This window comes from Anaerosporobacter sp. (assembly GCF_031551385.1).
GTDB lineage: Bacteria > Bacillota > Clostridia > Lachnospirales > Lachnospiraceae > Anaerosporobacter.
This window is the reverse complement of record NZ_JAVBNS010000045.1, coordinates 1-83,401: the sequence shown is the minus strand read 5'-3', so window position 1 is coordinate 83,401 and position 83,401 is coordinate 1. Positions and strand designations below refer to the sequence as shown.

The 83,401-nt window shown below is 34.0% G+C and carries 78 protein-coding genes and 2 tRNA genes; 29 read left to right on the top strand and 51 right to left on the bottom strand.

The features are described from left to right. Nucleotides 1–305 precede the first annotated feature (305 nt). Both trhA and RMR19_RS05535 read left to right on the top strand, forming a co-directional pair. On the top strand, nt 306–974 hold the full coding sequence (gene trhA, locus RMR19_RS05540) for a PAQR family membrane homeostasis protein TrhA (protein WP_310602507.1): 669 nt from the start codon (nt 306–308) through the stop codon (nt 972–974). A gap of 204 nt (nt 975–1,178) precedes the next feature. Beyond that, nucleotides 1,179–2,183 carry an Ig-like domain-containing protein gene (locus RMR19_RS05535; RefSeq protein WP_310602506.1) on the top strand — a complete coding sequence of 335 codons (1,005 nt, stop codon included), beginning with the start codon at nt 1,179–1,181 and terminating at the stop codon, nt 2,181–2,183. A 115-nt stretch (nt 2,184–2,298) separates the two neighbouring features. Here RMR19_RS05535 and RMR19_RS05530 read toward each other — a convergent pair whose 3' ends face one another. After that, nucleotides 2,299–3,483: a pre-peptidase C-terminal domain-containing protein gene (locus RMR19_RS05530; RefSeq protein WP_310602505.1), complete on the bottom strand. Its 1,185-nt coding sequence runs from the start codon at nt 3,481–3,483 to the stop codon at nt 2,299–2,301. A 488-nt stretch (nt 3,484–3,971) separates the two neighbouring features. Here RMR19_RS05530 and RMR19_RS05525 point away from each other — a divergent pair, with 488 nt between their 5' ends. Then, the gene (locus RMR19_RS05525) at nt 3,972–4,862 is read left to right on the top strand and encodes a phosphatase PAP2 family protein (RefSeq protein WP_310602504.1); all 891 of its coding nucleotides are present in this window, start codon (nt 3,972–3,974) and stop codon (nt 4,860–4,862) included. Nucleotides 4,863–4,935: 73 nt separating this feature from the next. Here RMR19_RS05525 and RMR19_RS05520 read toward each other — a convergent pair whose 3' ends face one another. The 8 genes from RMR19_RS05520 to RMR19_RS05485 form a co-directional block, all read right to left on the bottom strand. Then, complete coding sequence (locus tag RMR19_RS05520) at nt 4,936–5,745, bottom strand: M23 family metallopeptidase (protein ID WP_310602503.1); 810 nt, start codon at nt 5,743–5,745, stop codon at nt 4,936–4,938. 62 nt (nt 5,746–5,807) lie between these two features. Then, nucleotides 5,808–6,755, bottom strand: a complete 948-nt coding sequence (locus RMR19_RS05515) for a SpoIID/LytB domain-containing protein (protein ID WP_310602502.1) — start codon at nt 6,753–6,755, stop codon at nt 5,808–5,810. A 305-nt stretch (nt 6,756–7,060) separates the two neighbouring features. Continuing rightward, complete coding sequence (locus tag RMR19_RS05510) at nt 7,061–8,797, bottom strand: methyl-accepting chemotaxis protein (RefSeq protein ID WP_310602501.1); 1,737 nt, start codon at nt 8,795–8,797, stop codon at nt 7,061–7,063. Between the two features lie 43 nt (nt 8,798–8,840). Beyond that, nucleotides 8,841–9,437, bottom strand: a complete 597-nt coding sequence (gene recR, locus RMR19_RS05505; RefSeq protein ID WP_310602500.1) for a recombination mediator RecR — start codon at nt 9,435–9,437, stop codon at nt 8,841–8,843. 99 nt (nt 9,438–9,536) lie between these two features. Continuing rightward, a complete protein-coding gene (locus RMR19_RS05500; protein ID WP_310602499.1) occupies nt 9,537–9,890 on the bottom strand; it encodes a YbaB/EbfC family nucleoid-associated protein in 354 nt (117 codons plus the stop codon). A 35-nt stretch (nt 9,891–9,925) separates the two neighbouring features. Then, a complete protein-coding gene (gene dnaX / locus RMR19_RS05495) occupies nt 9,926–11,509 on the bottom strand; it encodes a DNA polymerase III subunit gamma/tau (protein WP_310602498.1) in 1,584 nt (527 codons plus the stop codon). A 171-nt stretch (nt 11,510–11,680) separates the two neighbouring features. Beyond that, nucleotides 11,681–12,760 carry a 6-phosphofructokinase gene (locus tag RMR19_RS05490; RefSeq protein WP_310602497.1) on the bottom strand — a complete coding sequence of 360 codons (1,080 nt, stop codon included), beginning with the start codon at nt 12,758–12,760 and terminating at the stop codon, nt 11,681–11,683. Between the two features lie 137 nt (nt 12,761–12,897). After that, nucleotides 12,898–13,410, bottom strand: a complete 513-nt coding sequence (locus RMR19_RS05485) for a transcription repressor NadR (protein WP_310602496.1) — start codon at nt 13,408–13,410, stop codon at nt 12,898–12,900. A 369-nt stretch (nt 13,411–13,779) separates the two neighbouring features. Between RMR19_RS05485 and RMR19_RS05480 the strand changes: the two genes are divergently transcribed. Next, nucleotides 13,780–14,049, top strand: a complete 270-nt coding sequence (locus RMR19_RS05480) for a hypothetical protein (protein ID WP_310602495.1) — start codon at nt 13,780–13,782, stop codon at nt 14,047–14,049. A gap of 594 nt (nt 14,050–14,643) precedes the next feature. On the opposite strand, the gene RMR19_RS05475 is transcribed toward RMR19_RS05480, so the two are convergent. The 8 genes from RMR19_RS05475 to RMR19_RS05440 all read right to left on the bottom strand — a co-directional run bounded on the left by RMR19_RS05475 (nt 14,644) and on the right by RMR19_RS05440 (nt 22,836). After that, nucleotides 14,644–15,453: a metal ABC transporter permease gene (locus RMR19_RS05475; protein ID WP_310602494.1), complete on the bottom strand. Its 810-nt coding sequence runs from the start codon at nt 15,451–15,453 to the stop codon at nt 14,644–14,646. After that, nucleotides 15,450–16,157, bottom strand: a complete 708-nt coding sequence (locus RMR19_RS05470) for a metal ABC transporter ATP-binding protein (protein WP_310602493.1) — start codon at nt 16,155–16,157, stop codon at nt 15,450–15,452. Before RMR19_RS05470 ends, RMR19_RS05475 begins: the two co-directional genes overlap by 4 nt. A 1-nt stretch (nt 16,158) precedes the next feature. Next, entirely contained in the window at nt 16,159–17,088 is a 930-nt protein-coding gene (locus tag RMR19_RS05465) for a metal ABC transporter substrate-binding protein (RefSeq protein ID WP_310602492.1), read from the bottom strand. Between the two features lie 87 nt (nt 17,089–17,175). Continuing rightward, entirely contained in the window at nt 17,176–17,592 is a 417-nt protein-coding gene (locus tag RMR19_RS05460; RefSeq protein ID WP_310602491.1) for a Fur family transcriptional regulator, read from the bottom strand. 209 nt (nt 17,593–17,801) lie between these two features. After that, nucleotides 17,802–19,127, bottom strand: coding sequence for an MATE family efflux transporter (locus RMR19_RS05455; RefSeq protein WP_310602490.1), 1,326 nt, complete (start codon nt 19,125–19,127; stop codon nt 17,802–17,804). Nucleotides 19,128–19,389: 262 nt separating this feature from the next. Continuing rightward, nucleotides 19,390–20,739 (bottom strand): glucose-6-phosphate isomerase, encoded by a 1,350-nt coding sequence (locus RMR19_RS05450; protein ID WP_310602489.1) that lies wholly within the window; start codon nt 20,737–20,739, stop codon nt 19,390–19,392. A gap of 194 nt (nt 20,740–20,933) precedes the next feature. After that, nucleotides 20,934–21,983, bottom strand: coding sequence for a hypothetical protein (locus RMR19_RS05445; protein ID WP_310602488.1), 1,050 nt, complete (start codon nt 21,981–21,983; stop codon nt 20,934–20,936). A gap of 157 nt (nt 21,984–22,140) precedes the next feature. Then, nucleotides 22,141–22,836 (bottom strand): 5'-methylthioadenosine/adenosylhomocysteine nucleosidase, encoded by a 696-nt coding sequence (locus RMR19_RS05440; protein ID WP_310602487.1) that lies wholly within the window; start codon nt 22,834–22,836, stop codon nt 22,141–22,143. A gap of 161 nt (nt 22,837–22,997) precedes the next feature. On the opposite strand from RMR19_RS05440, the gene RMR19_RS05435 reads away from it, so the two are divergent. The 3 genes from RMR19_RS05435 (at nt 22,998) to RMR19_RS05425 (ending at nt 25,335) form a co-directional block, all read left to right on the top strand. Next, nucleotides 22,998–23,240: a TIGR03905 family TSCPD domain-containing protein gene (locus RMR19_RS05435; RefSeq protein WP_310602486.1), complete on the top strand. Its 243-nt coding sequence runs from the start codon at nt 22,998–23,000 to the stop codon at nt 23,238–23,240. Continuing rightward, on the top strand, nt 23,241–24,140 hold the full coding sequence (locus RMR19_RS05430) for a radical SAM/SPASM domain-containing protein (RefSeq protein WP_310602485.1): 900 nt from the start codon (nt 23,241–23,243) through the stop codon (nt 24,138–24,140). It begins immediately after the preceding gene. A 124-nt stretch (nt 24,141–24,264) separates the two neighbouring features. Beyond that, nucleotides 24,265–25,335 (top strand): undecaprenyldiphospho-muramoylpentapeptide beta-N-acetylglucosaminyltransferase, encoded by a 1,071-nt coding sequence (locus RMR19_RS05425; protein WP_310602484.1) that lies wholly within the window; start codon nt 24,265–24,267, stop codon nt 25,333–25,335. Nucleotides 25,336–25,406: 71 nt separating this feature from the next. Here RMR19_RS05425 and RMR19_RS05420 read toward each other — a convergent pair whose 3' ends face one another. Next, nucleotides 25,407–25,820, bottom strand: a complete 414-nt coding sequence (locus RMR19_RS05420) for an HIT family protein (protein WP_310602483.1) — start codon at nt 25,818–25,820, stop codon at nt 25,407–25,409. A 420-nt stretch (nt 25,821–26,240) separates the two neighbouring features. Here RMR19_RS05420 and RMR19_RS05415 point away from each other — a divergent pair, with 420 nt between their 5' ends. After that, complete coding sequence (locus tag RMR19_RS05415) at nt 26,241–27,008, top strand: sensor histidine kinase (RefSeq protein WP_310602482.1); 768 nt, start codon at nt 26,241–26,243, stop codon at nt 27,006–27,008. 201 nt (nt 27,009–27,209) lie between these two features. Here the strand turns inward: RMR19_RS05415 and RMR19_RS05410 are convergent, their stop codons facing one another. Beyond that, nucleotides 27,210–28,193 carry an SCP2 sterol-binding domain-containing protein gene (locus RMR19_RS05410; RefSeq protein ID WP_310602481.1) on the bottom strand — a complete coding sequence of 328 codons (984 nt, stop codon included), beginning with the start codon at nt 28,191–28,193 and terminating at the stop codon, nt 27,210–27,212. A 71-nt stretch (nt 28,194–28,264) separates the two neighbouring features. Beyond that, nucleotides 28,265–29,323, bottom strand: coding sequence for a rhomboid family intramembrane serine protease (locus tag RMR19_RS05405; RefSeq protein WP_310602480.1), 1,059 nt, complete (start codon nt 29,321–29,323; stop codon nt 28,265–28,267). Nucleotides 29,324–29,636: 313 nt separating this feature from the next. Here RMR19_RS05405 and RMR19_RS05400 point away from each other — a divergent pair, with 313 nt between their 5' ends. Then, nucleotides 29,637–30,161 carry a cob(I)yrinic acid a,c-diamide adenosyltransferase gene (locus tag RMR19_RS05400; protein WP_310602479.1) on the top strand — a complete coding sequence of 175 codons (525 nt, stop codon included), beginning with the start codon at nt 29,637–29,639 and terminating at the stop codon, nt 30,159–30,161. Here the strand turns inward: RMR19_RS05400 and yfcE are convergent. The 4 genes from yfcE to RMR19_RS05380 form a co-directional block, all read right to left on the bottom strand. Then, entirely contained in the window at nt 30,158–30,700 is a 543-nt protein-coding gene (gene yfcE / locus RMR19_RS05395) for a phosphodiesterase (RefSeq protein ID WP_310602478.1), read from the bottom strand. The two genes, RMR19_RS05400 and yfcE, sit on opposite strands and share 4 nt — an antisense overlap. 144 nt (nt 30,701–30,844) lie before the next feature. Then, on the bottom strand, nt 30,845–32,611 hold the full coding sequence (locus RMR19_RS05390; RefSeq protein ID WP_310602477.1) for a restriction endonuclease FokI C-terminal domain-containing protein: 1,767 nt from the start codon (nt 32,609–32,611) through the stop codon (nt 30,845–30,847). Further along, nucleotides 32,608–34,629, bottom strand: coding sequence for a Dam family site-specific DNA-(adenine-N6)-methyltransferase (locus tag RMR19_RS05385; RefSeq protein WP_310602476.1), 2,022 nt, complete (start codon nt 34,627–34,629; stop codon nt 32,608–32,610). Before RMR19_RS05385 ends, RMR19_RS05390 begins: the two co-directional genes overlap by 4 nt. A gap of 232 nt (nt 34,630–34,861) precedes the next feature. Further along, nucleotides 34,862–34,934, bottom strand: a tRNA-Lys gene (locus RMR19_RS05380). A gap of 157 nt (nt 34,935–35,091) precedes the next feature. On the opposite strand from RMR19_RS05380, the gene RMR19_RS05375 reads away from it, so the two are divergent. Beyond that, nucleotides 35,092–36,351, top strand: coding sequence for an AI-2E family transporter (locus tag RMR19_RS05375; protein WP_310602475.1), 1,260 nt, complete (start codon nt 35,092–35,094; stop codon nt 36,349–36,351). Between the two features lie 71 nt (nt 36,352–36,422). Here the strand turns inward: RMR19_RS05375 and RMR19_RS05370 are convergent, their stop codons facing one another. The 13 genes from RMR19_RS05370 to RMR19_RS05310 form a co-directional block, all read right to left on the bottom strand. Continuing rightward, nucleotides 36,423–37,007, bottom strand: a complete 585-nt coding sequence (locus tag RMR19_RS05370; protein ID WP_310602474.1) for an accessory gene regulator ArgB-like protein — start codon at nt 37,005–37,007, stop codon at nt 36,423–36,425. Nucleotide 37,008: 1 nt separating this feature from the next. Beyond that, nucleotides 37,009–37,149: a cyclic lactone autoinducer peptide gene (locus RMR19_RS05365; RefSeq protein WP_310602473.1), complete on the bottom strand. Its 141-nt coding sequence runs from the start codon at nt 37,147–37,149 to the stop codon at nt 37,009–37,011. A 134-nt stretch (nt 37,150–37,283) separates the two neighbouring features. Continuing rightward, nucleotides 37,284–38,015: a LytR/AlgR family response regulator transcription factor gene (locus RMR19_RS05360; RefSeq protein WP_310602472.1), complete on the bottom strand. Its 732-nt coding sequence runs from the start codon at nt 38,013–38,015 to the stop codon at nt 37,284–37,286. Between the two features lie 229 nt (nt 38,016–38,244). Next, nucleotides 38,245–38,562 carry a thioredoxin gene (gene trxA, locus RMR19_RS05355; protein ID WP_310602471.1) on the bottom strand — a complete coding sequence of 106 codons (318 nt, stop codon included), beginning with the start codon at nt 38,560–38,562 and terminating at the stop codon, nt 38,245–38,247. Nucleotides 38,563–38,605: 43 nt separating this feature from the next. Next, the gene (locus RMR19_RS05350) at nt 38,606–38,746 is read right to left on the bottom strand and encodes a hypothetical protein (protein ID WP_310602470.1); all 141 of its coding nucleotides are present in this window, start codon (nt 38,744–38,746) and stop codon (nt 38,606–38,608) included. A 116-nt stretch (nt 38,747–38,862) separates the two neighbouring features. Further along, the gene (gene trmB / locus RMR19_RS05345) at nt 38,863–39,498 is read right to left on the bottom strand and encodes a tRNA (guanosine(46)-N7)-methyltransferase TrmB (RefSeq protein ID WP_310602469.1); all 636 of its coding nucleotides are present in this window, start codon (nt 39,496–39,498) and stop codon (nt 38,863–38,865) included. Between the two features lie 147 nt (nt 39,499–39,645). Next, entirely contained in the window at nt 39,646–40,713 is a 1,068-nt protein-coding gene (locus RMR19_RS05340) for a bifunctional glycosyltransferase family 2/GtrA family protein (protein WP_310602468.1), read from the bottom strand. 31 nt (nt 40,714–40,744) lie between these two features. Beyond that, nucleotides 40,745–41,176: a 6-carboxytetrahydropterin synthase gene (locus RMR19_RS05335; RefSeq protein ID WP_310602467.1), complete on the bottom strand. Its 432-nt coding sequence runs from the start codon at nt 41,174–41,176 to the stop codon at nt 40,745–40,747. Between the two features lie 23 nt (nt 41,177–41,199). Beyond that, on the bottom strand, nt 41,200–42,309 hold the full coding sequence (locus RMR19_RS05330; RefSeq protein WP_310602466.1) for a hypothetical protein: 1,110 nt from the start codon (nt 42,307–42,309) through the stop codon (nt 41,200–41,202). Next, entirely contained in the window at nt 42,281–43,663 is a 1,383-nt protein-coding gene (locus RMR19_RS05325; protein WP_310602465.1) for a TIGR03111 family XrtG-associated glycosyltransferase, read from the bottom strand. The genes RMR19_RS05330 and RMR19_RS05325 overlap by 29 nt, the downstream gene beginning before the upstream one ends. Beyond that, on the bottom strand, nt 43,656–44,255 hold the full coding sequence (gene xrtG / locus RMR19_RS05320; RefSeq protein WP_310602464.1) for an exosortase family protein XrtG: 600 nt from the start codon (nt 44,253–44,255) through the stop codon (nt 43,656–43,658). The genes RMR19_RS05325 and xrtG overlap by 8 nt, the downstream gene beginning before the upstream one ends. After that, nucleotides 44,252–44,944 (bottom strand): Firmicu-CTERM sorting domain-containing protein, encoded by a 693-nt coding sequence (locus RMR19_RS05315; protein WP_310602463.1) that lies wholly within the window; start codon nt 44,942–44,944, stop codon nt 44,252–44,254. Before RMR19_RS05315 ends, xrtG begins: the two co-directional genes overlap by 4 nt. 39 nt (nt 44,945–44,983) lie before the next feature. Further along, nucleotides 44,984–48,127: a 6-pyruvoyl-tetrahydropterin synthase-related protein gene (locus tag RMR19_RS05310; protein WP_310602462.1), complete on the bottom strand. Its 3,144-nt coding sequence runs from the start codon at nt 48,125–48,127 to the stop codon at nt 44,984–44,986. 555 nt (nt 48,128–48,682) lie between these two features. Between RMR19_RS05310 and RMR19_RS05305 the strand changes: the two genes are divergently transcribed. The 10 genes from RMR19_RS05305 (at nt 48,683) to RMR19_RS05260 (ending at nt 59,095) form a co-directional block, all read left to right on the top strand. Further along, nucleotides 48,683–48,994 carry a hypothetical protein gene (locus tag RMR19_RS05305; RefSeq protein WP_310602461.1) on the top strand — a complete coding sequence of 104 codons (312 nt, stop codon included), beginning with the start codon at nt 48,683–48,685 and terminating at the stop codon, nt 48,992–48,994. Between the two features lie 4 nt (nt 48,995–48,998). Then, complete coding sequence (locus RMR19_RS05300) at nt 48,999–50,033, top strand: V-type ATPase subunit (RefSeq protein WP_310602460.1); 1,035 nt, start codon at nt 48,999–49,001, stop codon at nt 50,031–50,033. Between the two features lie 19 nt (nt 50,034–50,052). Beyond that, on the top strand, nt 50,053–51,972 hold the full coding sequence (locus RMR19_RS05295) for a V-type ATP synthase subunit I (protein WP_310602459.1): 1,920 nt from the start codon (nt 50,053–50,055) through the stop codon (nt 51,970–51,972). A 63-nt stretch (nt 51,973–52,035) separates the two neighbouring features. After that, the gene (locus RMR19_RS05290) at nt 52,036–52,458 is read left to right on the top strand and encodes an ATP synthase subunit C (protein ID WP_310602458.1); all 423 of its coding nucleotides are present in this window, start codon (nt 52,036–52,038) and stop codon (nt 52,456–52,458) included. A gap of 97 nt (nt 52,459–52,555) precedes the next feature. After that, entirely contained in the window at nt 52,556–52,864 is a 309-nt protein-coding gene (locus tag RMR19_RS05285; RefSeq protein WP_310602457.1) for a V-type ATP synthase subunit F, read from the top strand. An 82-nt stretch (nt 52,865–52,946) separates the two neighbouring features. Then, the gene (locus RMR19_RS05280) at nt 52,947–53,513 is read left to right on the top strand and encodes a V-type ATP synthase subunit E (RefSeq protein ID WP_310602456.1); all 567 of its coding nucleotides are present in this window, start codon (nt 52,947–52,949) and stop codon (nt 53,511–53,513) included. A gap of 50 nt (nt 53,514–53,563) precedes the next feature. Continuing rightward, a complete protein-coding gene (locus RMR19_RS05275) occupies nt 53,564–55,330 on the top strand; it encodes a V-type ATP synthase subunit A (RefSeq protein ID WP_310602455.1) in 1,767 nt (588 codons plus the stop codon). Nucleotides 55,331–55,342: 12 nt separating this feature from the next. Next, nucleotides 55,343–56,749 carry a V-type ATP synthase subunit B gene (locus RMR19_RS05270; RefSeq protein ID WP_310602454.1) on the top strand — a complete coding sequence of 469 codons (1,407 nt, stop codon included), beginning with the start codon at nt 55,343–55,345 and terminating at the stop codon, nt 56,747–56,749. Nucleotides 56,750–56,763: 14 nt separating this feature from the next. Then, on the top strand, nt 56,764–57,381 hold the full coding sequence (locus tag RMR19_RS05265) for a V-type ATP synthase subunit D (RefSeq protein ID WP_310602453.1): 618 nt from the start codon (nt 56,764–56,766) through the stop codon (nt 57,379–57,381). A gap of 148 nt (nt 57,382–57,529) precedes the next feature. Further along, nucleotides 57,530–59,095, top strand: coding sequence for a D-alanyl-D-alanine carboxypeptidase family protein (locus RMR19_RS05260; protein WP_310602452.1), 1,566 nt, complete (start codon nt 57,530–57,532; stop codon nt 59,093–59,095). Nucleotides 59,096–59,152: 57 nt separating this feature from the next. Here the strand turns inward: RMR19_RS05260 and RMR19_RS05255 are convergent, their stop codons facing one another. The 4 genes from RMR19_RS05255 to RMR19_RS05240 all read right to left on the bottom strand — a co-directional run bounded on the left by RMR19_RS05255 (nt 59,153) and on the right by RMR19_RS05240 (nt 61,733). Beyond that, the gene (locus tag RMR19_RS05255) at nt 59,153–60,106 is read right to left on the bottom strand and encodes a 3'-5' exonuclease (RefSeq protein WP_310602451.1); all 954 of its coding nucleotides are present in this window, start codon (nt 60,104–60,106) and stop codon (nt 59,153–59,155) included. 35 nt (nt 60,107–60,141) lie between these two features. Beyond that, nucleotides 60,142–60,504 carry a hypothetical protein gene (locus RMR19_RS05250; RefSeq protein ID WP_310602450.1) on the bottom strand — a complete coding sequence of 121 codons (363 nt, stop codon included), beginning with the start codon at nt 60,502–60,504 and terminating at the stop codon, nt 60,142–60,144. Between the two features lie 257 nt (nt 60,505–60,761). Next, the gene (locus tag RMR19_RS05245; protein ID WP_310602449.1) at nt 60,762–61,130 is read right to left on the bottom strand and encodes a YkvA family protein; all 369 of its coding nucleotides are present in this window, start codon (nt 61,128–61,130) and stop codon (nt 60,762–60,764) included. A gap of 63 nt (nt 61,131–61,193) precedes the next feature. Next, the gene (locus RMR19_RS05240; protein WP_310602448.1) at nt 61,194–61,733 is read right to left on the bottom strand and encodes a cysteine hydrolase family protein; all 540 of its coding nucleotides are present in this window, start codon (nt 61,731–61,733) and stop codon (nt 61,194–61,196) included. A gap of 185 nt (nt 61,734–61,918) precedes the next feature. Here RMR19_RS05240 and RMR19_RS05235 point away from each other — a divergent pair, with 185 nt between their 5' ends. After that, nucleotides 61,919–62,764 (top strand): tyrosine-type recombinase/integrase, encoded by an 846-nt coding sequence (locus tag RMR19_RS05235; protein WP_310602447.1) that lies wholly within the window; start codon nt 61,919–61,921, stop codon nt 62,762–62,764. Nucleotides 62,765–62,807: 43 nt separating this feature from the next. After that, the gene (locus tag RMR19_RS05230) at nt 62,808–65,294 is read left to right on the top strand and encodes a hypothetical protein (RefSeq protein ID WP_310602446.1); all 2,487 of its coding nucleotides are present in this window, start codon (nt 62,808–62,810) and stop codon (nt 65,292–65,294) included. Here the strand turns inward: RMR19_RS05230 and RMR19_RS05225 are convergent. The 7 genes from RMR19_RS05225 to RMR19_RS05195 form a co-directional block, all read right to left on the bottom strand. Then, nucleotides 65,275–66,240 (bottom strand): alcohol dehydrogenase catalytic domain-containing protein, encoded by a 966-nt coding sequence (locus RMR19_RS05225; protein WP_310602445.1) that lies wholly within the window; start codon nt 66,238–66,240, stop codon nt 65,275–65,277. The two genes, RMR19_RS05230 and RMR19_RS05225, sit on opposite strands and share 20 nt — an antisense overlap. A 35-nt stretch (nt 66,241–66,275) precedes the next feature. Beyond that, entirely contained in the window at nt 66,276–67,514 is a 1,239-nt protein-coding gene (locus RMR19_RS05220) for a hypothetical protein (protein ID WP_310602444.1), read from the bottom strand. Nucleotides 67,515–67,835: 321 nt separating this feature from the next. Further along, on the bottom strand, nt 67,836–68,234 hold the full coding sequence (gene vapC, locus RMR19_RS05215) for a type II toxin-antitoxin system tRNA(fMet)-specific endonuclease VapC (protein WP_310602443.1): 399 nt from the start codon (nt 68,232–68,234) through the stop codon (nt 67,836–67,838). Then, complete coding sequence (gene vapB, locus RMR19_RS05210) at nt 68,231–68,461, bottom strand: type II toxin-antitoxin system antitoxin VapB (protein WP_310602442.1); 231 nt, start codon at nt 68,459–68,461, stop codon at nt 68,231–68,233. Before vapB ends, vapC begins: the two co-directional genes overlap by 4 nt. A gap of 328 nt (nt 68,462–68,789) precedes the next feature. Next, the gene (locus RMR19_RS05205) at nt 68,790–69,506 is read right to left on the bottom strand and encodes an ABC transporter permease (protein WP_310602441.1); all 717 of its coding nucleotides are present in this window, start codon (nt 69,504–69,506) and stop codon (nt 68,790–68,792) included. Beyond that, nucleotides 69,503–70,318 (bottom strand): ABC transporter ATP-binding protein, encoded by an 816-nt coding sequence (locus RMR19_RS05200; protein WP_310602440.1) that lies wholly within the window; start codon nt 70,316–70,318, stop codon nt 69,503–69,505. The genes RMR19_RS05205 and RMR19_RS05200 overlap by 4 nt, the downstream gene beginning before the upstream one ends. After that, on the bottom strand, nt 70,315–71,118 hold the full coding sequence (locus RMR19_RS05195) for a MerR family transcriptional regulator (protein WP_310602439.1): 804 nt from the start codon (nt 71,116–71,118) through the stop codon (nt 70,315–70,317). The genes RMR19_RS05200 and RMR19_RS05195 overlap by 4 nt, the downstream gene beginning before the upstream one ends. 341 nt (nt 71,119–71,459) lie before the next feature. Here RMR19_RS05195 and RMR19_RS05190 point away from each other — a divergent pair, with 341 nt between their 5' ends. The 7 genes from RMR19_RS05190 to RMR19_RS05160 all read left to right on the top strand — a co-directional run bounded on the left by RMR19_RS05190 (nt 71,460) and on the right by RMR19_RS05160 (nt 81,253). Next, entirely contained in the window at nt 71,460–73,076 is a 1,617-nt protein-coding gene (locus RMR19_RS05190) for an AAA family ATPase (RefSeq protein WP_310602438.1), read from the top strand. Nucleotides 73,077–73,173: 97 nt separating this feature from the next. Beyond that, nucleotides 73,174–74,778 (top strand): AAA-like domain-containing protein, encoded by a 1,605-nt coding sequence (locus tag RMR19_RS05185; protein ID WP_310602437.1) that lies wholly within the window; start codon nt 73,174–73,176, stop codon nt 74,776–74,778. Nucleotides 74,779–74,932: 154 nt separating this feature from the next. Next, nucleotides 74,933–76,105: a right-handed parallel beta-helix repeat-containing protein gene (locus RMR19_RS05180; RefSeq protein ID WP_310602436.1), complete on the top strand. Its 1,173-nt coding sequence runs from the start codon at nt 74,933–74,935 to the stop codon at nt 76,103–76,105. A gap of 457 nt (nt 76,106–76,562) precedes the next feature. Continuing rightward, nucleotides 76,563–79,322 (top strand): cellulase family glycosylhydrolase, encoded by a 2,760-nt coding sequence (locus RMR19_RS05175; RefSeq protein ID WP_310602435.1) that lies wholly within the window; start codon nt 76,563–76,565, stop codon nt 79,320–79,322. A 243-nt stretch (nt 79,323–79,565) separates the two neighbouring features. Then, entirely contained in the window at nt 79,566–79,841 is a 276-nt protein-coding gene (locus tag RMR19_RS05170; protein ID WP_310602434.1) for a hypothetical protein, read from the top strand. A 35-nt stretch (nt 79,842–79,876) separates the two neighbouring features. Continuing rightward, nucleotides 79,877–80,485: a TetR/AcrR family transcriptional regulator gene (locus RMR19_RS05165; protein ID WP_310602433.1), complete on the top strand. Its 609-nt coding sequence runs from the start codon at nt 79,877–79,879 to the stop codon at nt 80,483–80,485. A gap of 3 nt (nt 80,486–80,488) precedes the next feature. Further along, nucleotides 80,489–81,253, top strand: coding sequence for an SDR family NAD(P)-dependent oxidoreductase (locus tag RMR19_RS05160; RefSeq protein ID WP_310602432.1), 765 nt, complete (start codon nt 80,489–80,491; stop codon nt 81,251–81,253). Between the two features lie 309 nt (nt 81,254–81,562). Here the strand turns inward: RMR19_RS05160 and RMR19_RS05155 are convergent. From RMR19_RS05155 to RMR19_RS05145, 3 genes are all read right to left on the bottom strand, one after another. Further along, nucleotides 81,563–81,637, bottom strand: a tRNA-Arg gene (locus RMR19_RS05155). 93 nt (nt 81,638–81,730) lie between these two features. After that, a complete protein-coding gene (locus tag RMR19_RS05150; RefSeq protein WP_310602431.1) occupies nt 81,731–82,615 on the bottom strand; it encodes a DUF3881 family protein in 885 nt (294 codons plus the stop codon). Nucleotides 82,616–82,906: 291 nt separating this feature from the next. Further along, on the bottom strand, nt 82,907–83,380 hold the full coding sequence (locus tag RMR19_RS05145; protein ID WP_310602430.1) for an HD-GYP domain-containing protein: 474 nt from the start codon (nt 83,378–83,380) through the stop codon (nt 82,907–82,909). Nucleotides 83,381–83,401: the final 21 nt, after the last annotated feature.

The following is an 83,401-nucleotide window of genomic DNA, read 5'->3' as shown; positions in this document are numbered from 1 at the left end:
TTGTTTTAGAGAACATTAACGAATGCGCTTTGAAAACATAACAAAGTTTTGCATCATAAACGTATATTACACAAGTATATCAACTAAGTTTAAATGAATAAATATTTCCCATTATTCATTTAAACAAGAAAATAAACCTTTCGACACCCGAATCCTAAACATTCACCCATTATAGCATACATAATTTCTTTTTCCTATTGATTTTTAAATTGCATTCGTGTAATATGTATATTACATCACATAGTTATCAATACTATGTATGAAGTTATTATTAAACTCAACATAAATTATGGAGGCGTTTTATTATGAATAAATTACATTTAAAAGATCCTGCTAGCGCACTTACTCATATCTTTGGATCAGCAATTGCGTTACTTATATCGATTCCACTATTAATACATCTAGCTGTAACAACTGACGGCCTACACACGGCATCACTTGCTATCTTTAGTTTCGGCTTAGTGCTTCTATATACAGCAAGTTCCCTGTACCATTCCATCAATGCCACAGAAGCAGTCAACCGTAGATTAAAAAAATTTGACCATATGAGCATTTCTGTTCTTATCGCAAGTACGTATACACCAATTTGTTTAATTGTTCTCGGTGGTCAAACTGGCCGAATATTATTCATTGTAATTTGGGCAATGGCGATTGGCGGTATGTGCTTAAAAGCTTTTTGGGTGTATTGTCCACGCTGGGTATCTTCTGTTATATATATTGCAATGGGTTGGATGTGTATCTTCACTTTTCCACAACTATTAGCTGGATTGTCTGGTCCCGCTTTTGGTTGGCTATTAGCAGGTGGAATTATCTATACTGTAGGTGGTGTTATCTATGCCTTAAAACTTCCTGTATTTAATAGTCTTCACAAAAACTTTAATTCGCACGATATATTTCATCTATTTTGCCTTGGCGGTAGCTTTTGTCACTTTATACTCATGTACTTCTATGTGGCCAAGTTGCCAGTTTCATAAATGTATTTTATTAAAGACAAACTTATATGCAAGTTTGTCTTTTTCCATATAAACACAGTATTTATCTATAATCCGACTAAAAGAAACAAGGAAAATCTACACAAACTAGTTCGAATGTCTCACTTGTCTTCATAATTTATGTGTAGTATATTATATAGTAAATACTGGATATTATATTTTTATTTCATTTATGGAGGTTATTATATGAAAACAAAACGTACTAAACTTTTATCACTCGTATTAGCATTTATGATTTGTCTAAGTCCTATATTTGCGAATACAAGCACTAGTAAGGCTGCTGACAAAGAATATGTTACTGCTTTAGAAGATGGTGGCACAGCAGTAGCTAATACAGAAATAATTTATGACTTTACAATTGACACAAACGCAAAGACATACTTTGATTTCTATGTTCCATCTTTAGTAAATTGTGATGTATCCATCTACACTAGCTCAGGAAATTTATATGATGATTTTTATCTATATACTTCCGAATGGTACTGGTATGACGACATTAGCGCATACTATGATGGTTACTACTTCACAGATTTCCCTGCAGGTGACTATAGTATAAAACTTACATTTGATGAGGATGTCGCATATGCAATTGATATCTACTCAGAAAAACCGATTGCAACAATAAGTAACAAAACTGCAACGTTATCTGTTGGATTTACTAAAACATTAAAAGTTGATAATGCAGGTGGAACGGTTACTTGGTCATCAAGTAAAGCAAGTGTTGCCTCTGTAAGTAGTAAAGGTGTTGTTACTGCTAAAAAAGCGGGAACTGCTACTATTACAGCCAAAACTCCAAGTGGTCAAAAATTAACATGTAAGGTAACCGTAAAAGCCAATACATACAAAGAAACAAAAAAAACAACAAGTAACTTATATTACGGAAGTTGTGGATTACAAGTATATAATGCTTCTTATGCATCAAATGGTGATTTAGTTTTAAAATGCAGATTTATTAATTACTCAGGATATAAAGTAACTGCTCTTAAAGATTTAAAAATAACATTTAAAACAGATGCCGGAAAAACAATTGGTACATATTCTGTAGGCTCAAAAAGTATGACTGTAGCTCACGGTTCGTCAAAAGATTTTACTGTAACAATTAAGAAATCAAAGTTAAAAATCAAGAAAGCCGATTTGCGTAATGCAACTTACTCTTATGATGGAACTTACCAATATTACCGTTACTACTAAAATTTAAAACAAATTAAACAAAAGGCAGAACTAGATTTTCATTAATCCAGTTCCGCCTTTCTTATATCCAATATAAATATTTGACATCAATACAAGCTTACAACATTATCTTCTATTACTTAGAAACCTTTATAGAATAGTTACCCGAAGCCTTCTTATCATCTTTGTAAACACGTATATAGTATGTTCCTTTTGGAAGTGATTTTGATGTATATGTTTCAAGTGATTTAGAACCTTCATAATCCGTGCTACTAATAGTAAATTTTACTGAACCACCGATACTAGCACTTGTTAATTCCACTTTTAAGTTACCAGATGAACAATTTCCCATTACCACAAGATTTAATTTTGTTGCTTTCGTCAAAGTGAATTTGTACCAATCTGATGTAGTTGTCTTATCTTCAGAAAGTATAACTCCTTTTTTCGCTTTTCCAATTGTTAATGTCTTCGCACTAGTTTTCTTTGCTCCACTACTTTCTGTAACTCCTGTCACTTTACATTTAATACGATATCCTTTTGATGACGTTCTTGCTTTAATGTAATATGTAGTCCCCTTCTTCACTGCAAAAACTGCTTTCTTGCTATAAGTAGAAGTCGGAGACGTATATACTTCATTTGATATTGCCTTTTTACTACTGTTACATAGTGTTATATTGTTCGAACCATAATCCTCAAAATGCTCTGTACTTACAGTAATATAACCTGTTTTCGTTGGTACATACTTGTAATAGATTTCTCTACTGTCATAGTTATACTTATCATAGTCATATCCATACGCTGTTGTATAAGTATTATCTTTCAATGTACGATTCGCACCGTTATACATCTGAGAAGTAAATCCGTATGTTCCTGGTGTTTTACATTTCACATAATAAGTACCTGCTTTTGAGAAATATGCATATCCAGAATTCCCATAAACACCTTCTGATATTTGATCTGAAGACGTAGATATATAAGCAATATTACCTGCTTGTACGGTACACGTCTCATCCGTATAAATACCAACATCTGTTGAAGCACTAACACTAGCTGCTACCGCATAATCCATATATCCCTTTGTTGTAATCTTAATTGGTATCACTTCATTTTCCATTGTAGTCTGGAACATATATGTTGCAACTTTCTCTCTGTTCGCCTCTGTACCTGTTGTCAATACTAGCGTTGCTAATTCTGTTACTTCTACATCTGAATCATCGTAGATTATTGCGGCCTGAGCATTTACTGGTGCTAAAACGCTTGTTACTAGTAATGCAAGCGCAAACACTAAGCTACACAATACTTTTTTTACTTTACTGTTCATAAATTGTAATCCCTCCTATATTTAATTATGGTAACAATAGACATATAAAATTACATATCTATTATTTAATATAACAAACCTTTTTTCCATTTGCAATAACCCAAATGGCATTATGGGTATTAATACCTATACCAAACACAAAAGCCATCGCATAAAGAATAATCCCTCTATGCGATGGCTAAACATATATATAAAGCAACCAACTAATCATGTATATTAACGATAGCAAAGAAAAACTTTTTAAGCTAGAATAATAACCAATCCTAACCATTGTGAATAAAAATCGGTTGCGTGTTGTCAATATGTATCAATTCAGCAATTACACATCGTGCAAACGCACTATATGAAATTGTGCACCCTCAGATTGAAGCTTCTATTCAACCGATTCCTTTGCTATAATAATAGTATACTCAATTTGCAATAATATGTGATTAGATTTAAGGATAAATATTTTGCATTTATAAATAAAGAATTATGGAGGCACTAACATGGAATTTTTAAAACTATTAGAATCGATTCGCACCCCTCTTCTTGATCGCTTATCTATTCTTTTAACTTTCTTTGGAGAAGAAGTAATTGTACTTGCTATTATTTGTTTTCTCTATTGGTGTTATAATAAGCGTCTCGCTTATGGAATTTGCTTTTCCTTTTTTGCTTCGGGATTACTTGTTCAGACGTTAAAGATTACATTTCGAATACCGCGACCATGGGTAAGGGACTCCTCCTTTATTGCCGTAAAGAAAGCGGTCACTACCGCTACTGGTTACTCTTTTCCTAGTGGGCACACGCAATGTGCAACCGCCCTTTATAGCACACTAGCATGGAATACGAAAAGAACACGCAATCGAGTGCTATGCTTTCTTATTATATTTTGTGTTATGTTCTCACGTATGTATCTTGGTGTGCATACGCCACTTGATGTCCTTGTGTCATTCAGCCTTACTTTAATACTTTCACTTGTAACAAACTATCTTGTTGCCCACTTTGAACTACTTGATAAAAACTATAAGAGAACTGCAATTGTTTTAAGTGTAATTTCCATTGCCATTGCTGCGTATTCTCTTATCTTATTACAACATTCTGTGATTGATGCCAAATATGCTGCTGATTGTTGTAAAGCTGCTGCTTCAGGTATCGGTTTTTCTATTGGTTGGTATATAGAATCCTGTTATATTCGCTTTTCTGAACAAACAACATATCCTTCAAGACAAGTTATCAAATTTCTAATTGGTATTGGAATAACGGTTTTGTTAAAAGTCGGCCTAAAAGCAATTCTAGGAGATTCTATTCCTGCCGATATGCTTCGCTATTTTATACTCGTACTATGGATTACCACTGCTTATCCTTATTTTTTGAAACGTTTTGAATCCAAACTATAAATAAAATTCAAAAAGAAAAAGACTATGATACGATTTTATTTCCTATCATAGTCTTTCCCTTTTTGATTTTCATTTAACGAAGTAACAGCATTGGATTAACAGTTTCTTCATCTCGTAATACTTCAAAGAATAGGTTTGTTCCCTCTTTTACATAGTATTTCGTAGGCTTTGCAACTGTTCCAATTATAGTTCCTTCTTCAATCGTTTGACCTTCTTCAACATTAAGTTTTTCATCCAACTGTCCGTAAATTACTTCATATCCATCTCCAATTGATATTGTAACCGTATTTCCTGTCTCTTCGTTATAAGAAATCTCAGATACAATTCCTTTTGCAGCATTAAGTACATCTTCTCCAACTTTCGCTTGGATAATAATCGCTGGATTACACTTAAATTGATCTAGTGTTTGAAAATATATTACGCTGCTCATACTATAATTCATAATAACATTACCATCAACTGGCCAAAGTAATCCTTCTTCCTCATCAAATGCTAAATTCGTAGCTTTACCACTTGTTGCAACGGCTTGTGTTTCATCTTCTTGTGGTTCTGTCACAACTTCATTCGAAGCGGTTTCTTTTACTTCTTCTGCATCTTGTACCTCTGCATCTCCTGTTAAGTCAGAAGGGATATCCACATCAATACCTGCTACATTCTGTTCATTAATTAAATTCGTATCCGCAACTTCTGTGTTTTGGATATCTTTAACCATATCTTCTGTTTGTGTGTTTGTTTCATTCAAGTCTACCACGTTATCTTTATTGTTACTAGTAAGCATACTTACATACACAATGCAGATAACGCAAAGTGCACATATACCAGTAAGTAAAGATATATAAAAGCCTTTGGCTTTTAGAAAGTCTGGAACATTCTTTTTCTTCACATTCATCACCTCTAGCAATATTCTCACCAAAAATGAAAGTTTTATACATTACGTTTCTCATTTTATTCTATATATTCTTTTACTTGCGTTTTCGTAAAATAATACTCTAAAATTTCATTGTATTTATACCCTTGTAACGCCATTAAATTCGCTCCATATTGACTAAGTCCAAGACCGTGACCTTTTCCCTTACATATAAATCGAAGGGAATCTTCGTATGTTTCAATATAAAAATTCGTACTATTTAATTCAAACAAACTGGCAAATACATCTCCACTTATATTTTCCTCTCCTAATTGAATTGATTTTATGTATCCGTCTTCGTCTCGCCGATCAATTACAATATCATCTAAGATGCTATCCTTTTCTATATTGCACTCCGGATAACTCTCTTTCAATTTTTCTATCACTGTCTCTTTAGGAATGCTACTAATCTTCATGTAATCATTACTCTGCACATCCCCCTTGCTTTCAACCGCACTCAAGTAGACAATATCTTCACCTATTGCATGTTTCGAACTTCTCGTCATCCCTACACTAACGGGATGAAAAAGAGGAATAATCAAACTATTGTTATATGTAATCACCATATTATTCGTATCTTCAATGGCTTTTGCTAGCTTCTTCTCATAACTTTGGGCATTCTCCTCCCCCCAACTGGCTTTAGCCGCTTCCATTGATTTATATTGCAAGCCAATATCTTCTGCCGTAAGCACATTACCGCTCTTCTTTTCCGCTATAACATAAACATAAGTGCGAAGAATTGTTGCCTGTGCCTTTAATGTTTCCATTTCATAATTAACAGGTATATCTGCCGCCATTGCCATCATAATATAGGTATCGAGAGAATATTCTTTATCCACTCCATTCTCTTCTACACTAATACGAATTGAATTACTTTGAGTTCTATTCGAATTGGAACGTTTACCCGATAGCAAATAGGTAATACCATATGGTATTAGTACTATAATGAGAAGTAGTAAGAGCAATTTATATATTTTATGTTTCATAACCTCTCCTTGCGAAAAGTCTCATAATACTATATGCAAAAATGGAAGTCCAAGTTCCCCAAAACACATTTTTTTAGCTGTTTATTTTTCCTTAATATCTTTTTTATGTTTGCTTTATGATTGTTCCACGAATTTTTCTTATTTCATTTTCTTTTTATGGTTTGTACACACTCCCGTCATAACTGACTAGTATAATAATACTTGCAAGAGATTTTCATACATTTGAAATACTCCCCCCCTCTCATTAACAAAAAAAGAAGATGCATATCGTATGCGTCTTCTTTTTTTTCAACCATTATCATTTTCTATACTTTATATCTCTTAACGGATTCCTCTAATAGATTTGCTGCTTCTCTACTATCGTCTGTCATAGCACCAATTATGTTTGTTGCCTCTTTTATACTATGAGAAACTTTTGCCATATTTGCAATCCCACATGAGGCTTGCTCTGCAACAGTAGCTACACTAGTAATCGCTTCCTTAATTTCCATTACTACATCTGACGCTTTCATTGCACTCTGGTCAAATGTTTTAAGGCTTTGTATAATTTCTTTCATCTGCGAATAAACAGATTCTCCTGTCTCTACTACACTATTAAATCCATCCTGAATATCCGTGTTAAGATATAGTAGCAACTCTCTTGTACCTTCCGCTAGTTCATTCACAGCAGTAATTACATTCGCACTGATCATTTGGATTTGATTTGCTGCCTTTGCAGAATCTGCTGCCAATTCTCCTATTTCACTTGCTACCACCGCAAACCCTCTTCCATGTTCACCAGCTCTAGCAGCTTCAATATTCGCATTCAGTGCCAACATATTCGTCTTTTTCGTAATTTCTAATATGGAGTTTGTAAGCGCTTCTATACTCTCTACTTTCTTAGAATCCTGAATTCTAAGTTCAAGATGTTCACTTATGCTCTTAACCTTCTCTTGCACAGCATCTCTTACTTCCAAGGACTGCTTCTTACTTCCTTTTGCTTCGCCTTGTAATATCTTTGCTGCTTTCGTGCTTTCCTGCGACTCATCTGCTACAGCACGAATAAAATCCAATATCGATTCTGAGGATACTTGTATCTCTTCTAGAGATGCACTTGTCTCTTCCATAGACGCACTCAAATCATTCATTGTATCCGATAACTCCTGTACTTCACTAATTGTAACATTCATCTCTCGGTCAACCGCTTTTGTTGCCTTTTGTATACTGCTTGAAGAATTCTTAACTTGTCCTACTAATACCCTAACTTTCTCTAGGAATACATTAATATTATCAGCAATTGTTTCTAGCTCATCTCCCGTAGTAATCCTAATTTTCTTTGTAAGGTCTCCACTATCCTCAGATACATCTAATACATTTTCATTCACATAGGATAAATTCTTTCCTAACTTTCTTCCTAGCCAGATTCCCCATATAATAATAACAAGAAGACATGCTCCTATCGCTATAATAATGGCTTTAATTAAACTAGATACTTGCTCTTGAATCGTTGAATTCTCACAATCAACTCCTACTAACCCTACAACATCACCTGCGCTATTATAGATTGGTGCATATGCAGAATAATACGAGCCCCACTGGTCACTTGTAACTTCAGCATCTACGGTTACCTTTCCCGTTAAACACTCTTCCATCTCATCACACCATTCGTAAGATTCACCAATCATGGCTCTTTCTTCCACGGTGTCAGCATCAACTACAAATGTTAACTCATCGCCTACCCTTTTCATTGTATAGATATATTTTGCATTCGGATTTAAAAATATATCTTTAAGAGAACTTAAAACCTCATTATATGCCTCAGAATCTTCTTCTCCCTCTTGAATGGAGTCATGCAAATCTCCATCAACACGAGCTGCCGCAATCTCTGCAAGTGCCTTTGTTTCATTCTTACTTGTATCTAGCAAATGTTCTTTAACCACTGTAACTACAACAATTCCAAGTAAAACACCAATTAGCAAACCAATAATAACACCACTTAGTTTAATTGTTGTTTCTAATCCAATTTTTCTTGTTTTTACATGCTTCCTCTTTCCGTTCTCCATAAATCTTGTGCGCCTCCTATGTACATTAACGTTTTATACTCACCTACAACTGCGTTCTTCCCTCCAAAGCACGTAACAATGTAACTTCATCTATATATTCTAGATCTCCCCCAACTGGTACTCCACTGGCAATCCTACTCACCTTAATTCCTGTAGGCTTTATTAACTTGCTTATATACATTGCCGTTGTTTCTCCCTCTAGACTTGAATTCGTTGCAATTATGACTTCCTCTACGTCTCCCTGTAAACGTAACATTAATTCTTTTAATTTTATATCTGATGGGCCTATTCCAAGCATTGGAGAGATTGCACCATGTAACACATGATAAATCCCTTCATATTTTTGCGTCTTCTCATATGCCGCTAGATCCCTTGTATTTTCTACTACCATGATTTGCTTGTGATTCCTCTTCTCACTTGCACAAATCGGGCAAATCTCCTTATCTGTTAACGTATAACAGCTTGTACAATATCTAACATTATTCTTTGCCTCTGTAATAGATGCAGATAATGCCGCTACTTGATCTTGTGGCATATTAATTATATGAAAAGCTAAACGCTGCGCAGTCTTGCCACCGATTCCAGGCAACCTAGATAGTTGCTCGATTAATTTTGTTATTTGACTACTATAATAATCCATACTTATACCATGCTACCTTCCTATCGTAGAAAAAGACAAAATGCTTCCATTTGCAAGAAACATTTTGCCTTTTTCATGCAGACACCATTACCCTATTTATTAGAATGGAAATCCTCCACCAAGCCCACCAAGACCTCCTGCAATTGAGTTCATCGCAGTAGCAGATTCATCTTCCATTTTACGTAATGCTTCATTTGTAGCAGCCACAATAAGGTCTTCTAACATCTCAATATCGTCTGGATCTACTACTTCTTCTGTAAGTTTAACAGATACTACTTCTTTCTTTCCAGATACTTTAACGGTAACAGCACCGCCGCCAGCTGTAGCTTCCCATTCTTTACCTTCTATTTCTTTTGTCTTTTCTTCCATTTGCTTTTGCATCTTTTGCGCTTGCTTCATCAAGTTGTTCATATTACCAGGCATTGCTCCTGGAAATCCACCTCTTTTTGCCATGTTACTATTCCTCCTATTTAATTGTTTATTTAATTTTAATTTTCATATTCTATATCAATGTCTTTGAATATCTTCGATAAATCAGGAAACTCATTTGTTTTCTCATTCCCTGCTTCCATAAGCTTCACACGAATCGCTACTCTCTTACCAATCTTTGTAGCAATCCCTGTTTCAATCGCTTCTATATGTTCTTCTTTGTCCACATAATCCTTATCTACAGCTTCCGTAAATACCAGAATTAATTGATTATCTGCTCCAATACTAAGTTTCGCATTCAAAAGCATTGGTTTTAACGAGCCTTGAAGTCCACTTACGATTGCTCTCCAGTTCTGAACTACCTGCTTGATATCCTCTGAAACAGCTTTCTCAAGTTCTGCTACGGATACCGATGAAACTTCTTCTGCAACTGGCTCTACATATGCTGCATTGTTACTGCCTGTCACTCCACTTGCCGCAATCTGTACTCCATTTTTTAATTGCTCTTCTATCTGATTCAGACGGTCTACTATCGAATCATAGTTTCTTTCCATCTGTGGTTTGCAAAGCTTTATAATTGCGATTTCAACAAGCACTCGCTTTTGTGATGCATATTTAACTTGATTTGCAAGCTCAGAAAAGATACGAATATATCTCATTAACGCATCTACGGAAATATTCGTTGCATTCTCTTTTAGTTCTACTAAGTTTTCAGATGATATATCTATGATATCCTCTGCTGCATCCGACGTCTTAACAAGCAGCAAATTACGAAGATACCAAGTAAAGTCTACTACAAACTGTCCAAGTTCTCTACCTTCAATAATAAGTTTTTCAATAAGCTCAATACAATCCGTTACTTTACCTTCTATGATATAACGCAGTAACGTGGAAAATACTTGGGTATCAACAGCTCCAAGTACATTTAGCACATTATCATACGTTAATTTCTCTCCAAAATAAAATGCCATACACTGATCAAGCAAACTCAGTGCATCACGAAGTGCTCCATCTGCTGCTTTTGCAATATAACGAACTGCTTTTTCCTCTGCTTCTACCTGCTCCTTTTCCAACAATTCATGCAATCGCTCTGCTATGATATCTATCGTAATTCGTTTAAAATCATAACGCTGGCATCTTGATAGAATTGTTACTGGAATTTTATGAACTTCCGTTGTCGCTAATATAAATATGACATAAGAAGGAGGTTCTTCCAATGTTTTCAGCAGGGCATTAAATGCTCCTGCTGAAAGCATATGAACCTCATCAATAATATATACCTTATAGCGCCCCTGTGTTGGGGAATATTGTACTTCGTCTATAATATCACGAATATTATCGACACCATTATTGGAAGCCGCATCAATCTCTATTACATTCATTGAATTCTGACTATTAATTGCCTTGCACATGCTACATTCATTACATGGGCTACCTTCTATCGGATTCTCACAATTAACTGCCTTCGCTAAAATCTTAGCTATGGTTGTCTTACCAGTTCCCCTTGTACCACAAAATAAATAGGCATGTCCTACACGGTCAGATTTAATTTGATTTTTTAACGTTGTTACTATATGATCCTGACCCTTAACATCACCGAATTCGGTTGGTCGGAACTTTCTATAAAGGGCAGTATATGCCATACCCTGCACATCCTTTTCTAATACTGATATTTTTCTTATCTAATATGATGTTAGGGTCAAAAGGTCTTTTGTCTCTAACTGATACACGGATTGCTACGCATTTTATGCAAGCATGAAACGTATAACCCTTGTATCATAATATCAGAAGATATTTATTTTTGCAAATCTTGATTAATCACCGAAGTTAATTCCAAGACTTTTTGCCTCTCTAATAATTGATGATTCTGGATCAACCATCTTTAATTTATTCGCTACTTCGTCTAGTGGAACGGGAACGATTTCTCCATCACGGAATCCTACCATATAGCCATATTGCTCTTTCTTAATTAGCTCTGCCGCTGCTGCTCCTAGACGTGTAGAAATTACACGATCGTATGAACATGGTTCACCACCACGTTGCATATGACCAGGTACGGTGATACGGATTTCTTGTCCTGTTCTTTCTTCGATTTCTTTACCAATCTTATACGAAATAGATGGATAAAGAGTATCTTTATATTTTGCTTTTCTCTCTTTCTTTGAAAGTGCTGCATCTTCAACAGAAATTGCACCTTCTGCAACTGCTAGAATCGAGAATTTTTTCCCTTCTGCTGTTCTTTTCTGTATTGCTGTTGCGATAGAATCAATATTATATGGAATCTCTGGTATTAAGATAATATCTGCTCCTCCAGCAATTCCCGCATGCAATGTTAACCAACCAACTTTATGCCCCATTACTTCTACAATAAACACTCTTCGATGAGAGGCTGCCGTTGTATGGATACAATCAATTGCATTCGTTGCAATATTTACTGCACTTTGGAAGCCAAATGTAATATCTGTTCCCCATATATCATTGTCAATTGTTTTTGGTAATGTTACTACATTTAATCCTTCCTCTTTAAGAAGATTTGCTGTTTTATGAGTACCATTTCCACCTAGGATTACAAGACAATCTAATTTCCATTTTGCATAGTTATCTTTCATGGCTTTCACTTTATCTAGTCCATTTTCATCAGGAATACGCATCGCTTTAAACGGTTGTCTTGATGTTCCAAGAATCGTTCCGCCTTCCGTTAAAATCCCAGAGAAATCCTTTGGCTTCATTAACTCATAGTTACCGTATATCAATCCTTTATAACCTTCTAATATACCATATATCTCAACCGATTTAGATCCATATGTTTCATATAATGATTTTGCAACTCCACGCATTGTTGCATTCAAGCTCTGACAATCTCCACCACTTGTTAAAAAACCAATTCTCTTCATATGCAGTTCTCCTTTTGATTATTTATAACGTTCACTCGTTGAAAACATCTTGCAGTAATTTCTTTTTAACAGTTATCATACAGTTACCAACAATTATACTATAATTTACTCTTGTTTTCTATAATTAGAGACAGAATTCACACTAAATAATCTTTTGCTCTTAATGCTTCTTCTATACTATCTAAAATATATTCATTACTTGCTTCTACCGTATGAAGATGCGTACCATCTGTTAATTCTTTCAGTGGTACTGTCTGATTTTCATTTACTCTCTTCACAAACGCATATACATCCTCTCGATTGGATATAATCAAGTCAGTTCGTATTTCCCCATAGATATCATGTCTTACAATAACATCTAATATTTTTCCCCCATGGTCTACAATGGTACAAAGTTCATCTTCAATCTGCTCCGTAGAATGTCTCACTAAGAAGCAACGACTAACAATCCCTGTTTCCTGACGATGTAATAAATATCCCTTCGTCGTAGATACGATATTCTTATTTGCCGCTCGTAGCAATGCAATATCCTGCACAATAATCTGCCTACTAACTCCAAGCTCCCTTGCAATTTCACTCCCCGAAATTGATTTCCCTTTTCTATCTTCCAAGATAGCTATTAACTTTTCTCTTCTTTCTGGACCCTCCATAATTATCCCCCTAATGCCCTGATTTCATTTATTACTTGCCACTATTTTTCTCTCTAAATCCGATTATATCGTCTTTGTGGGGCTTTTTCAAGGAGTAATGCACGTATGCACAAAGTCTTTACATTCGACATAACTTTTTTTATTTCACTAACCAATTTAGGACTACAAAAAAAAGAATTTTAATGTTATACTAAAATTCCTTGAAGCTTTTTTGCATTTAAATTATTCCGATTTATCATATTTGATTTTTATACAACTGGCAACCATAGATAATTGTGAAACTCTCAATACACTTGACTGCTTCTTGATTAACGTAAATTGAGTTTCGCGACTACCCATGGATAACACAAAACCGAAAGGAGACCACCTATGTTCCGCTTATGGGGAAAGATATTCCTAAACAATAGAATGCTACGAGATTTCACGGTTGAAAATGACGATTCTACCTTAAACCGTACCAAAAAGATATATGAAGCAATCGATACCATCTGCTATGAATTTGATTTATCAAAACCAATATGGCTAGACTGTAATATTGACGATTTCAAACGCCATGATAAAACACGCTTTATAAAGGACAACTTTATAGACCAAATTGATTTTGATTATCTTGAAATTCAGGTAATAGAAGAAGATTAAAAAATTCCAATATAATACGCTCCGTAGAAAACGCACATATAAATCCGAATTACATCCAAGGATGTTAATTTCATCTTACATATGCACTCTCTATGGAGCGTTATTTATTTAATGTTGATTTGGTTGTCAAAAGGTTAAGAATAACTTTGACAATGAATGCTAGGCTATATTTATTCATCAATTAATTTACCTATACTTGTGTATCAGTACAATAGAATTGCAAAACTTCATTACCTCTCTTGCTTCTTTGTTGCTGTCCTATAGTTAAGAAACGGTAGCGGAACACCTATAGTACTTCTTAGTGTGTATATCTACAACCTAGGAAGGCGAGGCATGGACGCCGAGCCAGCCTGAGCTGAGGCAGGATGCCGAATCGAAGGCGTTTCCGTAAGCTTTCGACAAACGTTTCCTTACACACTTAGAAGTACTTAGGTGTATAGCGTGTTTCGTATTATAGGGTAGCAACAAAGAAGCTCTTAAACATAAAAGTTTTGCATCGAAATGTATTGCACACAAGTATATGAATAACCTATAAATGAATAAATATTTCCTAGTATTCATTCGAATGAGAAAATAAACCGTTTGACACCCAAATCAATGTTTCCCAACCAAAGAACACAATATCAATACACCTAGATTCACTACAACAACACTTGCTCCAACTGGTATCGAATATTGATACGACAACACCATACCAATGATAAAGCAAATCACCGACATCACCGCCGAACTAATAATTACAGAACGGAAACTTCGAAAGATTCGCATGGAACTCAATGCTGGGAATATAATCAAGCTTGATATCAACATCGCTCCCATCATACGCATTCCCAACACAATTGTAATTGCAGTTAAGATGGCAATTAACATATTGTACACGGAAACATTGATACCTGCTGCCTTTGAGAAATTTTCATCAAAGGTAACATTAAATAATTGGTGATAGAATGCAATAAACAAAATAAGAACGGTGATGGATAGCAATATGCTCAGCTTCACATCATCATCACTCATCGCCAGTATACTACCGAACATGTAACTGTCGATATCCGCATTCATACCCGATGTTCTTGAAATTACAATAACGCCAATTGCTAAAGCACTACTAGAAATTAAAGCAATTAGGGCATCCCCTTTAATTTTACTGTTGCTACTAAGTCGTAATAAGAAGAATGCAGCAACAATAACAACCGGAATACTCAGTTTGAGTGGTGCAATATTCATAGCCATTGCAATTGCCAAAGCACCAAACGATACATGTGATAAACCATCGCCAATCATAGAGAAACGCTTTAACACCAAGCTCACACCTAGTAAGGCAGCACATAATGATACTAATATACCAACAATAACTGCCCTCGATATGAATGGATATGATAGCATCTCTTGTAATGTCTGTATCATTTATGCCCCCCTCCTAACAATGCTTTTGCATAGTCTGTATTCATATATTCTTTCGTTTCCCCAAAGAATAATACTTTCTGTCCCATCTGTAGTATCTTATTCGCACTCTTTATCGCCATACGAACATCATGGGAAACCATAATAATCGTAACATGATCTCTTCGATTCAATTCTTCAATAATATCATAAAGTTCCGCTGTAACAACAGGGTCTAGTCCTGTAACCGGCTCATCTAATACAAGCAAGGAATCGGTCGCACAAAGAGCTCTTGCAAGCAATACTCTTTGCTGTTGACCACCAGATAGTTCACGGTAACTCTTATGCTTTAAATCATATATTTGCAGACGTTTTAAGTTATCCTTTACACGCGCTTTTTCTTTGGCATTGTAAAAAGGTCTTAACCCTTTACTCTTAATGCAACCAGATAACACAACTTCATATACCGAAGCAGGGAAATCCTTTTGTAGTTCTGTTTGCTGTGGAAGATAGCCGATTCCACCTGGAGTAAGCTCCTTGTCTATCTCTAACTCACCTGATTTTCTTTTTACCAAACCCATGAGCCCCTTTACTAAAGTACTTTTACCTGAACCATTTTCTCCTACTATGCAAAGATAGTCTCCTTGTTCAATTGTAAAACTAACTTGGTCAACGGCTACTCTTCCGTCATACTCAATACTCATATCTTTGCACGTAACAATACTCATACTAATTAAGAGCCTCCTTCAGGTTTTCAAGATTTTGATACATCAAACTCAGATAGGTCGCACCATCTTTATAATCATCTGTAGATACATTATGGCAAGAGTGTAGTAATAACGTCTTCGCCCCAGTCGCACTTGCAATAGATTCTGCTACTTTAGGATTCGCAAACTCCTCATAGAAAATGACAGGTATCTGTTTTTCCTTCACGGTATCAATAATCCTTGCAATTGTTTTTGCACTTGGTTCTGTTTCAGAAGAGCAAGAATCATATGCCGCAATGTAATCTAGCCCATATTCTTCAAAGAAATAATAAAATGCAAATCTTCCACCGAACACAACTTCGCTTCTCTTTGCCTCTGATACTGCCACTCTTATATCTTGATCTAATTGGTCAAGCTCACTAAGATATGCTTTTGCATTCTCTTCAAATATTGCCTTATTCGCTTCATTGACTTCACACAATGCCTTTGTGATATCCTCAACCATAATCTTCGCATTCAACGGATTCGTCCAGATATGAGGGTCATAGGAATGTACATGATCTTCTTCCTCATGCTCATGTTCCTCCTCATCGTCATGATCTTCTACTTTCTCAAGCGTGATATTCTTAGACAAATCTACTATCATAACATCACTATCCAAACTGTCCAGAATCTTCGCTACCCAAGGTTCCATCTCATCACCCGTATATAGGAAGATATCTGCCTTATTGATTTTAACAATATCACTTGGTGCTGGCTCATACGTATGACTCTCCACACCTGGTTTTAATAACATTGTAACCTCTACCGCATCCTTTCCCACTTCATTCACAAAATCATACTGTGGAAATAATGTCGTTACTACTTTAATCTTAGAAGCACTGTCACTTTCTGCTCCCTTACTGTTTGTTGTCTCTGAGTTAGAGCAACCTACTACGAATAAACTTATCATACATAATATGCTTATTACTGCTCCTAATTTTCTATAACATTTCATATCTATATAATTACCTTTCCATAAAACTTTTTTGTTTACTATTTATTTCTCTTCCTTACATACTTTACACCAACCATAAAAAACAGTTTTTGTATTGTCAATTTCAAAGCCATGTTCCTGCAAAATATGTCTGTCTGCTCCAGCCAAATAATCACATGCTACATGTAGCAAAACACCACACTTAATACATTTTAGATGAAAATGCGACTTGCATTCCTTGTTCTTACCAACATATTGATAGCAAGCACCCATGCCTTCCTCTAAGAAGTATTTCCTTAAAGTCCCTGCCTCAGTCAATTTTTCCATATATCTATAAATGGTAGTCCTACCCACAGAAATCTCGTTTTCACGTAGATAACCTAACACTTCATCAATCGTTACATGACATTCTCCGTGATTCTCAAGATAATTTTGAATAATCTCTCTTTGCTTTGTTCTATATTCATTCGAAACGGCCACAACCAAAGCCTCCTATCTACAAACTAATTAACGCATAAGCGACATATCTTTTTTATAAACAAAAAAATACAATATGAAATCCGATTTCAATTTCATATTGTATTCCTATTTTTATTAATTGTCAAATCAATTTTATTATCTAATCATAAGCATTCGTCAGTTCCTATTCACACATAACGTTCACAGCAACAGAATCCCAACCTATACTCCTAGTCAAACTGCTTAATCGTCTTATAGTAGGTAACTGCTAGTGGTATCGCTGCTGCAAGCCATGCAATTGGACCAGCTAAGCAAATACCTGTAAATCCTATTATTGCAGGCAATGTGAATGCACATATTGTTCTTGCAACTAACTCAAATACACCTGCCATAAATGGCATAAAACTACGTCCAACACCTTGCAATGCATTACGATATACAAACAACACATTAAGAGCTGGCAAGAAAATCGCAATTACTGTTAGATACACTTGAGCACTTTCAAACACTTCTACTTCTTTTCCATCTACAAACAAACCTGTCAATGGTTTGCCAAAGAGTAATAGAATTGCACTCGCTGCTACTGCGAATATAAGTGTAAGTCTCAAACATTTCTTAACACCTTCTTTTACTCTGTCAATTCTACCTGCTCCAAGATTTTGTCCTGCATAGTTTGCCATTGTAACACCGAATGTACCTGCTGGTTGTGTTACAAGTTGTTCTACCTTACATGCGGCTGTATATGCTGCAATCTTTGTAGAACCAAACAGATTCAATGCTCCTTGTAATATAAGAACGCCGATTGCTGTTACAGAGAATTGCAATGCCATTGGTAATCCTAACTTCCAATGTCTCCAAGCAAAATTAGAATTGTAGGTAAAATCCTGTTTTGATAACTTCAATATATCATACTTCTTCATTGTATAGAATAGACACAATATACCCGAAACAGCTTGTGATATAACAGTTGCCCAAGCAGCACCTGCCACACCCATGTTAAAGTTAAGAATAAATACTAAGTCAAGTACAATATTTAATATGGAAGATACAATTAAAAAGTAAAGTGGTGTTTTGCTATCTCCAATTGCACGCAAAATACATGCCATCATATTATAAAACATTGTACATACAATACCTATGAATATAATATTAATATACCTTTGTGAATCTGCCATAATGTTATCTGGTGTGTTCATAAGTTTAAGCAATGGTTTTGAGGTCAATAAACTTAGTGCGGTTAAAACAATTGTGGTAAATACACATAGAATCGTTGAAGTTCCAACGGAACGGCGTAACCCCTCCATATCTTTTGCCCCAAACCTCTGTGCAACAATTACTGCAAAACCACTTGTTAAACCAATTAAAAATCCAATAATTAAAAATGACAATCCACCTGTTGCACCGACTGCTGCTAGGGCATCTACTCCAAGACACTTTCCTACTATTATGGTATCTGCCATACTGTATAACTGCTGAAATATATTTCCTATTAGCAATGGCACAGAATACGTCAATATAAGCCGCGTTGGGCTTCCACTTGTTAAATCTTTCGCCATACTACTCCTCCTTTGCACTCCTTACGTACAACTATTTACCATGCTCACCTACTTGTGGTACACATGTCCCACTCTCTATTGTCATTATCACATGGTATATATAAAAAATCAATTCTTTTATTACGCAAATATTCTACCTCTTTGGTGTAATAATTCAACATGTAATATTTACTATTTTCACAAATGAATGAGGCTATCCATCAAGCCTTCATAAACTTAGTGGATAGCCTCTATATCTAATAACAAATTCTCTATGTTATTATTATAATCTCTTTAATAACTCTTCTCTTTGTGCTTCAAATCCAGGTTTTCCAAGTAAAGCAAACATGTTTGCCTTGTAGCTTTCAACACCTGGTTGATCAAATGGATTAACACCTAAGATATATCCACTTACACCACAAGCAAATTCAAAGAAGTAGAATAATTCACCTAAATAGAATTCATTTTGTTCTGGTAAATTAACGATAAGGTTTGGAACATCACCATCTGTATGTGCTAATAAAGTACCTTTCATTGCACTCTTATTAACGAAATCAACAGATTTGCCCGCAAGGTAATTAAGTCCGTCTAAATCAACATCTTCTTCCTCTAAGATAAGTTCACAAGTTGATTTTTCAAGATTAACTACAGTTTCGAACATAGTTCTTTGTCCATCTTGAATAAATTGTCCCATAGAGTGAAGATCTGTTGTTAAATCAACTGCTGCTGGGAAGATACCCTTCTTATCCTTACCTTCACTTTCACCGTATAATTGTTTCCACCATTCATTTACATAATGAAGAGCTGGCTCATAGTTCGCTAAGATTTCAATGTTCTTACCTTTTCTTAATAAGATGTTACGAACTGTTGCATATAAAACAGCATCATTTTCTTCAAATGAGTTGTTAAGGCAACGTTCTCTCATGCTTGCAGCACCTTCCATTAACTTCGTAATGTCAGCACCACTAACAGCGATTGGTAATAAGCCTACTGCTGTTAATACAGAGAATCTACCACCAACATCATCAGGAACTACGAAGCTTTCATAACCTTCTTCATTTGCAAGGTTTTTAAGAGCTCCTTTTGCCTTATCTGTTGTAGCGTAGATACGTTTTGCAGCTTCTTCTTTTCCGTATTTTTCAATTAATAATTTCTTGAATACACGGAAAGCGATTGCTGGTTCTGTTGTTGTACCAGATTTACTGATAATGTTAACAGAGAAATCTCTATCGCCGATTGTTTCAATTAAATGGCTAATATATGTACTACTAATGTTATTTCCTACATAATAAATCTCAGGAGTTTTTCTAACTTCTTTTGAAACGGAATTGTAAAAACTGTGGCGTAAGAATTCAATTGCCGCTCTAGCTCCTAAGTATGATCCACCGATACCAATAACTAATAAAACTTCAGAATCGCTTTGAATTTTCTTTGATGCTTCTTGCATTCTAGCAAACTCTTCTTTATCGTAGTTAACAGGAAGGTCAATCCAACCTAAAAAGTCATTTCCTGCTCCTGTTTTACTAACTAATTGTTTTTTTGCGTTCTCAGCGATTGCTTCCATCATGTTCATCTCTTCAGCAGAGATATAACTTTTAGCTGCTGAGTAATCAAACGATACTCTTGATTCCATGTAATAACACTCCTTTGTTAAATTTATGACACTCGATTGTAGATTTGAATTCCAATACTTCTCAAGTGCTCCCGACAGTTACACCTATTTTAACAAATGAAGTTTATATATTCAATATGAAATTCAACAGTTTTTCGTAAAATTTAGAATCTTTGTAGTTACAAGTGACGTTTAATAAAACAATTCTGTCTCTTCTAAGCTAAAAATTCTTTTAGAATATCCTCTATGATTTTCTCTTCGCTTTCTGTTTTCGCAATACGCTGAGCACTTGATTTTGAGTCCACTTTTTCTTTTACTACAGTCTTCTCAGGTATCGTTTTCTCAGATATCACCTTTTCCTGCTTAACAGTCACTTCTTCTTTCGTCACCGCAATGTCTTGGAAGTTCTTTATTGAGAAACGCATATCTTCGCTTATGTTTGACTCTTTTTTATCTATCTCCATCTCCTCCGTTACCGGCTTGGCTTCTTTCTCCTCCATTGCCTTCTGCTCCATCTCAACTTGAAGCTTCTTCTCCATTTCCTTTTGTTTTGCCAGTTGTGAAGCCTCCTTCTCTTTCTTTAACTCTTCCACCATTCTTTGATTTTTTGTATACTTCTCTTCTACAACAACAGGAGATTTTACTTTCTTTCTTGCCTCCTTCTTTTTCTCTTTCTTATTATTCTCTTTCAATGCCTCGCTAAAATACTCTTTTCTATATTCCTCTAATACCTCTGGAGTAAAATTCTCTTGTTCAAGACGAACTTTTAGAAAGTTTTCTAAGTAATCCGTAATATTTGCCTTTAAAATACTCTTCTTTGCACCTAAATTAATAAAGCTTTCTACAACTATCAACAAACTGCTTGTGAAGACTCCCGTGAAGAATGTTATTAAAATATCATTCTTTCCACAATTATATGCAAGTCCCAAAACCGAACCAACTGTGCCAGCTAAAAGACATAATATCAGAAGTTGTCCACCGATATTCTCCCATGTGTATAAAAAAATTCCACAAACTTTGTGCTTGTATACATACTTATCCACAAAACTATCCACATTATTAACACCTATCTTCAATTTATAACAGGCTTCGAATTTCATTTTCATCAATTTCATTAATTTATGCTTTGTTGACCCCATATTATCAGACGCTTTAATCAACCTTTTATATGTACGACTTACTACAATTTTTAATATTGTTCCTAGTACGCATAAACCCGCCATCCCATAAATAAAGATATAATTATCATAAAGTTGCTGTACCATATAGCAAATTCCCCTTTCGTTATTACCATAAATTTACATTTATTATAACGTATTATTATGCATTTGAAAAGGTACTTGTCAACCAAAAATATTGACAAAAAACAGCAATGGCGACTATGATTCAACCATTGCTGTCATATTTATTTCTTTTATTTATCTATATACGTTCAACTAAACCACATACTAACTTAACCGTATGTTCAATTGCTTTCGCTTCAAATTCACTATAGTCCATCTCTGCACTATTATCTGCTTTATCTGAGATTGCTCTTATAATTAAGAATGGCACGTTGTTAAGGTATGCCGCTTGTGCAATTGCTGCGCCTTCCATCTCTGTACAAAAACCTGAGAATTGATTTACAAGCCATTCCTTCTTATCATGATCTGAGATGAACTGATCTCCACTTAGAACTCTTCCCTCAAACACATTGATATCCGAATTCACTTCCTCACATACTGCCTTTGCTATAGCAACTAACTTCTCGTCTGCAACGAATACGGAGTTATCCATCTGTGGTATCACACCAAGTTCATAACCAAATCCCGTCGCATCCATATCATGTGTAATTGCATCTGTTGATAATACGATATCACCGATGTTAATTTCATTGCGAAGAGAACCTGCAACGCCTGTATTAATAACAACATCTACACTAAATTCATCTACAAGAATTTGCGTACATACAGCCGCATTTACTTTTCCAATTCCACTACGAACGATAACAACATCTTTATCGTTAAGTTTACCACTCATAAAAGCCATACTTGCTTTATTGATTGTTCTATCAACTTGCATTAACTCTTTTAAATTAGCAACCTCTTGTTCCATTGCTCCAATAATACCGATTTTCATGTATATCCTCCTGAATTCTTTATTTCCGTTATATCTACAATAGACTTTACCATTTTTCATAATTAAATGCAAGAATATATGAATTCCCATTGCAAATAAAGATAAACTAATATAAAATAATACACTAGATTAAAATATTTTATAAAATAGGAGATATCGTAATGAATTACAAAACATCTGGTGTTTGTAGTAATGAAATTCAATTTGAAATTGAAAATAACATTATTCAAAGTGTAAGTTTTATTGGTGGTTGTTCTGGCAATACACAAGGTATATCAAAATTAGTGGAAGGCATGTCTGTTGAGGAAGTAATAAAAAAACTTGAAGGCGTTAAATGTGGTTTTCGCCCAACTTCATGTCCTGATCAATTAGCAAAAGCTCTTAAAGCTTATTCACAGAAATAATTGAAACAGTTTAAGCGTATCTATATAGAAATAACAAATATATGTAATCTATCCTGCAGCTTCTGCCCAAAGTCTACTAGAGCACTCACTTATATGTCGACAGAAGACTTTGAACATATCCTAATGGAAGTATCTCCATACACAGATTATGTTTATCTTCATGTGAAAGGTGAGCCTCTATTACATCCGAAGCTACAGGATATTTTATCGTTATGCGAAAAATACCATGTGCATGCCAATATAACGACAAATGGAACACTGCTTCCATCCAAAAAAGAAATCTTATATCACGCTGCCGCATTGCGACAAGTGAATGTGTCTCTTCATAGTTTTGAACACGAAGAAGAGCTATTAACATCAAATCTCATAGCCGAATCTATCTTCCAAGAACTTGACAACTATATCAATCCAATTATTGATTATGCCAAATATATGAGCACACATACAAACGCGATTACCGCTCTACGCCTTTGGAATTTAGAAGGTGAAAGCACAGATTCTATTACACATGAAAAAAACCGTTATGTTCTTGCCCTTTTAGAGGATGCATTTCATTTAACAATTGAACCCGAAAAGATTACACGCGGAGTGAAACTAATGGATCGTGTTTTTCTAAATCAAGATAAACGATTCGAATGGCCAACTCTTAACATACCTGTATTAAGCGCTACAGGCTTTTGTTATGGTTTAGGTACACAAGCTGCTATATTAGTAGATGGAACTGTCGTGCCATGCTGTTTAGACAATGAAGGCGATATTGCACTTGGCAATGTCTTCACTACACCTTTTTTCTCTATACTTAATGGCGAACGTGCGCAAACTATATTACAAGGGTTTTCAAATCACCTTGTAGTCGAAGAACTATGTAAACGTTGTGGATACCGACATCGTTTTACTTAAGACAATAACAATTATCCCAACTCAAATCGGCATCATCGAACTTGAATAACTATAACGCAAATCCAAACAATTGCAGAATACTACGTTTTCGCAATTGCTTACATAAAAGGAATGGAGGTTCATTATGAAACGAATTATACTTACTGGTGGTGGTACTGCTGGGCATGTTACTCCTAATATTGCATTAATTCCTGCTCTTAAAGCTGCTGGATACGACATACAATATATAGGTTCTCACGATGGAATGGAACGTAAACTGATTGAAGATCTTAACATTCCGTATCATGGCATATCATCTGGTAAACTAAGACGTTACTTTGATATTAAGAATTTTAGCGATCCATTTAAGGTAATTAAAGGATACCGCGAAGCAAAAAAACTAATCAGAGACTTACAACCTGATGTTGTATTCTCTAAAGGCGGATTTGTAACCGTTCCTGTTGTTTTAGCTTCTAAGAAGAGAAAAGTTCCAACTATAATACACGAATCTGATATGACTCCTGGTCTTGCAAATCGTATCTGCATTCCTTCTGCAACAAAAGTTTGTGCGAACTTTCCTGAAACATTGAATAACCTTCCTGAAGGAAAAGCAGTTCTAACTGGTTCACCTATTCGTAAAGAGCTTTTTTCAGGAAACAAATTAAAAGGTCTCGATTTCTGTGGATTTTCACAAAACAAACCTACTATACTAATTGTCGGCGGAAGTCTTGGCTCTGCAGTCGTAAATAAAGCCGTTCGTGAGATACTCGATACATTATTAGAGCAGTTTCAGATTATTCATCTATGCGGTAAAGATAAGGTTGATACCTCTCTTGTTGATAAAAAAGGATACGTACAATACGAATATATCAAAGAAGAACTTAGCGACTTACTTGCTTGTGCAGATATCGTAATTTCTCGTGCAGGTGCTAACGCTATCTGTGAATTACTTGCCCTAAAGAAACCTAACATCTTAATCCCATTATCAGCAGCGCAAAGCCGTGGCGATCAGATACTCAATGCTGCTTCCTTTAAAAAGCAAGGCTTTAGCTATGTATTACAGGAAGAAGAGTTGACAAAGGACACTCTATTAAAGGCAGTTAACGAAGTGTACGAACAACGTGCTACCTATACTGCTAAAATGAGCGAGAGTAGCTTAAACGATGCTGTAGCATCTATTGTTACATTGATTGAAAGTCTTGTAAAAAACAAATAATCACATAAACCAAAAAGACAAATCTCTTACATAACGTAATTGAGATTTGTCTTTTTTATTTATATCGTTTCTTATAAATGTTTTTTAATTTTCTCACTTAATTGATCTAGTGGTTCGCCTTCATACTTATCCTGTACCCATTTAACAACTACATTATCATCTTTATATCTAGGAATCAGATGCATATGGAAATGGAATACGGTTTGTCCAGCAATCTCTCCATTGTTTTGTATTAGATTTAAACCTTCACAAGTAAGCTCTGCCTTTAATGCCTTCGCAATCTTTGACGCCACTGGAAGTAATTTTGAAGCTACAGTTTCATCTAAATCAAATATATTGTCCGCATGTTGCTTTGGAATTAAAATTGTATGCCCTTTTGACGCTGGAGATATATCCATAAATGCTTTAAAGTCATCATCTTCATAAATTGTATAAGACGGTATTTCCCCCGCAATTATTTTACAGAAAACACAGTTATCTTTCATTGTCATTCCTCCATATTCTTATAAGTACTTTTCATTCCCATGCTAGAAGCAACTTCGTCACTTCTAATATGCTCCATTATAACTCACTCTGTATTAATTTTAAACAGTAATTCTTTAATTATACATGCCCTACTACTTGGTAAATATTTTGTCGAAACACAGATTTACATATGTTTATTTTGGAAATATTTGGAAATCTATCTTTTTTTTTGCATTTAAAGCTCTTTTTATAAAAATTGTATTTAAAAAAATACATAATCTTTACCCTTTTCTTCCACCTATTATGATTTTTTTAGACACTAAAGCTGTTAAAAACATTGATTTTTTTTAAATTCATTTCAATCTTGTCGATTAATGTAAACAGAAAAGTGTTGATATTCTCGCATTTTGTTGGTAATATATGTAAAAGGAGTGATGATTATGTGCAGTGATAAAACAGCAACAAAACTTCGTCAACTTTGCAAAAAAAATCCAGAGTTTGATGAAGCCGTAAAACAATTGGAATTTCAACACCAATTTGTAATTTCTCAAATCACACATGAGATAAGAAATCCACTAACTTTGATTAACAGTACCACCCAACTAATTGAGTCTCGCTATCCTGAGATTGCAGAAAACAAGCTTTGGGAGCAACTCACAGATGACATTAGCGATTTAATTCTTCTATTAGAAGACGTAACTACCTATAATCACAGTGGTAAACTTAACATGGAGGCTACTAATATATATGAGTTACTACAAAAACTTGTTCAAAGCTTCCAGATACATACGGCAGACAACGATATTACAATTCATCTTAGCACAGCCGAAGATACCGCAATCAAATTAGAAACATATACTTGCGATTCCATTAAATTGAGACAAGCCTTTACTAACATTATTAAGAATGCTATTGAAGCGATTCACGATTCTGGAGAAGTGTATATTAATGTTCAAAACGAGATTTGCAATCTAGACACAACAGATAGTAACACAGAATATTTAACAATCTCCTTCAAAAACAATGGAGAACCTATTGATGTAAGCGATCAAGCAACTATATTCAAACCATTTATTACTCACAAACCATCTGGAACAGGTATGGGACTTGCCATCACAGAGCAAATCATACTTGCGCATGGCGGATTTATACAATGTTCCTCTGATAATGCATGGACAGAGTTTAAGATTTTCCTTCCACTACGTTAATAAAATACGTTAAAATACCAATGCCAATTCAAAACAAATACCACAAAAAACACATCCACCAATTGTAAAACTCCCAATTCAATTGGCCATCCGTTAAAAGACTATAAGAGTCTATATAATAGAAACCTCAAAGTTATCTACTCCCAATTTGATACTTTGAGGTTTTTATTTTGCTATATTTGGCTCATATTACATCTTATATTAAAACTGAAAAACAGAATCAAAGTTTCTTAATAGCTTAAAGTTTCCTTTTGCAGATAATTCTCCTGTCATAAATGATTTCTGCAATGTAGTTCTTCCTTTAACAATACTTTCCATAATTCCATGCGTCGTCCTAACTAGTACATCCGCATTTTCCATATTGCCATAGTAGCAGTTCAGAGTTTCGTCTTTCACATCAATTACCAAAACTTTATCTTCATCTGACAATGTAATTTCAAAAGAAGCAGAAAAACCTTGTAATGGATTAAATGCTTTTTTTATTTCATTTATAAATGTCTCATTCTTGTTATCCGTACCTAACATTTCTTTAAACAGACTTGATAATTCCTCGATATCTTCTTTTTGCTTCTTCACATACGCATCATCTGATACATATACTGATAATTGCTCACTTTCTTGTGGCGTCAATTCAATACTTGTTGTTTTTAAAACAGTACGATTAATGGCACTGCAACTAGACGGTAAGCCCTTTGGCTTTTGACTAATACTGCGATATAGCGATTCCGCTTTTTTCTCAATAATTGTTTTATATGCTGGATTTGTCTCAAACTCAATATGATCGGCAACATATGCACATAATCCCTCACATGGAACGCCACCAAGTACTTCCCATGCTTTCACAAGTGATAGCTGTGCATCTCGTTCACCATGTGTATTCGACATAACAATCGGCATCATATAAAGCTTACTAATGTGCTCTTTGTCACCATATAACCAACATGCATCAAGAAATTGTTGCATATAGCCACCAATTCCCCACCATTCTAAATTCGTTGCCAATATAATGCCGTCTGCCTCTTTCAATGTCTTTGGTAAAACAGCAATTGAATTCTTATCTTCATAAAGATTATATCTCATAACCTCAACTCGAAGTTCTTCCAAAACTTCTATCATTTTATTCATAACGTATATTGTAGGGTCTTCAATTAATCCTCTTCCACCATAGTATATATTAACTCGCATAATCTTATCGTATACATCGCAGAAATCTACGATATATAACTCCTTTCTAAATATTTAATTATGATTTAAAACTATTTAACTCTCCGTTTTTTACGCTTACTACTCTCATATAAGACTTGTCCTAATAGTAAACCAGCGACTAAGCCACCTATATGTGCTGCATTATCCACTTGCTGCGTATTCAATCCATTTATTATTGTAATCGCAACAAAAAACAGCAATCGCCGTATCCCTATTTCCTCAAAATCCATTTTATTAAATATAACAATTACTACCATCGCCCCAACAACAGCAAAGATTGCTCCTGATGCTCCTATCGATAACGTAGTAATCGTTTCCTGTACTCTATTATAGCCTAGAGAGGTAATCGTCGCAACTAATCCTCCAATAAAATACAAAATCGTGTATCTAACTCTACCAAGCCTTTTCTCCACCTGTGTTCCAATGAAATATAATACCATCATATTTCCAAACAAGTGATTTATATCCGCGTGAATAAACATGCTTGTCAACGCTCGATAATACTGGTGTTTCATAATTGTCATTTCATAACTGACGCCACCTTGTTCTACAAACATATTGTATGTTGACCAATCAACAGACCAATCCATAATAATAAATATAATAACATTGATTAGTATAATACCACAAGTAATTGCTCTATCCGACATCCCAGAAAGGTTCTTGGCAATTCTGCTCAATTTGCTGCCTTGATCATAGCTACCATCTCTTATTGCTAGTATCCGTTCAATGCTCTGCTTTACCTCTAGAAATTCCGCCTGCTGATTTTCAAAGATAACTAACTGATTCGTACTTTCATTCACAATCCAATATGTATCATAATCTTTTATATAGCGTCTTGCCAAAGAGACATCCTCTGCCACTACAATATGTAATAGTCTAATGTTACGATACCCTTTATTAATAAAGTACCACTTTAGCTGCGATATTTCATTACTATAATTCTCTTCCATTTCCTCGCAAACTTCCTCGCTATCTGCACAGCGAAGTAATGATACTACATAAACTCCATCATCCTTAAGTTTACAAAAGATTCCTGAATTATAGTTATTATTATCTATTCTTTCGTAATCACTGTTTTCAAATTCTCTAATAAGAGAACGTACCATAATTTCACACCCTTTAATTTCTTCTTAATGACCTTCCTTTAACATAGCCATCTTGACTTTCTTTTCTCTAGGCAACAGTTACAATTATACACAGTTTCCATGTATCTTACATAATAATTCACCAACGCTAAGAAAGCAAGTCTATATGCATAAATTCCGCCTAATTGCCTATTCTATAGGTGAATACCTTTAGAATATTAAATAGGGGCGAAACTCTCAAGAAGCTGGCAAGGTTATTGAGAGTTTCGCAGCTATCTAACAATGGAGTATAAAAAAGAAAAGAATAGAAAAGAACGGAAAGGAATACAACAAAATGAAAGGATATATTCATATATACTGCGGCGATGGAAAGGGGAAAACTACGGCGGCACTTGGTTTAGCATTACGTGCTGCTGGCGCTGGGAAAAAGGTCTTGCTTGTACGGTTCATGAAGACGAATTCGTCTAGTGAAGTATCTGCTCTATCGTTGCATGCAAATATTACGGTAATACCAAGTGTTAAAGTGTTTGGATACTTCTATAGCCTTACGCCTGCTGAAAAGGAGCAAGCCTTTGAATATTATGATGCTTTATTAAAAGACGCATGTAAAAAGGCCATAGATGACAACTATGACCTCTTAATTCTTGATGAAATTACGTATGCTGAGTCTTATCATTTTATAGACTCTGATTATCTTATTACATTTCTGCGCACAAAACCGGAACACTTAGAAGTTGTTATCACTGGAAAACAGCCTACACAGGAGTTACTTGATATTGCTGATTATATCTCTGATATTAAGAAAGTTCGTCATCCTTATGATAAAGGTGTGCTTCCTAGAGAAGGAATTGAACTTTAGACTGTCATTGCTATAATTTCATTTCCTTCCAAGTTCTTAATTGTATACGTTGCATTTTCATAAATCATATAGCTATTCTCGTTTCCGTTCTTAGGTATTGAGACCGAACCTGGATTCATATAGATATAGCCTTCGCATCTTTCCAACGCTTGTACATGCGTGTGCCCATGGAGCAGAATGTCACCGTCTTTTAACTTAGGCAAATTCTCTTTATGAAATACATGTCCATGCGTAGCAAATACCATGCGATTGTCTAGATATAAAATCATAGAATCTGATAGTACAGAAAAATCCAAAACCATTTGGTCTACTTCTGCTTCACAATTCCCTCTAACGCACAAAATTTCATCTTTGCAATCATTTAATAACCGAATAACGCCCTTCGGGTTATAGCCTTTCGGTAAATCATTTCTAGGGCCATGATATAGAATGTCACCTAGTAAAATTAATTTATCCGCTTTTTCCGCTTGATATCTTTGCAATAACTTTTCACAATAATATTCTGAGCCGTGAATATCCGAAGCAATCATTAATTTCATATGAAAAACCATCCTTCCGCAAATTTCAATTCAACCATAGTTCTTACACAAGTTCATATCTTTTACATCATTTCTAATAGTTTTTATTTTGTTTTCATTATTTTGAATATTTTTTCGTTGGTCATTCTTTGCAACGCTATAAAATCAGCCTAAAAACAACTTTGCTTTTATCTCTTCATGCGTAGTCTCTCCCGCTTTATATGCATTGGCAATACGAAGAAGTTCCTGAATAGAGACTGCTGCCCCTTTTATATTCTTATTACAGTTAATTCGCTCAATTTGTTCTTGATACTTTCCTTTAAAATGTCCTGCAACAAACATATAATAAAATTGTGTTACATCATCTCCAAAATTATTCCACCATTCGTTAGGATTAATACGAACATCTCTTGTCTGATTTTCACCAATATAGCGTTCCATCTCATCCGCCTGTGAAATCGGCAAAGAATACCCTCCCGAATAAGCTTTTGTATCAATAATAATTCCATAATGAACATCGTCAACCAATCGATCTTCCCTGCTTGTATATACAATACCGTCTGGTTTACGACTACCACCTAGATGTAAGCCTTCAAAACCACATTCCTCTGTTAAAAGCTGTAGCGTCTTTAGTTCAAACAAACGATTCTGCTTACTGTCATAAGCAAGGTCTAATAAACCAAGGTATTCATGAGAAAGATGTGTAAGCTCCCCTCTCATCTGTTCTTTTATTGTCTCTATTTCCGATCTTTCACTTAACTTTGTTATAGGAATCAAAAAATCATTCAATGTATCTTCTAGATAATATAAATCATTTTTATATGTTATATGCAGACCAATATTAATCAATCCATTAATATCATCCGTAATACTGCCTATTTCACAATCCAATCCACACTCTGCTAACTTTTGAGTTAACGTTATTATCGTAATTCCTTGTTTTGATTCCGATAGGAACTTTAATAGATATGCTCTTCTCGTTCTTAGATATTCTCTGTCTCCTGCTTTTGTCGCTAACATTTCAAAGCATACGTTCTTAGATAGCTTCTTGTGTGAACTCTTTCCTGTTACATGATTTAAAGACATATATCCCTTTGTTGTAATTTGATATGCCTGTCCAATTGTAACCGTCTGTTCTTTTCCTTGAATCATTACTTTGAATGTCTTAGAAACCGTCTTAACTAAGCCTAACTTATCCAACCATTTTGCTATCATTCTTGCATATTTGTCACTAGAACCTTCCCAGTCTGCCTTCATTTTACTAACTTCTGCAGAGTCTTCTGTGATTGCTAATGCACGAAGCAACACACTTTGAGGTAAGCTCGTAAATCCGCCCTCTCCGATAAATCCAAGTTGTTTTCCAAGTTCGAATTTTGTAAGATGTGCATCTTCCTCAGCCAGCAAGCGCAAGATTCGGATTGCAGGTGGATAAGATAACGCTGCCTTTGTTAATAGTTCTAACTCCGACTTATTCAACTCTTCCATTTCATCTCGAGCGTTCACAAGCTCTTTACCCTCTTCTGTAATTTCAAATGTATCATCCTCATAATTATAACGAATAAAATGAAATGCATACGCCCAACGTACAAAGTTATCAGCTTGCCATTCTCCTATAAACGGTCTTATCTGCCCCTTTACCGTTGCCTGTACAATCCCATTACATCGAGAATCTTTTCTTGGCTTAAATGCCGTTCCAACTAGTTTACTATAGGCGATACGTAAAGGTCGTGTATTTAATGCGTCTAAAAGCGAATCTCTTCCATCTCGTTCTTCTACTAAATCAGGTATCATAGAGTTAACTAGAGCTTGGTGCATCCCTGAGTTCTCATCAAATATCGCCGTAACATTACATAAACTTCGCAAATTACTTGGATCTTGTACCCAACCAAATGCACGAAAATTCGTTGTTTCTACTGGCCATACTGTTATCATACCTTATCTCCTTTACTATCTAGTCTTCTATAATCCTTAACATCATAATTTGTAACTAGTACTTCTCTGCTACCACCTTTTGCAGTATTATAACTAGCATTCGAGTAGTCAAAATTCAAATCAATGACATTATATTTCTTACTCCATGACTCTAAGATGTCATTGTGTCTTCCTTTATGCTCCATAACATTTGATAAGGCGAATTTAACGCCTTTCTTATCTGCCTTATCAAGATACTTATATAAACCTCTTTCCTGTTCCTCTTTCCAATCTTTAAATCCACGATTTCCATCATTATACGTACCTGTTGTAATATAATAGGGAGGATCGCAATAGATAAAATCCCCTTCTGATAAGTTGCGAAGGGAAACCTTACTAAAATCCTTACTAGAAAACGATACATTCATAGACTGTAATCGATCCACGAATAGATATAGATTTCTCCTCATATTACTTGAAAACTGGCTTCTATTTCTTCCAAATGGATTGTTGTATTCAAGATTATTATTAAAACGGAATTGATAGTTAAAGGAATAACACGTTAATGTATATAAATCAATCGGATTACCTGTCTCATTATAGTAATCACGGAACATCTTAAATCCTTCTTCGTTCTCCTTCGATAATCCATACTCTTCAATGTTGCTCTCTATACGGTCAATAATTTTGTTAATTGGCATCTTCGTAAATGCTTTATATAACTCTATAATCTTTGTATTAATGTCATTGCAGATAATACGTTCTGCTTGAATATTCATACTCACATTACAACCACCGCAGAATAAGTCTACGAATGTACGAATGTCGTTAGGGAATAACGGAATAATCTGTGGTAGCAACTTATATTTTCCACCAATATAATTAAGCGGGCTTTTAATATATTTTCCACTATTATGAATGCCACATTTTTTATCTAGAACACTGTCTTTGCCCATATTACCTGCTTCCAGCTGCTCCTCATTTTCCGTGTCTTTTACTTCCTGCGTTTTCTTAATATAAAACAAATATTCATATAGCGTCTTTCCCCTAGAATTTAGCTTTCCCTTATACTTACGGTATGGGATTTTCTTCAACTGATATGTCTTAGGATTTCCATAACGTTTTAGGATTGTCTCAATCTGATATTCATTCATAAGCCCATCACTACTGTAGCTGATTATAATGTGTGTAAACTTTGCTTCTCTTATTATTGTATCAAATGCTTCCTCCACCTTCGCTTTAATGCAAAACGGTGATTTTAAATCCTCATACGAACGCATTCCTGTAACTCCTTTAATTTCCGGGCAATCATACTTCGATATCGTCTCTAACAGATGATAATTCGGCGCATATTGTCTTGAATTATAAGGAGGGTCTATGTAAAGGATATCGCCTTGCACTTTCTTAATTAGTGAAAGCGCATCTTCATTATAGCTATAATTTTCTTTTTCGTTATCTACAACGTCAAGGCGTATCATCTCGAATTTCTTATAGGCACGTTTGTCCCACTCCTTTAGATACGCACCATACGTCCCTGTAATGTTTGATACATAAGGAACACCCTCTAGCAATCCTGCAAGAAGATAGTAATACGTATTCTCATTGATATACGACTTAGTAAACCATTCGTTAATTGTATTTCTTATAAAATCAATTCGCAATGCATTCTCATTCGTAAGATACATCCTAGAACATGATTCATGTGGCGAATAGTTCTTTGCGATAAAATAAGAATCGTCCTCATATGTTACGTTCCCTATCTCCGTCTCTTCTAAGTACGCAATCGGGTCTTCTATCCCAAGTTCCTTCAGTTTCGTAAAGTCTGGTTGCGAATTATTCTCTATTGTTGCCTTTTGCATAACATAAGAGAAATGTAAGATATCATTCGAAGTAACTGCATATCTTTGCTTGAAATATCTAGCTACAATACCTGTACCTGCAAATATATCGCAAAATGTTTCTTCTCTATTTGTTGTATTCTTTGCAATCATTTTATCTATTTCATCTAATAATGCAGCTTTACTTCCAATGTATCTCACGTCTCTTCCTCCACATCCCAAAACATCCTTGTTGTTATTATAGAATATATTATATCAAAAAACAAGAACATATTTTTGGTTTATGAATTTTCTTTTTTACAATACCCCAATGTGATAAGTAAAATGCAAGCAGTACAATTCTGACTAACATTTTGACTAACAAATTTAAAAAAACGCACAAAAAAAGCACCAACCCCGAAGCTCCTATGTCTTCAAAATCGGTACTTTATAATACGCCAATGGGGGTTCGAACCCCAGACACCCTGATTAAGAGTCAGGTGCTCTACCAGCTGAGCTATTAGCGCATACGCCTTAACGCAAGAATCATTATATCCTAACAAAAAACAAATTGCAAGTACTTTTTTTATTTTTTTTATATTTTTTTAACTATTGATAATATATCCCTTTCCCTATATACTAAATAGTAATATATAATTGAACTACAACGAAGGAGGTACACACTTGGAAAATACATCTCAGATTAAAGAAAACACGAATCCAGAACCTGAAAAAGCACCAGAAATATCAGCTGAACAGTCATCTGAAAAGTCAAACGAACTTCATTCTCACAAGTTCCAGACCAATCGCAATTATTTTATTATTAGCATATATACTTTAGCGGTTATGGTTATTGGTGCTATTATTATAAGTATTATCGTCAACTTTTCTTATGCTGTAGCTGCAGTAAGACAAGTTTTTAATGTCCTTACTCCATTTATTATGGCATTTTTTATTGCTTATATTTTAAACCCTATTGTTATTATGTTAGACAAACGTTTCTTGGCAAAGGTACTTAAGATTAAGAATACTACTGTTAGAAAATTTCTTGCTATACTATTTTCATACTTAATTGTTATTGGTATTATTGCCATTGTATTAATCTATATTATTCCAGAACTCATAACTACATTATCTGAGCTAAATGGAACAATTGTTAATTTATCCGATAAGACAATTTATTACCTTCAGAATTTAGAAGAAACATTTCCGTCTATTAATTTTGGCGTTGTAGAAGATAAGATTAATGGTGCTATTCCAGATCTTCTAGGCTATGGAACAAACCTTTTATCAAATATCTTTCCCAAAATAATTAGTATTTCTGTTTCTATTGTACGTATTATTATTAACCTCGTTTTATCAATTGTAATCTCTTGCTATATGATATCCGACAAAAAGACATTGCAAAAGAACATTAAACGTACTATCTACTCTTTTGTTCCTATTAAAAAAGCCGACAGTTTTTTTAATACGGTAAAAGAATGCAACTCTATTTTTAATGGATTTATCGTAGGTAAAACAATTGATTCCTTAATCATCGGAATTATCTGCTACGTATTAATGCGAATACTCCACCTAAACTATGCTATTCTTCTTAGTGTAATTGTAGGTATTACAAACATGATTCCTTACTTTGGACCATTTATCGGTGCTGTACCTGGAACACTTATCTTCCTTGTAATTGACCCAATTAAAGCTTTTATCTTTGCTTTTATGATTCTTGCCTTACAGCAATTTGATGGTCTATATCTTGGACCAAAAATTCTTGGAGAATCTACCGGTTTAAAACCACTCTGGGTTATCTTTGGTATCACTGTCGGTGGCGCTTATTGGGGTGTGCTAGGAATGTTCCTTGGCGTTCCCGTTACCGCTGTAATTGCTTTTTTATTGAATAAGGTGATTACAAATAGATTGAAACGAAAGAATATTGAAATATCGGAATAATAACAGTTTATATTAAAACTCCCCTCAAAAAAATGAGGGGAGTTTTAATATAAAAAAGCCGAATCCTTATATTACAGATTCGACATTTCTCTTTTCCTATTCTTATACTTTCCCATTATCATTGTTATAACAATCATCAAAAACGTGGTTGCTATCAATAAAATATACTTATCTTTTCTTAAAACAACACATATTGCTGCTATGATTATATCCAAAACCAAAAACCATTTTAGCTTCTTTCGGAAATACTTATCTTCCTCTTTATCAACTTCTCTGTTTACATTCTCAACCGGATATAAAGAATAAACAACTGCTTCTAATAAAAAAAGAGTTATAAATGAAAAATAAATAGGAATCTGACTATACCTAACTACTAATAATATCCCAGAAAACGTCAAGCATGATAAGATATAACATAAATGATATTTTTCTAAATGTAGCCCTCCGCCATATGACCTTAATGGGACAAATATAATGAAAAATAATATACCTTCCGCAAACATATGTAAATACAGTGCCATGAACAGGCTAAATAACGCAAATAATCCTACTTCTGCTGTTATTGTAAATCCATATTCGTAAATCTCTCTGTCCGCTTCATCTACCATGCCTTTACGAATGACGTAGTCTGTTAAAACTTTTTCAATCCTGTCCATCTTAAAACTTCCTAAATTTTTTTAATGTATTAGGTTGTTTTGGTTGATGATAAATAACCATACATCTGCTATTTGCGGCTCTAGAAAGCATATTATTTGTAACAGCAGTTAATGCTTTTGCCATAATATTTTTTTCCTTCATTTTACTACCTCCTTTTTCTGTTAATTTAACTAATAATACTCCCTTAATTTCCGTTTTTTATCCAGATGTCAAAAATACGATATGTATTGTAAAAAATACCAAAATTCAGCGCACTTGTCAAAAGGAAAATTTGCTTACAGCAATATAGGCATTCCCAATAATGTTCCATACTGTTTTCCAAAATTCTTCTGCCGCTCTTCACTTATTGGTAATTTTGTTCCATTATTCAAAGTTATACCTGTCTTTGATCTACACTTTATATGATGATAATTCACAAGATATGACTGATGTATTCTGAGAAAGGGAATTTTCCCATTAGCTGTCCACTCTTCCACTTCTGACATTTTTCCATTGAACACCTCTATACTTTCATTGTTTCTAACATGCACATTAATTTTTCTTCCACTACTTTCAAAATATAGAATATCGATACATAGAATTTTATATTCTTTATTTTTATAACAGAACGAAAAATACAGCTTTTGATTACAAATTTTTCGATTGGCATCCAAAAAAACATTTTCAAAATGTTTACTTTCTATCGGTTTTTTTATAAATGCAAAAACATCCAACCGAAACAACTCCATCATGTATTTTTCATGCTCAGATACATAAATCAGCAGTACACTTTCATCCATTTCTCTAATCCTTTTAGCTGTCGTTATTCCATCACCATTTGCCATTTGAATATCCAGACATATTAAGTCATAGCTTGCTCCCTCTGATATTTCTTTTTCTAAACCCTGTCCGCTATAAAAGACCTCCGTATCCACTGGAATACCTTCTCTTTTACAAATATTCAAAATGATATTTTCTATCTGGCTAGTGATGATGTTTTCATCATCACAAATAGCAACCTTTATCATTCTTATCCCCCCTCACCCAATTATAATACCTTATTTTTTATTATTTGTAAACATTTTCTCTTTATTGTATTTTTCTACTCTATCGTAAGCCAATCGAGTAGGAGGCTAACCATTAATTGATTAGCCATCCTCTCACATTTTCATCCGTTAGCGACGTGCGCCGCCAGGCGCACCACGAAAAAAGGTAGTTCACTGTGTGGTGTGAACTACCTTTTTTGTTTCCTAATATTTATTTATTCAAATCAATCTTTTCCTGTAACTGTGCCTTTGAAACTGCACCAATAACAGTCTCTACAACAGCGCCATTCTTAATAAAAAGAATAGTTGGAATACTCATCACTCTATATTTTGCAGTTGTAGCTGGCGAGTTATCCGTGTTTAACTTTCCTATTTTAACTTGATCTTTGTAAGCCTCTGCCAACTCTTCAACAATCGGTGCCATCATCTTACATGGTCCACACCAATCTGCAAAAAAATCAACAACAACTAATTGCTCACTTTGTAATGCTTCTTGTTCAAAATTTTCATCTGTAAATATGAATGCCATCTGTTATTCCTCCATTATTCTTTTATTGTTTTTTGTTCTTTCACTATTTCTTCTTTTTGTTATTAGCAGACTGTAGTATATTCCCTACATCATCCCAAGAACGTTTGATTTGCAATGCCTTCTTATTCAGTGACATATTTCCACTTAAAGAACGTGCAATAGTTGACTTAATTGATTTACCCATAACAATCTATGCCCCTTTATATTAACAATACCATTTTATTATATGCATTAAAATGTATTTCACACATAAATATTATGCTATCAGAGACAAAAATATTTTGCACCTGCAAAGTCAACCTAACGATAAGCAACAAGTCGATTAATCGGTTTCCCTTCCGCAACAAATCGCTCTTCGTACTCTGTCATAATATTACCTTCAACAAATTCACTATTATGAAGGTCATACGTTACATCCTTTAACATCCACTTTGCTAATGGAATTTCTTCAACTGAGAAGTCAAATAATTCGCGATTATCTGTTTTAAAAATTACAACACCATCCTTTTTAAGAATTGTATTATAACGTCCAAAAAACTCTTTTGAAGTTAATCTTCTCTTTGCATGGCGATCTTTTGGCCATGGATCTGAGAAATTCAAGTAGATTTGATCCACTTCTCCTTCTTCGAAGATATTAATAATATCCTCAGCGTCCATTCTGATAAAATATAAATTCGTAATATCCAATTCATTGCGCTTCTCAATTGCTCGAATAAGTACACTTGAGTATTTTTCAATTCCAATATAGTTAATATTCGGATTGTTCTGTGCTAATGCTTGAATGAATTTACCTTTCCCCATTCCGATTTCTATATGAATTGGGTTGTCATTTTGAAACAACTCCCTCCATTTACCTTTACACTCTTCTGGATTATGAACAACGAACTGATTCACAGCAATGTTCTCTCTTGCACCTTTTACATTTCTTAATCTCATAATTTATACCAACGACCCTACTTGCCCTTTCTTTTACATTTTCTAATCAAGAATTACGAAACTCCCATATACTTGACTGTTTCGTAATTCGCTAAACTTCTTAAATTATAAAGATAACTCCCTCATTAGTCAAATGCTTTTACAAAACTACTTCTTAAACACCCATTCCCTTTGAATCTGAAAACTAACAAGGAATAGAATACAATCAATAACTGCCTTAATGACCGATTCATTTACTGGAATAATGGAATACACTACAGTAACAAGCAATGCTGATACCGCCATCTGTAACACGGCAAGAATATAGTAGCGTCCAATGGACTTATTCGATTTTTCCTCTTGTTCAAACACTTTGGAACGATTGATATAGTAGTTGTACATAGAGGACAATATTCTTGCTCCTATTGTTGCAATGGCAATTCGATAAACGGACGATACCTCTGCATTTGATAGCAATTTTGCGAATAACGCAAATAACGCAATATCAAGAACAAACGAAGATAAAGAAGCTACTATGAATTTAAAAAAGAGTCTATAAATCTTTACTGAATCCTTCAACGGATGAAAATGTGAGGTTTTATTTTCCTCGATATAAACAGTTGCAATGGAAACCTCATGAATTGGAATCTTATGTTCCTTTGTCTTTAATAACATGTTTGTCTCGTATTCAAAACGCTCCCCTTCTACCTCCAAGCTCATATCAAGCATGGAACTGGGAATACCACGAAGCCCCGTCTGCGTATCAGATATCGACAGCCCTGTAAACACCATAAAGACTTTACACGTAAGCTGGTTTCCAAAACGGCTACGGAAAGGAACATTACTGCTTGAAAAATCACGACATCCAAGGATAAGGTGGTCTGGGTGCTCGATTAGAGCCTCCGCACATCGAATAATATCGCCAATGGTATGCTGACCATCTCCATCCACCGTTATTACACCTGTACAATCAGGAATATTACTCTTCACATAAGCAAACGCTGTTTTAAGAGCTCTTCCTTTTCCTTTGTTAACTTCATGAACACAAACATGACATCCCATATCCCTTACTTGATTAAAGTAAGTATCATATTCTGGCGTACTTCCATCATTTACAACTATAATATTTTCAAAACCCTCTGCCTTTAAATCACTTACCACTTTCAGTAATTTCTCGTCAGGTGATAAAGATGGTACTATAATTCCAATATGTTTTTTAACCTCTTCTTTCGTCATTACGCTCCCCTTCTCTCATCTAAGTACTCTTTTAAAATGAGTCCTCTATAATCTTCTTTGCATGATTTTCTTTCATTAATTGTGTAATACAGTTATTTTCAACTGTGCTGATAATATAAGAACGCGTTGGCGTCTCACTTACCTCAATCGTGAAGATTACCCAGCCTGTTGGATTTAGTATGTTCTGAAACTGCTCTAGCATAAACTGTGTAATATACTCTAGTGTAGGATTCAATATGTCAAACGGAGGTATTTCATTAATAAAGCGATTCTGATACTTCTCTAAGTATCCCTCAATCTGCTCTTCTACTTCATGAAAACGAATAAATTCTTCCTCCATCTTCACGGTATGTAAAATAATTTCCCATGTATGCGGATGAGGTGCTCCACATTTACCATCAATATATATGGCATGTGTCGCATTTAAGTAAAACTTAAATTTATACTGGCTGTAAAAATCCATTGTTTTCTACTGTTCCTTTCGTTCTATTGTTTGGATTCTAATCGTTCCATTGAACATTCAATTGAATTCAATATATCTTTAAAATTTTCCTTATAACAAATTAATAACTGTTTCACATAACTATCCGCTGTCTCTTCCTTACGATTTAGTAAGAGTAAAACAAAGGTATCCTTTGACCATAGACAACTAATACAATTCTCAATTCGATTTCTCTCCAAACAAACTACAAAGTTACTTATCTCTTCTCTCGTTGCTTCTTTCAAGGTTATTGTAACCTTCATCGACTTCTTCTTTTGCTTTCTTGTCAGTTCCTCCATAATCTCTTCAACAATTCTCTTTTCTACATATCCAAAAGAGATATAAGGCAATGTATATTTTGGCGTTTGCAGTAACTGACCTTCCAATTGCTCCATCTTTAATCTACTTTCCACTAACTGTTTCTTATACGTGTCTCTTTCTTTTAGTATTCCCCTTTTTTGATAATATAGATATACAGTAACCAAAAGAAACAAAACAGCAAACACAAACAGATAAAACATAAAATGAATCTCAAAAGCACTCATATTAAACAGTTTTTTATAATAGTTCTCTGTTGTACAAAGCACAAGTACAAAAGGTTCTTCCCCTGTCTCTATCGAAGCAACCGAAATAATATACTTACTTTTATTTTTTAATACAACTTCATATGTATCATCGATCGTATTCGATAATACGTCCTTCTTTATAACTTGCAGTTCGCTTCGTTCTTGACTCTCCATAGCTACAATTTTATTCGTCATCGTCTCATCACGAACAAAAATTATCTCTTCCCCCTGATATAGAACCAAAAACATACTTGAGGAGGTCGGAAACTTCTCTTTGATATTACTAATAATCGTTTCTTCCGTTACAGTATCCTCTCCATCTTCATCAACAAACTGGGTAACAAACAGTTTAAGATAGGAATTGTTCTGTGAAGCATACTGTAAAACGGCTTTCTCCTCAATTGAAGAAACATCTAGGTACGTACAAATAACAAATACTAAGAAAAGCAGAATTGGGATAACGATAAATATATGGTTACTCAATGGTGCCGTTTTTTCTCGTATTTTAGACAATTTAGCCTTACTTGCTATCATCCACTTTCGCATCATCTTTATAAATCCTTACTTTAATTTTTTTAATCATGTTTTGTACAAATGCCATATCACTCTTTATTAATTGCTTACAAACTGCTTTTTCTTCCTTAAACGAACGTGTACTCCAAGTTCTTGCACCTTTGATACTATTAATAATTCCCGCTAAGCGAAACCAATACATTATAAAGTTAAAAAACGGTAGAATACACACATACTGGACTCGCTTTGCATAAAACTTCATTAATTCCTTATTCCACCGCAAGTATATACAGATGCATATATAGTTAATAAACGTTGCCAATATATACAATACGAATACGGATACCACCGATATCACAACATATTGGAATGGATAGTTTAGAAACGTTAGAAAAAGAAGCGCAAAATACCAAATCATTCTCGGAAATGCAAACGTATGGTCAAACGCCATCAGCCTTGATATAAAATTCGTAAAAAATCCTTTTACGATATTCTTATCAGGCGGAAACATATGAATTACTTCAATCTCTCCCCTTTGCCATCTTTGACGCTGTACATATAATGTTGATAAACTATCAATTGGATCAACGTAGAAGATTGCATCTTCACAGATATCAATTTTCTTCTTTAGCAGATACCTTGTCTGAAATGTAATATGGGTATCCTCACACACCGTCTCTGTATTATAGAGTCTTGTCTTTAGAATCGTTGACTTTCGAAAACTCGAAAACGCTCCCGACAGCGTGAATATCATATTGAGTTCCGCTTCAAAATTACGTCCTGCCAAAAATGCCTGGCAATACTCATAGAATTCTGCATTCTTTAACAATTTCTTTCCAAACTTTTTTTCTTTCATTATCAGCTCTGGTGTTGTCAATACAGAACCAGTCATGCAATGAATATCCTCATGCGCTTCAAAACGTTTGACTAAGTTCATAATCGCTTCCGAATCCAATACACCATCACTATCAATATGAATAATATACTTCCCCTCACTATTAAAAAGCGCCATATTTAGTGCTCTTGATTTTCCCTGTTTTGCATTCAACCAAGTTAAACTTAACTCGGTACGAAGCTGCTGGTATTCACGAAATACAGAAAAACTATCATCCTTACTCTCATTATTCACTAGAATTACCGATATCTTATCATTCGGATAAGAAGAGTGATAAATGGAATCCAAACATGCTCCTAGCGTATCAGAGGAGTTATAAACAGGAATAATTAATGTGATTTGCGGAAAATATGTAAGCTCCTTATCCTTCTTAGATAGGAATTTCTTTTTTAATAAAATAAAACTACCAAATAGTGCAGGTAGGATTTCCATAAGAATCGGAATTAACACCCATGCTGCCCAGAATACAATTTCACTTGATAACATCTTAATCATCGCTTGTATATCCGAAACCTCCTATCGATTGTTTTACAATCTGTGCATGTGTAAACACATAATAATATAAGATGACAGAAAAAACATAGAACACAATTCGCCCTACTATCGTATGCGCAATATAGTACATATCATTTCCACCATAATAGATCATTCCACAGATACAAAGAATTCTAATAATATTAAATATGAATATACAGAAACAACCTGCAATACTAATTACAATTCTCTGTAAAACATCATATACTTGGAAAAACGCAAGCAAAGATACAAATACAAGCATCTCAATAATTCCTGAACATTCATAATCAATGTAGAGTGAAATTGCCACATGATTTGCACTGTTTTCTACAAACAAGATGTTATAGTCTTGATATGCAGAACATAAACCTGTAATCTTACCTATTCGTCCCGTTGTCGAAGTAACTGTCACCATTAATGCCTCTGTAACAATCGGTTGAATTGTTATCATCATAAACACAAACAACCCGATACTTCCACATAGAAAATAGAAATAATCCGTCTTTGCTCTTTTAAACACCGATAACATATAAATCCAAATAATAAATATTACGATTCCCAAAAAATTCATAGTATCACTTTAACTTTCTTCTTATGACGTAAACCTATAGCAATTGCTACTACTACACAAATTCCAATCCCCACAAATGTCCCCGTAGATGTTCCAACGACAACTACGGTTTGATCGCCTAGGATTGGAGAATAGAATTCAATGGTTGCTCCATTTTCAATCGTGTTTTCAGGAAGACCACATAATTGCTCTATCATTGCAATACTTACCCGAAACTCCAAAAAAGTTCCGCCTTTGTTTGATATATAAATTGCCGCATCACCAACATTATAGATTGGATAGTACCCTGCGAAGACGGATATCCCTCCATTCACACCATTTGACAGATTGTTAAGCTTTTTTGACATGCTATAATCAATATTTCCGTTGCTATCACTATAATTAAGATTTAAAACAATCGGATTTCCATTTACACTAATCCAGTATTGAATAACTGGTACTGAATTTGAAAGAAAATTGGCAAATGAAACATAACAGTTGATATAGCCCTCCTCCGCAACAACAGCTGCATAATTCCACTGCTTCTCATTATTGCTATTATAATATATAGCGGTCTGCGGTATATTCGCCCAGTCATCTGGATAACCATCAATGGAGATATTGTTTGCTGCATAACAAACGGCTGGGGTTAAAACTGCTATTAATATGACAAAACCTATTATACCTACCCTTTTCACTAATTTCTTCATACCCATCATCCTCATCCATAAGTAATTTACTCGTTCCTTCTATTGTTCCTTCTCTTTTAGCTTTTTTCTCCCTAATATGATAATCACGCTAGAATATATAATTGTTGCCACGATTCCAATTATACTAACGCTAAGCCCCTCTACGAAGTATGGATAATGTAGAGTTATCGTTGTTGTTCCCTCATTAACAACTAAAAGGTTATTTTTTTGTATTATTTCTTTGTTTGAATCAAATATATCCAGACATGCCAAAGAAGTATTTACTCCATTTTTATCCGACTCAATTGTAATCACATTCTCACCATATGAGACTTTAATCGGAACAATCTCTCTTTGAGGCACACCCTTGCCATACTCCATAAATATCTGGAATAGTAGCAACTCTGTAACAATATCAGAAGTGATTTGCGTATGATATACAATATTAAATCCTAAAAACACGATATTTTCATTCTCTGCCGAACCGACAAACGGCAACTTCTTATTGTTCATATAGGTATATCCATCAACTGTTGATAACCCTGTTAGATAAACAGTGTTCCATTGACTTAAATCCTCATTAAAACTGCTTGCCATATAATCTTCTTCCATATATTTCAACGTCGGAAACTCTTGTGTAAATGTTATGCTTTGTGCGTTTACTCCAAACATTTCATAGCAGTTTGTTTTCTTATTCACGGGAATACGATTCATATCAATAATAATCTTTGTCCCATTCTCTGCTACTTGTGTTAATTTCGCCTCAGTTTTCTCTTTATCTGTATACGTAAAATCAGAAAGATAAATCTTCTTATATCGCATCAACTCTTCAACAGAATAGTCATCAAGATTCGAACTGCTGCCCTCTTCAAACACCGGATATAGCAGTGCAATTTCCTTTGCAGCTACTCCAATTGCAATATTCTCATAAACTGTAATCGTACCAAAGTTTTCTATCTTCTCATCAAGTTCCAATTGGAATAATAAAGAAGAGCTATTCTGGTCAATTAACTCATAACCTAATCTTTCACCCGCCTGTATTACTTTCTCAATATCCTGTTCTTTCTCTTTTAAACAGTGAATCGGACATAATACCGTGTCCGTTCCCAACTCAATACATCGATCAAACATATAGACATATCGTCCAGTCTCTAGTGCAGTATTTAATAATACAATGTTGCCTGCTGTCTGAGCCCCTTCCCAGCCAGCACCGAATGTATAGGCACGTTTCGTTCCTATCCCTGATACATAATATGGCGCATACGCACCAAACGTACTTAGCTCCATAATTGCCATTCGTTGCTTTGTAATCTCTTTTGCTTCGTTTATTAAAAGGGATTCCCCTAGATTGTATTTTATAGTCTGCTCATCACTAATACGCCCTTCTGGTTCAACATACACATAAGGTATGGAAGAATAGCAGTCTATGAGAAGTAGCAGACACAAAAGCACCATAATCCCTTTCTTTAACTCTTTCCACAAAAACATGGCAAACACAAAGAATGCAAAGGATATTGGAACAAAACGAATCATCCATAAAAACTGACTGAATGGAAGATGCACGAATAATTGGTAAACCGATTTCGTTGTACAAAGAAAGATAACCAATGTACTTAGAAATCCTGGAAGCGTCTTTTTCGTTCCAAACAATGTTCCAAAAAGAGAAATAAAAAATATAGAAAGCCCATAATAAAAGACCGATAAATCTCCATTAAAACGATCGACAGGATTTAACGCAACAAATGCACTCTCAAAGAACAGAACCATAACTTGGTTTCCACTCTCACCACGACTTGCCGCTCCACCCTTTAGTGATGGAATCATCCAGATACCAATAATACATATTCCTAATACCATACCAAGCGCAACTTGCCACACGATATGTTTTTTCTTACTTGCTGCTGCATAAAGCCCAACATAAATCAATACACACGCAACTACCATAAATGTAATTCCAATATGGCAGAGTCCCATAAAGGAAGTATAGAGTATAATAAAAATCATGGAACTCTTCTTCTCTTCCTCGATAAATTTCCATAATGATATTAAAAAGAATGGTAATGCGGTATTAATAATAACACGTGGTAAATTTCCGTCTAATATAAGAAGACGCATATTCTCTGGAAAGAAGAACCACGCTGTTCCAAGGAACACTGCTAGTCCAATTCGCTTGAAACGAATGCCATGAATTAACCAACCAATTGCACCAACAAGATAAATCAAACCACAAAAAACTACATAGGCATCCGAAGACGTTCCTCTAATTGCCCCTTGGATTCCTGCTAATATATATAGCGGTAATGGTGCCCAATAACGCATAATTTCTACGCCGTTATACCACATATGATCGTATAAAGGATATAGATTTCCCTTTTTAATATAATCAATCAATAAATCAGAACGATATAGATGACATAATGTATCTGACCCTTGTGGGTAGTTTCCACCTACTCGTATAAAGTACATAATTCCTATAAAAAATGTTAGGAATACACTTAGAGATGCAATAATCTTCAGTGTAAATACGATTCTAGCTTTATGTTTTGACCTACTAGCACTCCTTTTGGATTTTTTAATAGTTATCTCTACTGGGGCTACCCCTAGTCCCACAGTTTCCTCAGCTATTATAACCTCCATAGAATTCTCTTCGTCCGTCTCTTCTGTTACCGCAATCTCTTGCAGTAACTCTTCAAGTTCTGATTCTACCTCATTGTTTTCTATTCTTTCCTCTTGTATCTCTTCCTTTTTTATTTCTTCCCTATCAATTGCTTTTTCCTTTTCATATTCTAGCTCTTCTCTAAAGTCATTAGGAACTACAGCAATTTCATTTACGTTACTATCTAATAATACGTCTGATACGGAATACGTTCTTGATAATTTATCTTGTATATCAAGTCGCACCAAATGAACTCCCCATTGTTTCTCTTTCTGTTTTAATTCCTGAAAGAAATTTTTTGCTATCACCTCTACTGTAGTAGGTGAATTTTCAAATAATTCTGTATTATTCAAGTTCTTATTCTGATAAGGTTCTAACCATAAGTTGATCTGCTCTTCCAAGTTATTAAATAAATCTAACTCTTTATTTATATTTTGAAAATATAATGTAATTAAAAATGTATGACTATGCTCCCCTTTGTCATCGCCTTTAATATCAGAATGTACTGCATGAAATGAAAAACCTAATTTGTAGCCCTCAAACCCCATAACCAACTCCTCATATTATTTATACACCTTTATTAAATAGAATCATTTATGCCTAAAGTATATCATATAATCTGCCAAGTACAAGATATTTCATCAAAAAACTTTGGAAATTATGCATTATCAAAAACAAACACGATTTGTTTATTCAACGAAATAATTTCCACCTCATATGTTTATTTATTTAACCGTATCGAATAATTATTCATTGCGATTTTTTTAGTCAATACTTTGTATTAAATGTAAAGTCTTTTTATCATTTCTTAGCGTTTTTATAGCACCTCTGGTCCTTTTTTCCTATAGAAAAGCACTTGCAAATTTATAGAATATTTAGTCGATGTATTTTTTCTTATCTTTGCATAATAATAAACAATATATACGTTAATTTTTTGCTTTTTTCTCTCTTTTTACTATAGCATTTTTTAAAAAAAGGAGTATTATGATAGAGTGATTTGTATTCAATTATTTTTTAACTGCATACTTTTTATCAAAGAAATATTCTCTTGCGGTTATATTTCAAAACATTGCTACAAATAATATGGGACAGGAGGAATCCATATGGAGAAAGTGCTTAATCTTTTGTATGATATCGAGGAAAAGGCAAATCGTATTGTTTCTCGAACCGATGAGCAGAAAAATGCGAAACGTAGAGAAATTGAACAAGAACTGTCTTTATTCGAAAATTCTTTAACAGAAGAAACAAACAAACAAATTCAAGTCTTGCAAGACGAAGCAGACAAAGAACTTGAATTAGAGCGAAAAGCCCTCATTGACGATTGCGCAAAGCAGCTAGAAAACCTGGAAACAACTTTTACCATGAATCATGACGCTTTCGTAGAACGTGTTTTTCAAAACATAATTGGGGCGTGATTAAATGGCGAATAATTTACTATCTTACAGTGGCATCACTGCCAAAGTTAAGGCAATGGAAAGTAACTTATTAAAAAACGAAGATTATGTAAAAATCTCAAACTTTGAGAACATACCAGAATTTATTAATTATTTAAAAGCAAATCCTTCTTATGAATCTTTATTTTCTGGATTTGATGAAGGGAGTCTTCATAGAGGACAGATTGAACAATTAATAATCAATTCTTTGTATGACAGTTATGGACGAATCTATCGTTTTTGTAACCAAGAGCAACGAAAAGCTCTTATTTTCCTTTCCTTTCGCTTTGAAACAAATATTATTAAACATTGTCTGCAACATGTTTTTAACGATGAATATGAATACAAAAGCACAAACTTCGATGCATTTTTCAGTAAGCGATTAAAGGTCAATATTGAACAACTAACATCAGCGAAAACAATGGATGAATTCATTAATCTTCTAAAGACAACGGAATATTATCCTATACTGAATGCTGTTCAAAATTCACATAACCCGACCGTATTCGACTACGAAATGCAACTAGATATTTATTATTTTAAAAAAGTATGGAAATTAAAAGACAAATATCTAAAAGGCGACAGTAACAAAGCTTACACAGAAATACTAGGGAAAACTGTAGATTTACTTAATATTATGTGGATTTACCGTTCAAAAAAATATTATGATATTGATTCATCTAAAATTTATTCCTACATTATACCAATATCATATAAACTCAAGAAAAAAGAGATTACTACCCTAATTGAAAGTGGCTCTGTAGAAGATTTCATCACGTTACTAAACACAAATTACTATGTAAGAGTATATGGGACTACAGGAATTACATCATTTGAGAATTTGTATCGATCGTTATTAACTAAGATCTACAATTCAAACAAACAGAAGTATCCGAACTCTATGGCGCCTGTGCAGCAATTCCTTTATCTTAAAGAAATTGAGATAGATAACCTTACTACTGTTCTAGAGTGTATTCGTTATAAGTTACAGCCAAACGAGACACTTAGTTATATACAATAAGAGATTGGAGGTGTAGACGGTGATTGAAAAAATGAAATTTTTAAGTATTACAGGTCCCAAAAGTGACATTGATCGTGTAGCAAATACGTATCTTTCCAAATATGAAATGCACTTGGAGAATGCATTATCCGAACTAAGTACTGTTCAGGATTTAAAACCTTTTGTTGAAATGAATCCGTATCGCGATTTAATGACAAAATCTGAGGAACTTGTAAACAAACTAGATAGTGATTGCTCTGCTTCGCATAATTCTATGACACCATCCGAGGCTGCAGATGTAATTATAAATGCTTTTTCCATGCTAGAAGATTTAAATGCACAAAAAGCTAAACTAAAAGAGAAAAAAACTCATTATAAAGAACTCCTTCATACAATTGAGCCTTTCAAAATGCTTAATTATGACCTTAAAAAGATAATGGAGTTCAAGTTTATAAAATTCCGTTTCGGACGAATTTCACACGAATTTTATACTAAATTTTCAAAATACGTTTATGAGAATCTAAATACTGTTTTTTATGAATGCGACAGCGATGAAGATTATGTATGGGGAATCTACTTTGTACCTGCCACATCCAGTGTAAAGATAGATGCCATCTACTCTTCTCTACATTTCGAACGAATATTCATACCGAATGAATATGAAGGCACACCAGAACAAGCACATGACACAATTTTACGCAAAATAGATGAAACAACAGCGCAAATCAAACAGTTATCTGCTGAAATCAAAAAGAAACTAGAATCTGTTGGACCTGAACTTTTATTGGCGCATCAAACGCTACAAATATTATCACAGACTCATAATATTAGAAAAGTTGCTGCCTGTACAAAAGAAAGAAACGTTGATGCAACTCATGACAATCTAGTATTCTACATTCTTTGTGGTTGGATGACATTATCTGATGCCAATGCATTTATTAAAGAAATAGAAACCGATTCAAATGTGTATTGTATCTCAGAAGATGTTCAGCCAGACGTTAGCACGAAACCACCTACAAAGCTTAAAAATCCAAAGATTTTTAAGCCATTTGAAATGTTTATTCGTATGTATGGTGTTCCTGCCTATAACGAACTGGACCCTACGCTATTCGTAGCGATTACGTACTCACTTATATTTGGTGTAATGTTTGGTGATGTAGGTCAAGGTCTATGTCTCGTAATTGGTGGCGCATTGTTCTACAAATATAAGAAGATGAACCTTGGTGCTATTATATCACTTGCTGGTATCTTCTCTGTTATATTTGGTTTTATGTATGGAAGTATATTTGGTTACGAAGACTTCATTCCACATGTATGGATGAGACCTATGGATAATATTATGTCCATTTTAATTACTGCTATTGTCTTTGGTGCATTTTTAATTATTGTTGCTATGATTCTTAATATCATAAACTCAATAAAAGCCAAAGATTATGCAAGGTTATTCTTTGATACCAATGGTGTAGCTGGTCTAGTATTCTATGGCAGCATTATTGCTTGTGTTGCATTAATCTTTACAGGTCATGCTTTACCAGGAACAATAATTTTAGCGATTATGTTTGGTGTACCACTCCTTTTAATTTTCTTCAAAGAACCAATTGAGAGAAAGATTAAAAAGAAAAGCAACTTATTCCCTGAAGGAAAAGGGATGTTTGTAGTAACCTCGATATTCGAGCTTTTAGAAGTACTGTTAAGCTATGCAAGTAATACTATTTCGTTTCTACGTGTTGGCGCATTTGCTTTAAGCCATGCCGCTATGATGGGCGTTGTGCTTATGTTTGCAGGTGCTGAACATGGCATTGGTAATATTCCAATTATGATTATTGGTAATATCATTGTTGCAGGAATGGAAGGATTAATTGTTGGTATTCAAGTACTACGTCTTGAATATTATGAAATGTTTAGCCGTTTTTACCGCGGAACTGGTAAAGAATTTAAACCATATAAAAACAATAAGTAACGAAACGATAAATTATTAAATAGTTACTAACTAAAACATATTTATATTTAGGAGGAATTCATTATGAATTTAACAACAAGATATATTTTTGTAGCTGCATTAATTTTAAGTATTTTTGTTCCTTTTGGCGCATTCCTATTAAGTAAAAAGAAAAAAGGCGGATTTAAAGCTGCTCTTGGTTTTAACGCATTCTTCTTCTTTGGAACTTTAGTTTTAGCTAACATTCTTATGTTCTCTGGCAATGCATCTGCTGCAACAGAAGTTGCTGCTGCTTCTTCTACTGATGGCTGGAGATACATCGCTGCTGCTCTTTCTACTGGTTTTTCTTGTATCGGTGGTGGTATTGCCGTAGCATCTGCTGCTAGTGCCGCTCTTGGAGCTATGAGTGAAGATTCAAGTATCATGGGTAAAGCATTAATCTTTGTTGCCTTAGCAGAAGGTATTGCTTTATACGGACTTGTTCTTTCATTCACAATGTTACCATAGGTAACATTTGGTATCATAGGTAACATTTGGTACTATAGGTAACATTTGTACAATAGTAACAAGAAGAACAAAACTTTGGAAAGGAGCGCGATTATTAATGCGTATGTATTTAATTAGCGATAACATAGATACCTATACAGGTATGAGACTTGCGGGCGTTGAAGGTGTTGTAATCCATTCAAAAAAACATCTAAAACAGCAACTCGATAAAGCAATAGCTGACAAAACAATAGGCATTATTTTAATAACAGAGAAATTTAGTCGCGAATTTCCTGAAATCGTAGATGATGTAAAATTAAATCGTCGTTTACCTTTAATTATAGAAATTCCAGACCGCCACGGTACAGGAAGAAAACCTAACTTTATTACTGACTATGTAAATGAAGCAATTGGTTTAAAACTCTAATTACTTATCTACGCGGTATTCGCACATAGCTATAAAATTACATATGCTATGCAGATAGTGACGAAAGGAGCAGGATTGCCTTATGACATTAGATGAAAAACTTGATTATTTTTATCAAAGTGCAATTAATGATGCAACAATACAAAGTTCTAATATCCTAGAATCTTACGAAAATAGTTTAAAAGAAATGATTGCTGAGAAGAAGGAAGATCTTAAAAAGCAAGCAGAGCAAAAACTTCGTACAGAATCCGGAAACTTAGTACGTGAGAAAAATAAAAATCTATCCAATGAAGCACTTAATATCAAACGTACCGTAAGTGAAAAGACAAGAGAAAAAGTCGATGGTCTTTTTGCTGATGTAAAAAACAAATTATCTGCTTACATGCAAACACCTGAATATCAATCCTTCCTGATAACAAAAATCAACGAAGCGATTGCTTTCGCCAAAGATAATGAGCTTATCATATACATCAATCCAACAGATACTCATTTAAAGACTGCTTTAGAAGCTGCTACTCATGTAGAGACAACAATAAGCAATATTGATTTCTTTGGTGGTATTCGATGTGTAATTCCAGAAAGGCATATCCTAATTGATAATTCATTTATGTCTAAGCTTGAGGAAGAAAAAGCAAATTTCAAATTATAATTAATCAACATTAGTTATTTTTAATTTAGAAAGTAGGAGGTTGCTCCAATATGAACTTGACAGGTAATATATACGGAATAAACGGTCCTATCGTTTACTTAAAAGGTAATCTAGGATTCAAAATGTCTGAAATGGTTCTTGTTGGTAAAGAGAAACTCGTTGGTGAAGTTATTGCTTTAACCAAGGACACAACTACCATTCAAGTATTCGAAGAAACAACAGGACTTAAACCAGGAGAAGAAGTTACAGCTACAGGAAATGCCATATCTGTAACACTAGCACCTGGCATTATTGGAAATATCTTTGACGGTATTGAAAGACCACTAAAAGAAATTGCAAAAGAATCCGGCGCATTTATATCAAGAGGTGTAAATGTTGATTCTTTAGATACACAAAGATTATGGGACGTACATGTTACGGTCTCTGAAGGTGATAAAATCTATGGAGGTACTATTATTGCAGAAACACGTGAAACACGTGCAATTGTACATAAATCCATGGTTCCACCAACTGTACGTGGTACAGTTATCAAAGTTTCACCAGATGGACAATATACAATTAACGACCCACTTGTTACCATTCTTAACGATAAGGGTGAAGAACAAGTACTTACATTAACACAAAAATGGCCAATTCGTATTCCTAGACCGACTGCAAAACGTTACGCTGCAGATCGTCCTTTGATTACTGGTCAGAGAATTCTTGATACATTATTCCCAATTGCCAAAGGTGGTACTGCTGCTATCCCTGGTGGATTCGGAACAGGTAAGACAATGACACAGCATCAATTAGCAAAATGGTCTGATGCAGACATTATTGTTTACATTGGCTGTGGTGAACGTGGAAACGAAATGACAGAAGTTCTAGAAGATTTCTCAAAATTAGTTGACCCGAAATCAGGTAATCCATTACTTGATCGTACTACATTGATTGCTAATACTTCAAACATGCCAGTTGCTGCCCGTGAAGCAAGTATCTATACCGGTATCACTCTTGCTGAGTATTACCGTGATATGGGATACCATGTTGCTATCATGGCTGACTCTACATCTCGTTGGGCAGAGGCTCTTCGTGAGTTATCTGGTCGTTTGGAAGAGATGCCTGCCGAAGAGGGTTTCCCTGCTTACTTAGCATCCAGACTTTCTGCGTTCTATGAACGTGCAGGATTTATGAGTAACTTAAATGGAACAGAAGGTAGTGTATCGATTATCGGTGCTGTATCACCTCAAGGTGGTGACTTTTCTGAACCTGTTACACAAAATACAAAACGTTTCGTCCGTTGTTTCTGGGCACTTGATAAATCTCTTGCTTATGCGAGACATTTCCCAGCAATTCAATGGTTAACTAGTTACAGTGAATACGTATCTGATTTAACACCTTGGTATGAGAAAAATGTTGGCACAAACTTTATTGATTTACGTAATCAGTTGATTTCTTTGCTAACACAAGAAAGTCAATTGAATGAAATCGTTAAATTAATTGGTAGTGATGTATTGCCCGACGATCAAAAACTTGTTCTTGAAATTGCAAGGGTAATTCGTCTTGGATTCGTTCAACAGAATGCTTACCATCCTTCTGATACGTATGTTCCACTTGAGAAACAGTTAAAGATGATGGAAACAACTATGTATCTATATGATCAATGTAAGAAATTAATCGCAATGGATATGCCTATGTCTTTACTAAAAGAAAGCAATATCTTTGAACGTATCATTTCAATTAAATACGATGTTGCTAATAATGAATTAGATAAATTCAAAGATTACAAAAATGCAATTGACGATTTCTACAATCATTTAATAGAAACGAATGCATAAGGAGGGTTTAAAATGTCAATTGAATATTTAGGACTTAGTGAAATCAATGGCCCTCTTATTGTCTTAGAAGGTGTGCAAGGCGCTGCCTATGATGAAATCGTTGAATTAACCGTAGAGGGTACACAACATAAACTTGGAAGAATTGTTGAAGTCTATGAAGATAAAGCAGTTATTCAGGTATTCGAAGGAACAGAAGAAATGTCCTTAAAGAATACACATACGAAATTAACTGGACATCCAATGGAAATTGCCTTATCCGAAGAAATCCTTGGACGTGTCTTTAATGGTATTGGTGAACCAATCGATGGACTTGGACCAATCATTTCTGATGTAAGAAAGAATGTTAACGGAGAACCTCTTAACCCTTGTTCAAGAGAATACCCACGTAACTTCATAAAAACTGGTATTTCTACAATCGACTGCCTTACTACATTAATTCGTGGTCAAAAATTACCGATCTTTTCAGGTAATGGTCTTCCTCATGATCAGTTAGCCGCACAGATTGTTAAGCAAGCTTCTCTTGGTGAAAATTCCGATGAAGAATTTGCTATTGTATTTGGTGCAATGGGCTTAAAGCATGACGTTGCAGAATTCTTCCGCCGTACATTCGAGGAAAGTGGCGCAAGTTCTCACGTTGTTATGTTCTTAAACCTTGCTAATGACCCAGTTGTAGAGAGATTAATTACGCCTAAAGTAGCCCTTACTGCTGCCGAATATCTTGCTTATGAAAAAGGTATGCATATCTTAGTTGTATTAACAGATATGACTTCTTTCGCAGAAGCAATGCGTGAAGTTTCTTCTTCAAAAGGAGAGATTCCAAGTAGAAAAGGTTACCCTGGATATCTATACAGTGAGTTAGCAACACTTTATGAACGTGCTGGTATCGTAAAAGGCAGCAAAGGTTCGGTAACACAAATTCCAATCCTTACAATGCCGAATGATGATATTACACATCCAATTCCAGACTTAACAGGATACATTACAGAAGGGCAAATCGTTCTTGAGCGTGCTCTTCATCAAAAAGCAGTCTATCCTCCAATTAACGTATTGCCTTCATTATCTCGTCTTATGAAGGATGGTATCGGTGAAGGATATACAAGAGAAGACCACCAAGACCTTGCGAACCAATTATTCTCTTCTTACGCTCGTGTGGGTGAAGCAAGAGCATTAGCAAGTGTTATCGGTGAAGATGAACTATCCCCTATTGATAAGAAATACTTACAATTCGGTACTTCATTTGAAAACGAATTCATCTCTCAAGGGCTTATGGAAGATAGAACAATCGCTGAAACTTTAAACCTTGGTTGGAAACTCCTTACGATCCTTCCTAGAGAAGAACTCGACCGTGTTGATACGAAGATTCTTGATAAATATTATCATGCTCCTGCTGCTAACGAAACTATTTCCGACGAAGAATAAAGGATGGTGAGTATATGGATCCAAATACTTTTCCCACCAAAGGAAATCTAATCCTTGCGAAAAACTCCTTAGCCCTATCTAGACAAGGTTTTGACCTTATGGATAAGAAAAGAAATATTCTTATTCGTGAGCTAATGGAACTCATTGATAAAGCAAAGGGTATTCAATCGGAAATAGATAATACATTTACATCCGCCTATATTGCTCTTCAAAAGGCAAATATTAAGATGGGAATTAATACGGTTCAAGTATTGAGTAAGACAGTTCCAGAAGAAGATTCTATTACGATTAAAACACGTAGTATCATGGGTACAGAGATTCCACTTGTTGATTATGACAATTCACCTCTTACCCCTTCCTATTCTTACTATGGTACTAACTTAGCACTTGATGAGGCTTGTAAGCATTTTAATAGAGTAAAGGAATTAACAATTCGCCTTTCCATGGTCGAAACTTCTGCTTACCGACTTGCAACCAATATTAAGAAAACACAAAAACGTGCAAATGCCCTTAAAAACATAACGATTCCTCACTATACCACATTGGTAACTGACATTCAAAATGCACTTGAGGAAAAGGAACGTGAAGAATTCACAAGACTTAAAGTTATAAAGCGTATGAAGCGCGGCTAAATAAAACAAAATAGCTTATATGATAAATACCAAGTGATTCTTTCTGCCATCACTTGGTATTTATCTGTTACTGTTTCAATCCAAACTGTAAACATTTTGTGTAAACAGTAACATTTATCTATTGCCTCACAAAAGGAAATAACTTATAATGGATATTATGAATGACCAAACAAAGAGAGGTAATTGCATTATTATGAAACGTATTTTAACAATGATTTTAGCAGCAACTCTGTTGCTGTCCAATATAGGATTTACGACGGTACATGCTGAAACTACAAAAATGAATTCGTCACAGACTTCAATAATTGAATTCACTGCGAATGTCTCTGCTGAAGACACTACAGACGCTTCTGATACGTCTGATAAGAAGACTACTGATACTGACTCAAAAAAGTTTAAATGGCCAAAGTTTAAAGATAGCCTTACTTCGGAAGCTGCCATTCTAATTGATGCATCTTCAGGCTTAATCTTATATGAAAAAAATGCTCACGAAAAATTATATCCCGCTAGTATAACAAAAATCATGACTACTCTAGTTGCCTTAGATAATTGTTCCTTGAATGAAATCGTTACATTCTCTCATAATGCCGTCTTTGGAATTGAGCCAGGAAGTACACATATTGCCCGTCAAGAAGGCGAGCAACTAACAATGGAACAGTGTTTATATGCTGTAATGTTAGCCTCTGCTAACGAAGTTGCTAGTGCTGTTGGTGAACATGTTGGTGGTACGATTGATAACTTTGCTGATATGATGAATGCCAAAGCAAAAGAACTTGGTTGTGAGAATACGCACTTTGTAAATGCTCATGGTTTACACAATGATGATCATTATACTTGTGCTTATGATATGGCACTGATTTCTCAGGAAGCAATGAAGAATGAAACATTTCGTAAGATTACAGGTACAAAAACATATGTTATTCCCGTAACGAACAAATGCGATACCGAATTCCCAATAGCCACACATCAACAGTTAATGCTTGGTTACAAGCTCACAAAGAAATATGATGCTTGTATTGGTGGTAAAACAGGATATACCAACACGGCTCGCAACACGCTTGTTTCGTTTGCAAGCAAAGATGGTGTGGAATTAATCTGTGTTGTAATGAAATCAACTGCTACCGATCAGTATAAAGACACGATTAAACTATTTGATTTTGGATTCGATAACTATGAGGCGTTCTCTGTAGATGAATCAGATGCTACTCTATCTATGGACAACTCTATTTTATTTACTAGATTTAACTCTATATTTGATACTTCGACTCCTTTGATTTATACAGATAACTCAAGCAACTATATCCTTCCTGTTGGTGCTTCTCAAAAGGATGTTATTCAAAGTATGAACCTATATGACACACCAAAAGTACAAAGTAACAATGAAATTATAGGTGATATCACATATACATTTGATAGCAAGACAATAGGTAAGCTTAATATATACTACTCCGCATCGGATAAACCCACATTAGAGTCTGTCGCTTTATTAGATAGTGGTACAAGTACAGACGAGTCTGTCACAAGTACATTAAGCTCTGCCGTATCTGCTAAGGCAAAGAAAGATATTAAACCATTTATAATCATTGGTGTTATCGCTGTATTTATTATATTGTTCCTTATCTATTATTTTACTATTGTTTACCCACGCAAAAAGCGTAGGAAAGCTTATTATCAAAAGAAATTTGCACGACATTTTGATGATTTTAATCTATAAAAATATAGCCTTGCAAATGTTAGATTCCATTAACATTTACAAGGCGTTTCTTTTTTCCTATATCACTTTTAATCGTTTTTCTTTTTTTCTTAATTTCGCTTCTGTATATCGTTTCATTAATAATCCCGCATCTTCTTCATTAACGGCTTTCACCACTTTAACAGCATATACGTTATTATTCGTTGCCTTCTTAATTCGAATTTTATTCTTAATGTATCCATGCTTTTTACAATATCCTAAGCTATAATATGTTTTAGAATTGGTTGTAAACCATCGAATCTTCTTCGCAATTCGTTGATTACAAGTATGGCATATAATACCATTGATATCTTTGCTCTCCATAATAGCTTCTTTCGATTCAAATTCCCTTGATATAAACTTATAATACGTTTCGTAATATAGATGAATCTCTTCTTCTTTTGTCTTTGGATTATGAAAGCAATCTATCGAATAATAATTATCTACGATATCATGATCCAACATCTTAAAAATCTCTGCTGTATATTTTGCGTCTACATATGCCCTATGGAATTCTTCCGTCTTATCAAGCTTCACTACATCTACTGCAAACTCCAGTGTTCTTGAAACTCGATCTTCATAGTAACACATTGCAAACAACTTTTGAACATCGTAAAATACAATAGGGTTATCAATGTACCCATCCATGGCATAGTAGTCCAGATTCCTCTGTAACTCTATTAAATCCATGTTCCCCCATGTTGCAAAACGATAATCATCTCCACACCATGCAAAGAAATCTTTTATGACATTTTCAAATGATTCCTCTTTTAGCAAATCACTTATTTCTATATGTATAATCTCTTTGGTAATTGAATGAATTTCATTATAGATTTGCGGTTTAATTAAACGATTAAAACTGCTTACTACTTCCTTCTTTTCATTCAGTTTGACTGCTCCAATTTCTATAATTTCAAAAGGAATTTCTTTTACCTCTGTTCTTTTTCCATAAGGACTTTGATTCCATTCCAAATCAAAAACAATGTAATCCATTCTTTCACCTCCTAACTTATAAAGTGTAGGCGTTATTATTTTTTATTATTATCCTTAATAATTGCCTCTGTAAAACTCTTTTGCGCTTTTAATAATACTTCTACACTTGATTTTTGCCGACGCAATAACTCCTCTTTTGCCTCTCCAACCCTTTGATCTACTAATATATTCATTTGTTTATATTGCTCTTCTATAATATTATAATACTCCTCTTTTCTTTTATTCATCTCGTTCATAATGCAATCTAAAAGAAGATACAACGAAATCAAAAACACTACGCTTGTTCCAATTATAGAAACACTGTCTTTTCTCCATTCTAAATAGCAATAGATTTCTATTAATAACGCAAATGCAAAAAACATAATGTAAAAGGGTAATCCCAAAATTTTTTTTCTCATACGTATCACCTATCTTTCGTTATTATATAACATTTCGTCTTAGCGTATGCATGTTTTGTTACTTGTTAAAAGGTTTCGACCAAATGGTTCGAAACCTTTTTTGTTTCCGTATTTTATCATAACATTTTTTTGGTAGAATTCCAAGATTTATATTCATTAGAAACATGAGTTAGATGCAATAGTCACCAGCATATTACACCGTTCTGTACAGTCTCTCACATCTTTTTCCGTGACACCATAAAATGTATAAAAGAACATTAATTAATAAGGACTTTAATAATCAGCCAAACAATTAATAACCATATAAGTACGATTGGAATTGCATAAAACCATTTCTTAGGTTTTCCATCTTTCCATAGATTCTCTGCCTGTTTACGATTCTTCTCAAATACTTCTTTTGGTATAAACCTTACTGTCAACGAAACCAAAACTGGCAATAAAATCACATCATCTAAATACCCCAAAACTGGTATAAAGTCAGGAATCAAATCAATTGGCGAAAGAGCATAGCCAATCGTTATGCCTGCAAATATCTTTGCAATAATAGGTGTCTCCTTATCTTTTAATGATAAAAAAATAGCAGGAATATCTGCTTTTAACTTTTTGGCACGGTTTTTTAAATCCATCTTTACGTCTCCTATGTGATTTTTTTCTGTTTTTCTTCCTTATCGTATCTCTATCTTATATTTCTATTTTACGTTTCCGTTTCTTTTTATTTTTTTTATTACCTCATCTACCGAAATACACTCAGCATATCTGTCTTTCCAGATAAACTCATTATAATACTTATAGCTCTCTCCACCTGTCATAAATAAATTATCTACCGTTGAATTTGCGTTTTCTGGAACAATTACGTGAAGACCATGTTCAAATGCACATTTAATACTGGCATCAATGCAATACTCTGTTTGAAGCCCTACGATAACAACCTCTTTTTCTTTTTTTGTGTTCAGATATTCTAATAAACCCGTATCTTTAAATGCACTATTCACTGTTTTATCATATATTTTTTCATCTGGTTGCGGTTTGAATTCTTCATATATTTCAAATCCTTCTGTACCTTTTGTTAATTCATTTTCTGCACCATCATCATGACGAACATAAATAACCTCTATATCATTTAGTCTAGCTACGTTTATCAATTTTTTTATATTACTAACAAAAGCCTCAAAATTGTATAGCTTATTATTTGTTATTAGCTTTTGTGTATCAATTACTAGTAAGACCATATTGTCCTCCTTAGAATTCTGACTTTTATGTAGAGTAATTATAACATTTATGTAGGAACAATTCTATCTGCTTTTGGCTTTTTAATGTAGGTAGTTTTTGTGAGTAGTATTTTCTAAAAATTGAGGGATAGAGAAATTTATAACTAACTACTCATAATAGTAAAAAAACAAGGAGCGTACTATTTATGAATACTTTAGATAACTGCATCATGGAATACATAGAATACTGCAAATACAGAAAGAGACTAGACCATAAAACCTTAAAAGCTTATAAAATCGATTTAGAGCAATATAAACCTACGACTGTAAAACGAAAAATTGCCAGCTTAAAATCATTTTTTCATTATCTTGAATACAAAGAGCTTTTAATTGAGAACCCATTTGACAAGTTAGATATTCGTTTTCGAGAAGCCAAACTTTTACCCAAAACAATTTCCTTTCAATCTATACAAAACTTTTTGTCCATACTATATGCACAAAAAGAGCAAGCACAATCTGATTACCAATTGCGTTGCTCAATCCGGGATATTGCTGTTATTGAATTACTATTTGCTACTGGAATGCGTATATCTGAACTTTGTTCCCTTAAACCAACAGATATTGATTTTGAAAACAATACTATATTGATTTATGGAAAAGGGGCAAAGGAACGAATTCTACAAATTGGCAATCCTGACGTTCTTTCTGCTTTACTACTATATCAGAAACACTTTAAGTCTGATATTGATGCTTGTGGCTATTTTTTTGTGAACAGACTACAACACAAATTGTCCGATCAGTCTGTTCGCTTTATGATAAATCATTATGTAAAACTTGCAGGAATCAATCAGCATATCACCCCACATATGTTTCGCCATTCTTTTGCTACTCTTTTACTAGAGCAGGATGTTGATATACGGTATATTCAACGTATGCTTGGACATAGCTCGATTAGCACCACGGAAATATATACTCATGTATCTAATGTTAAGCAGAAAGATATTTTGTTTAATAAGCATCCTCGAAACCTTATGAGGGTTAATGAAGGATAATATATGATTATTATTACAACATAAAGTATAATAGGAGATACCAATGAAAGATTACTTACCTACCATTTTCAAAAGTCCTACAAAAGAATTTGTAAATCGAACAGAAATTCGGAACATTATAATGCAAGAATGTGAACAAAAAATACAAAAGAAAAATTATTTTAAAACAATTGCTATTTATGGTATTGGAGGTATTGGAAAAACACGTTTAATCGAAAAAATTAAGGAGACAATTCAGAATAGTTCATACAAAAGGAAGATAATACATATTTCATTTGAAATTGATAAGAACCAACAAAGTCTTGACAATTTAATAAAAATTAGAAAAGCTTTTTTAAAAAGTTGTCCAATATTCGATTATGCATTATTAGTTTACTGGGATAAGAATCATTCAGAAGTACTTAATAAAGATTTTATGAATCATCTTAAAAATAATTTCTTTACAAATTCTTGTGATATATTAATAGAAAATTCCGAATTACTTTCAGGGGTGGTTCCTGGCTTGGAAATTTTATCTAAAACTCCTTCTGTGAGTAGTATTTTTGAAAATGTTAACAAAATTATTAATATTATAAACAATACAGAACATAGAAAGTTAATTGAAAATATACCTAGTATGCCTGATTCAGAATTAATTAATCTTATGCCTATATATTTAGGATATGATATCAGAAGATATATGGAAAAAAATCCAGAAGAATATACTATTTTTATTTTTGATTCTTACTATCAAAGTCAACCTTATTCAGAATCACAGGAGTGGTTATTGAAATTAATAGGTACAATTCGACATGGTCTATTTATTGTTACAAGTCGAGAAAAGTTACAGTGGTTAGATAATAATGATGATATGTACATATATCAATTAAAGTCATTTCCAGAAGATGCTGCCCGCGAGCTACTAGAACACTATATTTCTAAAAAAGAATCTGAATTAATTGACTCAATAATTGATAGCACTGAATGTGTTCCTATTTATATTAATTTAGCAATAGAAGTATACAAAAAAGAATACTCTAATAACCCTGAAGTAATAGTAAAAAAGTCACTTTTTCAAGATAGAAATCTTTTGGTAAATCAGTTTATTAATCATATGAATTCGCAATGGCAAGAAACACTATTGAGTCTTTCTGTTATTAGAGTTTTTAATCAAGACATTTTTAATCATTTAATAAAAGAACAAGGACTTTCCTGCCCAGTAACAGATTATTATGACATAATTAATGTAAGCTTAATTAACTATATTGAGAATTCAGAGGAACTCATTAAATTACACGATGTATTTAGCAAAAATGGTGCTTGTGTCTTAAAGCTTAATGCCAGGTTGCATATTTTTAGAATATATTTAAAATATCTAGCAAAAAGAACATTTTATGTAAATGATACATTATCTCTAACTTCAAAAATCACTTTATTTTTAAATATTCTTACACTAGAAGAGGAATTTTCCAAGGAAACAACACTTGAAATATCAGATTGGGAATTAACATTAGATATATTTTTTGAGTTGTATGATATGAAAGCATCATTTTCTCCCCCTAAACCATGTTCACTCTATGCTGATGATTTCAATGACATATTATATTTAATCAATTCTATTCATCATAAAAGTATTAGTACACTGGAGTCTATTAAACAATTTGAATCAGTGAAAACTCCGAAGATATTTGGTAAACACGAAAAATCTTATTTACTCTTAATGAAATACGCTATTTCACTTTTGGGTGAATATGACGAATGGTATTTACTGTTATTAGAGCTAAAGGAACAACTAACGCAAGAAGATGAAGGACAATGGTATGATATTAGAATAAAATTGTATTTAATTGACTATTGGATCATGGATGGTTCATTTAAAGAAGCGTGTCAATCACTTATTGAATTGAAAGACAAATTACCATATAGCTACTTTTCAGCAGAAAATGTATTACACATATTTCGATATATGGGACATCTATATCGTTTTAATCTTTTTTGTGAGAAGGCCATTTTATCTTACAAGGAAGTCTTAACAAAGCTACAAGAGTCCCATATGATTAATGTTTATATTCAAACAAATTTATTCGAAACAAATTGCTACTTTAATCCTGAATATATAGATGAACATTTTGATGAGACTCTTAATTGGGCTCAAAAACTTAAGCATAAAAAAAATATTGGTAAACTGTATTATTCAAGAGCAATCGCAAGAATTGTTAAAGGTAATTTTAGTGGTGCATTGGAAGATATTAATGAAAGTCTTAATATTAACCAACAAGATGGATATAAGTCGGGCGAATTATTTGCATACATGGCGCAATCATATCTAAATTATGCACAAAATGGGTATGTTTTACCTGAAACAGAAATAGTCATAGAATCTTTACTAGAGCAAAATCATGTATATGAATTTTTCCGCCTACCATTATTTCTAATGGCCAATGATATCAATAACGCAGAAAAAATGCGTATTAAATACAAATGGCTGGATTTTGATTATACAGTGGCTCAATATAACAAGTTTTTAACTATTATTCGTCCTCAAAGATAGTAGAGACCATATTAATAATTTGCTTATTTCCAGCTGAGTTATTTTTACATTTAAATGCCAATTCAATATCGTTAAAAATTTCAAGCATATTATCATCAGAGCTTTTCCATTTATTTTGGATAAGCTCCATAGCATTTTTTATATTTTGCGTCTCACCATTTCTGAGGGGAAATATAGCATTAAGTTCTTTTTTACATATTTGCTCATAGATGAATGAAGTATTTAGACCATATAAATGACTCATAATACAAACTTGTCCTCTTGGTTTACTTGCATATAGTGCATTAGAGCAGCCTTGAATACTGTTACTACAATCAATAACTATATCAAATGTATTTGCTACTGTGCTAATGCAAGGTCGAATGCGAAAGTTATTTATAAGATTTTCCAAACGATTACTATTATTTTCACAGACAAATACTTGGTTGAAACAAAGCACTCTTGTAAGATAAAAACAAAAAAGCATTCCAATACTTCCACCACCTAATATTAATAGTGGTTCATTTTTACTTAAATTAATCATCGAAATTGCATGAAGTACACATGATAGTGGTTCAATTAAACATGCTCTTGGAAGCCATTCAATGATTGGAATATGGTAGAGATACTTATAATGTATGTTTGCATAATTAGAAAATCCGCGATTAGTAAAGAGACTGTCATTATTTCGAATACAAAGATGCGACTGATTTGCTTGGCAATAGCTACATTTTCCACACCGAAAGTTAAAATCTGAAATAACTAAATCTCCAATTGAAAAAGTAGTAACTTTTTCTCCAAAATCAATTACTTCTCCAACCCATTCATGTCCAAGTGAAATTGGATATATATTTCTTCGACCAAGATAAGTAGAATAATCTCCACCACATATGCTACAATACAGATACCTTATGCATACAAATTCAGCATCTGGAGTAAATAAATCTTCTTTATGTTTTTTTATCATAAATGGTTCGCTATGATAGAATACTGTGTTTTTTATCATTTTTTATGTTCATCACCTTTTATTTTATGTATAAAATCTACTGTGTTTATCTTTAATTTATCAGAATATCCCTCATGATATGCCTTTCCTATTAATGCACCTAATAATGGAATGTCTTGTTTGGTAAGACCACTTATTGTTGCAGCAGACATACCCAAGCGTAAACCATATCCAATATTATAGGGAAGAAGACGATAATTTGTTAAGATACCCAATCTCTCTAATATCAGAAATAAATCAAAGGTCTTTTCTTTGCATGGTGGTTTTATCCAACAATGATGAGTTGGAGGTTCTGATAATTTTGTATTACGTGAAACAATAGGAACATCATTTACCATTAGTTCATAATCAAGAGCAAGAGCATTTTTAAGCATGTTTTGGGATAAATTGTGTAATTCATCCAGATGCCCCAGTAAAAGACCAGCAGAGTAAATAGAAAAAACATGCATATTAGATACATATGTACTAATACCAGAACGTAATTTTTCCCAATATTCATTTTTTACTTTTGTACATACAAAGGCTCTTTGTGGTCCAGGAAGATTTTTGTGCATACTAGATAATATTAAATCAAATCCCATATCAAATGGATTTTTATAGTCTCCACATATAATATTAGTCAAATACTGTGACGCATCAAATATTTTATAGCAGGAAGTACATTCATTTAGCCAAGAAAAATCTTCATAGTCTATACCTTCGCTTCTATCAATAAAAAGAATTTTGGGCTGATAACAGTCTATCATTTGTTGGCACTTTTCTTTGTCAATACACCTATTTTCTGTATCAAAAGGTATTTCTTCAATCTGTAATCCCAAGCGTTGCAAAATAGCTTTTCCAGATAAATGCCCACCAGCTTTTTCAGGAAGAAGCATAACCTTATCACCTATGTTGGTAATACTCATAAAGAGTACAATATGAGCATGTAGTCCTGATAAAAGACGCATAGAAAGCTTTTCAGCACCCAACAAATCAGCCCAAAGTTCATATATATTATTTATATCCTTGTTAATCGAATCTCTTCCACTAAATTGTAATTTTGATTGAAATTTGCTGTCAGTGTCACGAATGCTATCTGTATTGTATAAACCATGCAAAAATGAGTTACAAGGCATAAGAATATCATCTGGTGGTATATTTTCAACTGGGTTTAATATTAAGGTATCTTGAAATATTTTTTTTTGATTTTTTAGAGACTCATATAAATACGGTATTTCTTGATTTATACTATTCATTATTAAGTCCTCCATTTCATCTTATTTAATAAATAATAATCATATATTATCCTTCATTGTTTTTTATTTTTTTGTAATGATTTAACATGTTATAAATTGGTAAATAACATCATATTTCATTATATCATATATCCACTCTATATTTTGTCGAATTTTACTGAATAAATATTATCTTTCGTAACTTTTTAGGCCTCCCCCTGTTCAAATAATAAAATCAAAATAGACTAAAATAGCATTCTTAATGATTTTCAGATAATTTCCAGACAGATCTTCACATTTAAAGCAGTCTGAGATATTTCCAAAAACAATACATCATTATTCCTACGCCCAGTCTTCCACCACCAAACCTTCTACACGGATAAACTCTCTTGTGTTATTTGTAACTAAAATAAGTCCTTCCGCTTTTGCATGTCCAGCAATCTGCATATCCATTGGACCGATTGGAGTACCTTTTCTCTCAAGATTTGCTCTAATCTTTCCATACTCCTCAGCAGCATAGCAGTCAAATTCCAAAATCATAATAGATGATAGAAAAAGAGTCATAGCAAGCCGATTCTTCTCTCTTGCTTGACTCTTTTCAACACCATGCATCAATTCTGCATAAGTAATTGCTGAAATACACATCTCATCCGGACTATGTTCCAAAAATTTTTTAATTACAGTTTCTGGTTTATGCTTGATGGCATAAATACAGATATTTGTATCTAGCATATATTTCATAGTGTTTCACGCTCCTGCACAGCAGGCTGTTCACGCCCCTCAGCCATAAAATCCTCTGTGAAAAGACTCAAACTGCTTAGAAAACCTGTCCATTTGTTTTCTTTTGGAATCAGAATCACAACATCACCAATTTTATTGACTGCTACCTCTTCTCCACTAAATCTGCATTCCTTCGGAAGTCTCACTGCTTGGCTTCTTCCATTTTCAAATACTTTTGCTGTCATCATGTTTATACTCCTCCTTATACTTTTAGTATATATCAAGGTATATATTTCGTCAAGGGTAGAATATAAAAAATGCGGAATTATTTTACTATATCATGCACGATAAAAATAATAGAAATAACAATCGGAACTTAATACATATTTTGATGTTAATATGAGCCTTACCAAAGAAGGAATTGCTAGAATGCTTGAAGAGTACGAGACTGACTATCATACTACTATGAATATTGATGAAATGGCTACACTCCTCTATGATTATACATCCGGTACATAGGTATTTTCACCAGCTCTGCTGGTGGGAAAGCTATCTTATTCATAATATATAAACCTTTTATCTCCTCACGATCCTCACCAACACCCAACCACACACCATAACAAAAACCAAAAGTATCACTATCAAAGGAATTAAAAAAGCAACCTCAAACTTTTCACATGTCATCAACCTATATCCCCACGTAGCAGGAAGCACTTTACCAACCTCCTCAAATCCTTTCGGTAACATCTCTATAGGAAACATAATTCCCGACAGCATGATTGACGGTAAAAAAACAATCTGCGAAATCATAGTAAGTTTCGATATATTTTTTACCAATACCCCCAAAGCACTTCCAATACTTAATGTTGTGGCAATGAATACGATAAGAGAGCCAACATAAACAGGTAGATTTTTAGGAATTGTTGCATTAAAAGTAATCGGAGCGACAACCAATATGATAATGCTCATCATGAATAGATGTATAAATGCTGATATAACATGCGTAACTACACCTAAGAATAGTGGCACACCATTAACTTTGTATACATTTTTTATATTGCCACCATAGATCTCAACAAGTGGCGGTGGTAAACCGATCAGAGCTCCCATTGAAACACCGAATACGGTCATTGACTGTATAATTGTATGATGAGCTTCTGGGTTAATCGATGTGAAGATTCCACCCATAAAGGCAAAAAACATTAAAGGAACTAAGTAACAGGTTATCAGCATCGTTTTGCTTCGTATATCCAATTTCCATTGTAATGCAACTCCATATAAAAATGCGCTCATTCACCATTCCCCCTTGCTATATTGATAAAATGCTGTTCCAGTGTTCCTCTGTCTATTTTGATATCTAATACTGCAATCCCCCTACGCTTGTAATCTTTAAGCTGAGTTAGCATTGTGTCATTGATGTTGTTGGACTCAAAACTCTCAACTCCTTGCTCAGTCTTTATGTGGATTGTACAGCAGCGTCCAATCTTTTCAGTCAATTCTTCAGCCGTACCAATAAATGCGATATTGCCATCTTTCAGTATCGCAATGCGGTCACACAAGCTCTCAACCTCTGCCATATCATGGCTTGCCATAATGATGGTCTTTCCATTTTCCCTTAATTTACGAATTTCTTCATGAAGCGATATTCTCCCCTCCACATCAAGTCCAGCCGTAGGCTCATCAAGAAACACAATGTCTGGATTGCAGATTAAGGAGAGTGCTAAATGCAAACGTCGTTTTTGCCCTGTTGACAATTCCTTATACTGCTTCTTTACAAATGCATCAATACCAAGAGCCGTAAGCATCCCACTATCAATTTTCACTTTATTCCATTTTGCAAATAGTTGCACAGCCTCTATTGCTCTAATATGCTCAGGAAGTGATGCTGATTGCAGTTGAATTCCCATCTTGCCATTTACTACAATATTGCCACTATCGTATCCTCGTAATCCTTCAATGCACTCAAGAGTTGTCGTTTTACCTGTACCGTTTACACCGAGTAATGCAAATATTTCACCTTTTAAAACATTAAAATTCAAACCATTTAGCACGGTATGATTGTTATAGCTTTTTTCTAGTCCTTCAACTTGTATGGCATAACTCATTTTGTTCCCTCCCCTAGCGGATCATAACCCAATGCTATAAAATAAGCTCCGAGAGCTGGTTTGATAAATCTTTCCGCACTATTTTGTTTTTCCTTCCACTTATTATCTAAACCAACAGGCTTTTCAGAAAACTCCATAAGCTTAGGTAGCATACTCATATCACCACCGGTAAACTCCATAATCATATCCCAATACTTCTTCGCAAACGCTTGCCCTTTATGACTTTCAGGCAATATGTTGTCCTCTTGATATTGTATCGCCTCATCCGATAAACGATTGAACATATCAATAAAAGCCAATCCACTTTCTTTATCAAAATGCCCCCGAATATGTTCAAGAGTACTTTCATCAAAATGTTTAATCAACCAGTAAAACTCATTTTTCATTCGTAAATTTACAATAATATCAGCATATTTTTTAAAATCCACTGATTGCATTTGCAGCACTTCTGCTTTTAATCCCTCTACTGCTTCCAATGATTCTAGTAGACTCTTCATCTTTTCACGAATACTAGCTGCCTGTTCTGTAAGTACATGTGCAACCTCAGCAGGAGTATCAAGAGAAACCAACTTATCTCTTATATCTTCGAGTGAAAATCCCAAAGACTTCAATGATAATATTTGATGAAGCTTTATCATATCCTTATCTGTATAAAGTCTACGCCCACCTTGACTCTCTGACGATGGAGAAAGCAAACCTTCTTTATCGTAATATTGTAACGTGCGAACGGTAGTCCCCATCTTTTTTGCAATCTCACCTACAGTCATATATCCTTTAGGAATTCCCCCATCTTTGCTCATAATAAAAACACCTCCCATTTGTATAATCGCATTATAACATCTTACGCTACGTCACGAGCAAGCCTTTTTAGAAAATAATTCTTTGCATTTCAGCAATCTGCATATCCATTGGACCAATTGGATTACTTTTTCTCTCAAGGTTTGCTCTAATCTTTCCATATTCCTCAGCAGCCTAACTGCCAAACTCCCCAGTCTTTATTATACTTTTTTACAAAGCAACATTTTCCCAACCCCTTACTTTACTAATCCCCCCTTCTATGATAAGATGAAACCACGTTGTATCATGGTAAATCTATTACCATCTTCTCAACATAATGAATGTCCAAAAGGAGTGTATGCACATGGGAATGTTTCTAAATAGTATCATTCCATACGAACGATACAAGAATATCTCTAAAACAAGATTTTTTGTTGATAAAACACCACTAATTGATGAAATTATTTCGGCAGTAACAATGGATGGTCAACAGTATCTTTGCATTACTAGACCACGTCGCTTTGGTAAGAGTGTTATGGCCAATATGATTGGAGCATTCTTTGGAAAAGTATTTGATGGAAAAGATATATTCAATACACTTAAAATATCTGAGTCTGAAAATTATAAGAAACATATAAATCAACATAATATAATTTATATTGATTTCAGTGAGATTCCCGAAAAATGTTCATCCTATGATGAATATATTTCCAGATTTTTAGATGGTTTAAAAAAAGATTTGCATGACGCATATCCACAAATAGTAACGGATTCACATAAAGCAGTCTGGGATATTTTAACGGAGATATTTCAAAAGACAATGCATAGATTCATTTTCATTATAGATGAGTGGGATGCCCCTTTTCATATGCCGTTTATTTCCAATGAAGACCATCAAAAGTTTCTTATATTTCTAAAGGCATTGTTCAAAGATAAAGTTTATGTGGAATTTGTCTATATGACAGGTGTACTTCCAATAGCAAAATACTCCAGTGGTTCGGAGTTGAATATGTTTTTAGAATATGATATGGCAATGTCGGAAAGATTCAGCGAATATTTTGGCTTTTCAGACCTTGAGGTTGATACTCTATATAAAATATATGACAAGTCTGTAAAAAAAGCAAAAATCACCAGAGAAGACTTACGTATATGGTACAATGGCTACCACACTGCTGCTGGAGAACGATTGTATAATCCACGCTCTATTGTAAGTTCATTGGCAGACAACCAATTGAAAAGTTACTGGACGAGTTCTGGTCCTTACGATGAGATTTTCTATTATATACGCAATAACATAGAAGCTATTCGAGATGATCTTGTTTTAATGATTTCTGGTGAAGGTGTTAAAGCGGAAATACAAAATTATGCTGCGGCATCTATGCAGTTAAATACAAAAAATGAAATTTACTCCGCAATGGTCGTTTATGGTTTGTTGACATATGATGATGAGACTGGTGAAGTATTTATACCCAATCAAGAAATTATGAATCAGTTCAAGAAACTGCTTATGTCAAAGGATTCTTTAGGCTATGTGTATCGTTTAGCAAACGAATCAGAAAAAATGCTGAAAGCAACGCTTCGTGGTGATACAAAAACAATGGCTGAAATTCTTAAATTTGCACATGATACCGAATCTCCAATCTTTTCTTACAATAGTGAGATTGAATTATCCGCTGTAGTTAATCTTGTTTATCTTGCAGCACGAAATGAATATCGTGTTGAACGGGAGGATAAAGCCGGAAAAGGTTTTGTTGATTTTATTTTTTATCCCGAACGTCGAAATGCAGATGCATTTCTTTTGGAGTTAAAGATAGATTCTACACCAGAAGAAGCGATTGAACAAATCAAACAGAAGGACTATACACTTTGTTTTAAAGGAAAACTCGGAGAAAAAGAAAAATACACAGGAAATATTCTTGCTGTAGGAATCAGCTATAATAGGAAAACAAAAGAACACTCATGTAAAGTTGAACTGCTTTAGGAACTTCCAATATCTCACTTTACTAATTAACGCTTCTATGCTAAGATGAAACCATAATTAGCGTGACATAATGAAAGTTGAGAAGGAGTGTGAAAACATGGCAAAGGTATTTAATGTGACTGGTGATTGTAAACCCGAAAAACATTACATGGTTAATATTGATGAACGCTTATTAAAAATACGAGAACTTGTCGATGATGGAAAATACTTTACAATTAATAGAGCACGACAGTATGGAAAAACAACTACACTACGAGCTTTAAATCAATCTTTGCAGAAAAATTATTATGTCGTTCTAATGGACTTTCAGACATTTGGAAATGCAAAGTTTAAAAATGAGAATATATTTTCTATTACATTTTCCAAAATTTTTCTACGCGGATTGAAAAGAAATACGCTTTCCCACCATAAGGAATTTGAGACTTCTATCTGTCAACTAGATAACATTGAAAAAGAAAAACAAAAAACCTTTGAATTAACGGAACTTTTTGAAGAACTTAGTGCGATTTGTAGCACTTCAGATAAACCAATTGTACTAATGATTGATGAGGTTGACAGTGCAACCAATAATCTGGTCTTCTTAGACTTTCTTGCACAACTTCGGGCATATTACATTGATCGAGATGTTCAACCAACATTCCACTCTGTTATTCTAGCAGGTGTATACGATATTAAAAATTTAAATCGAAAGTTTCGTTCGGATGATGAACATAAAACTAATAGCCCTTGGAACATTGCTACCGATTTTGATGTTAATATGAGTCTTACAAAAGAAGGAATTGCTAGAATGCTTGAAGAATATGAGGCTGACTATCATACTACTATGAATATTGATGAGATAGCTACACTTCTCTATGATTATACGTCTGGGTATCCTTTTCTTGTATCTCGATTGTGCAAACTTATCGATGAGGAGGTTGGAAAAGTTACCGAATTCCATTCCCAAGATACAACGTGGACCAAAAACGGATTTAACGAAGCCGTTCGGATGATTTTATCGGAAAAAAATACTCTATTTGAATCCTTAATCGGAAAACTAACTAGTTATCCAGAGTTGAATTCCATGCTACGCTCTCTACTATTTACTGGAAAAAGCATTGTTTATAATTCAGATGAGCCAGCAATTGATACTGCAACGATGTTTGGGTTTATTAAGAATCAGCACGGCATAGTGGCTATTGCAAATCGTATTTTTGAAACACGCCTTTACAATCTATATCTTTCAACAGCAGAGATGCAAGGACAGGATATTTATAAAGCATCTCTGCAGGATAAAAACCAGTTAATTGTAGATGGGCATCTGAATATGTGCCTAATTCTTGAGAAGTTTGTCGTGCATTTTAACGATTTGTATGGTGATAGTGATAAAACCTTTGTGGAGGATGAGGGCAGAAAATACTTCCTGCTTTATCTAAGACCAATTATCAATGGGACTGGAAACTACTACATCGAATCTCGTACCAGAGAGCTTCGAAGAACCGACGTAATTGTTGATTATCTTGGAGAACAGTTTATTATCGAAATGAAGATTTGGCATGGTAACGAGTACAATAACCGTGGTGAAAAGCAACTTGTTGGATACCTTGATGATTACCACGTGAATAAAGGATACATGATTAGTTTTAATTTTAACAAGAAAAAGCAGATTGGAGTTCATGAAATTATTGTTGGTGATAAGACTTTAATTGAAGCAACCGTTTAATTTCTAAACTTCCTTTGTTGTCTACTTATTGTAGAACTATTGCAAAATATATTTTGTAATAGTTCTATTTTTATTATATTTTTTTAGCACTCCTTAAAGTAACATTTTTCGACAAATCATCATATAATGTACAAAACTATAAAGGAGCATTCCTATGAAACAAAAACTAATTGCTTTATTCTCAATATTACTTCTTTCCTACCTGTTTCTGCCAACACCCTGCTCGCTTGCTGCTTCACCAACTGCAACGCTTACTATAGATGGCACATTGATTGGCACGTATCCTTCTGTACAGCAGGCTGTAGATGATGTTTCAAATCAAGCGGGAAGCCAATTTGTCATAGAAATTGCATCGGGAACTGTCACTGATTCACTGGGTATTATACAACAGCCTAACAAAAATCTTACCATATGTCCTCAACAGGGAGCTACGGTTACCTTTACCAACACGATTACCATAGATGGCGATAATCATTATTATTATCCAGAAACTCTGCTGATCCAAGGGATTTCTTTTGACTTTAGCTCTAGTTTACTGCAAAACTGTATTAACCTTGCGGAACTTACAACGCCTTTCGATCATTGCTATGCGCATAATATTACAATTAACAACTGTCATTTCACAGGCATGGAAGGCTTTACTGTTGGCATTCAAAGTGTGGCAGGTGGTATGCGCAATATTGCCATTACAAACTGTACCGCCAGCAATATGCACAGTCTTGCACAACTTAAGGCTGTAGCTGGCTATGCACTGATTCAAAATTGTATTGTTACCAATTCTGAGTCAGGCGTTAATTTTTACGGAACAGCTAACCTTCTTGTTGACAGTTGTCAGTTTACTATCACAGACTATGCTGTACGTAGTGGACAGGGCTCAGGTACTATTATTAGTAGTGGTTCTGTAACCATTAATAATAGCATTTTAGAAAACAATTCTACTACTGACGGCGTTATTGTATTACGAGGTGATAGTAGCCCAAACATCAATATTCTCCACTCCATTCTTACAGCTTCTGGAACAGATGGTAAGACGGTACAAAATCTAAATGCTACAAGGATTTCGTCATATAAAATCTCTTTTTTGGAGACCGACATAAATGGTTTGATTTCTGACATTGATACTTCGACTATTACTACAATCGATGATCCAAACATACCAAATGGCCCTATCAATCTTAACCCCCAACCTGATTATGAATGGCTACTCATTTTTTTAATTATACTTTTCACAGTGCTAATCATTCTTGTCATTATCGATATTATTTTAACCATTCTACGCCGAAGACCTCATTGTCCTTGTTGCTGTCCTCGATGTAGAAGATGCTAGTCACTATAATAGGTTAACCATATATAAATTGATTTAAAGATAGTGTTCATTCAAACGATTGAGCACTATTTTTGTTACTATCCAAGAAGTTAGTATATAATTGATTTATTCTATAAATTTTTAGCGTAATTCACAATTTTTATATGCATGAATTTCTATATTTCATAATGATTCTATGTATCTTTAAACATTATGAACAAAAAACATAAAAAAACACTGGACATAGCATACATTTTGCTTTATTATAGTAAAGTGACTGAACAAACTAACATATTGTTTTGTCACTTTAAAATCACTTTTAATTGAAAGATATCCTTACTTATGAGGGGAATAAGGAAGGTATGGGGTTGCTTTATTTTTCAATAATGTTGTTAACTAATTTACTAGCAATGTGAGTGATTTTAACCCAAAAGGGAATTTAATGTTTATACCCAAATTATATCGAGGAGGATTCATTATGAAAAAGAATTTCTTAAGGAAGTTTGCATTTGTGCTGGTTTTTATTTTATTTATTACAGGGCTTACACCAGCAACACTTTCCGAAGCAGCCAGTGTACAATCTTTAAATGCAACTTCTAAAACATTAAACGTTGGTAAAACCTTCGATTTCAATGTTAAAGGTAAAGTAAGTAAGTCCAAATATGTTTGGACATCAAGTAACACAACGGTGGCTAAAGTAAACAAGAGTAATGGTTTAGTTACTGCCATGGCTCCAGGAAAAGCTACAATTACTTGTAAGATTACTCTACCTACTAAGAAAACAGTTTCTTTAAAGGCTACTGTTACTGTAAAACTACCTGCAACTGGTGTTACAGTTAATAATTCTGTAGATACAGTAAAGGTTGGTGTAGATGTTTATGATTTTAATAGAACTCTAACACCTGCAAAATCTACTGACAAAACTTACTGGGAAATTGATAATGCATCAAATACTGCTGGTGCAACTATGAAATTAGATGGAACAGTAACTACTACTCAAGCTGGTGAATTCAAATTCAGAGCGGTTACTGCTGCTAACAGAACAAATTATGAAGCTGGCAAAACTACAGCAACATCTTCTTGGTATACAGTAAAAGTTCCATTCGTTATGGAATCAGTAAAACAAATTAGCAAAAATGAAATCCAATTAACTTTTAATTCTAATGTTAAAGAATTACTTAGTTTAAGTGATTTTAATATTACATATACAACAATTAATCAAGAAAACATTAGTGATATAAAATATTCAGACAACGGAAAAGTAGTTACTCTTACTATCTCTTCAACATTTATCTATGGTTTGGATTATACAATCACTTGTAAAGAATACTCTAAAACATTTACAGGATCAATTGCTGCAGAAATTGACAACACTACTTCTCCAAGTACTCCTGATCCAGAACCAATCGTTACACCAGATCCAGTAATAATGACTTCTCTTGAATATTCAGCCGCAATGGCTCCTGGTTGGAATCTTGGTAATTCCTTTGATTCCTTTGATACTGGTGGTGATAAAGGAGAAATATCATGGGGTAACCCAGTTGTAACGAAAGATGTAATCCGTGCCGTAAAAGACGCTGGATACAATAGTATTCGTATGCCATTTACTGCATATATGAGAACTGGCGACGCTCCAGATTACAAAATTGATGAAACCTTCTTAGCACGTTATGCTGAGGTTGTTCAATGGGCAATAGATGAAGACCTATATGTTATGGTTAATGTTCACCATGATTCATGGACTTGGGTACAAAATATTGGTGCTGATGATGGCTCTGCTATGGATAAATATAAAGCTATCTGGACACAACTTGCTGATTACTTTAAAAACTATTCTGGCAAGGTATGTTTTGAATCAATTAACGAACCATATTTTGATCCTACAGAAGAACTTGATGGAGAATATAAAACTACTGCCGAAAATCTTGCTACTGAGGCATGTGTCGCTGATGATAATTGGGCTGATTACTGGAATAGATATAGTGCAAAATACGAAGAACTAAAAGAACTATATCAATTAGAAATACTAGATGAAGTTAATACGGAATTTGTAAATCTTGTTCGTGCTTCTGGTGGAATTAACGACTCTCGTATGTTAATCCTTCCAACATTAACAACGAATGATTCTGCTACTCGTTGTAACTCGCTATTAAACACTATGAATACACTTGGTGATGACCACCTTATTGCAACATTCCATTATTATGGATACTGGCCATTCAGCGCAAATATCGCAGGTGTCACAAGCATGGAACAAGACACTGATGAAGATGGTATAAAAGAGAAAATTGTAGAAGACTATATTGCAGATGCATTTTATCGAGTTCATGACACATTCATTAATAATGGTTATGGTGTAGTATGTGGTGAATACGGTCTAGTTGGTTTTGATAATGATTTAGGTACAGTTGAACCAGGTGAAGTATTAAAATACATGGAATGTGTTAATTCCTATGCAAATGATACTGATATTACTTTAATGCTATGGGATAATGGACAACATTTAAATAGAAATACCTGTACTTGGTATAATGAAAGACTTTTCAATGTATTAAAAGCTTCCTTTACTGGTCGCTCTTCTTATGCTATATCAGATCGTTTATTTATCTCTGATACTATGTTAGCTACTAATGAAGATTATACAATGGATTTATATCTAAATGGTAACACTTTAGTTACTGTAAAAGATACTGCTGGAACATTGATAGCTGATACAAACTATACTGTTTCTGGAAGTGCTATCATCTTTAAAGCAGATTATTTAAAATCTCTTACAGCAGATATCGATACATATGGAGAATGCAATACAATTACATTAGAGTTTAACTCTGGTTCAGATTGGAACATTGATGTTATCTATTATGCTGCACCAGAAGTTGTAGGTGTTACTAGAAATGATGATGGAAGTATGGATATTCAAGTACGTTACAATGGTGACTATTTAGAGACTATAGAAACTTACTATTCTAACAGTTTAGTTCCTTATGAAAAGTGCTGGTATCCATTCCCTGGTCCTAATGACTGGACAGCATTCAAACAACATACAGAGGTATACCTTTCAAATCGAGATGGAAATACTGTTACTATAAACAGCAACTTCTTTGAAAATCCTAATACTGACGAGATGGATAAATTTGATAATACATATAGATTTACCCTTCATTTCTGGAGTAGTTCTGATGTAACATTTCTGGTTAAATTAAATGCAGATGGTTCTGTAAATATTGTTAACCCATAGAAATATTATTCAATACTACCAATTTGTTACTACCATATTACTGCTCAAAAAGTGCGCTCCCATATCGGGAACTCACTTTTTTTATAATTTTTTTACATCTACTCTCTTACTAATAAAATTCATGAAAACTTCAATTTTCATATGTTATAATAAGATTATTCATTTTGATATTCATACACATTTGTAAATCTATATTGTTTTCTTCTTATAGGAACCCTTTGTACTATCTATTTAACTAGTTATATGGAAGTATATAAGAAGAACCAAGAGATGTTAAAAAGATATATTGATGCTTATTCTGTTAATGGAAATTCTGATAATCGAGAGCTAAACGATGTTCCACCACTTGATAGCAAACCACTAGAACAGTTAAATACCGATCACGTTTTTCAATTATCAACCTTTTGTTCTATAGCATTATTTGATGTAATTGATTACGGACAAAAAGATTATGTATTCAGTATTTTTTGCTTCACTAACCCACTTGACAATAATCACCATAGATGCTACTATTTATAAATGAACATTTTCTCATTTATAAAAAGAGGGTAACTATGCCAAAATCAGCGGAACGATGCAAAGAAATACGAACACAGATGAAGGAAACCATTTTACATAAATCGATGCTATATTTTGCAAGAAATGGATTTGCTGGAACTAAAATTTCAGATCTTGCAAGAAATATTGGAATTGCACAAGGAACAATTTATCTATACTTTGAGTCGAAAGAGGTTTTATATCGTGAGGTTTACAAACGTATTAACCGCGATGATGATATAAAGCAAGTAAAATATCTTTCCCTGCTTCCCATATCACCAAAAGAAAAAATACACATTATGTCAAAATCAATCTTACAAAAGTTAGAGACCGACGATAATTTTGCTGCAATCATTGCTCTAAACACACAGATGCTTTTTGAGCAGGGTTCGGATAATTCTTCATCCGATTCCACATACCAATCTTTGCTCTATAAACATACTGCCAAAATAATCAGTCAAGGACAAAAAGATGGAAGTGTCGTTTCTGGCTCACCAATAAAACTAGCCGATTACTATTGGGGTGTTGTATACTTATACTCCCTCAAAAAACTATTTACATCGAATTACGAAATGATAAGCTGCGCAGATTTGGAGCGCACTTTACTAATTGGAAAGGAAAAATAATATATGCAAAAAAGAATCGCAATCGTGACAGGAGCAAGTGGTGGTATTGGTAAAGCATTTACAAAATTAATGATTTTAGAAAACGTTGATGAGATTTGGGCAATTGCCAGAAACAAAGAAAAATTAGCACATTTACAAAATGAGTTTGGTAAAAAAATCATTCCCCTCTCTAAAGATTTAGCAAGCTCAAGTGAATTACACTCCATAGGTCAAATGCTTGAAGAAGAAAAACCTACTATTTCATTTTTAATAAATAATGCTGGAGTTGCTCGAATGGGTTTATCAAAAGACTTCGGAGTTGATGAGATACAATCTACGATTGATATTAATTGTCGTGCCTTTGCAGTGCTATGTACGTTATGTGTTCCTTATATGAAAGAAGGAAGCCGAATTATAAACATCTCATCAGCAGCCTCATTTCAACCCTTACCATATCTCAATTTATATTCTGCGACAAAAGCATTTGAAAGATATTACTCAAGAGCATTGAATGTAGAACTAAAGGGCACTGGGATTACCTCTACTGCTGTTTGCCCTAGCTGGGTTGATACGGATTTGCTAGAGAAGGAATTGAATGGCAAGAAAATTCGATTCCCGGATTTGATATCTGCAGATAAAGTTGCCCAAAAGGCGTTAAAGGATGCAAAAAGAGGAAAAGATATGTCTGTATGTAAGCTACATGTTAAGTTCGACCATCTTCTAACTAAAATTTTCTCACAGAAAGCGTGTATGAGAACTTGGCTTGGCAAAACCAAGAATTATATTTAGATAGGGACAACTGCTTATGAAAAATTACATATCCTCAGAAAGAGTCAATTTATTTGAACCTAATGTCTACATTCAATTCCTAGTAAAAATTTTAGGCGCACCCGCTGTTGATAATTTAATGGATTACTGTGAACATTATATGCTATAATTAAACGGAATAATCTACAACAAATATTATTTTGATTATATGGCAGATTGTTTATACGATCAAAGAACGACGCAAAATGAAAAGATAGAATACGCTTTCTCTAAAATATATAAAGCCGAAAACCCTGCTATCACATATACAAGGTTTTCGGCATTTTTTACTGGCGTCCCCTGCAGGAATCGAACCTGCACTTAATCCTTAGGAGGGACTCGTAATATCCATTTTACTAAGGGGACAATTATTAAACTTTATCTTAAAATTATAACCATAATTCTCGTTAAAGTCAAGATTAATGCAACTATTTACGCAATTCAATCACTCATTAACTGTTACTGCTCTGCAAAAGCAACGGTACCCTGCAACCATATGTTACCCTTAAAGCGTCTTCCTGGCTCTGGCGTACCCATCAAATCTTTCTCATTAATACATATCTCTAACGTAATATCATTGCACTCAACAACTATATTATATATGTATTCACTCGTAAATTCATTCTGTAGTTTCTTTGCTTCAATAATATTCCCAATAACCGTATAGTTATCAGACTCAGAGCCGTATGGAATAAATGTTGATTCTACAATAGAATAAACATCTTCATATCGAATTCTTCTTGATACCATTGCATATAAATCAATATCATCTATTGTCAAACTATCAATCGCCTCTTGGTTTCCCTTTTTTGCTTCTGCAATTAATTGCGTTCTTTGCTTATTTTCAGATATTAGATTTCTTTCTGTTGTGCTATCCTTCGTTGTGCCTAATAGAATTTTACCCTCTGTTGCTAAGCCCGTTAATACTACAGGGAGCGCTCTTACGTTCCAACGGTTCTTTTCCACACAGTCTATATAATCAATTGCATTTTGTAAGTAAAAGATCAATGATATACCGATTCTCAAATCATCACACATTCCTGTGTAAGCATCTGTATCAACTCTTTTATTAATAGCAATCTCTTCTCTAAGACTTACTATCTGACCTTTAAAATATGGATAGTAATGTTCTAAATGAAAGAAGCCTTTCTCATCATACTCTCCATGTACTGCAACTCCAAATCGTTCTGAGAAATCCTTCTTCAACTCAACAATTACACTATCTTTTCTTTCACTAGTTACATACTTTTCTGTAGGTTGCGTCATGACCATACTTAAAATCTGTTCTAATTCTTCTCTTGTCTTAATATTGCTAAATCCGACTGCTTTTAAATAACTATGCATGATCGAACACCACCTTTGCATAAATTTCGTTTTACATTATATTGTTATAACATTAAATCTTACATTTGTCTAGCATAATAATGTAAATTTAAATACAAAAACTGTTATACGTATCTCTTTGTTTATATGTAATACAATTTCTATCTATGAATACTATATATTCATCAATATAAACTTCGATACCTATAACAGTTATCTTATTATCTTATTCTATTATAACATGTATAGACCATTATACCTATTCTTTTTTTGTAATTTCTATAGCTAAATATCCTTTGTATCTTCAATAAATCATGTTAGTTCCTTTGTTAAATCAAGTTCAATCCAATCATCATAGTATTTGCCTGTTTCATCCATAACAAGACGTATAACCGGTCTTGTTGGACACTTTGCATTCTGTCTTAATACGATTGCAATATCCTTGTTATTCGTTACTACTGTAGATCCTGTTGGATATGCTGCGACAGACTCATTAAACAGTTTTACTATTTCATAATCAAACTTAACACCACTTTGGCTGATTATATAGTCAATTGCCTTATATACTTTCATTTTTTCACCATATAACCCATATACTAAATGATCAAACTCGTCACATAATCCTACAATTTTACTACCAATCTTAATTTTATTAGTAGTCAAATGAAATGGATAGCCACTACCATCTATTCTTTCATGATGAGAAAGTATGATATCTTTCGCCACAGCGGATAACAATGTTTCTTTTTCTACATAATTATAACCGAAGATTACATGTTTTTTCATATCTCTCAATTTATTTTCTTA

Excerpts from the sequence above, each read along its gene's own strand:
- RMR19_RS05285 (WP_310602457.1), top strand. The coding sequence starts at position 52,556 with ATGCGTATGTATTTAATTAGCGATAACATAGATACCTATACAGGTATG.
- trxA (WP_310602471.1), bottom strand. The coding sequence starts at position 38,562 with ATGGCATTCATATTTACAGATGAAAATTTTGAACAAGAAGCATTACAA.
- RMR19_RS05445 (WP_310602488.1), bottom strand. The coding sequence starts at position 21,983 with ATGGTACAGCAACTTTATGATAATTATATCTTTATTTATGGGATGGCG.
- RMR19_RS05235 (WP_310602447.1), top strand. The coding sequence starts at position 61,919 with ATGAATACTTTAGATAACTGCATCATGGAATACATAGAATACTGCAAA.
- RMR19_RS05170 (WP_310602434.1), top strand. The coding sequence starts at position 79,566 with ATGGAAGTATATAAGAAGAACCAAGAGATGTTAAAAAGATATATTGAT.
- RMR19_RS05475 (WP_310602494.1), bottom strand. The coding sequence starts at position 15,453 with ATGATACAGACATTACAAGAGATGCTATCATATCCATTCATATCGAGG.
- RMR19_RS05165 (WP_310602433.1), top strand. The coding sequence starts at position 79,877 with ATGCCAAAATCAGCGGAACGATGCAAAGAAATACGAACACAGATGAAG.
- trmB (WP_310602469.1), bottom strand. The coding sequence starts at position 39,498 with ATGAGATTAAGAAATGTAAAAGGTGCAAGAGAGAACATTGCTGTGAAT.
- RMR19_RS05255 (WP_310602451.1), bottom strand. The coding sequence starts at position 60,106 with ATGGATTACATTGTTTTTGATTTGGAATGGAATCAAAGTCCTTATGGA.
- dnaX (WP_310602498.1), bottom strand. The coding sequence starts at position 11,509 with ATGGCATATACTGCCCTTTATAGAAAGTTCCGACCAACCGAATTCGGT.
- RMR19_RS05370 (WP_310602474.1), bottom strand. The coding sequence starts at position 37,007 with ATGGACAGGATTGAAAAAGTTTTAACAGACTACGTCATTCGTAAAGGC.
- RMR19_RS05535 (WP_310602506.1), top strand. The coding sequence starts at position 1,179 with ATGAAAACAAAACGTACTAAACTTTTATCACTCGTATTAGCATTTATG.
- yfcE (WP_310602478.1), bottom strand. The coding sequence starts at position 30,700 with ATGAAATTAATGATTGCTTCGGATATTCACGGCTCAGAATATTATTGT.
- RMR19_RS05400 (WP_310602479.1), top strand. The coding sequence starts at position 29,637 with ATGAAAGGATATATTCATATATACTGCGGCGATGGAAAGGGGAAAACT.
- xrtG (WP_310602464.1), bottom strand. The coding sequence starts at position 44,255 with ATGAATTTTTTGGGAATCGTAATATTTATTATTTGGATTTATATGTTA.
- RMR19_RS05435 (WP_310602486.1), top strand. The coding sequence starts at position 22,998 with ATGAATTACAAAACATCTGGTGTTTGTAGTAATGAAATTCAATTTGAA.
- RMR19_RS05310 (WP_310602462.1), bottom strand. The coding sequence starts at position 48,127 with ATGGGGTTTGAGGGCTACAAATTAGGTTTTTCATTTCATGCAGTACAT.
- RMR19_RS05225 (WP_310602445.1), bottom strand. The coding sequence starts at position 66,240 with ATGATAAAAAAACATAAAGAAGATTTATTTACTCCAGATGCTGAATTT.
- RMR19_RS05275 (WP_310602455.1), top strand. The coding sequence starts at position 53,564 with ATGAACTTGACAGGTAATATATACGGAATAAACGGTCCTATCGTTTAC.
- RMR19_RS05325 (WP_310602465.1), bottom strand. The coding sequence starts at position 43,663 with ATGATTAAGATGTTATCAAGTGAAATTGTATTCTGGGCAGCATGGGTG.
- RMR19_RS05335 (WP_310602467.1), bottom strand. The coding sequence starts at position 41,176 with ATGGATTTTTACAGCCAGTATAAATTTAAGTTTTACTTAAATGCGACA.
- RMR19_RS05455 (WP_310602490.1), bottom strand. The coding sequence starts at position 19,127 with ATGGCGAAAGATTTAACAAGTGGAAGCCCAACGCGGCTTATATTGACG.
- RMR19_RS05195 (WP_310602439.1), bottom strand. The coding sequence starts at position 71,118 with ATGAGCAAAGATGGGGGAATTCCTAAAGGATATATGACTGTAGGTGAG.
- RMR19_RS05305 (WP_310602461.1), top strand. The coding sequence starts at position 48,683 with ATGGAGAAAGTGCTTAATCTTTTGTATGATATCGAGGAAAAGGCAAAT.
- RMR19_RS05145 (WP_310602430.1), bottom strand. The coding sequence starts at position 83,380 with ATGAAAAAACATGTAATCTTCGGTTATAATTATGTAGAAAAAGAAACA.
- RMR19_RS05470 (WP_310602493.1), bottom strand. The coding sequence starts at position 16,157 with ATGAGTATTGTTACGTGCAAAGATATGAGTATTGAGTATGACGGAAGA.
- RMR19_RS05205 (WP_310602441.1), bottom strand. The coding sequence starts at position 69,506 with ATGAGCGCATTTTTATATGGAGTTGCATTACAATGGAAATTGGATATA.
- RMR19_RS05175 (WP_310602435.1), top strand. The coding sequence starts at position 76,563 with ATGAAAAAGAATTTCTTAAGGAAGTTTGCATTTGTGCTGGTTTTTATT.
- RMR19_RS05240 (WP_310602448.1), bottom strand. The coding sequence starts at position 61,733 with ATGGTCTTACTAGTAATTGATACACAAAAGCTAATAACAAATAATAAG.
- RMR19_RS05290 (WP_310602458.1), top strand. The coding sequence starts at position 52,036 with ATGAATTTAACAACAAGATATATTTTTGTAGCTGCATTAATTTTAAGT.
- RMR19_RS05480 (WP_310602495.1), top strand. The coding sequence starts at position 13,780 with ATGTTCCGCTTATGGGGAAAGATATTCCTAAACAATAGAATGCTACGA.
- RMR19_RS05510 (WP_310602501.1), bottom strand. The coding sequence starts at position 8,797 with ATGGAGAACGGAAAGAGGAAGCATGTAAAAACAAGAAAAATTGGATTA.
- RMR19_RS05280 (WP_310602456.1), top strand. The coding sequence starts at position 52,947 with ATGACATTAGATGAAAAACTTGATTATTTTTATCAAAGTGCAATTAAT.
- RMR19_RS05515 (WP_310602502.1), bottom strand. The coding sequence starts at position 6,755 with ATGAAACATAAAATATATAAATTGCTCTTACTACTTCTCATTATAGTA.
- RMR19_RS05450 (WP_310602489.1), bottom strand. The coding sequence starts at position 20,739 with ATGGAATCAAGAGTATCGTTTGATTACTCAGCAGCTAAAAGTTATATC.
- vapB (WP_310602442.1), bottom strand. The coding sequence starts at position 68,461 with ATGATGACAGCAAAAGTATTTGAAAATGGAAGAAGCCAAGCAGTGAGA.
- RMR19_RS05300 (WP_310602460.1), top strand. The coding sequence starts at position 48,999 with ATGGCGAATAATTTACTATCTTACAGTGGCATCACTGCCAAAGTTAAG.
- RMR19_RS05185 (WP_310602437.1), top strand. The coding sequence starts at position 73,174 with ATGGCAAAGGTATTTAATGTGACTGGTGATTGTAAACCCGAAAAACAT.
- RMR19_RS05465 (WP_310602492.1), bottom strand. The coding sequence starts at position 17,088 with ATGATAAGTTTATTCGTAGTAGGTTGCTCTAACTCAGAGACAACAAAC.
- RMR19_RS05160 (WP_310602432.1), top strand. The coding sequence starts at position 80,489 with ATGCAAAAAAGAATCGCAATCGTGACAGGAGCAAGTGGTGGTATTGGT.
- RMR19_RS05440 (WP_310602487.1), bottom strand. The coding sequence starts at position 22,836 with ATGAAAATCGGTATTATTGGAGCAATGGAACAAGAGGTTGCTAATTTA.
- RMR19_RS05365 (WP_310602473.1), bottom strand. The coding sequence starts at position 37,149 with ATGAAGGAAAAAAATATTATGGCAAAAGCATTAACTGCTGTTACAAAT.
- RMR19_RS05270 (WP_310602454.1), top strand. The coding sequence starts at position 55,343 with ATGTCAATTGAATATTTAGGACTTAGTGAAATCAATGGCCCTCTTATT.
- RMR19_RS05260 (WP_310602452.1), top strand. The coding sequence starts at position 57,530 with ATGGATATTATGAATGACCAAACAAAGAGAGGTAATTGCATTATTATG.
- RMR19_RS05360 (WP_310602472.1), bottom strand. The coding sequence starts at position 38,015 with ATGATAAAGGTTGCTATTTGTGATGATGAAAACATCATCACTAGCCAG.
- RMR19_RS05340 (WP_310602468.1), bottom strand. The coding sequence starts at position 40,713 with ATGACGAAAGAAGAGGTTAAAAAACATATTGGAATTATAGTACCATCT.
- RMR19_RS05245 (WP_310602449.1), bottom strand. The coding sequence starts at position 61,130 with ATGGATTTAAAAAACCGTGCCAAAAAGTTAAAAGCAGATATTCCTGCT.
- RMR19_RS05425 (WP_310602484.1), top strand. The coding sequence starts at position 24,265 with ATGAAACGAATTATACTTACTGGTGGTGGTACTGCTGGGCATGTTACT.
- RMR19_RS05230 (WP_310602446.1), top strand. The coding sequence starts at position 62,808 with ATGAAAGATTACTTACCTACCATTTTCAAAAGTCCTACAAAAGAATTT.
- RMR19_RS05405 (WP_310602480.1), bottom strand. The coding sequence starts at position 29,323 with ATGGTACGTTCTCTTATTAGAGAATTTGAAAACAGTGATTACGAAAGA.
- RMR19_RS05220 (WP_310602444.1), bottom strand. The coding sequence starts at position 67,514 with ATGAATAGTATAAATCAAGAAATACCGTATTTATATGAGTCTCTAAAA.
- RMR19_RS05390 (WP_310602477.1), bottom strand. The coding sequence starts at position 32,611 with ATGATAACAGTATGGCCAGTAGAAACAACGAATTTTCGTGCATTTGGT.
- RMR19_RS05180 (WP_310602436.1), top strand. The coding sequence starts at position 74,933 with ATGAAACAAAAACTAATTGCTTTATTCTCAATATTACTTCTTTCCTAC.
- recR (WP_310602500.1), bottom strand. The coding sequence starts at position 9,437 with ATGGATTATTATAGTAGTCAAATAACAAAATTAATCGAGCAACTATCT.
- RMR19_RS05190 (WP_310602438.1), top strand. The coding sequence starts at position 71,460 with ATGGGAATGTTTCTAAATAGTATCATTCCATACGAACGATACAAGAAT.
- RMR19_RS05490 (WP_310602497.1), bottom strand. The coding sequence starts at position 12,760 with ATGAAGAGAATTGGTTTTTTAACAAGTGGTGGAGATTGTCAGAGCTTG.
- RMR19_RS05415 (WP_310602482.1), top strand. The coding sequence starts at position 26,241 with ATGTGCAGTGATAAAACAGCAACAAAACTTCGTCAACTTTGCAAAAAA.
- RMR19_RS05315 (WP_310602463.1), bottom strand. The coding sequence starts at position 44,944 with ATGAAGAAATTAGTGAAAAGGGTAGGTATAATAGGTTTTGTCATATTA.
- RMR19_RS05410 (WP_310602481.1), bottom strand. The coding sequence starts at position 28,193 with ATGCGAGTTAATATATACTATGGTGGAAGAGGATTAATTGAAGACCCT.
- RMR19_RS05330 (WP_310602466.1), bottom strand. The coding sequence starts at position 42,309 with ATGATGCGAAAGTGGATGATAGCAAGTAAGGCTAAATTGTCTAAAATA.
- trhA (WP_310602507.1), top strand. The coding sequence starts at position 306 with ATGAATAAATTACATTTAAAAGATCCTGCTAGCGCACTTACTCATATC.
- RMR19_RS05265 (WP_310602453.1), top strand. The coding sequence starts at position 56,764 with ATGGATCCAAATACTTTTCCCACCAAAGGAAATCTAATCCTTGCGAAA.
- RMR19_RS05350 (WP_310602470.1), bottom strand. The coding sequence starts at position 38,746 with ATGGGTAAATCAATTAAGTCAACTATTGCACGTTCTTTAAGTGGAAAT.
- RMR19_RS05485 (WP_310602496.1), bottom strand. The coding sequence starts at position 13,410 with ATGGAGGGTCCAGAAAGAAGAGAAAAGTTAATAGCTATCTTGGAAGAT.
- vapC (WP_310602443.1), bottom strand. The coding sequence starts at position 68,234 with ATGAAATATATGCTAGATACAAATATCTGTATTTATGCCATCAAGCAT.
- RMR19_RS05250 (WP_310602450.1), bottom strand. The coding sequence starts at position 60,504 with ATGAGAAAAAAAATTTTGGGATTACCCTTTTACATTATGTTTTTTGCA.
- RMR19_RS05525 (WP_310602504.1), top strand. The coding sequence starts at position 3,972 with ATGGAATTTTTAAAACTATTAGAATCGATTCGCACCCCTCTTCTTGAT.
- RMR19_RS05200 (WP_310602440.1), bottom strand. The coding sequence starts at position 70,318 with ATGAGTTATGCCATACAAGTTGAAGGACTAGAAAAAAGCTATAACAAT.
- RMR19_RS05420 (WP_310602483.1), bottom strand. The coding sequence starts at position 25,820 with ATGAAAGATAACTGTGTTTTCTGTAAAATAATTGCGGGGGAAATACCG.
- RMR19_RS05530 (WP_310602505.1), bottom strand. The coding sequence starts at position 3,483 with ATGAACAGTAAAGTAAAAAAAGTATTGTGTAGCTTAGTGTTTGCGCTT.
- RMR19_RS05500 (WP_310602499.1), bottom strand. The coding sequence starts at position 9,890 with ATGGCAAAAAGAGGTGGATTTCCAGGAGCAATGCCTGGTAATATGAAC.
- RMR19_RS05150 (WP_310602431.1), bottom strand. The coding sequence starts at position 82,615 with ATGCATAGTTATTTAAAAGCAGTCGGATTTAGCAATATTAAGACAAGA.